The 115,343-nt window shown below is 62.6% G+C and carries 93 protein-coding genes and 3 pseudogenes (1 of these 96 running past the window's edge); 43 read left to right on the plus strand and 53 right to left on the minus strand.

Features of this window, described 5'->3' with window-relative positions; all coding sequences use genetic code 11:
* Positions 1 to 124: 124 nt before the first annotated feature.
* The 25 genes and pseudogenes from LJ655_RS21960 to LJ655_RS22080 form a co-directional block, all read right to left on the minus strand.
* Positions 125 to 373, minus strand: a pseudogene (locus LJ655_RS21960) (sugar ABC transporter permease); the annotation flags it as partial.
* 70 nt (positions 374 to 443) lie between these two features.
* Positions 444 to 1,775 carry an ABC transporter substrate-binding protein gene (locus LJ655_RS21965; RefSeq protein WP_230563331.1) on the minus strand — a complete coding sequence of 444 codons (1,332 nt, stop codon included), beginning with the start codon at positions 1,773 to 1,775 and terminating at the stop codon, positions 444 to 446.
* Between the two features lie 114 nt (positions 1,776 to 1,889).
* Positions 1,890 to 2,909, minus strand: coding sequence for a LacI family DNA-binding transcriptional regulator (locus LJ655_RS21970; RefSeq protein WP_230563332.1), 1,020 nt, complete (start codon positions 2,907 to 2,909; stop codon positions 1,890 to 1,892).
* A gap of 260 nt (positions 2,910 to 3,169) precedes the next feature.
* On the minus strand, positions 3,170 to 3,826 hold the full coding sequence (locus tag LJ655_RS21975; RefSeq protein WP_230563333.1) for a nucleotidyltransferase domain-containing protein: 657 nt from the start codon (positions 3,824 to 3,826) through the stop codon (positions 3,170 to 3,172).
* 51 nt (positions 3,827 to 3,877) lie between these two features.
* On the minus strand, positions 3,878 to 4,402 hold the full coding sequence (locus LJ655_RS21980) for a GNAT family N-acetyltransferase (RefSeq protein WP_230563334.1): 525 nt from the start codon (positions 4,400 to 4,402) through the stop codon (positions 3,878 to 3,880).
* A 112-nt stretch (positions 4,403 to 4,514) separates the two neighbouring features.
* Complete coding sequence (locus LJ655_RS21985) at positions 4,515 to 4,916, minus strand: VOC family protein (RefSeq protein ID WP_425605828.1); 402 nt, start codon at positions 4,914 to 4,916, stop codon at positions 4,515 to 4,517.
* Positions 4,917 to 4,918: 2 nt separating this feature from the next.
* Positions 4,919 to 5,227 carry a GNAT family N-acetyltransferase gene (locus tag LJ655_RS21990; protein ID WP_230563335.1) on the minus strand — a complete coding sequence of 103 codons (309 nt, stop codon included), beginning with the start codon at positions 5,225 to 5,227 and terminating at the stop codon, positions 4,919 to 4,921.
* A 267-nt stretch (positions 5,228 to 5,494) separates the two neighbouring features.
* Positions 5,495 to 6,307, minus strand: coding sequence for a GNAT family N-acetyltransferase (locus LJ655_RS21995; protein ID WP_230563336.1), 813 nt, complete (start codon positions 6,305 to 6,307; stop codon positions 5,495 to 5,497).
* A complete protein-coding gene (locus tag LJ655_RS22000; RefSeq protein WP_230563337.1) occupies positions 6,291 to 6,533 on the minus strand; it encodes a hypothetical protein in 243 nt (80 codons plus the stop codon). Before LJ655_RS22000 ends, LJ655_RS21995 begins: the two co-directional genes overlap by 17 nt.
* A 106-nt stretch (positions 6,534 to 6,639) precedes the next feature.
* Positions 6,640 to 7,149 carry a GNAT family N-acetyltransferase gene (locus LJ655_RS22005; protein ID WP_230563338.1) on the minus strand — a complete coding sequence of 170 codons (510 nt, stop codon included), beginning with the start codon at positions 7,147 to 7,149 and terminating at the stop codon, positions 6,640 to 6,642.
* A gap of 182 nt (positions 7,150 to 7,331) precedes the next feature.
* Positions 7,332 to 7,820 carry a cupin domain-containing protein gene (locus LJ655_RS22010; protein ID WP_230563339.1) on the minus strand — a complete coding sequence of 163 codons (489 nt, stop codon included), beginning with the start codon at positions 7,818 to 7,820 and terminating at the stop codon, positions 7,332 to 7,334.
* Positions 7,821 to 8,111: 291 nt separating this feature from the next.
* Positions 8,112 to 8,567 (minus strand): GNAT family N-acetyltransferase, encoded by a 456-nt coding sequence (locus LJ655_RS22015; protein WP_230563340.1) that lies wholly within the window; start codon positions 8,565 to 8,567, stop codon positions 8,112 to 8,114.
* Positions 8,568 to 9,053: 486 nt separating this feature from the next.
* Positions 9,054 to 9,530, minus strand: a complete 477-nt coding sequence (locus LJ655_RS22020; RefSeq protein WP_230563472.1) for a GNAT family N-acetyltransferase — start codon at positions 9,528 to 9,530, stop codon at positions 9,054 to 9,056.
* Positions 9,531 to 9,581: 51 nt separating this feature from the next.
* A complete protein-coding gene (locus LJ655_RS22025) occupies positions 9,582 to 12,743 on the minus strand; it encodes a multidrug efflux RND transporter permease subunit (protein WP_230563341.1) in 3,162 nt (1,053 codons plus the stop codon).
* A gap of 45 nt (positions 12,744 to 12,788) precedes the next feature.
* Complete coding sequence (locus LJ655_RS22030; RefSeq protein WP_230563342.1) at positions 12,789 to 14,432, minus strand: ABC transporter ATP-binding protein; 1,644 nt, start codon at positions 14,430 to 14,432, stop codon at positions 12,789 to 12,791.
* Positions 14,429 to 15,538, minus strand: coding sequence for an ABC transporter permease (locus tag LJ655_RS22035; RefSeq protein ID WP_230563343.1), 1,110 nt, complete (start codon positions 15,536 to 15,538; stop codon positions 14,429 to 14,431). Before LJ655_RS22035 ends, LJ655_RS22030 begins: the two co-directional genes overlap by 4 nt.
* Positions 15,492 to 16,544, minus strand: coding sequence for a microcin C ABC transporter permease YejB (locus LJ655_RS22040; RefSeq protein WP_230563344.1), 1,053 nt, complete (start codon positions 16,542 to 16,544; stop codon positions 15,492 to 15,494). Before LJ655_RS22040 ends, LJ655_RS22035 begins: the two co-directional genes overlap by 47 nt.
* A gap of 8 nt (positions 16,545 to 16,552) precedes the next feature.
* The gene (locus LJ655_RS22045; protein ID WP_425605829.1) at positions 16,553 to 18,451 is read right to left on the minus strand and encodes an extracellular solute-binding protein; all 1,899 of its coding nucleotides are present in this window, start codon (positions 18,449 to 18,451) and stop codon (positions 16,553 to 16,555) included.
* Positions 18,452 to 18,540: 89 nt separating this feature from the next.
* Complete coding sequence (locus LJ655_RS22050) at positions 18,541 to 19,737, minus strand: tetratricopeptide repeat protein (RefSeq protein WP_230563345.1); 1,197 nt, start codon at positions 19,735 to 19,737, stop codon at positions 18,541 to 18,543.
* 10 nt (positions 19,738 to 19,747) lie between these two features.
* On the minus strand, positions 19,748 to 20,179 hold the full coding sequence (locus tag LJ655_RS22055; protein WP_230563346.1) for an ExbD/TolR family protein: 432 nt from the start codon (positions 20,177 to 20,179) through the stop codon (positions 19,748 to 19,750).
* Positions 20,180 to 20,188: 9 nt separating this feature from the next.
* Positions 20,189 to 20,614 (minus strand): ExbD/TolR family protein, encoded by a 426-nt coding sequence (locus LJ655_RS22060; RefSeq protein WP_230563347.1) that lies wholly within the window; start codon positions 20,612 to 20,614, stop codon positions 20,189 to 20,191.
* Positions 20,615 to 20,645: 31 nt separating this feature from the next.
* The gene (locus LJ655_RS22065; protein WP_230563348.1) at positions 20,646 to 21,554 is read right to left on the minus strand and encodes a MotA/TolQ/ExbB proton channel family protein; all 909 of its coding nucleotides are present in this window, start codon (positions 21,552 to 21,554) and stop codon (positions 20,646 to 20,648) included.
* Between the two features lie 109 nt (positions 21,555 to 21,663).
* On the minus strand, positions 21,664 to 22,383 hold the full coding sequence (locus LJ655_RS22070; RefSeq protein WP_230563349.1) for an energy transducer TonB: 720 nt from the start codon (positions 22,381 to 22,383) through the stop codon (positions 21,664 to 21,666).
* Between the two features lie 161 nt (positions 22,384 to 22,544).
* Entirely contained in the window at positions 22,545 to 25,301 is a 2,757-nt protein-coding gene (locus LJ655_RS22075; protein WP_230563350.1) for a TonB-dependent receptor plug domain-containing protein, read from the minus strand.
* Positions 25,302 to 25,641: 340 nt separating this feature from the next.
* Positions 25,642 to 26,214 (minus strand): helix-turn-helix domain-containing protein, encoded by a 573-nt coding sequence (locus tag LJ655_RS22080; protein ID WP_230563351.1) that lies wholly within the window; start codon positions 26,212 to 26,214, stop codon positions 25,642 to 25,644.
* 903 nt (positions 26,215 to 27,117) lie between these two features.
* Here LJ655_RS22080 and LJ655_RS22085 point away from each other — a divergent pair.
* From LJ655_RS22085 to LJ655_RS22100, 4 genes are all read left to right on the plus strand, one after another.
* The gene (locus tag LJ655_RS22085; RefSeq protein ID WP_230563352.1) at positions 27,118 to 27,858 is read left to right on the plus strand and encodes an ATP-binding cassette domain-containing protein; all 741 of its coding nucleotides are present in this window, start codon (positions 27,118 to 27,120) and stop codon (positions 27,856 to 27,858) included.
* A 56-nt stretch (positions 27,859 to 27,914) separates the two neighbouring features.
* The gene (locus LJ655_RS22090) at positions 27,915 to 28,910 is read left to right on the plus strand and encodes an ABC transporter permease (RefSeq protein ID WP_230563353.1); all 996 of its coding nucleotides are present in this window, start codon (positions 27,915 to 27,917) and stop codon (positions 28,908 to 28,910) included.
* 113 nt (positions 28,911 to 29,023) lie between these two features.
* Positions 29,024 to 30,016, plus strand: a complete 993-nt coding sequence (locus tag LJ655_RS22095) for a sugar-binding protein (protein ID WP_230563354.1) — start codon at positions 29,024 to 29,026, stop codon at positions 30,014 to 30,016.
* Positions 30,017 to 30,325: 309 nt separating this feature from the next.
* Positions 30,326 to 33,382 carry a hybrid sensor histidine kinase/response regulator gene (locus LJ655_RS22100; protein WP_230563355.1) on the plus strand — a complete coding sequence of 1,019 codons (3,057 nt, stop codon included), beginning with the start codon at positions 30,326 to 30,328 and terminating at the stop codon, positions 33,380 to 33,382.
* A gap of 61 nt (positions 33,383 to 33,443) precedes the next feature.
* On the opposite strand, the gene LJ655_RS22105 is transcribed toward LJ655_RS22100, so the two are convergent.
* The 4 genes from LJ655_RS22105 to LJ655_RS22120 form a co-directional block, all read right to left on the minus strand.
* On the minus strand, positions 33,444 to 35,162 hold the full coding sequence (locus tag LJ655_RS22105; protein ID WP_230563356.1) for an alpha/beta hydrolase: 1,719 nt from the start codon (positions 35,160 to 35,162) through the stop codon (positions 33,444 to 33,446).
* Between the two features lie 85 nt (positions 35,163 to 35,247).
* The gene (locus tag LJ655_RS22110; protein WP_230563357.1) at positions 35,248 to 35,925 is read right to left on the minus strand and encodes a DUF1028 domain-containing protein; all 678 of its coding nucleotides are present in this window, start codon (positions 35,923 to 35,925) and stop codon (positions 35,248 to 35,250) included.
* A 10-nt stretch (positions 35,926 to 35,935) separates the two neighbouring features.
* Complete coding sequence (locus LJ655_RS22115; RefSeq protein WP_230563358.1) at positions 35,936 to 36,367, minus strand: RidA family protein; 432 nt, start codon at positions 36,365 to 36,367, stop codon at positions 35,936 to 35,938.
* Positions 36,367 to 37,719, minus strand: coding sequence for a flavin-containing monooxygenase (locus LJ655_RS22120; protein WP_230563359.1), 1,353 nt, complete (start codon positions 37,717 to 37,719; stop codon positions 36,367 to 36,369). The genes LJ655_RS22115 and LJ655_RS22120 overlap by 1 nt, the downstream gene beginning before the upstream one ends.
* A 173-nt stretch (positions 37,720 to 37,892) precedes the next feature.
* Between LJ655_RS22120 and LJ655_RS22125 the strand changes: the two genes are divergently transcribed.
* The 6 genes from LJ655_RS22125 to LJ655_RS22150 all read left to right on the plus strand — a co-directional run bounded on the left by LJ655_RS22125 (position 37,893) and on the right by LJ655_RS22150 (position 44,558).
* Positions 37,893 to 38,816, plus strand: a complete 924-nt coding sequence (locus LJ655_RS22125; RefSeq protein ID WP_230563474.1) for a LysR family transcriptional regulator — start codon at positions 37,893 to 37,895, stop codon at positions 38,814 to 38,816.
* A gap of 119 nt (positions 38,817 to 38,935) precedes the next feature.
* Positions 38,936 to 40,087 carry an SRPBCC family protein gene (locus LJ655_RS22130; RefSeq protein ID WP_230563360.1) on the plus strand — a complete coding sequence of 384 codons (1,152 nt, stop codon included), beginning with the start codon at positions 38,936 to 38,938 and terminating at the stop codon, positions 40,085 to 40,087.
* Between the two features lie 44 nt (positions 40,088 to 40,131).
* Positions 40,132 to 41,334, plus strand: a complete 1,203-nt coding sequence (locus tag LJ655_RS22135; protein WP_230563361.1) for an ABC transporter ATP-binding protein — start codon at positions 40,132 to 40,134, stop codon at positions 41,332 to 41,334.
* Between the two features lie 2 nt (positions 41,335 to 41,336).
* Positions 41,337 to 42,392 carry an ABC transporter substrate-binding protein gene (locus LJ655_RS22140; RefSeq protein ID WP_230563362.1) on the plus strand — a complete coding sequence of 352 codons (1,056 nt, stop codon included), beginning with the start codon at positions 41,337 to 41,339 and terminating at the stop codon, positions 42,390 to 42,392.
* A gap of 42 nt (positions 42,393 to 42,434) precedes the next feature.
* A complete protein-coding gene (locus LJ655_RS22145; RefSeq protein ID WP_230563363.1) occupies positions 42,435 to 43,691 on the plus strand; it encodes an ABC transporter permease in 1,257 nt (418 codons plus the stop codon).
* A gap of 39 nt (positions 43,692 to 43,730) precedes the next feature.
* Entirely contained in the window at positions 43,731 to 44,558 is an 828-nt protein-coding gene (locus LJ655_RS22150; RefSeq protein WP_230563364.1) for an ABC transporter permease, read from the plus strand.
* A 94-nt stretch (positions 44,559 to 44,652) separates the two neighbouring features.
* On the opposite strand, the gene hydA is transcribed toward LJ655_RS22150, so the two are convergent.
* The 5 genes from hydA to LJ655_RS22175 form a co-directional block, all read right to left on the minus strand.
* Positions 44,653 to 46,104: a dihydropyrimidinase gene (hydA, locus tag LJ655_RS22155; RefSeq protein ID WP_230563365.1), complete on the minus strand. Its 1,452-nt coding sequence runs from the start codon at positions 46,102 to 46,104 to the stop codon at positions 44,653 to 44,655.
* A gap of 32 nt (positions 46,105 to 46,136) precedes the next feature.
* The gene (locus LJ655_RS22160; protein WP_230563366.1) at positions 46,137 to 47,648 is read right to left on the minus strand and encodes an NCS1 family nucleobase:cation symporter-1; all 1,512 of its coding nucleotides are present in this window, start codon (positions 47,646 to 47,648) and stop codon (positions 46,137 to 46,139) included.
* Between the two features lie 46 nt (positions 47,649 to 47,694).
* A complete protein-coding gene (preA, locus tag LJ655_RS22165) occupies positions 47,695 to 49,005 on the minus strand; it encodes an NAD-dependent dihydropyrimidine dehydrogenase subunit PreA (RefSeq protein ID WP_230563367.1) in 1,311 nt (436 codons plus the stop codon).
* A 62-nt stretch (positions 49,006 to 49,067) separates the two neighbouring features.
* A complete protein-coding gene (locus tag LJ655_RS22170) occupies positions 49,068 to 50,417 on the minus strand; it encodes an NAD(P)-dependent oxidoreductase (RefSeq protein WP_230563368.1) in 1,350 nt (449 codons plus the stop codon).
* Between the two features lie 113 nt (positions 50,418 to 50,530).
* A complete protein-coding gene (locus tag LJ655_RS22175; protein WP_230563369.1) occupies positions 50,531 to 51,808 on the minus strand; it encodes a Zn-dependent hydrolase in 1,278 nt (425 codons plus the stop codon).
* 409 nt (positions 51,809 to 52,217) lie between these two features.
* On the opposite strand from LJ655_RS22175, the gene LJ655_RS22180 reads away from it, so the two are divergent.
* The gene (locus LJ655_RS22180; protein ID WP_230563370.1) at positions 52,218 to 52,913 is read left to right on the plus strand and encodes a TetR/AcrR family transcriptional regulator; all 696 of its coding nucleotides are present in this window, start codon (positions 52,218 to 52,220) and stop codon (positions 52,911 to 52,913) included.
* 60 nt (positions 52,914 to 52,973) lie between these two features.
* On the opposite strand, the gene LJ655_RS22185 is transcribed toward LJ655_RS22180, so the two are convergent.
* Positions 52,974 to 54,281 (minus strand): MFS transporter, encoded by a 1,308-nt coding sequence (locus LJ655_RS22185; RefSeq protein WP_230563371.1) that lies wholly within the window; start codon positions 54,279 to 54,281, stop codon positions 52,974 to 52,976.
* A 294-nt stretch (positions 54,282 to 54,575) separates the two neighbouring features.
* On the opposite strand from LJ655_RS22185, the gene LJ655_RS22190 reads away from it, so the two are divergent.
* Complete coding sequence (locus LJ655_RS22190; protein ID WP_230563372.1) at positions 54,576 to 55,769, plus strand: DNA-binding protein; 1,194 nt, start codon at positions 54,576 to 54,578, stop codon at positions 55,767 to 55,769.
* A 108-nt stretch (positions 55,770 to 55,877) separates the two neighbouring features.
* On the opposite strand, the gene LJ655_RS22195 is transcribed toward LJ655_RS22190, so the two are convergent.
* Positions 55,878 to 57,032 carry an acyltransferase family protein gene (locus LJ655_RS22195; protein ID WP_329959726.1) on the minus strand — a complete coding sequence of 385 codons (1,155 nt, stop codon included), beginning with the start codon at positions 57,030 to 57,032 and terminating at the stop codon, positions 55,878 to 55,880.
* 315 nt (positions 57,033 to 57,347) lie between these two features.
* Complete coding sequence (locus LJ655_RS22200; protein ID WP_230563374.1) at positions 57,348 to 58,595, minus strand: SGNH/GDSL hydrolase family protein; 1,248 nt, start codon at positions 58,593 to 58,595, stop codon at positions 57,348 to 57,350.
* A 434-nt stretch (positions 58,596 to 59,029) separates the two neighbouring features.
* Here LJ655_RS22200 and LJ655_RS22205 point away from each other — a divergent pair, with 434 nt between their 5' ends.
* The 3 genes from LJ655_RS22205 to LJ655_RS22215 are packed head-to-tail and all read left to right on the plus strand — an operon-like array spanning position 59,030 to position 63,128.
* On the plus strand, positions 59,030 to 60,352 hold the full coding sequence (locus tag LJ655_RS22205) for a c-type cytochrome (protein WP_425605830.1): 1,323 nt from the start codon (positions 59,030 to 59,032) through the stop codon (positions 60,350 to 60,352).
* A complete protein-coding gene (locus tag LJ655_RS22210) occupies positions 60,349 to 60,831 on the plus strand; it encodes a (2Fe-2S)-binding protein (RefSeq protein WP_230563376.1) in 483 nt (160 codons plus the stop codon). The genes LJ655_RS22205 and LJ655_RS22210 overlap by 4 nt, the downstream gene beginning before the upstream one ends.
* The gene (locus tag LJ655_RS22215) at positions 60,828 to 63,128 is read left to right on the plus strand and encodes a xanthine dehydrogenase family protein molybdopterin-binding subunit (protein ID WP_230563377.1); all 2,301 of its coding nucleotides are present in this window, start codon (positions 60,828 to 60,830) and stop codon (positions 63,126 to 63,128) included. Before LJ655_RS22210 ends, LJ655_RS22215 begins: the two co-directional genes overlap by 4 nt.
* 4 nt (positions 63,129 to 63,132) lie before the next feature.
* Here the strand turns inward: LJ655_RS22215 and LJ655_RS30255 are convergent, their stop codons facing one another.
* From LJ655_RS30255 to LJ655_RS22240, 5 genes are all read right to left on the minus strand, one after another.
* Positions 63,133 to 63,495 carry a hypothetical protein gene (locus LJ655_RS30255; RefSeq protein WP_329959724.1) on the minus strand — a complete coding sequence of 121 codons (363 nt, stop codon included), beginning with the start codon at positions 63,493 to 63,495 and terminating at the stop codon, positions 63,133 to 63,135.
* Between the two features lie 150 nt (positions 63,496 to 63,645).
* Positions 63,646 to 64,221, minus strand: a complete 576-nt coding sequence (phaP, locus tag LJ655_RS22225) for a TIGR01841 family phasin (protein WP_230563378.1) — start codon at positions 64,219 to 64,221, stop codon at positions 63,646 to 63,648.
* Between the two features lie 972 nt (positions 64,222 to 65,193).
* A complete protein-coding gene (locus LJ655_RS22230) occupies positions 65,194 to 65,958 on the minus strand; it encodes a dTMP kinase (protein ID WP_230563379.1) in 765 nt (254 codons plus the stop codon).
* Between the two features lie 9 nt (positions 65,959 to 65,967).
* Positions 65,968 to 68,994: a tryptophanase gene (locus tag LJ655_RS22235; protein WP_230563380.1), complete on the minus strand. Its 3,027-nt coding sequence runs from the start codon at positions 68,992 to 68,994 to the stop codon at positions 65,968 to 65,970.
* 61 nt (positions 68,995 to 69,055) lie between these two features.
* On the minus strand, positions 69,056 to 70,165 hold the full coding sequence (locus tag LJ655_RS22240) for a hypothetical protein (protein WP_230563381.1): 1,110 nt from the start codon (positions 70,163 to 70,165) through the stop codon (positions 69,056 to 69,058).
* A gap of 587 nt (positions 70,166 to 70,752) precedes the next feature.
* Here LJ655_RS22240 and LJ655_RS22245 point away from each other — a divergent pair.
* From LJ655_RS22245 to LJ655_RS22295, 11 genes are read left to right on the plus strand one after another with little or no spacing between them, the layout of a single operon-like run.
* Complete coding sequence (locus LJ655_RS22245; protein WP_230563382.1) at positions 70,753 to 71,523, plus strand: ubiquinone biosynthesis protein COQ4; 771 nt, start codon at positions 70,753 to 70,755, stop codon at positions 71,521 to 71,523.
* 17 nt (positions 71,524 to 71,540) lie between these two features.
* Positions 71,541 to 71,870: an acyl carrier protein gene (locus LJ655_RS22250; RefSeq protein WP_230563383.1), complete on the plus strand. Its 330-nt coding sequence runs from the start codon at positions 71,541 to 71,543 to the stop codon at positions 71,868 to 71,870.
* Entirely contained in the window at positions 71,867 to 72,784 is a 918-nt protein-coding gene (locus tag LJ655_RS22255) for a hypothetical protein (protein ID WP_230563384.1), read from the plus strand. Before LJ655_RS22250 ends, LJ655_RS22255 begins: the two co-directional genes overlap by 4 nt.
* A 26-nt stretch (positions 72,785 to 72,810) precedes the next feature.
* On the plus strand, positions 72,811 to 73,893 hold the full coding sequence (locus LJ655_RS22260; protein ID WP_230563385.1) for an SDR family oxidoreductase: 1,083 nt from the start codon (positions 72,811 to 72,813) through the stop codon (positions 73,891 to 73,893).
* 18 nt (positions 73,894 to 73,911) lie between these two features.
* The gene (locus LJ655_RS22265) at positions 73,912 to 75,573 is read left to right on the plus strand and encodes a nucleotidyltransferase domain-containing protein (protein ID WP_230563386.1); all 1,662 of its coding nucleotides are present in this window, start codon (positions 73,912 to 73,914) and stop codon (positions 75,571 to 75,573) included.
* 13 nt (positions 75,574 to 75,586) lie between these two features.
* Positions 75,587 to 78,358, plus strand: a complete 2,772-nt coding sequence (locus tag LJ655_RS22270; protein ID WP_230563387.1) for a phosphoenolpyruvate synthase — start codon at positions 75,587 to 75,589, stop codon at positions 78,356 to 78,358.
* Positions 78,359 to 78,388: 30 nt separating this feature from the next.
* A complete protein-coding gene (locus LJ655_RS22275; RefSeq protein ID WP_230563388.1) occupies positions 78,389 to 79,378 on the plus strand; it encodes a fatty acid desaturase in 990 nt (329 codons plus the stop codon).
* 31 nt (positions 79,379 to 79,409) lie between these two features.
* A complete protein-coding gene (locus tag LJ655_RS22280; protein ID WP_230563389.1) occupies positions 79,410 to 81,080 on the plus strand; it encodes a fatty acyl-AMP ligase in 1,671 nt (556 codons plus the stop codon).
* Positions 81,081 to 81,085: 5 nt separating this feature from the next.
* On the plus strand, positions 81,086 to 82,192 hold the full coding sequence (locus LJ655_RS22285) for an efflux RND transporter periplasmic adaptor subunit (RefSeq protein WP_230563475.1): 1,107 nt from the start codon (positions 81,086 to 81,088) through the stop codon (positions 82,190 to 82,192).
* Positions 82,189 to 85,413, plus strand: coding sequence for an efflux RND transporter permease subunit (locus tag LJ655_RS22290; RefSeq protein WP_230563390.1), 3,225 nt, complete (start codon positions 82,189 to 82,191; stop codon positions 85,411 to 85,413). Before LJ655_RS22285 ends, LJ655_RS22290 begins: the two co-directional genes overlap by 4 nt.
* The gene (locus tag LJ655_RS22295) at positions 85,404 to 86,927 is read left to right on the plus strand and encodes an efflux transporter outer membrane subunit (protein ID WP_425605831.1); all 1,524 of its coding nucleotides are present in this window, start codon (positions 85,404 to 85,406) and stop codon (positions 86,925 to 86,927) included. Before LJ655_RS22290 ends, LJ655_RS22295 begins: the two co-directional genes overlap by 10 nt.
* On the opposite strand, the gene LJ655_RS22300 is transcribed toward LJ655_RS22295, so the two are convergent.
* On the minus strand, positions 86,928 to 87,716 hold the full coding sequence (locus LJ655_RS22300; RefSeq protein WP_230563476.1) for a class I SAM-dependent methyltransferase: 789 nt from the start codon (positions 87,714 to 87,716) through the stop codon (positions 86,928 to 86,930).
* Positions 87,717 to 87,984: 268 nt separating this feature from the next.
* Here LJ655_RS22300 and LJ655_RS22305 point away from each other — a divergent pair, with 268 nt between their 5' ends.
* Together LJ655_RS22305 and LJ655_RS22310 are read left to right on the plus strand one after the other, a co-directional pair.
* Positions 87,985 to 88,677 (plus strand): phosphatase PAP2 family protein, encoded by a 693-nt coding sequence (locus tag LJ655_RS22305; RefSeq protein ID WP_230563392.1) that lies wholly within the window; start codon positions 87,985 to 87,987, stop codon positions 88,675 to 88,677.
* Between the two features lie 87 nt (positions 88,678 to 88,764).
* Positions 88,765 to 89,610 (plus strand): GNAT family N-acetyltransferase, encoded by an 846-nt coding sequence (locus LJ655_RS22310; RefSeq protein WP_230563477.1) that lies wholly within the window; start codon positions 88,765 to 88,767, stop codon positions 89,608 to 89,610.
* 377 nt (positions 89,611 to 89,987) lie between these two features.
* Here LJ655_RS22310 and LJ655_RS22315 read toward each other — a convergent pair whose 3' ends face one another.
* Positions 89,988 to 90,167 carry a hypothetical protein gene (locus LJ655_RS22315; protein ID WP_230563393.1) on the minus strand — a complete coding sequence of 60 codons (180 nt, stop codon included), beginning with the start codon at positions 90,165 to 90,167 and terminating at the stop codon, positions 89,988 to 89,990.
* Positions 90,168 to 90,232: 65 nt separating this feature from the next.
* A complete protein-coding gene (gene phbB / locus LJ655_RS22320; RefSeq protein WP_230563394.1) occupies positions 90,233 to 90,976 on the minus strand; it encodes an acetoacetyl-CoA reductase in 744 nt (247 codons plus the stop codon).
* A gap of 1,438 nt (positions 90,977 to 92,414) precedes the next feature.
* On the opposite strand from phbB, the pseudogene LJ655_RS22325 reads away from it, so the two are divergent.
* A pseudogene (locus LJ655_RS22325) lies at positions 92,415 to 92,594 on the plus strand (MFS transporter); the annotation flags it as partial.
* Positions 92,595 to 92,640: 46 nt separating this feature from the next.
* Here LJ655_RS22325 and LJ655_RS22330 read toward each other — a convergent pair.
* Together LJ655_RS22330 and LJ655_RS22335 are read right to left on the minus strand one after the other, a co-directional pair.
* Complete coding sequence (locus LJ655_RS22330) at positions 92,641 to 93,909, minus strand: MFS transporter (RefSeq protein WP_230563395.1); 1,269 nt, start codon at positions 93,907 to 93,909, stop codon at positions 92,641 to 92,643.
* A 78-nt stretch (positions 93,910 to 93,987) separates the two neighbouring features.
* On the minus strand, positions 93,988 to 95,607 hold the full coding sequence (locus LJ655_RS22335; protein ID WP_230563396.1) for a glycoside hydrolase family 43 protein: 1,620 nt from the start codon (positions 95,605 to 95,607) through the stop codon (positions 93,988 to 93,990).
* Positions 95,608 to 95,760: 153 nt separating this feature from the next.
* Here LJ655_RS22335 and LJ655_RS22340 point away from each other — a divergent pair, with 153 nt between their 5' ends.
* The 10 genes and pseudogenes from LJ655_RS22340 to LJ655_RS22385 all read left to right on the plus strand — a co-directional run bounded on the left by LJ655_RS22340 (position 95,761) and on the right by LJ655_RS22385 (position 104,576).
* Positions 95,761 to 95,964 carry a hypothetical protein gene (locus tag LJ655_RS22340; RefSeq protein ID WP_230563397.1) on the plus strand — a complete coding sequence of 68 codons (204 nt, stop codon included), beginning with the start codon at positions 95,761 to 95,763 and terminating at the stop codon, positions 95,962 to 95,964.
* 274 nt (positions 95,965 to 96,238) lie between these two features.
* Complete coding sequence (locus LJ655_RS22345; protein ID WP_230563398.1) at positions 96,239 to 98,134, plus strand: FAD-binding monooxygenase; 1,896 nt, start codon at positions 96,239 to 96,241, stop codon at positions 98,132 to 98,134.
* 26 nt (positions 98,135 to 98,160) lie between these two features.
* Positions 98,161 to 98,601 (plus strand): MarR family winged helix-turn-helix transcriptional regulator, encoded by a 441-nt coding sequence (locus LJ655_RS22350; protein WP_230563399.1) that lies wholly within the window; start codon positions 98,161 to 98,163, stop codon positions 98,599 to 98,601.
* A gap of 117 nt (positions 98,602 to 98,718) precedes the next feature.
* Positions 98,719 to 98,878, plus strand: a pseudogene (locus LJ655_RS22355) (metal ABC transporter substrate-binding protein); the annotation flags it as partial.
* Positions 98,879 to 98,946: 68 nt separating this feature from the next.
* Positions 98,947 to 99,912 (plus strand): sulfonate ABC transporter substrate-binding protein, encoded by a 966-nt coding sequence (locus LJ655_RS22360; protein WP_230563400.1) that lies wholly within the window; start codon positions 98,947 to 98,949, stop codon positions 99,910 to 99,912.
* A 141-nt stretch (positions 99,913 to 100,053) separates the two neighbouring features.
* Positions 100,054 to 100,596 (plus strand): DUF488 domain-containing protein, encoded by a 543-nt coding sequence (locus tag LJ655_RS22365; RefSeq protein WP_230563401.1) that lies wholly within the window; start codon positions 100,054 to 100,056, stop codon positions 100,594 to 100,596.
* Positions 100,597 to 100,647: 51 nt separating this feature from the next.
* Positions 100,648 to 101,274, plus strand: coding sequence for a uracil-DNA glycosylase family protein (locus LJ655_RS22370; RefSeq protein WP_230563402.1), 627 nt, complete (start codon positions 100,648 to 100,650; stop codon positions 101,272 to 101,274).
* 352 nt (positions 101,275 to 101,626) lie between these two features.
* Positions 101,627 to 102,736, plus strand: coding sequence for a sugar ABC transporter substrate-binding protein (locus LJ655_RS22375; RefSeq protein ID WP_230563403.1), 1,110 nt, complete (start codon positions 101,627 to 101,629; stop codon positions 102,734 to 102,736).
* Complete coding sequence (locus LJ655_RS22380; protein ID WP_230563404.1) at positions 102,736 to 103,746, plus strand: ABC transporter permease; 1,011 nt, start codon at positions 102,736 to 102,738, stop codon at positions 103,744 to 103,746. The genes LJ655_RS22375 and LJ655_RS22380 overlap by 1 nt, the downstream gene beginning before the upstream one ends.
* Complete coding sequence (locus LJ655_RS22385; protein ID WP_230563405.1) at positions 103,746 to 104,576, plus strand: ATP-binding cassette domain-containing protein; 831 nt, start codon at positions 103,746 to 103,748, stop codon at positions 104,574 to 104,576. Before LJ655_RS22380 ends, LJ655_RS22385 begins: the two co-directional genes overlap by 1 nt.
* Before the next feature lie 138 nt (positions 104,577 to 104,714).
* Here LJ655_RS22385 and LJ655_RS22390 read toward each other — a convergent pair whose 3' ends face one another.
* The 5 genes from LJ655_RS22390 to LJ655_RS22410 all read right to left on the minus strand — a co-directional run bounded on the left by LJ655_RS22390 (position 104,715) and on the right by LJ655_RS22410 (position 110,430).
* Positions 104,715 to 105,587 carry an endonuclease/exonuclease/phosphatase family protein gene (locus LJ655_RS22390; RefSeq protein ID WP_230563406.1) on the minus strand — a complete coding sequence of 291 codons (873 nt, stop codon included), beginning with the start codon at positions 105,585 to 105,587 and terminating at the stop codon, positions 104,715 to 104,717.
* A gap of 70 nt (positions 105,588 to 105,657) precedes the next feature.
* A complete protein-coding gene (locus LJ655_RS22395) occupies positions 105,658 to 106,671 on the minus strand; it encodes a Gfo/Idh/MocA family protein (protein ID WP_230563407.1) in 1,014 nt (337 codons plus the stop codon).
* 215 nt (positions 106,672 to 106,886) lie between these two features.
* Positions 106,887 to 107,924 carry a phosphate ABC transporter substrate-binding protein PstS gene (gene pstS / locus LJ655_RS22400; RefSeq protein WP_230563408.1) on the minus strand — a complete coding sequence of 346 codons (1,038 nt, stop codon included), beginning with the start codon at positions 107,922 to 107,924 and terminating at the stop codon, positions 106,887 to 106,889.
* Between the two features lie 120 nt (positions 107,925 to 108,044).
* On the minus strand, positions 108,045 to 109,931 hold the full coding sequence (locus LJ655_RS22405) for a pyruvate kinase (protein WP_230563409.1): 1,887 nt from the start codon (positions 109,929 to 109,931) through the stop codon (positions 108,045 to 108,047).
* Positions 109,932 to 110,238: 307 nt separating this feature from the next.
* Complete coding sequence (locus LJ655_RS22410; protein WP_230563478.1) at positions 110,239 to 110,430, minus strand: hypothetical protein; 192 nt, start codon at positions 110,428 to 110,430, stop codon at positions 110,239 to 110,241.
* 778 nt (positions 110,431 to 111,208) lie between these two features.
* Here LJ655_RS22410 and LJ655_RS22415 point away from each other — a divergent pair.
* Genes LJ655_RS22415 through LJ655_RS22425 form a run of 3 tightly spaced genes read left to right on the plus strand, consistent with a single transcriptional unit; the run spans position 111,209 to position 114,101 of the window.
* Positions 111,209 to 112,030 (plus strand): ATP-binding cassette domain-containing protein, encoded by an 822-nt coding sequence (locus tag LJ655_RS22415; RefSeq protein WP_230563410.1) that lies wholly within the window; start codon positions 111,209 to 111,211, stop codon positions 112,028 to 112,030.
* Positions 112,027 to 113,067, plus strand: coding sequence for an ABC transporter permease (locus LJ655_RS22420; RefSeq protein ID WP_230563411.1), 1,041 nt, complete (start codon positions 112,027 to 112,029; stop codon positions 113,065 to 113,067). Before LJ655_RS22415 ends, LJ655_RS22420 begins: the two co-directional genes overlap by 4 nt.
* Positions 113,068 to 113,096: 29 nt before the next feature.
* Positions 113,097 to 114,101 carry a substrate-binding domain-containing protein gene (locus LJ655_RS22425; protein WP_230563412.1) on the plus strand — a complete coding sequence of 335 codons (1,005 nt, stop codon included), beginning with the start codon at positions 113,097 to 113,099 and terminating at the stop codon, positions 114,099 to 114,101.
* Positions 114,102 to 114,203: 102 nt separating this feature from the next.
* Here the strand turns inward: LJ655_RS22425 and LJ655_RS22430 are convergent, their stop codons facing one another.
* Positions 114,204 to 115,217: a zinc-dependent alcohol dehydrogenase family protein gene (locus LJ655_RS22430; protein ID WP_230563413.1), complete on the minus strand. Its 1,014-nt coding sequence runs from the start codon at positions 115,215 to 115,217 to the stop codon at positions 114,204 to 114,206.
* Positions 115,218 to 115,311: 94 nt separating this feature from the next.
* Here LJ655_RS22430 and LJ655_RS22435 point away from each other — a divergent pair, with 94 nt between their 5' ends.
* Positions 115,312 to 115,343, plus strand: partial view of a LysR family transcriptional regulator gene (locus tag LJ655_RS22435; RefSeq protein WP_230563414.1) — the 5' portion only. Its footprint extends 913 nt past the window's final position; 32 of the gene's 945 nt are visible here — the first part of the coding sequence; its start codon is at positions 115,312 to 115,314; its stop codon lies off the right edge, out of view.

Raw genomic sequence — 115,343 nt, forward strand, 5'->3', positions numbered from 1 at the left:
CGCGGATACTCGGCGACGCCGACGCGATGAAGGCTGGCGCCGCTACGCAGCGCCAGCCTTCATCGCAAAACAACGGGACCGTGACAACTACCCGGGAGTAACATCATTCCGTGAGGCAACACGGGATGTCCGTGTAATTGTCGATGCCGACAAAGCGCGCCGGTACGCTCGGCATGTTCGACTTGAAGTTCGTGAACGATAGCCGCAATGCCCAGATCAACGGAAAGATGTTGATCGCAAGCAACAGCAGGATGGTTGGAAGGATGAACAGCCACGCGATTGCCCGGTCTGACAGCCCGTGCAGGCGCGCCGCCGCGCGCGCCTGCGATTTCGCCCGCAACCCTTCCGGAGGAAACGGCTTGTTTGCCAACATGCCCGACTCCTTTACACGGACCGGCGAGGTCAATCAGCCTGCCGCTCCGCGCGTTGACGTCCCTGGAGCTTCAGTTCTTCCCTTCTGTCTTGAAGACCTTGTTCCAGTCCTTGACCAGCAGATCAAGCGCTTCTTTCGCCGAGCCTTTATCGGCTACCACATAGTCGTGCACACGTTTTTGCATGTCGAGCAGCAACTCGGCATAAGCTGGCTCTGCCCAGAAGTCCTTCACGATCGCCATCGACTTCAGGAAGGCGGGCGCGAACGGTGCACTCTTCGGAAAATCCGGTGCATCGACGACCGACTTCGCCGCCGAATAGCCGCCGACTTGCCACCACTTCTTCTGCACATCGGGTTGCGAGAACCACTTGATGTATTCGAGCGCGTCCGCTTTGTGTTCCGAATACGAGACGACCGAGATACCCTGACCGCCGAGTTGCGTGAACTGCGCGGTTTCCTTTGGATTGACGAAGAAGCCGATCTTGTCGCCACCGACATTCGGATCTTTGTATAGTCCAGGGAAAAACGCGAACCAGTTCATCTGCATCGCGACCTGCCCGGACTTGAACGCATCGAGTCCTTCCTGCATGTACGCGTTCGTCATGCCCGGTGCGGTGCAGCACTTGTAGAGCGCCTTATAGAATTCAAGCCCCTTGACTGCACCGGGCGAATTCACAAAGCCATCGAGGTGATACGGCTTCTTTGGATCTTCATACTCGAATCCGTAGTTGTAGAGCATGTTCGTCACGCCCATCGTGATGCCTTCCGAGCCGCGCTCAGTGAAGATATATACGCCGTACACGGTCTTCCCATCGATCTTTCGGCCCTGGAAGAATTCGGCAGTTTGCTTGAGTTCGTCCATCGTGGTCGGCGGTTCAAGTTCGCGTTTGTATTTCTGCTTGAACTCGGCGCGCAGTTCCGGTCTCGCGAACCAGTCTTTCCGATACGTCCAGCCCACCGCGTCCGCCATGGCTGGCAACGCCCAGTAGTTCGGCGTGTTCTTGGGCCATTCGGCATAGCCGACGACCGTGGCCGGCACGAAGTCGTCCATCGATATCTTGTTCTTCGCGAAGAAATCATTGAGCTTGACGTAGTGCCCGTTGACAGCCGCACCACCGATCCACTGGCTATCGCCGATGATGAGGTCGCACAGCTTGCCGTGCGAATTGAGCTCATTCAGGAAGCGGTCCGCGTAGCTCGTCCACGGCACAAACTCGAACTTCATTGCGATGCCGGTTTTGGCTGTGAAGTCTTTAGATAACTCGACGAGTGCATTGGCGGGATCCCACGCGGCCCAACACAGCGTCAACTGCCTGGCTTGCGCGTGCGCTGCCGATCCGAAGCAAAGCCCCATCGACGCTAGAACCGCCGCAATTACCCTTGCTAACTTAAGACGTAACATTTGTCTTCTCCTTGTCTCTCTCGGGTCTTCAACCTGATGACAGACAGCGTCCATGCGCCGGGCGCTGTATTCGGGCTCTGGCGGATTCAGACTACGGTCCGCGTGTCGCGAGCGTCAGGCATGCGCATTCTCACGAAGATAAATTCGGGTTTCGAGTGTCGGGATCGTTAGCACGCCGCGTACGTCGTTGAGGAAATTGATGGCTGCGAGCCCCGCCCAATGGACGATCCCACGCACGTCCTGATCGAGGATCACATCGATCGCGCGCTGGGACAATTGCAGGCGCGTGTCGACTGTGCATTCGTGGCCGATCAGAACGAGGCGCGCCTTGTCGCCCGATTCCTGCAACGCGGAAGCAATGCCAGAAATGCCGCCGCCCGTCACATACACGCCGACCAGATCCGGGTGTCCGGCAATCAGCCCTTGAACGGCGAGGCCAGCGCTATCGTCGTCTTCGGCGAAATCAGGTTCGGTGACCCAGCGCAGATTGCGAAAATCTTCTTCGAGAACCTGGGAGAAACCAGTGCGACGGTCGAGCTGATCGTGCAGCCGCGACGACGCGGACAACACTGCAACGGTGCCGATGCGTGATCCGACGAAGCGCCCCATCAACAGGCCGGCAGTTCGTCCGGCGATGCGGTTGTCGACGCCGACGTATGCGGCGCGAACACTCGACGGCAAGTCAGAAAACACCGTGACGACGGGCATGTTTGCATCGGTCATGTCCTGAATCATCCGCTCGACCCACGGGTAATCGAGCGGCACGAGTACCACCGCATCGTAGTCAATCAGTTGCTGGGCGAATGACGCGGCATCTCGCTGGTTCGACAGGTCGCAACGATAAAACGACGGGACGATACGGTGCTCCCGAAAGAAACTGGCCGACAGCGCGATATCGCGCTCGACCTGATCGAGAAAGCGGGAATTGATTTGCGGCAAAACGAACGCCACCCGGAACGAGGTGGCTTTCGCGGGCCGGCCGCGGGTTGCGCGCTCGTCACGCAGCGTCGCAAGCGCGAGATGGACGCGTTCGGCTGTTTCGGGGCGAACCCCCTGGTCGTCGCGTAGCACACGGTCTACCGTGGCGACGCTGACGCCAGCGCGACGCGCAATCATCATACGTGTAGCCGGCATGGGTCTCCTCCGGTGCCGAGCCAAGAGTCATTTTGTTAACTCAAGATAGTTTTCCGCCCGCAGAATGCAAGCTTTTTTATTTCCTTAAATGCGTCATTCTTGACGAAGGTGTTGCATCGAGTCCTGTATGCACTTAATGTCGCTGCGACCTCGGCAGCCCGGATAGCCGGACGTCAATTCGACTGGAGTGTCTGTTGAAAAACGGCCGGCGCGCCGCGCAATATCTGCTTGATTTGCTCGATGGGAAAAAGAACCAGGAGTCAGGCATCGTGCAGCCGGTGTTGATGGTCAGGGAATCGACGGCACCCGAATGTCACCGCGACCGCTTCCTGAATCGCCTCGAGTGACGCGCATGGGCTGAGGGCGCGCTTGAACACCTCGCTATGGGACGTGTCGATGTTTGCCAGGGTGCGAAGTGCTTGCTTTGGACCCAGATACCACAGGCCGCGCACCTCAAAGTAGTCTTCAAGTAGTGAGAACAGCAACCAGTGGCGCCGGTAATCACCTTCTGCATCACCCTTACCCGCACGCCTGAGCATCTTCTCAGACCAAGCCTTTCGAAACGCGATCTCTGTGGTCGAAATCGTCGCTGGCCCAGCGTCATACTGTGACCGGACACGCGCGAGCACCTGATCGCCGAAAGTACCTTGCTGGAATAGAACCCGGCCGCCATGAATCCGAATCCAGCCAGGTTCGGCCTGGTCGTCGGTGGCGTGAACGAACAGATCCAGAAACACACCGTTCCATGGTGCTGCGATGCGTAGTTGGCCTCCAGCGTGACGGAACGCAATCACGTCCACGTCACTGGTCGCATCGCAGTCCCCGCGTGCGCGCGAACCGTATAGGATCGCCGTATGGCAATGGTAGGTGCTCTGCAGTTCGGCACATAGGGCTTCATATATTTGGCTATCGCACATAACACCTTTGCGTGATGATTTCCATTGAACATATTGACGGGACAGAAGCCGCTAAGCATGCCGTGCCTGACGCGGCATGTCGGACAGTAACGCCCATCGTTCATGGTCTCGCCATTCGCCATCGATGCGAAGATAACGTGGTGAAAAGCCTTCCTGTTGAAAACCCAGCCGGCGAACGAGCGCAATTGATGCAATATTCGCTGGCTGAATATTAGCTTCGAGCCGATGCAATCCAAGATCGTCGAATGCGTAGCCGATAGCCGCGCGTAGCACCTCAGTCATCAACCCAGTGCGGCGAGAGTTCGACATTCCGTAGTACCCGAGATAAGCGCTCTGAAAAGCACCTGCGACTATCTCATTGAGATTGACGACGCCGACCACTTTGTTCGATGCCATTTCGCGGGCGACAAGACCAACGTTCGCTCCAGTGAGGCAGCGCGCGAACCAGTTATCGAAACCTGACTGATCGGTAAAGGAAGTGACCCAAGGTAAGTGATATTCCTGACTCGCGCGGTTGGCCGCGATCAAATCGGCGGCGTCAGCACGGACCACACGGCTTAGTCGAATGACACTCATGATTCTCCATCGAGATGTAATGGGTCGCTCCGCCTGGCTTCCAAAATGCGGAAGATATCCGGTTCTTGCGCAGTAAACCGATCAAGCGCGAGCCGGAATGCACGACGCAGCGTCAGGAGGACCATGCAGAGTTTTGCAGAACGATTCGGTAGCCGTCGGAATCCTCGAATGTTCGACCTGACACGTCCCAATAAGGATTGAACGATTTCACGCTAACGAATCCGTTCTCGACCAGGCGGTCACACGTCGATTGCCACTCGGCTCGGTCTGGAACGTAAAACACTAGCAAATCCTCACGCGTCGGGGTTGGCGCCACCGGGTGTCTCCGGCACTCGGTGAACTCGAAGTGATAGTCCATGCCGGGACTTCCAAGCATCACTCCGTCGAACCCCTGATGATCCTGAAACTTTGCCAAGACGGTTAGGTTAAGCGCTGCGCAATACATGCGCTCAGTGCGGGCAAGATTGCTAACGGGCCGGGCGATCCTGAGATGTGTCTGCATGTTGGAAATCATTTTCAACGACGTTGGAAACCGCTCCGCAACAATGCGAACTGCAGCAGGTCATGATAGGCGCCACACCAGTAACCGGCTTGCCGTTGATATCCCTCGCGGAGAAAACCCAATGTCTCAAGCGTACGAATCGACGGATGGTTTTGAGGGTGCACCCGAGCCTCGATGCGGTTTATCTGCATCGCGTCGAAACCGTAGTCGATCGCCGCGCAAAGTGCTTCTTGCATATATCCTTTACCGCGCGCAAGCGGCGCCAATTCATAGCCGACGACGCAGCTTCGCCAGTTGCGGTTCCATCCGTCATGGCGCGTCACTGGAGGAAACCTCCCGCAATAGCAGGCGCGAAGTTGTCAGTATCGGAAATGGGTCCATTTGAATTCGTCTGGCAAGCAGGATGCGAATGATCGCATACCATAAATCGGCGGTTGCGGCGCGTTTGCCCATTTCTCAGATACTCGTTGGGCAACACTGCTGACGCGACCTGCGAGGAAATCCCCCGATTGAACGATCTAGCAACTGCTATCGAGTAACCGAAACTAGCCGGACCAGATGTACTTTACCGTCATGCTGCTACGTGCGGCTCAGCACGCCGCTCCATCGCGCCGCACTTGATACAAACTTCCGACACGCCCCTGCTGCTGAAAACCCATTGCCTCGTATATCGCTCCGGCATGATAGGTTTCGTCAGCAACAACGACGAGCCGGTCTGATTGCGCGGCGGTCAACTTGATTACCTCGCTCATCAAGGACTTGCAAACATTTCGATTTCGATGCAATTTTCCAGTGATAACTGATTGGAAACGCCCGACACCGTTGAGGAAGAATAAACCAAGACTTCCCACCTGTTCGTCATTGATAAAGGCTCCCCACCAGTTGCCTAGACCGCGGTGGATTAGTCTCCGGTAAGCCATCTGTTGATGTGCGATGTAACGTTGTGAGGTGACGTCCGCGGGACAGGACATTTCGGCAAGCTGCATTCGAGACCAATCGTCCCAATCCTGGTGCACGGCAAACGGCCGCACCTTGACTAATGAGTTTTTCGCGACTGGACGCACGTCATCCGAATGGGCCGCCAACACCCGACAAACAATCGCGTTGTAACCTTGCTCGACGAATGCGTCGAGGCTTCCAACGCTGTCGGCGCTTTCCGGCCAAGCGAAAGTCCGATGTGTGATCAGCGGCGGCGTGCCGATGAGTTGGGCAAAGTCATGCTCCAGCCGTTTCAGATCAATTCCCGCGGGGCGCCGATGCAGGACGAGCATGTTCCCGAAGAAGTATTCGGGCGCGTCCGGTGTGCGGACGACAATATAGTCGTCGCGCGACTCAACCAGTCCGGTTTCTGCGTGCAGCAACAAATCCGTAGCGAGGCCCAAGTTATCAGAAAAATGGTGCATTCTTCGTATCGTTAGTAACGAGAGTAAGCAGTTTTTTTTGGAATTTTCTGCGTATTGATTTTTTTCTCAAGACCGCGCGCGGCGTACTGGACACCTCGCTAACCTCCAAGGTCTTTTCCAGCATTGCCCGGTGCTCGTCTTCCTCGTAGCGATCGCCAGCCTGCTCTGTGTGGTCGCGGAACGTCAGCGCGTCAAGCGCGAGGAGTTCATCGATAGACGGCAACATATCAGGAGATCAAGACTATCAAGAGACGTTTTTCAAGCCTACTTGAGTCAATATTGTTGCCAATTAAAGTCGCCTCATTGGCCGCCTCTCGTGACCGAGCGTAGCCTCACGCGATGGGCATGTCTCCGGCGAGCGGGAGTTGCTTTCCCATCTCGAACGCACGAAGCTCGTAACCAAGTTCCTGGTACAAATCGACCGCCTGTTCATTAAACGCCCAAACGGTCAGTCGCATGTCGTTGGCACCGTTTTTTCGCGCCCACTCTTCTGCGAGTTTGATCAGTGTGCTCCCGACGCCGCGTCCCCGCAGTCGTTCCAAAACAGCGATTGAGCCAATACGACCGACCATCGAGGGTTGCAACAATGGACTAATCGGCTGGATCACCTGAACGGTGATAAAGCCGACTGCTGTGCCGTCATGCTCGGCGAGAAACATCGCTCGATCTTCTCCCTGGAGACTGGAGAGCCAGTGCGGTTTGTCTCGAGCGAATTCCGCGGTGGCGTTAGCGTAGATATCTGGGCGTGCCCGGTGGTGGACCGCGTTCAAGATTTGCCCCAGTTCGCAGACAATCAAAATGTCGTCGATACTTGCGCGTCGATAGCTGAGCTGCTCGGTCATCGTCGCCTCTTCGTAGTGGAAAAAAAGGCGCCGTGGGCGCCTTGGTCGTTTGCACGTGGCTCATTGGCACAGAAACAACTGCCTCAAACCATCGACTGGCGTTAATCTACGCACCGCTGCCGACCGGCCGTTCATGGCCGATCCCGAAGTCCATCGGTCAGCCGTCCACCTCTGCAAACTCATCATCCGACACGAGCTTTACCATCGTGCGGTCCAATCGGCCGCGCTGGCCAATCCACCCATCGATCCTCGCGCGTCAATTCGTACGTTTCGTTTTTCGGGTAGCGAATGCGATTTTCAGATTTCGGTGTCTCGCCGATCACTATCAGTCGCACTTCCTGACTCGTGTTGTTCAGGAAGCTGTGGCAAATGCCAGTCCCCGCAGGAAATGCGACAGCGTCGCCCGGCTTCAGCCTATGCAGGTTGCCGTCGATCCATGCATCCGGCGTCCCCTCAAGCACGTACACGAACTCTTCCTCTGCACTTTCTGCGTGAGGGTATGAGGTCCGGCGCCCAGGCAAAAGTCGGACGTGATGAATTCCGATGCGATTGAGCCCAAGCTTTCGAGCCAACGGAGCACCGATACCGATGAGTTCCGTGTCACCTGGGTAGTGTTTGTCGTCCGGATCCTCAAGCTCGGTCCAGTGCTTGATAAAGCTAGGTCGTTGCATTGCAGGCTCTCCTCAAAAAGACAGTCTTCAGTATAGCGAGACTCGCGAATGTCGACTGAACGTATCAACCGATGAAAGCCGTGATCTCGCTTGCACCGATGAATGGTCTGCATCGACCGGCGTTTATAGGTCCGTTGTTCCGAGCGGAAAGATCGCTCGAAAGACCGTGTAAAAGCTATTGCGAATTGCTGAAAATGGCCGAACTCGACAACACATGCAGAATCACTTTGATGCTCGAACTTTGGACGCCGACATCAGCGACCGATCGCGCCATACGGCTGCTATTGCGACCTAGCTTTCTGCTTTAGATTCGCATGGCTGACGAACATAGTAAATGTCCCATTCCGCCTCATCGGTCTGTATAAATCCATTCCGCTGGTAGAAGCGGTTTGAATCGCTCCCGCGCAAAGCACCTACGCGGATTGGCATGCGGCACATGTCGGCGCTCGCGAAGATATCCCGCAAGACGGCTGCGCCGATTCCTTTTCTTTGGTGCTCCGGCAGAATATACAGGTGGTCCAAGAGCCACCGGTCTACCTGTGGTCGAATCAGGATAAAGCCTGACTGCACGCCGTCTACCTTTATGAACCGACACAACGCAGGGTCGAACGACGCGATGAAGCGCTCGCGAGCACGCTGTGGGTTGAAACGACCGATTCGTTCCAAGCTCTCACGCATCGCGGCGATACGAATGGCGACCAGCGTGTCGGCATCGGACTGAGTTGTATTAGAGAAGGTGATGTTCATAGGGAACGGCTCCTGATCAAAGGGTTGCCGTGGCGCTTGTGGCTGACTGGTGCCGAATGCGACCGACCGTAGCCGCCCTCAAGGAGCCATCCAAGCGAGCAAGAGGAAGACCCAGTCACCGCGCACATGCACGTGGCACTCCCTGCCCCTCGCAACGTTGCGATCTACGTAGTCAGTCTCGATTCGGGCACCGTTGGTGATTCGAATGCGTGAGGATATTCGTGACGAAACCAATCTTTCACCTGATCGTGGTTGAGAGCATCCAGACGAGGAGGTTCATAAGTGTCCACCCGCGCTCCAACGGGACGGTTCATTTAGCATGCAGTCCAGCGCGCAAATCTTTCCACCAACCGGCTAAACCCCGAGGGAGTTGGGGATGCTGAGAGCGGGATGGAAGCTGCAAAGTCACGTAAGCAGCGATGCCGAGCAGAATGCCGTTCATCCAAAATGTTGCGGCTATTGCCCTATGCGGTCGGCAGGGGCATCCTACCCTTCCACCGCGACGCGCTTCGTCATCGGCACGCAAGCCAACTCCAGTCCACGCGAGGTACGGTACGTCGAAACCGAATCACCCGACCAACCACAACGACGATAGAACGCTGCCGCGTTTAGTGTTGCATCGAGGCGCATTGTGGCAACGCCATGATGGCCGGCCAAAGCTTCGAGAAACTGCAGCATCTTTCGCCCAATACCGCGCCCCGTGTGGGACGGTCGCACGAAGATTGCATCGACTTGCCCATTTGCCACCGTGAGCATTCCTGTACCGACGACCAGCCCCTCATCGGCGGCAACATAGAAATCACGTTCTACAACGCTCGCCCATTTGTCGGTGGGCGTGCCATCGACCCATGCCGAAAGGGCTGCCACCGGATAATGCCCAGCGCACGCAGCGTGCACCGAGGCTCTACGGATATGCCATGCGACGAATACGTCGTCGCAGGTCGCTTTTCGTATGGTCAGCATGCTGCAAATGGAAAAGAAAAATGTCTGGTCGTTGCCCATCCACCCTGTCGCTCAAAAAGGCTCCGTCTGCTTTGCCTTCAAAGTGCGCCGGTTCAACACTGGATCTCCGTCTGCGCGACGACGCCTTCGCATGGCCCGGGTGACGACATGAAACGAGACCGGCGTAAAGATCAACCCAAGCATCATCGCCGCAGTCATGCCACCGAACACTCCCGTGCCGATCGAATGCCGGCTCTCGGCGCCACCGCCCGTCGAAAATACGAGCGGCACGACGCCGACCAGAAACGCTGCCGACGTCATGACGATCGGCCGGAAGCGCATCGTGCAGGCCTCGACGATCGCATCGGACAGAGCCGCTCCGCGCGCATGCAGATCGCGCGCGAACTGCACGATCAGAATCGCATTCTTACCCGCGAGCCCGATGACGGTCACGACGCCGATCTTGAAGTAAATATCGTTCGGCAATCCGCGCACGAACATCGCCGCGACGGCGCCGATGATGCCGAGCGGCACGACGATCAGCACCGACAGCGGAATCGTCCAGCTTTCGTAAAGCGCCGCGAGCGCCATGAACACGGCGAGCAGCGACAACGCGAGCAACTGCGGCGTTTGTTGCGCCGCCTGCGTCTCGGCGAGTGACACGTCGGCCCACTCGAACCCGATCCCTGCGGGCAATTGAGCCGCGAGCCGTTCCATCTCGGCCATCGCGGCACCGGAGCTGTAGCCGCGCGCGGCGCGACCCGTCACGTCGAGCGCCGGGTACCCGTTATAACGCGTCAGGACGCTCGGTCCGCGCGCCCAGTGCAGCGACGCGAAGGCCGAGAACGGCACCATACTGCCCGTCCGGTTGCGGACCGGGAGCGCGAGCAGATCGGCGTCCGTCATCCGTGTGGCAGCATCGCCGCCGACTAGCACGCGCAGCATCCGGCCACCCGCCGGGTAGTCGGCGATGTACGACGTGCCGAACGTCGCGCCAAGTACATCGGCGATGGCATCGAACGAGACGTCCATCGCGTAGGCCTTCATGCGGTCAACCTCGACCGTTACGCGTGGCGCGTCGGGCAGCGTCTCGGAGTGCACGTCGGCCAGCTCGGGGCTTTGCTTCGCGAGTTCGATAAGACGCTCGCGCGCCGCGTCGAGCACCTCCTTGCCCACGCCGCCGCGGTCTTCGAGGTGGAACGTAAAGCCGTCGGAGTGGCCAAGTCCGGGCACCGAGGGCGGCAACTGCGCGACCACCTCCCCGTCGAGGATCCCGGCGAATTCGCCGTTCAGCCTTTCACGCAAGCTCACCGCATCGACATCGCGACGCTCCCAGTCTTTCAGTGACACGAAGGCCATGCCGACGTTCTGCCCGCTGCCCGCGAAACTCCACCCGATCACCGAGGTCACGTTCTCGACGGCTGGCTCCTTGTGCAGGATCGCTTCGACGCGGCGCAGCACCGCGAAGGTCCGCTCCTGCGAAGCCCCGGGCGGCAGCTGCACCATCACCTGAAGCTGCCCCTGATCTTCGGTCGGCAAGAACCCCCCGGGCATCGCCGCATAGAGCGCCGCCGCCGCACCGATCAGCGCGATGTGCACGGCGAAGGCCAGCTTGGAGCGCCCGAGCAATCGCGCCACCCAGACGCCGTAACGGCGCGTCGCACCATCGAAGCCGGAGGCGAACTTCGCGAGCCAGCGCGCGGTGGCACCGCCGCCGCAAGCGTGATGGTGGCTCGGCGGCTCGAGCAGATTCGCGCATAGAGCAGGCGCGAGCGAAAGCGCCATGAACGCCGAGACCAGAATCGCCGAAATCATCGCGATCGAGAACTGCCGGTAGATTCCGCCCACGCCGCCGCTGAAAAACGCCATCGGCAGGAAGACGGCAATCAGCACGGCCGTGACGCCGACGATCGCCCCGCCGATCTGCCGCATCGCCTTGCGAGTCGCTTCGCGCGGCGCCAGTCCCTCGTCGCGCATGATCCGTTCGACGTTTTCGACGACGACGATCGCGTCGTCGACGAGGATGCCGATCGCAAGCACGAGTCCGAATAGCGTGAAGACGTTGATCGAAAGACCGAAGGCGCGCATGGCGAGGAACGCGCCCAACAGCGTGACGGGAATCACGACGGTCGGCACGAGCGCGTAGCGCAGCTCGCGCAGGAACAGCCACATCACGCAGAAGACGAGGACGATTGCCTCGCAGAGCGTCAGGACGACCTCCCTGATGGCGATCTTGACGAAATGCGCGCCGTCGTAGGGAATCCGCACGTCGATGCCGGCGGGCAGCGTCTTCGACAACGCGTCGATGCGCGCGCGGATCGCGTTCGAAGTGGCGAGCGCGTTGCCGAGCGGCCCAAGCTGGATGCCAACCGTCGCGGCGGATTGCCCGTTCAGGCGCGACCAGAAGGTATAGCTGTCGCGCCCGACCTCGACGCGGGCCACGTCGCCGAGCCGCACCACGGCCCCGCCCGGCTGCGCCTTCAGCACGACCGCGGCGAACTCGGCCGGCGTGCGCAACTGCCCATGCACATTGACGGACGCGGTCAATGCCTGACCGGCCCTGGCCGGCGCGTCGCCGATCGCGCCCGCCGTGACGGTCGAATTCTGCGCACGAATCGCGGCGCTGACGTCGGCGGGCGACAGGCTGTATTCACGCAGCTTCATCGGATCGAGCCAGATACGCATCGCCTCGTCGGCGTCCCACAGTTCCGCCGAGCCAACGCCGGGCGTGCGTTTCAGTTCGCGCAGCAGATAGCGGTTCAGATAGTCGCTCAATGCCGTGGAATCGCGTGTGCCGTCGGTCGACACGAGCGTGACGAGCATGAGAAACGTATTCGTCGCCTTGAAGACGCTGATGCCCTGCTGCACGACTTGCTGCGGCAAACGCGGTTCGATCTGCTTCAGGCGGTTCTGCACGTCGACCATGGCCAAGTCGGGATCCGTGCCGGGCGTGAACAGCACATCGATTTCGAGCTCGCCGAGCCCGTCGCTCGTCGTCTCGTAGTACGAGAGCCCGGTTGCGCCGTCGAGACTCTGCTCGATCAGGCTCGCGACGTCGTTGTCGACCTGCTCGGCCGTCGCGCCGGGATAGGCCGCCGAGATGACGACGCGCGGCGGCGCAAGGCGCGGATACTGCGAGATCGGCAGCATCGGAAGCGCCAGCGCGCCGGCCAGAGCGACGGCGAACGCGACGATCCAGGCGAAAACGGGACGATCGATGAAAAACGACGGCACCTGTTCACCTCAGTCGTTGTGCCGAACGAAGCCAACGCGCCTCGCTCATGCGAGCTGCTCACGGGCATCGTTTTGCGCGACTTGCATCGACGCGGCGAGCAGCGCCTGGGTATAGGGATGCGCGGGCGTATGCAACACGTCCAGCGCGTCGCCAGCCTCTACGATCCGCCCGCCTTTCATGACCACCACGCGGTGCGCCATCGCGCGCATCACGGCCAGATCATGCGTGATGAAAAGGTAGCTGAGCCCATACTTCTGCTGCAAACGCGTCAACAGGCCAAGCACTTGCTGCTGCACCGATACGTCCAGCGCACTCGTCGGTTCATCTAGCACGATCAATTCGGGTTCCACGGCGAGCGCGCGCGCGATCGCAATCCGCTGCCGCTGACCGCCCGAGAATTCGTGCGGATAACGCGGCAGCGCGTCGGCGGCCAAACCGACCTCCTGGAGCAGCTCGACGATGCGCGCCCTGCGTTCCGGCGCATCGAGATGGGGCCGATGAACCCGCAGCCCCTCGCCGACGATCTGCTCGATCGTCATGCGCGGAGAAAGCGAGCCGAACGGATCCTGGAACACGACCTGCATGCACGCGCACAGTGCGCGCCAGGCCTTGCTCGACGATCTGTATTCGCGCAGCGACTTGCCGGCCACCTTGACGTCGCCGGCCGCGGCCCGTTGCAAGCCGAGCACCGTCGAGGCGAGCGTCGACTTGCCGGAACCGGATTCCCCTACGATCCCGAGCGTCTCGCCGCGGCGCAGCGTGAGGTCAATCTCGTGCAGCGCGCGGAACGCCGTCCTGCCGAACAACGAGCGCCAGCCTTTCGCGCTCGTTCGATAGTCGACCGCGAGCCCCTCGATCGACAGCACGTTCTGCGCATCGTCAGGCACGCTCCCGATTGCGCGACGCGGCTCGCTGTCGAGCAATCGCTTCGTATAGGGATGCTGCGGATTCGCGAACAGCGCCTCCGTCGTATTGGTTTCGACGAGCACGCCCTTCTCCATGACGGCGACGCGCTGCGCGAACCGCCGCACGAGATTCAGATCATGCGTGATCAACAGCACGGCCATGCCCCGCTCCTGCGCCTCCTGCTCCTGCAAGCCGATCAGCAGGTCGACGATCTGTTGGCGCACGGTCACGTCGAGCGCCGTGGTCGGCTCGTCGGCCAGCAGGAGCCGCGGGCGGCACGCGAGCGCCATCGCGATCATCGCGCGCTGGCGCTGGCCGCCGGAGAGCTGGTGCGGGTAGCTGTCGATGCGGCGTTCGGGCTCGGGAATGCCCGTACGCCGCAGCAGCTCGATGCCGCGCTCGCGTGCCGCATTCGGGCGCAGCCCCTCGTGCAGCCGCAGGCTCTCCGCGATCTGCTGGCCCACCGTATAGAGCGGATTGAGCGCCGTCATGGGCTCCTGGAACACCATCGCGATATCGGCGCCGCGTACGCCGCGCATCTGCTGTTCGCTCTTCGTCAGCAGGTCCTCTCCATCGAAGACGATACGGCCCATGTGCGTGGCATCGCGCACGAGGCGCAGCACCGACAGCGCCGTCACGCTCTTACCCGAGCCCGATTCGCCGACGAGCGCGACACGCTCGCCGCGGCCGATCGCGAGATTGACGTCGAACACACATTGCCTCTCGCCGAACGAGATGCACAATTCTTCGATGCTGAGCAGCGGTTTGCAGTTTTCGCTCATTGGCCACCTCCGAACGCCGAGCCGCGGTTGCGCGTATCGAGCGCGTTGCGCAGCGCGTCGCCCATGAACGTCAGGAGCAGCAGCGTGGCGACGAGCGCGGAGAACACCGATACCGAGATCCACCAGGCATCGAGATTGTTTTTACCCTCCTGCAACAGTTCGCCGAGGCTCGGCGTGGGTGGCGGAACGCCGAGCCCGAGAAAGTCGAGGCTCGTCAATGAAAGGATCGCGGCGCTCATGCGAAACGGCAGGAACGTGATGACCGGGGTCAGGCTGTTCGGCAATACGTGGCGCCAGATGATCTGCCAGTTCGAGAGCCCCATCGTGCGCGCGGCTCTCACGTAGTCGAGCGCGCGGTTGCGCAGGAATTCCGCGCGCACGTAGTCGGATAACAGCAGCCAGCCGAACATCGACAGCAGGATGAACAGCAGCCAAAGCGTCGGCTCGAAGATCGAGGCGAAGATGATGAGCAGATAGAGATCCGGCATCGACGACCAGATCTCGATCAGGCGCTGGCCGACGAGGTCGGTCCGTCCACCGTAGAAGCCCTGCAGCGCACCCGTCAACACGCCAAAGAACACGCCTGACAATGTCAGAGCGAACGCCATCAGCACCGACACACGAAAGCCGTAGAGCAGCCGCGCGAGCACGTCGCGCCCGAACTGATCGGTTCCGAGCCAGTTCGCGGCGTTCGGGGGGGCCGGGAACGGCCGCTCGGCGAAATAGTCGATCGTGTCGTAGTAGTTGTGGTTCGGCGCATAGACCGCGAAATTCCCGTTTGCTTCCAGGCGGGAGCGGATATACGGATCGAGATAGTTCGTCTTCGCGGGGAAATCACCGCCGAACTGCGTCTCCGGATACTCCTTCAGGATCGGGAAGTAGTAGTGTCCGTCGTAGCGCACGATAAGCGGCTTGTCGTTGGCGATCAGTTCGCCGGCAAGGCTCACGACAAACAGCGCCACAAATATGATCAGGCTCCAGTAGCCGAGCCTCTGGCCTTTGAAGCGCAGCCAGGTGCGTCGCCACGGCGAGACCGGCGCGGCCGGCGCCGCGGGCGCCTCAGCGGTCCACGCTGTCGAATTGGATGCGGGGGTCGACAATGACATAGCAGACGTCAGCAATGAGTTTGGTTAAAAGGCCGATCAGGGTGAAAAGAAACAGCGAGCCGAGCACCACGGGGTAGTCACGGCGAATCACCGAGTCGTAAGACAGCTGCCCCATGCCGTCGAGCGAGAACAGCGTCTCGATCAGCAGGTTGCCGTTCAGGAACGCGCCGACGAAGGCGGCGGGCAGGCCTGTCAACAGCGGAATGGCAGCGTTGCGCAGCACGTGCTTCCACAACACGTCCCGTTCGGGCGCGCCTTTGGCGCGCGCCGTCAGAACGTACTGCCGGCCGATCTCTTCGAGGAACGTGTTTTTCGTCAGTATCGTCACGATCGCGAAGTTGCCGACGACGGACGCCGTCACGGGCAGCACCATGTGCCAGACGTAATCGAGCACCTTGCCCGCGGCGGACAGATCGGCGAAGTTGTCGGATGTGAGCCCGCGCATCGGAAAGAGCTGCCAGAACGTGCCGCCGCCGAACAGCATCAGCAACAACACCCCGAGCACGAACCCCGGAATCGCGTAGCCGACGAGGACGAGCACGCTCGTCACCGCATCGAATCGCGAGCCGTTGCGCACGGCTTTGGCGATCCCGAGCGGCACGGACACCGCGTAAGTCAGCATCACGGTCCAGAGCCCGAGCGAAATGGAGACAGGCAGCTTGCTACGAATGACCTCCCACACGCTCTTGTGCTGGAAATACGACTGGCCGAGATCGAACGTCGCGTAGCTCTTCAACATCAGCAGGTAACGCGTGAGCGGCGGCTTGTCGAAGCCGAATTGCTTCTTGATCTGCTCGATCTGCTGCGGGTCGAGGCCCTGGCTGCCGTGGTAGCCGCTGCCGCCTCCGCCGTCCGCACCGTGGCGCGACTCGCCGTGACGAAGCTGGGTAACCATCTGCTCCACCGGCCCCCCCGGCACGAACTGGGTCACGATGAAAGTCAGCGTGACGACACCGACGATCGTCGGGACCATCAACAGCAGACGTCTGAGAATGTAGGCGAACATGACGCTCCTCAATGCACTGCGGCGGTTGTCTGCGCCTGCGGTTTTCGATACCAGTAACTGATGACCCAGTCCTCGTACCCATAGGTGATCGGCGTCACCTTCGGGAACCCGACGGTCGACTTGTAGCCGATCCGCGCGTGCGGCATGTAGTACTGCGGCACGAGGTAGTACTCGTTGATCAGCACGCGATCGAGCGCGCGCGTGGCCGTCTCGAGGTCGTCGAGCGTGTCGGCCGAAATGGCCGCGTGCACGAGCGTATCCACGGCCTTCGAGCGAATGCCCATGTAGTTTTCGGAACCGATCTGCGATGCGGCATCGCTCGTGAAACGGCGTATCAGCTCGGGCCCGGGAATCGTGACGGGCGGATAAATGTACGTCGTCATGTCGTACTCGAAGTTGTCGAGCCGCTTCTGATAAAGCGCACTGTCGAGTTCGCGCATATAAGCGTGGATGCCCAGCGTCTGCAGCGCCTGCGTGTAGGGGATGATGATGCGGTCCATGCCCGGCTGGTTATCGATGATCTCGACCGTCATCGGCTTGCCACTCGCATCACGCAACGCGCCGTCGCGGTAGTGCCAGCCCGCGTCGGCGAGCAGTTCGCGCGCCTGGCGCAGGTTCTGCCGTAGCGAGCCGGGCGGCAGCGTGTTCGGTAGCTTGACCATCGAGCCGAACACTTCGGGAGGCAACGATGCGCGGAACGGATCGAGCAGCTTCACCTCTTTCTCGCTGGGCATGCCGGTCGCGCCGAAAGGGCTGTCCTGCCAGAAGCTGTTCGTTCGGCGATACTGTCCGTAGAACATCATCCGGTTCATCCACTCGTAGTCGAATGCAAGCGCAAGCGCATGGCGAACGCGGCGGTCCTGGAACTGAGGGTTACGCGTGTTGATAATGAAGCCCTGCATTTGCGCGGGGCCCTCTTCAAATTCGCCCTTGTGCAGGAACCCCGACGTGAAGTTCTTGCCGACATATTTGCGCGCCCACTGCGTCGAACTGTATTCGACACGCACATCCTCGTTGCCCGCCTTGAACGATTCGAGCATCGTGTACTGGTCGACATAGAGCTTGAACGTCACGCGCTCGAAGCGGAACATCCCACGCCGCGCCGGCAGGTTCGCGGCCCAATAGTTCGGGTTCCGGCGATAGGTGATCTGCTTGTCGTTCTTACGCGATTCGATCAGATAAGCGCCGCTCGCGATAGGCGGATCGACGGAAAGCTGATCGAACGGCTGGCGCTTGCCGTCCTTTTGCATGCCCCACTTCGGCGAGAACACCGGCAGGTCACCGGCGATCAACGGATTGGCTCGCGAGTTGTCGACGAAGTCGAAGCGTACGGTCAGACGGTCGAGCACCGTCGCGCCCTTGATCTGCACGAACTGCGACGAAATCAACGGAGACGCCTGCGCGCTCTTGAGCGTATCCAACGAGTATTTGACGTCCTTCGCGGTAATCGGATCGCCGTTCGAGAAACGCGCCGCCGGATTGATGTGGAACGTGGCCGAGCAGCGGTCGGGCGCGAGCACCACATCGTCGGCGATGAGCGGATATTCGGAAGCCAGCTCGTCCCAGCTGCGTTGCATCAGGGTATCGAACATCAGGTTACGGATATCCGGCGCGGCCATTCCTCGCACGATGAACGGATTCGTCGAATCGTAGCTTTGGTCATCGTTGTAGTTTTGGAAAGTCAATTCGCCGGTAGTCGGCGCGTCGGGATTCGCGTAATCGAAATGCGTGAAATCCGCTGGGTATTTCGGTTCGCCGAATTGCGCAATCGCCGGTTTCGCGGCGGCTGGCCACGCGATGGTCGCACCGGCCGTCGCGACCATCGCGGCGATCAGGGGCGTGACCATCGGCGCAAGCGGCGCACGTGGTGCCAGCCGGCGTAACGAGCGGAACGTCAAAAGTTTCATTGTCGCTGTGCGTGTTCGCACGCCGGACGGAAGCCGGCGTGACATTGATCGGATCGGAGCAAGGCCGGGCGCGAGCCCGCCCGGCTCACCTACTTCGACGCCACGAGCGTCCACAGCCGGCCAAGGTCGGCGGAGCCGTCCGTGCCCTTGACCGCCCGGAACGCCTGAATCGCACGCGGCTTCTGCCCCGCCACGTAGTAGGCGATGCCCAGATGCAGTTGCGCCTGTTCGGGATGGTCGAGGCCGCCCTTCGCGATCGCCGACTCCATCATCGCCAGCCCCTCCTTCGCGTGACCAGCGAACACGAGGTTGAACCCTTCGTCGACGGGCGCGACGGAATTCGCGGCATCGCTGCCGGCCTGCGCGCGCTTCGCCGCGAGCGCCTGCAGGCGCTTTTCCCGCTCCGCCTGCGCATCTTTGCCGAGCACGCCCGAGGCGAAGCCCTGATCGATGATCTGTTTCGCTTCGGCCGGCGTGCCAGCGACGAGGGAAAGCTGCGTCATCTCCATGTAGTCATCCGCCGAGCCGAATGCGCCGGCGACGCGTCCCAACCGGTACACGTCGACGTCAAGTTTCGGCGAGTAGCCCGGCTGCGCGCGAATCGCCGAGAAGAGGTTGTCCCAGTACGCCTGCTTCGGATGGTAAGCAACGAGCTTCTCGAGTGCGGCGCGATAGGTCGCATCGTCCTTGCTGCGCTGCGCACATGTGCTCAATAGCTGCAGTTGCGACTCATCTGGCACGCGGTTGGCGCGCACTTGCCCGTCGATCGCCGGCTTCAACGTACCGACCACGCTCGCGCAATCGTTTGACAGGTAGTACGACTGCACGAGCAGCTCCTTCATCTGCGGATCGCCGCCTCCCGCCTTCTGGTAACGCTGCGCGGCCGCGATCGCCCGCGCATAGTCGCGCTGCTGGAAGTAGATGCCGGCCAGCGTCGCGCTCACGCGTTGTTCGTCGTCGCCCTTCAGTTGCCCGGAGCCGAGCAGCGTCTGATAGGCCTGTGCGGCCGCAGCATCCTCGCCATCCGCCATCAGCGCCGCGCCACGCATTTCCTCGACCATGTAGATCTCGTACGGCGTCTTGTTCGGCACGGCCGCGGCTTGCGCGATCCTGGCAAGCGCGTCCTTGTACTTGTGCGCCCGATAGAGATCCTGGGCCGTGCTGAGCGGCTTGCCGACGTCCGGACGCAGTGTGTCGGCCACGGCCGCCAGCGTTGCCGCGGTGAAAGCCACCCCGACGACAGCCGCCCACAAGGGTTGTTTGAACCGTCGATCGACTATTCTCATCACACCATCCTTATTGCATGTACTGCTCGTTACCGATGAGCCCAATCTTCGTGGCGCCTACGCGCTGCGCCGACGCCATGACGGCCGCCACATCCTTATAAGGCACGAGCTTGTTCGGACGCAGATGAATCTCGGCCTGCACGGGCTCGGCCGCGACGTGAGCAAGCTTTTCCTCGAGCGCCGCCCGGTCCGGCACCAGCGTGCCGTTCCAGGTCGTCGTGCCGTCGAAATCGATGTCGATCTGCACGATTTCAGGCTGCGTGAGCGGCGGCGGCGGATCGCCGACCGGCAGATTCATCTTCACCGCATGCATCTGAATCGGGATCGTGATGATCAGCATGATCAACAGCACCAGCATCACGTCGATGAGCGGCGTTGTGTTGATGTCCACCATCACGTCCGGTTCGCCGCCACCGCTGCCCGAAGGAACGTTCATTCCCATATTCGCCTCCTAGCCGCCGCGCGCGGGCGGCTCAGTGATAAATGACACCTTCGCGATGCCGGCGCGTTCACAGGTCGTGATCACGCGGCCGATGAACTCGTAACGCGTGTTCTGGTCACCGCGCACGTGTACCTCCGGCTGCGGCTGCATCATCGAGACGTCCTTGAGCCGCGACAGCAACGTCGCACTATCCACGTGCTTCTCGTTCCAGAAGAAATCGCCGTCGCGATTGACCGCGATCTCGATGCTCGTCGGTGTCGTCTGCAGCGGCTGGATCGTCTCTTTCGGCAGCTGCACCGGCACCGTATGCGTGACGACCGGAATCGTGATCAGGAAGATGATCAGCAACACCAGCATCACGTCGACGAGCGGCGTCGTATTGATGGCGGCGATAACGTCGTCGCTATCGTCGTTTTGCCCCACGCTCATGGCCATGATGGACCTCGCTCAGGCTTCAGACTGCCGGTTACTGGGCGGTCGCGGCGGAACGCACCGCGACAGGACGGGCCGAACGCTTGCTCCCGGCGAGCAGCACGGCATGGAGTTGAGCGCCGAAGGCGCGGACGCGCTCCATCACCGACTTGTTGCGGCGAACAAGGAAGTTGTAGCCGAGCACGGCCGGCACCGCGACGCCAAGACCGATGGCGGTCATGATCAGCGCTTCGCCGACGGGGCCGGCCACCTTGTCGATCGAAGCCTGGCCCGCGATGCCGATTGCGGTCAACGCGTGATAGATGCCCCAGACGGTGCCGAACAGGCCGACGAACGGGGCCGTCGAGCCGACCGTCGCGAGAAATGCGAGACCGTCTTGCAGGCGGTTCGAGACGTTAGTGATTGCACGCTCGACCGAGACGTCGATCCACGTGTTGCGATCGACGGCTTCGAGCAGCGCCTCGTCGTGATGTTGCCCTGCTTCGATGGCCGTCTCGGCGATGAAGCGGAACGGCGATGACTCGTCGAGCTGCTGCGCGCCTTCAGTGAGCGACGGCGCGCTCCACAATTGCTCATCGGCATGCTTCGCGCGGCGGTTGGCGCGGAACTGCTCGAAGAACTTCGTGACCATGATGTACCAGCTGCCCATCGACATGATGACGAGCAGAAGCAGCACGAAGCGCGCGACGAAGTCGCCGTTCTTCCACAGCGCGCCGAGACCGTAGGGGTTCTCGACGGTTTGCGTCGCCGCGGGTGCGGGTGGCGGTGCCGGCTCGTCGGCTGCGGTGGCGGACGCGGTTATCTGCGGTGCCGCTGCGGCGGGCGCGGCGGAGGCGGCTACGCTGGCCTGAGCATGCGCGAGTTGCGGCGCCACGAGGGTATTCATCGCGGCGGCGGCGATCAGGAGGCCGGTTGCAAGGGTGGCGACGGAACGCTTATTCATGTTGAGCTCCAGTTCAAACGTTGAACTTTAGAAATCGGGTTAAACCGTCGGTGCAGGCTATCGTTGCCTGCACCGCGGGCGCAGCGGGCGCGGTCTGCTATCTGTCGAGTCAATTGAGGTTGAACGAGAACGGTACCTGCACGCGTACGGCCTGGCCTTGCGCGATGCAGTTGAACCGCTTGACGGCCTTGTATGCCGCTTCGTCCAGGCTGTCGTGATCCGAAGACTTTGCGACGCGAACGTTACCGAGGTGTCCTTCCGGATCGACGGTAAATTCGATCAACACATCGCCGATATCGCCGTTCTCCTGCGCTTCCTTCGGATAGGCGATCGAGCTGCGGATCTGATCGGAATTCGGGCAGACGACACCGACTTCAGTTCGCACGGGCGCAGCAGCCTTGACGGGCGGCGCAGGCGGTGCGGGCGGAGCCGTCACGGGCGCCGACTGCACCGGCGTGGCCGTGTGCGCAATCGTCGGCTGCGGCGGCGCTTGCACCGGCACTTCGGGCGGCGGCACAAAGGGCGGCGGCGGCGGCGCGAACTTCGGCGGCGGCAGCTTCACTTCCGGCAGGGGCGGCGGCGGAGGCGGCTTGACCGGCTCGATGATCTTCGTTTCGATGGGATGTTGAATGACTTGCACGACCTTCGTCGCGAGGCCGTTGAGCAGCGCATAGACCAGCACGATGTGCAGGACGATGACGACTGCGATGCCGCCGAAGCGGCGAACCGGATTGTGCTGCTTGCGCCCAAATTCGCGCGGGCGGCCGGGCCCGGCGACCGTGCCCGGGTTCGCGGCTGACGTCGCAATGGTGCGTCCTTCTGCTTTCATACCTTCGATCCTCACAGCGTGATTCGCCGGTTCCGTGGTTGAGACGCTGATCGCGCAACGAACCGCGGATGGGGCCCTTCACAAGGGATTTCTTGCCACTGCCTCGATACGCGTGCGCCGCTCGTCCGTGCCTCGCACGTTCGAGCGGCGGCCCGTCACGATCAGAAACGATATGTCGCACCCACCTGGAAGAAGCGGCCCAGGTTCGTGTACAGCGATTGGTCGTAACCCGTGATGTCAGGAGTCGACTGCCATTCGACGTCGAACGGCGGCTTCCTGTCGAACAGGTTCTGGATACCGCCGTAAATGGTCCACTGCTTGAAACCGCGATAGGTGGCCACCAGGTTGAACTGACTGTACGAGGCGACCGACAACGTGCCGCCATCGCCGAACTCGGCCGCGACCGCGTTCGTGTAGGGGCCCGTGTACTGCCATGTGAGCGTGGTGGTCAGTTTGCGGTAATCCCAGCTCAGGCTCGTGTTGCCCTTCCAGCGCGGGTTGCTTGCACCGAACGGCTGCAGCAGCGCCAGATTGTTGCCCGCGAAGTCCTGAGTCTCGCCGCCGCCCTTCAACTTGAAGTGCCAGACGTACGTCCAGTCTCCCGCTAGCGTGAACGTGCCGTACTTCGTGCCCACGCTCTTGCGGAAATCGAGGTCGAAGCCGTCCGTATCGAGCGAGCCCAGGTTCGCGAACGGCATCTTGATGTAGCGAATGGTCCCGTCCGGGTTACGCACGACGTTGTTCGGGTCGTTCGCCTGCAATATCGCGTTCGGGTCGGGCGTGCCGATGACGCTGTCGATGTGCACCTTGTAGAAGGCCGCACTCAGATCCGTCGTGGCGTCCGGCGAAAGCGTAAAGCCGATGTTGTAGTTCTTCGTGTGCTCAGGCTGCAGGTCCGGATTGCCGGTCGTCTGCTCCGTCGTGAAGTGCTTCGTGGGCACGCCGCTCGGATCGTTCGGGTCCACGAGATTCTGGTGGCCCAGATAGACCGATTGCGAGTTCTCGACCGCCGTCGGCGCGCGGAAGCCGCGGCTGTACGATGCGAACGTCGTCAGCATGCGAACCGGCTGGAAGCGCAGCGCGAAGCCCGGTGAGAAGGCGCCGCCGAAATCGCTGTAGTGGTCGTAACGGCCCGACTGCGTGAACGTCAGGTTGCGGATGATTGGAATGTCCACCTGGTAGAAGGCGGCCGCGACGTTACGCGAGCCGTTCACGCTCTGCACGTTCGCAGGTGCCGTGATGCCTTGCGTCGCATAGGTCTGCGAGTTGATGACCGTCGACTCGTGACGGAACTCCGAGCCGACACCGAGGCCCACGCCGCCGGCCGGCAGTGTGAACAGGTTGGTCGTCGAAGCCTTCGCGAGCACCTGGTCGAGCTTCGAGATCGACAGCTGGTTGTCATCCTGGAACACGCCGTTCAGGCCGTTCGGCGTGGAGCTCGGATTCGAGAAGTTGTAGGTGCCGTTCGCGAGCATGTTCTCGAGGCCGGCCACATTGAGCTGGTTGGAGAAGGTGCTTGCGACGGTGCTTTGCGAATGGGCGTACTCTGCCGACCAATCCCAGTTGCCGAACTTCGCGGTATCGAACGAACCCTTGACGCCCGTGTTCGCCATCAGGAACGTCGAGGTTGTATCGGTGACTCGTGTGTTGTCCGGGAACGTCAGGTTGATCAGCGTCGGAACGCCGTACGGGTTGAACGGGTTCGAAGCCGAGACGGTGCGCGGGACCGGCGAGACCGTGCCCGTCGTCGGGTCGAACACGTTCGTCGTGCTGCTGAGCGACGCCGGACCGTTCAACTGCACGGTCTCATTGCGGCTCGCCCAGAAACCCGCATAGGCTTCGGTGGTGTCGTCAATCTTGAATGTGCCGCGCACCTTGGCGTTCAGGCGTGTCGTTGCAGGGATCAGCGACGTGCTGTTCGCCACGTTGTACGTACACGACTGGCCGCCGGTCGCCGCCGCGTTGCTGCCCGGCGGACAGGGATTGAGCGCCTGATGGGTGCCGTCCGCCAGTTGCCAGTACGACTGCTGGTTCGGACCGAGCGGCGCCGCATTGCCGCCCGGGAACTGCGTGAAGTCCTGGTTTTTTGTCATGTCGCGGTCGGCGAGCGTCGAGCCGCTGTCGCGGTAGTAGCTGGCGGCGGCCGTGATGTTCCAGCGGTCGGACGTCAGGTTGCCTAGACCGCCCAGGATGCTGAAGGTGCCCTCAGCATTGCCGGGATGCTGTGCCTTGCCGAGCTGGGCGTCGAGCTGCAAGCCCTCGACGTTTTTCTTCGTGATGATGTTCACGACCCCCGCGATCGCGTCGGAACCGTACACGGACACGGCGCCCGTCTTCACGATTTCGATGCGCTCCACGATGTTCATCGGGATCGTGTTGATGTCGAAGAACGTATCGGTGAAGTTGACGGCCTGCGCATAGTTGGCCACGCGCTGCCCGTCGACGAGCACAAGCGTGTACTTTTCGCTGAGGCCGCGCAGCGCAAGGCCCGCGCCGCCCGGGGCGGAGCTCGAAGCCGTCGATTGCGACCAGCTGCTTGCCGAATTGACCGGAAGGCCGCGCAGGAAGTCGGCCACCGTCGTGTAGCCGCTTTGCTGGATTTCCTTCGCCGTGATGACCTGAACTTCGGTGCGGCCTTGTCTGTCCGCGCTGCGGATCAGCGAACCCGTCACCTCGAACTTCTGCAGCTGCTTCACAGAGCTGGTGTTGGTCGAGGCACCCGACGCTGCGACCGGTGCGGCAACCGCCGCGTTCGCGTCTTTCCCTTCCTTCTGGGCGGGAGCCGTGTCAGTTTTCGTCGCTGCCGCGGTTGCCGTGGGCTGAACCTGCGCAAACGCCGTGGTCCCAAGCGCAGCGGTCAGCGCAATCTCTGCCCACACTATTTTCCTTATGGCGGATTCCAAAGCCGTGAGTTTCATTTTTTCCTTCGTGTGTCATTAACCCAAGTCCACATGCCAGAGAACACCTTTGGCACTTTCTCCGTGCGGCACCCATGCGAGACCGCCCCTTACCCCATCACCCCCGCATACCAACGACTATGCGCACAACCAAAGTCACTTCTTTCTATTTCGGTGAATATCAAATAGGAAACTCAAATGTACTTATTGTGGTGAATTGAAAACTCAGGCAAAACGAATCCCCAACCATCGTTCTCACGGAATCGATGGATCATTCTGCATTCAACACAGATTCATACACTTAGGACTGAAAAGCGTATAAAACCGAGTTTCGCCGCGAACGCGGCGAAACTACCTATACTTAAAACAATCTCGGCGTACCGACCCAGACAATTACGGTTTCTTCGTTAGTCGCATTCGCCCAGCCGTGCGGGACCGTCGACTCGAAGTGCGCGCTGTCACCTGGGTCAAGCACAAACGTATTGCCCTCCAGGCTTAGCGATATCTGACCGCGCAGCACATAGAGAAACTCCTCTCCAGCGTGTGTCGTCACTTCCGACGGCGGCTGACCAGCAGGCATTCTGACGAGAATCGCGTCCAACTGCCTGCCGACCGCCGCGTTTGTGAGGCGAGCAAACTGATTCGCCGAGTCGGCAAAGCTGAAGTACTGCCTTTCATCTGTACGCCGCACGGATTTCGCTTCGGTCGGCGTTTCAACGAAGTACTGCATCGTTACTCCAAGCGCTTGCGCAATGCCGGCCAATGACGAAATGGACGGCGTTGCCAGCCCTCGCTCGACCTGAGAAAGGAACGGCTTGGAGATTCCGGCCGCTGTTGCAGTTTCATCCAAAGTACACTGGAGTCGCTTGCGCAGCGATCTAATCTTGCTGCCCAGAACAAGTGGGGCAGCTCTTTTCCTGTCGTTACGTTTCATAGTTGTGACGGAAGATAGCAGTACAAAAATAGGCGTCAAATTTTGTTTGATGGCAGCAAACTATTTTTTGATCGCGCCGTTTTACGTCGATGCGCCACACTGGTGCTTGCACGCTGGTCTCCATTGCGTGCTCGCTCAGCCTATGAGAGGCAATGCATTATTGCGCCTCGGCCGGTGAAGATTGCGTTGTATATCAAACGACTAGCGTCAGCGACCGGCGGTCGGTGGGAATACGTTAGCCGCGCAAACTTGAACCACTGACTTTCGGCAATTCCCCGGCCCGCTTAAACGACGGTCTCCACAATGCCCGCAATTCTTCGTATTGGGGCATTCAGCACCAAAATATCAAAGAGCTTTTGCTTTGCGGACAACGTCGTATTAGATCACACACTCTAATTCCGCCTTTCTTTTTGATTCTGTCGCCGCGAGGCGATTCAGGCGGACGATAGCAACAGGATGAAGGCCGGGTATCCCGCTGCGTCAAATGACTGCCTCGTTGCTCGACAATTCGCTGCGGCTCGGGCGCGGGCGTCGCGCTGTCCCTGGCCGCCGACTTCGTGATGTCGACCGGGAGCAGCTATACCCTGGCGGCCCATCGGTTGCACGCTGCGTGCAGAGCACCGGCTTCGCCAACGGCGCGTCGGCCATGCTGTCGCGCAACATCGCGAATTTCGACTGATTTCAGGCTGATTCGCGCTGGCGGTTTCAGGAGGATCGATGGCGGGCCGGTGCGGGTCCTTGTGGCACGATGTCTTCATGCCGGCAGCGCCGCGGCTCGCCAGATGCCTACAGAGCCTTGCTAAAAGCTCAACCGTGCACTAAAAAACATCTATTTACTTTGCATGTCTCCCGGCCGCCCGGCCAATGCAATGGGCGCCTCCACCTCAGCGAGCGCGACAGTCCATGAGTCTTCTTGAGCTCAGAGGCGTTTCCAGACATTTCGGCGCCATTCAGGCCCTGACCGACGTGACGCTCAGTCTGGAGCCAGGCCAGGTGGTTGGACTCATGGGCGATAACGGGGCCGGAAAATCGACCTTGGTGAAGGTCGTCGCCGGCAACTTTCCGCCTTCGCACGGCGAGATTCTTATCGATGGAAAGCCCGTGCATTTCAACAAGCCGGTCGACGCCCGCGCGCGCGGCATCGAGGTTGTCTATCAGGATCTCGCGCTTTGCGACAACCTGACGGCAGCCGCCAATGTGTTCCTTGGGCGCGAACTGCGCATCGGATTCGGGCCGATTCGCGTGCTCGATCACGCGAGCATGTACCGGCGCGCCGGTGAGCTATTCAGGGCGCTCAAGTCCGAGACACGGCCGCGCGACCTCGTCAGGCAAATGTCGGGGGGGCAGCGCCAGGCCGTCGCCATCGCCCGCACGCGCCTCTCCGAAGCGCGGCTCGTCCTGATGGACGAGCCCACCGCCGCGATCAGCGTGCGCCAGGTCGCCGAGGTGCTCGATCTGATCAAACGCCTGTCCGAACACGGCATTGCTGTCATCCTCATCAGCCACCGCATGCCTGACGTATTCGCCGTCGCCCACCGCGTGGTCGTCATGCGGCGCGGGCGCAAGGTCGCGGACAAGAGGACCGAAGAGTCCTCACCGGAAGAAGTGACCGGTCTCATCACCGGAGCCATCGCCGCCGCCTGAACCTGCCTCGCACGGGAGACCTAACCTTGAACAACGCGCCGCGAAGGCCCTCTTCAATGCCGACATTGATCGATGATCCGCAGTCCGCAAGGACGCACACCCGCTGGTCGGGGCTGCTCGCGAGCCAGGTGTTCTGGGTCGTGCTGGCAACGATCGTCGCCTGCATCGTCCTGTCTTTCGCGACCTCGACCTTCGCGACCTCCGAGAACCTCTTCAACGTCACGCGAAACTTCGCCTTCGTCGCGATCGTCGCGCTCGGCATGATGGCGGTGATCGTCACGGGCGGCATCGACATTTCGGTCGGTTCGACAATCGGCATCAGCGGCATCGTGCTCTCGGTCGTCATGAACGCGGGTTACCCGATCTGGGCCGGCATCGGCATGGGGCTGCTGACCGCCGGGCTCGTCGGCCTCGTCAACGGCGTGCTCATCGCGTATCTGGGCATGCAGCCTTTCGTCGTGACGCTCGCCATGCTGAGCGTCGGCCGCAGCCTCGCGCTCGTGATTTCCCGCAGCCGGACCATTTTCGATTTCGGCCCCGACGGCAGCAAGCTCCTCGCGCTCGGCGGCGGCGCGACGCTCGGCGTCGCCAATCCGGTGTGGTTCCTGATCCTGCTCGGCCTGCTGTTCTGGTTCGCGTTCGGCTGGACGCGCTGGGGCCGCTACGTCTTCGCGATCGGCGGCAACCGTCATGCGGCGAATCTCACCGGCGTGCCGGTGCGCGGCATCGTGTGCTCCGTTTATGTGCTGTGCGGCCTCATGGCCGGCGTCGCCGCCATTCTCGAAGTCGGCTGGCTAGGCGCGGTGACGACAGGCCTCGGCACCGGCGACGAGCTGCGCGTGATCGCCGCCACCGTGGTCGGCGGGACCAATCTGGCCGGAGGGGTCGGCAGCGCCTTCGGAACGGTCGTCGGCGCCGCGCTCATCGAAGTGATCCGCAACAGCCTGATCCTGCTCGGCGTCGACGCGTTCTGGCAGGGCACGGTGGTCGGCACTTTCATCATCGTCGCGGTGCTCTTCAACCGGCTCGGCGGCGAGCGGCAAGGAGATTGAAAAGTTTTCGGATGCAGGCCGGAGCCCGATGTCGGGCCTGCCGTGGGGAACGTGGTCCAAACTGTGTGGGCAGACATAGGCACCGCCGAGCCGGCGCCGAACAGGAGGAAACAATGAAGAAACTGTGGATGTGTCTTGCTGTGGCCGGAGGGCTCTCGATGCTGGCGTCCCCGGGCTTCGCGGCCGATAAGACCCTCGCGCTGGTGGTGAAGGGTCTCGACAACCCGTATTTCGACCTCATGCATCAAGGATGCGAACGGGCGAACAAGGAACTCAACAAGGAAGGCTTCAACTGCTACTACACCGGCCCCGCGACCGCCGCGGACGAAAGCGCGCAAGTGCAGATCATCGACGACCTGTTTACCAAGGGCGTCGCGAGCATGGCGATCTCGCCCGCGAACGCGCCGGCCGTAGGGGAGGTATTGCGCCGCCGCGGCGGATCGGTCCCGGTCATCACTGCGGATGCCGATTTGCTGCCGAAGGACGCCTCGCTGCGCAAGAGCTACGTCGGCACCGACAACTACGAGCTGGGCACCAAGCTCGGCGAGCAGTTGAAGATGCTGATGCCGAAGGGCGGCAATGTCTGCTTCGTAATGGGCAATCCGGCGGCGGAGAACATCAACCAGCGCGCCCAGGGCGCGCGCGACGCGCTCTCCGGGAAGAAAGGCGTCACCAAACTCGCCGGCGAGAACGGCTGGCATGAGATCAGTGGCTGCCCGCTGTATGTAAACGACGACGCCGCCAAGGCGAACCAGATGATGCAGGATACGCTGACCGCCAACCCTACCGGTCTCGACGCCTTTCTGTTCGCGGGGGGCTGGCCGCTCTTTGCGCCGCAGGCCTTTTCGCAGGTCGTCGCGCCGATCATGGACAAGATCAAGACCGGCAAGTTCGCGATCGTCTCGGCGGATACGCTCGGGCCCGAACTGCAGGCGCTCAGGGACCGCAAGGTGAATGTGCTCGTCGGCCAGCGGCCCGAGGAAATGGGCTACCGTGCCGCGATGGTCATGCGTGACCTCGCGCAAGGGAAGACGGTGCCCCCGGTCATCCACACCGGACTCGACGTCTGCACCTGGAAGAACGTCGACACTTGCCTGAAGCATTGAAGGCCCGGTAGCCCGCGTTATGACGATGACGCGGGCAATGCGGGAGCCGGGTCGGCACTTTGCTCCCAGTCCGTCTTCCCCGTTCACGCGCTCGTCGACGAAGGCCACCGCCTGGCGGATCGCGCGTTCGCGCGCGGGCGCGCAGGCAACACCCGCATCGCAGCCCTTGCCTTAGCGAGGGCAGCACGGACGATTGCGCTCGTCCCAGTGAGAGGTTGCGGCAACCGGAACCCATACCGCGACAGAACGGCGGCAATAGCCTTATGATGCCGCAAGTCTCTCTCTTTTTTCGCTGGATGCAAGGCAATCATGCCAACGCAGATCGGGAAATCCAATGAGCACGGCGGTGCGCTTCGGGCACCCGCTGACCCGCCAGGAAATCACGAGCCCAGTGTTCTGAGTCGCTATCAGCGCATGTTTTTCTACAGCGCTGGCATTGTGATTTCGTTGATCGTCGCGCTGCTGACAGGCGTTTTGCTGTATTCGATGATCAACGACTACATCGAGCACCGCTACACCGACTTCGTCGTGCGCACGACGCGCCTTCAACAGGAGTTCCTCGAAGGCGAAATCCTGATGCGGGCCTTTGTCCGGCACGCAGAAGAGAGCTGGGACGCGCATCCCGTCGCGCCAGACGGGCTTGTCGACAAATTTTTCGCGCAACGTGGACGTATTGTTCTGCAAACGAGGCGGGGGTTCGACGCAGCGTTGGTATTGGGCGATATTACCCAGCAGCCACCTGACCCGGAAGTTGCCCGATATCTGGCGCTTGCCAGCGAGTTGAACCCCCGCGTTGGCGCCTCGGCCAAGGCACTGTCCGTTGGTGCGTCAGGATATGCATATACACCTGATCACCGGATCATTGCCATCTTTCCGGTCCCAAATGTTGACGACCCGCTCAAATCGACTGGTGTGAAAAGTGTCGAGGAACTCGTGCGCCGCATCGCGCCCGACATTGGCGATCTGGCAGACCCGGCAGTTGAGGCCAGGTTGTTTGCCAACCGTGATCCGATGTGGTTCCCGCCGGTTGAGGATCCGTTCGGTCGGGACCCCACGGTAAGGGCGGTGATGCCCGCGTTTGCGAACGGAAGGGCATTTCTCGTGGCCGTTCGCGAAGTTCCCGTGAGTTTGCTGCGCGAAGAGCTTGCCGCGGCACGTCATGACGAAGCCTCGATGCTCGTCGACTCCGCAGGCAAGGTGATCCTCCTTGACACCGGCCCGACGGGCGGCGCCCGCGGACTAACCGAGCGGATTCTCAGCGCGGAACAGCAGATCACGCAAACAACGCGGGTGACGCGGCACTATCTGAGGGGCCTCTTCATCGCAAGTGGTCCAGTGACGAGCGGGGGCTGGAAGCTCGTCTACGGCTTTACGTGGCGCACGATCCTGGCCGAACTTTGGCCGGACCTGCTCGGCTACACAGTGGCGATGCTGCTAGTGACGGCGTTCCTGTGGACACTCCTGCTGCTGCTCGATCACAGGATTTTCACTCCGGGCTATGTGCGCTCGCAGCGCGTTTTCGAAAGCGAGAACCTGAACCGCACGATGGTGGCCGCGGCGCCGTCCGGATTTGCGCTGCTGTCGTTCGAGCGCGGTGATGTGCTGTTGCAGAACGACTTGATGCGGAACGTCGAGTCGAACACACATCCGGATGAGCCGCCATTGCACGTCCAGTTGCATCGTCTCTACGACCGCGCCGAAGGGGCTCCCGCGTGGCAGTCCGATCTCGAGCTGCCTCTCAGACTGAAGGACGACCGTATCGACGATCTGTTGGTAAGCCTGGTCAGAACCAAGTATCAGGGGCATGACGTGCTGCTGTGCAGCTTCTCCGACATCACCTCTCTCAAGAACACGGAACGCAAGCTCAATGAGGCGCGTGCCGCAGCCGACGCGGCCAATCAGGCGAAGTCTGCTTTCCTTGCCATGATGAGCCACGAAATACGTACGCCGCTCAATGCCATTCTCGGCAACCTCGAGTTGCTCGGACGCTCGCCGTTATCAGCGTCGCAGGAGGACCGGTTAAGGGTTGTTACGTCGTCGTCCACTGCGCTGCTCGGGATCATCAACGACATTCTCGATTTTTCGAAGGTCGAGTCCGGGCAGATGACGCTCGAGTCGATCAGCTTCGATCTCGGTGATGTCATTCGGCAAGTAGGTGCGATGTTCGAACCCGTCGCACATGCGAAGGGCCTCGAATTCGACTGCATGATCGACGATGCGCTCGCGCCACACTATCTCGGTGACCCAACGAGAATCCGGCAGATCGCCATCAATCTGGTCAGTAACGCGATCAAATTCACGGCCACGGGCGAGGTACTCCTCGAGGTCTACCTCAAGGACGACACGGCCCGTGATTCTCCGATCGTGATTGGCGTGAGCGACACCGGCATCGGCATGACGCCCCAGCAGCAGGAGGCGCTTTTTTCCGCATTTACACAGGCTGACTCATCGATTGCGAGGCGCTTTGGCGGGACCGGACTCGGACTCGCGCTCTGTCTGCGCCTGACCGAATTGATGCATGGCACGATCCAGGTGAAAAGCGAATTGAATGACGGCAGTACCTTTGTCGTGACCTTGCCCCTTCCGGTAAGCCCCGGCGTACCGGTCAGCGCGCAGGGAGACGGCAAAACCAGATGGGAGTCCGCCGCAATCGACACACACGCCATTCACATCCTCGTGGTCGACGATCAGCCTGCAAACCGGGAGTTGATCGTCGCGCAACTTGCCACGTTAGGGTATGAGGCGCATATGGCCGATAGTGGCGCAGCGGCGTTGCGGCGCTTTAACGAGCGCCACTACGATCTCGTGATGACCGACATCAATATGCCGGAAATGGACGGGTATGCACTCGCGCGGTGCCTGCGCGACCAGGGCGCGAGCGTGCCGATCGTCGCGATTACTGCGCATGTGGCGGCAGAAGAACGCGCGCGATGCGCGCAAGCCGGAATCGACGAGATCCTGCTGAAGCCCGTCCTGCTTGACACCATGGATGCGACGGTGCGGCGGCTGGTCGACGAGGCCGGCAAGCGTCCCGCGAGCAACACCGGCAAGAGGCGCGACATATCGCAAGGGCCATTGCCTGAGCACATCCATGCCGCGATGATGCAGTCGCTGAAGGAATCGCTCGTTGCGCTGCACGCCGCCATTGAACTGGGTGACATCAAAACGCTGCTTGCCCAGCTTCATGCGGTACGCGGCTCGTTCGCGATGATTCAGGAGACCGAAGTGGCGAACGCGTGCGCGCGGATGGAGCAGCAAGCCAGAGATCATGACGTTGCCGCCGTCAAGGATGGGCTCGACCGTTTTGAACCGCTTGCCTATGCGACGCTCGCGCGGCGCGTGATGAGCGCACAACCCGACGCGTGAGCTTTTGCTGCAGCCGTGAATCAGCGTGACCGGGAAGCCGCGCGCCGACCGTTCAGCCCGGTCACGGTTCCGTCTCGTCGCCAGGGATCCTGTCGAGGAACCGGGCCAGCCGTTTGGTATCGGCCTCCTTCCAGCCCTCGGGAGGCACAACGCTGACCCAGCCCGTGGTGTAGTCCTCCAACGAGTAGTTGTGCCCGAAGCCCTGCGGCACGTTGAGCTGGTGAATCAGATCGCCCACTGCCTGCACGCCCGAGACGATGGGAAACCAGCGCATGGCGTCAGGCACGTCGAAGCCGCGAGGCCGCGTCATCCATTCCGGTGGCCGCCAGAACGCCTCGACACTCCAGAAGACGGCCGGGTCGGCAGGATGCTGAAGATAGACGATTCGCGGGAACGGCCAGTCGGCCTCCAATTGCACTTGATGCGGATCGCGGTTCAGGAACCGCACGGAGCGCCCCTTATCGAAGACCGGCTGCCAGAAGGGCGACCCGGGATCGCGCTCGCGGGTGATTTGCGAATGGATGGTATTGCTTTGCTTGGCACCGGCAATGAGCACGCCATCCGTGCGGGCCACCATGTTGGCCACCGAGGCAGACGCATCCGCTCCCACGAAAGGCGCTTCCACCCCCGCGGCGCCGAGACTCTTGCCAAACAGAATGAGCTTAGGCCGCCGTTGCGGCGGCAGCTTCGACCAGCGGGCCCGAACGGCGTTGAAAAGCGTGATGCCCGCCTCGTCCGCGAGACCGGCGTCCATAAAGATGGCTAGCCGGCTAGGCAGGAAAGAGTACTGAATCGCCACGATCGCCGTGTCGCCACGGTACACCTGCTCCAGCGAAGCCACGGCGTTGGGGACCATCCATCCCGTGCCGGTGGGCACCCAGACGACCAGCACCTTCCGCTCGAACCCGCCCGCGCGTTCGAGCTCACGGACCACGAGTTGCGCGCGCTGCTCGAGGGAGTCCGCGGAACGCACGCCTACGTAGACCCTCACCGGATCAACGAGCCCGACATCGGTCCCGTGAAACATCGCGAGCTGACGCCTGGTTGTGACCGTTGCCACAAAGTCGCGCCCCATGCGTCCCAGGGTGTCCCATGCGACGAACGATCCACTGCTGCCGGACACTGCTGGCGACTCGGGTGGCACGGTTCCCTCTGTCGTGTCCTCGTTTCTCTGCGCATGGACCAAGTTGGAGAACGTGGTGAGCGCGGGAAGCGCGACTGCACGACCGAGCGCCATGCCCATCACGATGATGAGCAGTGCTGTTGCCGGCACCGACACGATTGACGGCACGTGGCCCTGGACGAACCGCTTCACTGCGCCAACGCCGCGGCCCACGGCCCGCCCGGCGGCCACGAAAAGCGCTGCGGCGAACGGCGACAGCACGCCCACCAGCAGGCCGTCCAACCAGACGAGGGATGACATCCCCATGAAGCTGCGTTGTTCGTTCTGCCAGCCGAGCCATAGCTTCGAGCCGAGGACTAGCGCTATGAGCCAGACCACTGCAAGAACGATCCAGCTACGCCGGCGGATCTCGCTGCCGGGCAAGCGCCCCCGTCGCGCGAGGAGTCGATGCACGCCACGCCCGGCCAGCGTGCCGAGCCCATAGCCGATGGCCAGGCAGATCGCGCCGATCACAGTCTGCGTTGCCCACGTCCGCGGAATCAGCGTTGGCGTCAGCGACTCCCACCAGAACAGAAGCGCGAGCAACGAGCCGCTGAACGCAGGCTGGTCAAACGCGCCTCGAAGCTCGGGAGCTACTGGCTGGTGGGAGTTCCGCATGCGCGCTCGTTCAGGTTGGCACAACTGTCACCCCGTTCCCGTGGGTCAACTTCGAATCATTGTATGAAAGTCGAAGCCTACCCGATCATTCATCGCCGGGCACGCCATAGCTTGGCGCCGCAGTCGGATCCAGAGCACGCGTCACGTAGTCCTGCATCTGCGGACGATAGGCCTGCCAAAGCGCGTCGAGCCGCCCGATCGGATCGTCGTCGGTCCAATCGACGCGCAGATCGACGAGGGGCCAGACCTGCTGATCGGCGATCTTCAGCGCAGCGGAATGCACGGGCCCGGCTTCCCCGCCCGCTTTCACTGCCGCGTGCATCGCGGCGAGCAGCCGGTCGGCCAGCACGCCCGCCGACGACTCGAACGCCTCGATCATCGAATCGATCACCTCGGTATACGCGAGCAGGTTCCCCGCCGCGACGCATTGGTCGCCGGCGACCGCATGATGCAGACCCAGCGCCTGATTGCCGGTGAACATCGCCGTGCGGCCTTCGCTGTCGACCACGGCCACCTGCCGGTACGCTCGCCATTCGTGCGCGGCGAGCGCCGCGTCGAGCGCCGCGTCGGCGGCGAGTCCGCGGCTTTCGATCAGATCGAGAATCTGCGGCCCCAGCGCGGGCAGGGTCACGTTTTGCGTCGCCACTACGCCAACGCCCGCCCGCACCCACGGACAGCGGGCGCCCACTGCAATGCTCGAAGAACTGATGGCAATGCCGAGCTGGCCGGTTTGCCGGCAGCGTGCGACGATCGAGAACGTCATGGCTCGCTCCTTAAGCCTGAGGCGGCGTCCAGTTGTCCGGAACGACCGCGATCACGTCGATTTCCATGAGCCATTGCGGCTGGCCGAGCGCGCTGACGCACAGGCCCGTCGAGATGGGAAATACGCCTTTGAGCCACTTGCCGACTTCCTGATACACGGGCTCGCGGTAGCGCGGGTCGATGATGTAGGTCGTCGTCTTGACGATATGCGACAGATCGCTGCCCGCTTCTTCGAGCAACTGCTTGACGTTCTTCATCGCCTGTTCGGCCTGGGCGCGCGGGTCGCCAAGACCCACGAGGTTGCCCTCGAAGTCCGTGCCGACCTGGCCGCGCACATAGACCGTGTTGCCGGCGCGTACTGCCTGGCACAGGTCGTTGTCGAGCGACTGGTTCGGATACGTGTCTTTCGTGTTGAACATCCGGATGCGGGTATGGGTCGGCATCAAATCACTCCTTGCTCGTTGGCTTTCAGCGTAGGCGAAACGTCGGGCGCGTGAGGCGCGTCACGAAGCTGGGCGCGCTGCGCATCGTCCTTGCGTTGCGACGCGTCACGATAGTCCAGGTATTTGCGTTGCGTGACGATGTGATCGGCGATGTGCTTCGCGTCGTGCCACACCCCCCAGATGAACGACGACCCACGGCGCGACAACCACGGCAAGCCAAGAAAATAGAGGCCCGGCTCTTTCGAGACGCCGCGCTGATGTTTCGGTTTGCCGCGCTCGTCGAACGCATCGACGTGCAGCCAGCCAAAGTCGAGCGCATAGCCGGTCGCCCAGATAATCGTATTGACGTTCGCCTTCGCGAGATCGAGTTCGCGCAACGGATGAGTCACGCATTCGGGATCAGGCGGAATCTCGCGCGCGGCCGGCTCCGCGGGCAGGTCGATGCCGTTGCGTGCCACGTAGGCATCGGCGGCATCGAGCAGCGACATGAGATTCTCGTCGCCGCGCTTCAGGTTCTCGGCAAGGTCCGGTTCGAATCTGGCCACACCGTTCTCGAACGACTTCGTCACGCCGACGAGCGTCATGCCCTCGTGCGCGAGACGGCGGAAGTCGATGGTCTTGCCGCCATATGCGCCGCTCACCGCGATCGTCACATGTTCGCGCCCGGGGGTGGCGACTTCCTTGTCCCATTCGCCGAGCACGCCGAGCCACCAGCAGAAGTCGCGATTGCGATAGCTGCGCGGCGGCCGGTCATGCGCGCCGACCGACAGATACACGGTGCGACCCGCGCGCCGCAATTCGTCTGCGATTTGCGTGCCCGACGAGCCCGCACCCACCACCAGCACGGCGCCGTCAGGCAACTGCGCGGGATTGCGGTATTCGACCGAATGGAGTTGCGTAATGGATAGGTCGCGCGGCGCGATGGGCGGAATCACCGGACGCTGGAACGGGCCGGTCGCCACCACCACGCGATTCGCCGTGAGCGTGCCGCCGGAGGTCTCGACGCTGAAGCCCGGCCGCCCCTCGCGGCGCGTGACGCCTGTCACTTCCACGCCGGTGCGGATCGGCGCGTTGAACTGCTGCGCGTAAGCGACGAAGTAATCCGCCACCTGCTCCTTGCCCGGAAATCCATCCGGATCGCCTGCAAATTCCCGGTTGGGAAAGCGGTCGTGCCATGCCGGCCCGTTGGCGACCAGCGAATCCCAGCGTGCGGTGCGCCAGCGTTCGGCGATGCGGCCGCGCTCCAGCACGAGATGCTGGACGCCCGCCTTGGTGAGGTGTTCGCTCATCGCCACGCCCGCCTGCCCCGCGCCTATGACCAGCGTGTCGATCGACATCGTTTCAGCCGTCATGGCCGTCTCCTTTCAAAGCAGCACGAGGTTCATTACGGTTGGACCCGGACAGAATGTACGCTCGGCGCCCGGCAAACAAAAATACATTCAAAAAATGCCATGCATCGCTTTTAGCTATGCAGAGATTTTTTTCGGGGGGAGAATTCATGTCGTCCGGACGTGAGGAGAAGCAGATGGAAGGCCATCCGGTACGGTATTCGTTGCGACAGCTGCGCTACTTCGTGGTCACTGCGGAAACATTGTCATTCACCGCTGCGGCGAAACGGTTGCACATCTCGCAGCCGTCCATTTCCACGGCCCTTGCGGATCTGGAAGAGTCGTTCGGAGTCCAGCTTTTCATTCGCCATCATGCGAGCGGACTGTCGCTGACGCAACCGGGGCGGGACCTGTTGGGCCACGCTCGCAATCTGCTTAAAAACGCGGAGGAGTTGCAACTGACCGCGAAAGAGCTCGACGGCGGCATGTCCGGTTCGATTTCGCTCGGCTGTATGGTGTCGCTCGCGCCACCGTTGATGCCGGCCATCATCAGCCGTTTCGTCAAGGATCACACGTCGATCACGTTCCGCACCACCGAGGCGCATCAGGACACGTTGCTAAGCGGCCTCGCCGATGGCTCCCTCGACATCGCGCTGACATACAGCCTCGACATCACGGACGGCATCACGTTCAAGCCGCTGCTTTCGTTACCACCGTACGCTATTCTTCCCAGTACGCACCGCCTTGCGCGCGCACGCCGGATCTCGCTCGCGGACCTGTTGCCCGAACCTTATGTGATGCTGGATCTGCCCCACAGCCGCGAGTACTTCTCGGCGCTTTTCGATGCGGTCGGCGGCCGTCCGGTGGCGGCATTCCGCTCGTCACAACCCGAAGTGGTGCGCGGCATGGTGGCCAACGGTCTTGGCTACAGCATCCTCAACTTTCCGCTCAAGTCGAGCCGCACGGTCGACGGCGAAGACTTCGTGATTAAGCGTTTCAAGGAGAACGTCAATGCGACCACGCTCGGCATCGCGATGTCCAGTTCGATGAAGCCGCGCGAAATCGTGAAGCGGTTCTCGGCCTTTTGCGAGACCTTTATCCGGCGCTTGCACATCGACTAGTCGGCAGCCGGACTGCATTGCCTGTGTCTATGCAATGCATCGAAAAACAGTATTTTGACTAGAAATTTGGATTGTTAGATTGATACTCAACGCAATGCAGAGGCTGACGCGGAGGCCACATGGCAGCGCTTTCGTTTTCGACAGAAACCGGCCCAGAACTGGTCCGGGCGCTACGCGCCAACTGCGAGCGCCCGTTCGGAGACGCTCGCGCCATGCCGCCCGGGGTCTATACGTCGGAGGCGTTTCTCGCGCTTGAACAGCGCGACGTGTTCAGCAACGAATGGCTATGCGTAGGCCGCGCGAGCGCGCTTGCGCAAACGGGCGACTATCTGGCTGCGCACATCGGCGACCAGCCAGTCGTCGTGCTGCGTGAGGCAAGCGGCAACCTGCGTGCGTTCTCCAACGTCTGCCTGCACCGCATGTCGGTGCTGCTCGAGGGACGCGGCAACGTGCGCCGCATCGTTTGCCCATATCACGCGTGGAATTACGCGCTCGACGGCACGCTAGCCGGCGCACCGCTGATGGACCGTCAGCCTGGCTTCTGCAAGGAACGATACGCACTGCCCGCGGTGCGCTGCGAGACGTGGCAAGGCTGGATCTACGTGACGCTCAACGACGAGGCGCCGTCGGTATCGACACGGCTTGCCGAACTCGCCTCGCTGATCGAGCCATACGGAATGACCGGCTATGTCGAGACCTTCCATGAAGAGCATGTGTGGGACACCAACTGGAAGATCCTCGCGGAAAATTTCATGGAGAGCTATCACCTGCCGATGTTGCATCGCGCCACGGTAGGGCCGCATTCGAAGCTCGAGGAAATGGAGTGTCCGCCGGGGCGGCCCGCGTTCAACTATCACTGGATCACCAAGGAAGCGACGCTGCCGATCGGCAACGCGCACCCCGCCAACACACGTCTCGCGGGACACTGGCGCCGCACCACCGCGCTGCTGGCAATCTACCCGACGCACCTCGTCACGCTCACACCGGGCTACTTCTGGTATCTGATCCTGCAGCCGCAAGGCGTCGGCCGCGTGCATATCCGCTTCGGCGGCGGCCTCGCGCCGGAGTTCATCGACGATCCCAAGGCCGCCGAGTACATGGGCACGCTCAAGGCGCTGCTCGACGAAGTGAACGCCGAAGACCGGCGCGGCGTCGAGGCGGTGTTTCGGGGCGTGCATGCACCGCTCGCGAAACCCGGTCACCTGAGCCCCCTCGAGCGGCCCAATTACGATTTCGCGCGCTATCTCGCGCAACGCATCGGCACGGCATGACGCCGCTGCCGCGCCCGGATAGCCGCTCCCTCGCCGACACTCCCATGCCTGATCAATCGTTCATCTCTTTCTCGGGCGTCAGCAAGTCATACGACGGCACGCACAGCGTGGTCGAGGGGCTCGACCTCGACGTCGCCCGCGGCGAGTTCGTTTCGCTGCTCGGGCCGTCGGGCTCCGGCAAGACCACCACGCTGATGATGCTCGCCGGCTTCGAGTCGCCTACCCGTGGCGAAATCCGGCTCGCGGGCAAACGCCTCGACGACAAGCCGCCGCATCGGCGCGACATCGGCATGGTGTTTCAGAACTACGCGCTGTTCCCGCACATGACGATCGCGGAGAACGTCGCGTTTCCGCTCTCGGTGCGCAAGGTGAGCCGCGGCGAACAGAAGGCGCGCACGCTGCGCGCGCTGGAGATGGTGGAACTCGCGCATCTCGCGGGTCGCCGCCCGGCGCAACTGTCGGGCGGCCAGCAGCAGCGGGTCGCGCTAGCTCGCGCGCTGGTGTTCGAGCCGAGCGTGGTACTGATGGACGAGCCGCTCGGGGCGCTCGACAAACGCCTGCGCGAGACGATGCAATACGAAATCATGCGTCTTCACCGCGATCTGTCGCTGACGATCGTCTACGTCACGCACGACCAGAACGAAGCGCTGACGATGTCGGACCGCGTCGCGGTGTTTTCCGATGGCCGCATCCAGCAAGCCGCCACGCCGACCGAACTCTACGAAAACGCGGCGAATGCTTTCGTCGCGAACTTCGTCGGCGAGAACAACGGCCTCATGGGCCGCGTGCTGGCGAACGACGCCGACTGGGCCGCGCTACAGCTTGCCGACGGCAGCATCGTCCACGGCCGCGCGGGCAGCGGACTTGGCAACGGCGATACCGCGATGCTCGCGCTGCGCCCCGAACGCGCGCACATCGCCGCGACGCCGGAAAGCGTCGTGCAGGCCGGACAACAGAACATGAATGTCGTACACGGGCTCGTGCAGGAACTCGTCTACTGCGGCGACCATCACCGCGTGCACCTGAAGCTGGGTCATGGTGAAACCGTGGTGGTCAAGGTACCGAATACGCAGCATCAGGACCTGCCGGTACTGGGCCGTCAGACCGCCGTCGTGTGGCGGCGCGACGACTGCAAGGTGCTGCCGGCCACCGCCGCAGCCCGCGCCGCCGCGTCACCCGATGACGCCAGCCGTTCCGCCTCCTCGTCTTCTTCGTCCGCTTCGCCACTCATCGCAGGAGTCAACTAGACATGAAAAGCAACCGTTCTGTGTTCCGGGCCGCCCTCGCTGCTTGCACGCTCAGCGTCCTCGCTGCGGCCACGGCTCATGCGGCCGATACGATTTCAGTCGTCACGTTCGGCGGCGCCTATGAAAACGCCGCGAAACAGGCCTGGTTCGTGCCGTTCACCGCAAGGACGGGCAATCAGTTCGCCACCGAGTCGTATGACGGCGGCCTTGCCAAGCTCCAGGCGATGGAACAGGCGAAGAATCCGACGTGGGACCTGATCGACCTCGAAACCAACGACGCCATCACCGCCTGCGATGAAGGCCTGCTCATGAAGTTCGACAGGAAGTCGCTCGGCAACACCAGCGACTTCCTGCCCGGCGCGATCAGCGATTGCGCGGTCGCCGCGATGGTGTGGTCCACCGTCTATGCGTACGACACGACGAAGCTCACGACGCCGCCGACCACGATCAACGACTTCTTCGACCTGAAGAAATATCCGGGCAAGCGCGGCATGCGCAAGTCGCCGAAGGTGGCGATGGAGTGGGCGCTGATCGCCGACGGCGTCGCGCCGAAGGATGTCTACAAAGTGCTCGCCACCCCTGCCGGCGTCGATCGCGCGTTCAAGAAGCTCGATACGATCAAGCCGAGCATCGTCTGGTGGGAAGCAGGCGCGCAGGCGCCACAGTTGCTCGCCGACGGCGCCGTCGTGATGACGCAGGCCTACAACGGCCGGATCGACGACGCGGTGCACAAGGACAAGAAACCGTTCAAGGTGGTCTGGGACGCGCAGGTGTACGACTATGAGTGGTGGGCCGTCGTGAACGGAGCGAAGCACGCTGACGCCGCGGCGAAGTTCATCGTGTCCGCATCGACGCCGCAGGCCTATGCCGAGCTGACGAAATACATTGCGTATGCGCCGCCGCGCAAGAACGCCATTGCGCTGATCGACAAGGCACGGCTGAACGATCTGCCGACCGCGCCGGCCAACTTCAAGCGCCCGGTGCAGATCGATGCGCAATTCTGGGCCGACAATTCGGATGCGATCAACAAGCGTTTCCAGAACTGGCTGGCGCAATAAGGCGAACGCCGATCCACGCGTCACGAGGAGCCCCGCGCGCCGATGAACACGCCGCTTCCATCCGCAGCCCCATTCGGCCGCGACACGCCCGCCGCGGACCGCGCCGCCTTCCAGGCCGTGCGCCGCAAGGCGGCGCTGCGCGCGCTGCTGCTCGCGCTGCCGCTTCTCGTGTTTCTGCTAGCCACGTTCGTTGGACCGATCGCCAGTCTGCTCGCCCGCAGCGTGCAGAATCCTGAAGTTCGCCACGGCATGCCGCAGCTCACCGCGGCGCTCGCCAGTTGGAGCGGCACGGGCGTACCGGACGAACCCGTCTTTGCCGCGCTCGCGCACGATCTGAGGGACGCTGCCGCGTCCGGCAATCTCGGCAATATCGCGCACCGCATGAACTTCTACCAGCCCGAGTTTCGCAGTCTGCTATTCAAAACCGCGCGCGCGAGCCGCTCGCAAACGCCTGCGCAATGGAAGCCCGCACTGATCGATCTCGACGCGCGGTGGAACGACCCGGAGCCGTGGCGGCTGCTGAAACGGGCATCTCTGTCGCCAACACCCGACTACCTGCTGAACGCCGTCGACGCAACGGTCGCGCCGGACGGCTCGGTGGCACCCGTGCCCGCCGATAGCGCCGTCTATCGCGCGGCGTTCCTGCGCACGGTGGCGATCGGCGCGACGGTGACGGTGCTGTGCCTGCTGTTCGGCTATCCGGTGGCCTATCTGCTGGCGAGCTTGCCGGACCGGCAAAGCAACCGTCTGATGCTGTTCGTGATCGTGCCGTTCTGGACCTCGCTGCTCGTGCGCACTACCGCGTGGTACGTGCTGCTGCAACCGGGCGGCGTGATCAACAGCTTGCTGATGAGCCTTGGGCTCGTCAGCCGTCCGGTGCCGCTCATCTTCAATCGGACCGGCGTGCTGATCGGCATGACGCACATTCTGTTGCCGTACATGATCCTCGCGATTTACTCCGTGATGAAAGGCGTGTCGCCGTCTTACATGCGCGCGGCGCAGTCGCTCGGCGCCCATCCGGCGGTCGCATTCGTGCGCGTCTATATTCCGCAGACGCTGCCCGGCGTCGGCGCGGGCTGCTTTCTGGTGTTCGTGCTCGCCCTCGGCTATTACATCACGCCCGCGCTGCTCGGCGGCGCCGGCGACGAAATGATCAGCCAGCTGATCGCCTCGCAGACCAACGAGCGCTTGAACTGGGGACTCGCGGGCGCGCTGTCGCTCTATCTCGTGGCGTTTACCGCGGTGTTCTATTTCATCTTCAACCGGCTGGTCGGCATCGACCGCCTGCGCTTCGGTTGAGTGAACCGTTGCCCATTCGTGAACAGGAGGCGCATCCACATGAAAGACGGGCGCACCCGGCTTCTTTCAGAACGCATCGCGGGCGCGGGATTGCGTGTGCATTGCGCGATCATTTTCTTCTTCCTCGTCGCGCCGATTCTTGCAATCGTGCCGCTGTCATTCAATTCCGGCTCGTTTTTTTCGTATCCGATGCAGGGGTTCTCGCTGCGCTGGTATGCGCAGGCAGTCGGCTCGCCGGACTGGCAGCGCGCGTTCACGAACAGTATCGGCATCGGTGCGGCGGCCACGCTGATCGCGACCGTCCTCGGCACGCTCGCGGCACTTGGCTTGAGCCGCGCGCAGTTTCCGTTCCGCTCGATCGTCATGCCCATCATCGTGTCGCCGATGATCGTGCCGATCGTGGTCGTCGCGGCGGGCTTCTATCTGGTGTTCGCGCCGCTCGGACTCGTCAATTCGTATCTCGGGGTCGTGTTGGCGCACGCGGCGCTCGGCACGCCCTTCGTGGTGATCACGGTCACCGCGTCGCTGCTGTCGTTCGATCAATCGCTGTTACGCGCGGCGTCGGGACTTGGCGCGCCGCCGTGGATCGCATTCCGGCGCGTGACGCTGCCGCTGATCACGCCCGCCGTCGCCACGGGCAGCGTATTCGCGTTCGCCACCTCGTTCGATGAAGTGATCGTGATTCTTTTCATTGGCGGCCCGGATCAGCGCACGGTGCCGCGTCAGATGTGGAGCGGCATTCGCGATTCGATCAACCCTTCGATTCTCGCGGTGGCGACGCTGCTGATGGTGTTCGCCATCGCGCTGTTCGCCTGCCTGAGCTGGCTTCGCAAGCGCGCCGCGGCGGCTAGCCGGGCATTGGCCTGAATGGCGAACGACTAGGCAGGCGGTCGCCCCGCGAGAGCGAACCTCCGCGACGCGAAACCATCCACCAACAGCCGCAGACAAGAACCGCGGCACCTCAACGTTCGACGGGGTGCGGCTCCTTCAATTTATTCGCGACGCGCACCGCATCGTAGTAGGCCGCGTTCGGCGGCCGTTTCAGGTACTGCCCCGCGCCACGCTGCGCGCGCAGATCGCCGTCCGCCCACGCATGCGCGCCGCGCGTGAACGTGTGCATCGCGACGCCCTGCACCGTCATCCCTTCAAAGACGTTGAAGTCGACCTTCTGATGATGCGTCTTCACCGAGATCGTCTTCGTCGCAGCCGGGTCCCAGATGACGAGATCCGCGTCGGCTCCCACCTGCACGGCCCCTTTGCGCGGATACAGATTGAAAATCTGCGCGGCATTCGTCGACGTGATGCGCACGAACTCGTTCGGCGTGATGCGTCCGCGATTGACGCCTTCGTGCCATAGCACCGACATCCGGTCTTCGACGCCGCCGCAGCCGTTCGGAATCTTCGTGAAGTCCTCGCGTCCCATCGCCTTCTGCGATGCGCAGAATACGCAGTGGTCGGTGGCCGTCGTATGCAGCTGGCCCGCTTGCAGGCCGCGCCACAGCGCCTCGCGATGCTCGCTCGTGCGAAACGGCGGGCTCATCACATGCGCGGCAGCCCGCGTCCAGTCTGGGTCGCGATACACGGATTCGTCGATCACCAGATGCCCCGGCAGCACTTCGCCGAACACGCGCTGCCCTTCGTTGCGCGCGCGCGAGATCGCTTCGACCGCCTCTTTGGCCGAGACGTGCACGATGTACACCGGCACGCCGAGCACCTGCGCGATGCGGATCGCACGATTGGCCGCCTCGCCCTCCACTTCGGGCGGACGCGACAGCGGATGCGCCTCCGGTCCCCGGAACCCCTTCGCCAATAGCTGCTTTTGCAACTGGAACACGAGCTCGCCGTTCTCCGCATGCACGGTCGGCAGCGCGCCGAGCTCGAGAGAACGCGAGAAGCTGTTCACGAGCACTTCGTCATCGGCCATGATCGCGTTCTTGTAGGCCATGAAATGCTTGAAGCTCGATACGCCGTGCTCGTGCACGAGCTTGCCCATGTCGCGATACACCGAGTCGTCCCACCACGTCACGGCCACGTGAAAGCCGTAGTCCGCCGAGGCCTTTTCCGCCCAGCCGCGCCACTGTTTGAACGCCTCCATCAGCGGCTGCTTCGGGCTCGGAATCACGAAGTCGATGATGCTCGTCGTGCCGCCGGACAGGCCTGCCGCCGTGCCCGTATAGAAATCGTCGCTGGCCGTCGTGCCCATGAACGGCAGTTCCATATGCGTGTGCGGATCGATACCGCCGGGCATCACGTACTGGTCGTGCGCATCGACGATCTTCGCGCCCTCGGGCGGATCGATCGTGCGATCGATCTGCAGGATCGTGCCGCCGTCCTGCGGGTCCGCGATCAACACGTCGGCTCGGTGCGTGCGGTCGGAATCGATCACCGTGCCGCCGCGAATCAGGGTTGTCATCGCTTGCCTCCTCCTTCGTCGGATCACGCCATTCACGCGTTCGCCATGCTCGCGCCCGGACTGCGGCGCAGCTTCATCCATGTGCCGTACACGATCGACGCGAGCGCCAGTCCGACGAACCATGCGTACGTGTAGAGCGTGTTGAGGAATTCCGGCACGTTCGGGAACGATGCCGGGAACGCCGTGTGCAGAAAGCCCGGCAGATTGGGCAGCACGCCGATCGCGAGCGCGACGACGGCGGCCATGTTCCAGCCGCCCGTATAGCTGTATTCGCCGTTTTCGTCGAACAGTTCGCGCGGGTTGAGCCGCGTGCCGCGAATGAAGAAATAGTCGACCATCAGGATGCCCGCGACCGGTCCGAGCAGCGCCGAATAACCGACGAGCCAAACGAAGATATAGCCCTGTGTCGTCGCGAGAATCTTCCACGGCATCATCACGATCGCGAGGCTCGCCGTCACGAGGCCGCCCGTGCGATACGAAACGCGCTTCGGCCACAGACTGGAAAAGTCGTAGGCGGGACCGACGAGGTTCGCCGCGAGATTGCAACCCATCGTGTCGAGCGTGAGGATGATGAGCGCCACGCCGACGCCGATGCCCGTCATGCGGCTCGTCAGATCGATCGGATCCCAGATCGCCTTGCCGTAGATCACGACGGTGGCCGAGGTCACCACGACCGAAATCATCGACAGTAGCGCCATCGGCACGGGCAAGCCGATCGTCTGGCCGACGAGCTGATCGCGCTGCGTCTTCGCAAAGCGCGTGAAATCAGGAATGTTGAGCGCGAGCGTCGCCCAGAAGCCGACCATCGCGGTCAGGCTTGGCCAGAACGTCACCCAGAAAAGCCCTTCTTTCTTGCCGCCCGGCCCGAACTGCGACGGACCTGACAGCATCGAGCCGACGCCGCCCGCTTTCGAGGTCGCCCACCACACGAGCGCAATGCACATCACGACCTTGATCGGCGCCGACCAGCTTTCGAGCCAGCGGATCGAATCGGTGCCATTCACGATGAAGTAGATCTGCAACGCCCAGAACGCGAGAAAGCACGCGAGCTGACCGATCGAGATATCGAGCAACGGCAGTGCCGCGCCATGCAGCGCATTACCGGTCAGGATGTTGAGAAGCGTAAAGATCGCGCTGCCGCCGAGCCACGTCTGGATGCCATACCAGCCGCACGCGACGATCGCGCGCAGCAGCGCGGGCAGCTTCGCGCCCTGGGTGCCGAACGACGAGCGTACGAGCACCGCGTACGGAATGCCGTGCTTGGCGCCCGCGTGTCCGATCAGAAGCATCGGCACCAGCACGATCAGATTGCCGAGCAACACCGTCAACACGGCCTGCCAAGGCGACATGCCCTGCTCCGTCAAGCCGGCCGCGAGCATGTACGACGCGATGTTCATCACCATGCCGACCCACAGCGCCGCGAAGTGATACCACTTCCATGTGCGCTGCGCCGGGCCGGTCGGCGCGAGGTCGTCGTTATAGAGACTGCTGCCGTGCGCGACGGCCGCATGCGACGCGTCGGCGGATTGCGCTGTCTGCTTCATCGATGGATCTCCCTTGAACGCTCGTTGACTGAGGGTGCCGCCTTTTTCAGGCTGCTTTGACCGCTTGTTGTGCGTCGCTTGCTTCTGATGCCGGCGCAATGACACGCGCCGGATTGTTCGGATGCGTCGTCCAGTTCGCGTACTCGCCGCTATCGACACGCTCCATCGTGATGCATTGCTCGACCGGGCACACATGCATGCAAAGATTGCACCCGACGCATTGCGCATCGATCACTTCGAAATGCCGCTTGCCGTCCTTTTCGCGCGTGATCGCCTGGTGCGAGGTGTCTTCGCAGGCGATATGACAGAGACCGCACTCAATGCACCTGTCCTGATCGATGCGCGCCTTGATGTCGTACTTGAGATTCAGATACTTCCAGTCGGTGAGGTTCGGCACGGCGCGGCCGCGAATCTCGTCGAGCGTCGCGTAGCCCTTTTCGTCCATCCAGTTCGACAGGCCGTCCGCGAGATCGGACACGATGCGAAAGCCGTAGTGCATCGCCGCCGTGCACACCTGCACGCTGCCCGCGCCCAGCACCATGAACTCGGCCGCATCGCGCCACGACGAAATGCCGCCGATGCCCGAAATCGGCAGACCCGGCGTTTGCGGATCGCGCGCGATTTCAGCGACCATGTTCAGCGCAATCGGCTTCACGGCGGGACCGCAGTAGCCGCCGTGCGTGCCCTTGCCATCGACGCTCGGCATCGGCGCCATTTGGTCCAGATCAACCGCGACGATCGAGTTGATCGTATTGATCAGCGACACGCCGTCCGCGCCGCCCTTGTAGGCAGCCCGCGAGCCCAAGCGGATGTCGCTGATGTTCGGGGTGAGCTTCACGAGGCACGGCAGCTTCGTGCCTTCCTTCACCCAGCGCGTGACCATCTCGACATACTCCGGCACCTGCCCGACCGCCGAACCCATGCCGCGCTCGCTCATCCCATGCGGACAACCGAAGTTCAGCTCGACCGCATCGGCGCCCGTGTCCTCGACGAGCGGCAGAATCCATTTCCAGTCGCGCTCATTGCAAGGCACCATCAGCGAGACGATCAACGCACGGTCGGGCCAGTCGCGCTTCACTTCCCTGATTTCGCGCAGGTTGACGTCGAGCGGCCGGTCGGTGATCAGTTCGATGTTGTTCAGGCCCGCGATGCGCTGGCCGTTCCATTGCACCGCGCCGTAACGCGAACTGACGTTGACCACATGCGGATCGAGCCCGAGCGTCTTCCACACGACCCCGCCCCAGCCCGCTTCGAATGCGCGGTTCACGTTGTACGCTTTGTCGGTCGGCGGCGCGGAGGCGAGCCAGAAGGGGTTCGGCGAAGTGATGCCGGCAATCGTGCAGCGGAGATCGGCCATGTTCGGCTCCGTGGGGATTCGGTGTTCGTGTGACGTTGCGTGCGTCGGCGTGCGCTTTGGTTTCAGGCTGCCTTGACGGCGGCGAGCGCGAAAGCCGCATCGATCGACGCCGCCGCGAGCTTGCCGTCCTGCACCGCCTGCACGGTCAGATCGACGCCGCCCGATGCCGCGCAATCGCCGCCCGCCCAAACCTTGTCCAACGACGTACGCATGTGCGCATCGACCGCGATGCGGCTTCGATCGAGCGTCAACAGCTCATGATCGAGCCCGACGGGTACGAGCGTCTGGCCGATTGCCTTGAGCACCATGTCGGCTTCCACTGTGAAGCGCTCCGTGGCGCCGTCATTCGCAGCGCGTTCGAATTCGACGCCGCTCACTGCCCCGTCGCTGCCGATCAATCGCAGCGGCTTCGCATGCGTGATGAGCGTCACGCCCTGCTTCTGCGCGAATTCGCGCTCGGCCCATGTTGCGCTCATCGATTCGACGCCGCGCCGATACACCATCGTCACGCTCGTCGCGCCGAGCTTGCGGCTTTGCACGGCTGCATCGACAGCCGTATTACCGCCGCCGATCACGATCACGCGCCGCCCGACCGGCACTGTCGACAGGTCTTTCGCCTGGCGCACCTGTTCGATGAAATCGACAGCGTTCATCACGCCATCCAACGACTCGCCTTCGAGCTCCAAAGCACGCACACCCGCGAGTCCAACCGCAAGAAAGACGGCGTCGTGTTGCCGCCGCAACGTATCGAGCGTGGTATCGCGGCCCAATGCAACGCCCGTCCTCAACTCGATTCCGCCTACCGACAACAGCCATTGCACTTCCCGTTGCGCGAAGTCATCGACGCTCTTGTAGGCGGCGATGCCGTATTCATTGAGGCCGCCGCCTTTCTCGCGGGCGTCGTAGATCGTCACGCGATGACCGGCCACCGCAAGACGATGCGCGCACGCAAGTCCCGCCGGCCCCGCGCCGACGACGGCCACGTGACGTCCGCTGGCCGTCGCGCGTTTGAATTGCACGGCATCGCGCGACATCGCCCAATCCGTTGCATGACGTTGCAACGCGCCGATCGCCACGGGCTGCGCGTCCTGATGATTGCGCACGCAGGCGCCTTCGCAAAGAATCTCCGTGGGGCACACGCGCGCGCACATCCCGCCCAATGGATTCGCGGAAAGAATATCGGTGGCGGCGCCCTTCAGATTGCCGTTGCCGATCTTGCGTATGAAGCCCGGAATGTCGATCCGCGTCGGGCAGGCCTGCACACACGGCGCGTCGTAGCAGTAGTGACAGCGGCTCGCGGCCGCGGCGGCGGCCGTCGGGTCGAGCAGCGGCGCAATATCGGCAAATTCGCACGAAAGCTGTTCGGACGACAGACGGTGCGCTGCAATGTCGCCGGTTTGCTTGATGGCCATACACGTTCCTTCGTCAAAGTGCGGACGTAGCCGTGCCTGCGGCTTCGCGCGAACGAAGCCGGACGGCGTGTTTCGCGGGTGAAACGTTGAAGCGCTACAGCATCATCGAGCGCTTACGAGTCACTCTCGCAAGCGCGCTCCAGCATGGCGTGCAGCAATACGTTCGCGCCAGCCTCGATCCATTCGGGCGTCGCGTCTTCGACTTCGTTGTGACTGATCCCATCCACGCAGGGCACGAACACCATCGATGTCGGCGCGACCTGCGCGAGATAGCACGCGTCATGACCCGCGCCCGACACCATGTCGCGATGGGCATAACCGAAGCGTTCCGCAGCGGCCCGCACGGACTTCACACACGCCGCGTCGAACTTGACGGGCTCGTAGTAAAAGATCTGTTCGAGCGCTGTTTCGAGGCCGATGCCGCCTGCAATCTTCGCGACCCCGTCGCGCAATTCGGCGTCCATTCTGGCGAGCACGGCATCGTCCGGATGACGGAAATCGACCGTGAAGAAAACCCGGCCCGGAATCACGTTGCGCGAGTTCGGATGCACCTGCATCATGCCGACCGTCGCGCACGCGAGCGGCGCGTGCGCGAGCCCGATACGGTTGACGAGGTCGACGACGCGCGCCGCGCCGAGCAATGCGTCCTTGCGGCGCGGCATCGGCGTCGGGCCCGCATGCGCTTCCTGGCCCGTCAGCGTGATTTCGTACCAGCGCTGTCCTTGGGCATCGGTGACCACACCGATCGTCTTCTGCTCGGCTTCGAGTATCGGACCCTGCTCGATATGCAATTCGAAGGCCGCGTGCAGCGGATGGCCGCCACACGGCACGTCGCCCGCATAGCCGATACGTTCGAGCTCGGCGCCGATCGTCTTGCCGTCGATGTCCTTGCGCGAGAGGCCATAGTCGAGCGTGAACACGCCCGCGAACACGCCCGATGCCACCATCGCGGGCGCAAAGCGCGAGCCTTCTTCGTTGGTCCAGATCACGACTTCGATCGGATGCTCGGTTTCGATGTTGCGATCGTTGAGGCTGCGAATCACTTCCAGTCCGCCGAGCACGCCGTAGATGCCGTCGAAGCGCCCGCCGGTGGGTTGCGAGTCCGCATGCGAGCCCGTCAGCACTGGCAAGGCATTCGGGTTCGCGCCCGCGCGCCGCATGAACACATTGCCCATCTGATCGACGCTCACCGTGCAGCCCGCTTCCTTCGCCCAACTGACGATGAGGTCGCGCCCTTCCTTGTCGAGATCGGTGAGTGCGAGACGGCAGACGCCGCCTTTCTTCGTCGCACCGATCTTCGCCATCGTCATGAGGCTTTCCCACAGCCGTTTGCCGTTGACCGTGATCGACGTATCGAGTCCCTGTTTCGACGCTTCGGATACCGCATTCATTCGTCTTGCTCCTCTGGATCAACACGCCTTGCAGTCCAAATGCGGGCCACCGTGGATGGCCTCGCGACGAAGTGAAACTGGTGCACCGGCGGCGCAAAAGGATTCACTTTTGGGCATCGATGCACACGAGGCGTGCATAGCGCAAATGCCCGCAACGTCTGATCGATGCGTTGGTAAACCCTGGCCGTGATGCGTGCTTCGAATCCTGTCCGATTGGACAGGTTGTAGCCGAATAAAATCAGCAAGGCAATGCCTTTTGTGCGCGCCGAGACAGTTCTCCGTGAGAGCGAGAAGCATGCCATTGCGATGCAGCATGTGTTTTCGCTGCATGACAATGCGGCGCGTACGGCCATGTTCGACGCGCAGGCGAGCGACTAGAATAAAGCGCGACGCGGCACCGAGGCCCACGATGAAACACGACGACACAATGTTGAGCGAAACCGATCAGGACGAAGCGGCCCCACCTTTGCGGCGTCGCAAGGCACACATTCGCGAGAGCAACGAGGCCCATCTGCTGGCGTGCGCGGAGGCCGTGTTCGCGGAGCGCGGCTTCGAAGGCGCGAGCACCGCGATGATCGCCGATCGCGCGGGCTTACCGAAGGCCAACGTCCACTACTACTTCCCGACGAAGCTCGCACTCTATCGCCGCGTGCTCGAAAACCTGTTCGAAGACTGGCATCGGGCCGCGAATACGTTCGAAGACAGCGACGATCCTGTCGAAGCGATCGGCGGCTATGTGCGCGCGAAGATGGACTTGTCGCGGCGGCGGCCGCTCGGATCGAAGGTATGGGCAAACGAAATCATTCACGGCGCGGAGCACATGCAGGACATCCTCGCGAATCGCGTGAAGCCGTGGCTCGACACGCGGGTGAGCGTCATCGACGACTGGGTCGCGCGGGGCCTGCTCGCGAACGTGGATGCGCGAACGCTGATGTACATGATCTGGGCCATGACGCAGCACTATGCGGATTTCGATGTGCAGATACGTGCGCTCAGCGGCAAACGCGCGCTGTCGCGAAAGGCCTTCGATGCGGCCACGGAACAGGTCGTGCAACTAGTGATTCGCGCGTGCGGCGCGAGGTCTCCGTTTGCGAAGATCCGGTGAAGCGGCAAAGCACCTTAGGCATTTCGAGCGAACTGCAAGCACTTTGTATCTGCAATGGATCTATTTGGTATCGAGCCGCGCGCGATGGAAGCGAACCCTGCCCGACTTCAAGCGCCAGTTCGCGAGCGCGCCGAGCGCCATCAGCACGCTGGTGCCGAGAAACACCGCGCGCATGCCGACGTGTCCGCCGACGAAACCGCCTAACAGCGGCCCGGCCACCTGTCCCGCGTACTGCGACGACACCGAGTACCCAAGAATCGCTCCCGTCACGCTCGCCGGCACATGGTGGCGGATCACGCTCGCGATGCACGGCAACAGGCCGCCAAGTGCCATTCCCATCAGGAAACGCAGCACGACCAGTTGCCAGCTAGCGGTGACGAACGCCTGCGGAACGAGCAGCGCCGCCGATACGGCGAGGCAGCCGATGACCACGTTCCAATGCCCGACGCGATCGGCGAGCCTGCCCAGCCGCGACGAAGAGATCACGCTGCCGAGCGCCGCGCCCGACATGACGAAGCCCGCCACCATCGTCACGCTTTGAGGCTGCGTGAGCTGGGCGACGTAGACGGTGATGATCGGCTCGATCGACATGTTCGCGACCATCAGCAGAAGACCAGTGGCAAGCATCGCGATGGCCGGCCCCTTGTCGTCGACCGACGCCCACGCGCCCTGCTTGCGCGCGTTGCCCGCGCGCCTGGCGACCGGTGCTTCGCGGATCAGGAACGCCGTGGCGAGAAAGGCGACGAAGATCGCCGCGCCCGAGGCCCAGAAGGTCGCGCGAATGCCGATCAGCGGCGGCAGGAAGCCGCCCAGCAGCGGGCCGACCAGATTGCCGGCCATGATTCCCGCCGACAGAACGCCGAGCGCCCAGCCCGAACGCGCCTTCGGCGTCTGCGTCGCGACGAGGATCATCGAGCCCGACGCGTATCCGCCGAGCAGCCCCGCGAGCAGCCGCAACGCGACCAGTTGCCACGCCGAGTGCGCCATGCCGATCAGCGACATCGCGACCGCCATGCCGAGGCTCGAACGGATCAGCATCAGCTTGCGGCCGTAGAGGTCCGCGAGCTTGCCCCACAGCGGCGCGACAAGCGCCGCGCTGAAAAAAGTCGCGCCGAACGCGGCGCCCGACCACTGCACGATCGCCGCATGGTCGGTCACGCCAAGCTGTTCGACGTAGAGCGGCAGGAAGGGAAGCAGCAGCGTCATCGCGACGATGGTCGTGAACGAGCCGAACACGCACACGCAAAGATTGCGCTGCCAGTGCGCGGCGGCTTCGTCGTCAGTTGGCGAGACGGCGCTGGCAGCCGCGGGTGCCTGCGCCTGCGGCGGGACGGGTTCGGCCGATGGTGCGTCGAGCTTGCGATTCATCTTCGAGACTCTCCTGGGTGGCCAATGTCGGTTCACGATCTGCCAGGTATCGTAACGGGCTGCCGCGCCATCAGGCAGTCAACCCATCATCCTGGTATCGTTGCTACCTCTCCGGAAGTCGCCCGCTCGCGGCGCAATCCCATGAATACCCCGCCGGAACGTCGGCTTTTCGACCGATTGACCGCCGGGGAGGTACCCGACAATTCATGGCGATGCGAGGCGAGTCCGATAGCGCGGCTGCCTCCCGAATGACGAAACGGTATTCGTCACTACGTGCACTTTGTCGAGGCAGACATGTCAAGCAACATTACGATCACGGACGAACTCGTCGCCGAAATCGCCAACCGGATGGCTGACGAGGGCCAGAAGGTGTCTCCCGTCGCCATCTGGTCCGAAGTCCACACTGGTTCGGTGGTCGCGGTGGCCGCCGCTTTGCGTAAGTGGCGCGAAACGCGCGCCCCACGGGTGCCGCAGGTCGTCGAACGTCCCGCTTTGCCCGACACGGTGACGGACACCATGCGCGATGCGCTCGACCGGCTGTGGACGTCGGCGCAGGACGAAGCAGAACGTGCCGTGGCGCGACGCCTCGCCGCGATGCGCCAACGTGTCGAGGATGCCAGCAACGAGCGCGACGATGCGCTCGCGGAACTGCAAACCACCGTGCAGGAGCTCGATGCGCTACAGGTCCAGCTGGACCAGATGACGAGCGCCTACGACGAGAAGGTCGACGCAATGGCGGGCCTCGAAGAGGACATCGCGCTCGCGGTGCAACGAACCGACGAAGCGGAGAAGCGCGCGCAGGAACTGGCTGAGCGCGTTTCGCTCCTTGAAGCGGAGCTGGAGCGCGCGGAACTGGCCGCCGGGCGCGAAGCGGCCTCGCGGCAGGCAACCGACGCTGCGGGCGAGGAGGAACTGGCGAGCGAGTCGGCTGAGTCAGACGTCGAAACGCCTGACCGCGAAGCGGAGCGCGCGGCGCTGGAGGCTGCGCATGCGGAAGCGGTCGCTCGTCTTGAAAGCGAGCTGGAAGCAATCCGTGCCGAGTTGCAGGCCGAGCAGGAAGCGCACGCGGCCCGCCGGGAAGAGATCGCGGGTGCACAGGCAGAGCGGGATGCCGCCGCTGGTGAATTGCAGAATGCCCAGACGCAGATCGCGACGCTGTCAGCCAGCTTGTCCGATGCGCAGCAGCGTGCCGAAGGCGCGGCGGCGAGCGCCGTAGAGTCGGCGGCACCGGCAGGGGTCGACTCGCAGGAACTCGAAGCGTTGAAGGCGCAGATTGCGCGCGACGCGCAAGCGCATGCAGCCGCGATCGCCGAAGCGCGGGAGACGGTCAGGAAATGGGCTGACTACGCGAACGGCCTGAAGCAGCAACTAACTCAGGCGGCCGAGAAAATGAAAACGATCAACGCTCACCTCGAAATGCACGGTTATCGCTACGACGAGACGACGGGTGCGGTGTCGAAGCTGAACGCTGAAGGTTCGGCGGTGTGACGGGACGACGCACGAGCGCCCGTGATCAGGATTGATATTGCAGGCATCCTGATCGCGAGCGCTTAACCCCAAAAAACGGAGCCCGGCCGACGCGATCCCGGTCAATCGCTACGTCTGTCCGCCCACGCCACCGATTGGCCCGATGGCTGACACTTCGCCTTCGGTCGCGGCATCGCCTTTGACGACCACCGTGGGCGCCTCCATCACCATCGGTCGCACCGGGAACAGCGCGTCGCGCAGGCGAAGGAACGGAAATTCGATCGCTCGGGAGGTCACGAATCCGAGTCCGATGGCAATCGCAAACTGCGCGGCCACCACCAACGCCCACGCAATGAGTGGAGAAACGCCGAGCGCCGCTGTCTTGCGCATCAGGATCTCACCCGGCGCGAGCGCGAGCGAATGCCACAAGTAGATGCCATACGAGTACACGCCAATCCAGGCGATTACTCGAAACACGAGCGAGTCGCGAATCGTCGCAGAGTACTCCAACACGAGAACGATCAGCGCGACATAGCCGATCCCCTGAATCGTGTAGCCGATGCTTTCATCAAGCGCGACGTGCTGTGTGCCCAGCACAAGCCACGCGACGAGCGCCAGCACGAGCGCGACCAGCACGCCTTGCTGCTGGGCAAAGCGCTTGTAGGCATCAGGCTTCATGTAGTAGAAGACGGCGAGAATCACGCCGTAGAGAAGGCTGTCCATGCGGTACTGCGTATAAAAGAAAGCCGCCATCAAATCACCGTGAATGACGACCTCGCTACGCGCGACAAGCACGGCAGCGCAGATTGCGCCGACCACCCAGAGAATCGTGTTCGCGCGGGCACGAAATCTCGCCAGCAGCAACAGCAGCACGGGGAGGAACAGATAAAAATGCTCTTCGACCGCAAGGCTCCAGGTCTGAGCGATCGATGTGCCGAAGTAGTTCTGTAGATGCGTGAGGTTCTGCCACAGAAACGTGTTGATCGGGTGGCGGCCAGCCAGCACGTGAAAGAGGATTAGCGCGTAGGACGCAGGCCAGATCTTGAAGATACGCCGCACGATGAAGCGCCGCGCATCGACGTTCCCGGTCTCCGCATATTGACGCAATAGCAGCCCCCCGACGAGGAATCCGCTTAGCGTGAAGAACAGATTCACGCCTTCCCGGCCGAAGTGGTTCAATGGATATTGGATCATCGAGATGAGCCAATAGCCGGTGTCGACCCAGTGGAAATGAAAACCCATCACCGCGATGATTGCAATGCCGCGTACGAAGTCAAGTTCGATTGCGCGCGTGCTGTGCTGTGCTGTGCTGTGCTGTGCTGTGCTGTGCTGTGCTGTGCTGTGCTGTGCTGTGCTGTGCTGTGCTGTGCTGTGCTGTGCAGGATTTTCATAATCGTTCTTCTCGCGGTTTTGTTATTGATTCAAAACTCACCGATTCAATTCTTTGTTCGGCACCCGTTTCCTTTCCGTCGATCTCAAGCATATCCGCGCGTCCCTGCGCAGCCCTTAAATACGTAGGGAAGCTAGTCCCATAGTCCAGCCAGATAAATCAATTTGCATAGTGCCGGTAGCATGCACATTCGCAGCTTTCCGTGCGCACTACCAGTTCTTTGACGTAAGGAATGATTTGACCTGCTGAGCGACTATCGCGTATCCCGCGTCGTTAAGATGCACAATGTCAAAACGCAGGGAAGTTGGCGGGATATTGTTGGTGTGATCGATGACGTCCTGAGGAAGGCTCGGATTGTATGCATTGACCAGTGGCGTCTCGATATCGATGAAATTGTCCGGATACGTCGCTTTCAAGGTCGCGTTCAGATCGTCGATTGTCTGCGCGCCCGCGGCACCGGGATATTCCACGGGAAGGTCGGCCTTGGTGACTGAAAGCACCACGAAGTGCGCATTAATTGGCTTGAGCCACTGCACGATCGATTTGACGTCCGCGATAACTGTCGTCGGGTCCCAGTAATTGTTTCGACCGACCCAAATGAGCGCGGTCCACGTGTCATATCCCTGCGCGTCGGCGACGAAGCTGGACCCCGGTGAACAGGCGACCGCCTGCCCGGAGGTATCGCGGGTGAATGTGTACGTTTCACTTGTAGAAGGAGGTCCGCCAACGGCCGTGCGCGCAAGCACACCATGAACGGAGCAAATTGTTCCCAACACGCTTCGGGTCACATCGTCTGCTGGTGTCGAAAGCAGGCTGGTCGATAAGTTAGAGGCATTTACAGGCCCGCTCGACGGAACCGCACTGTTATCGAGCGTCATCGCTGTCGACTCGGCTCCAATCCGGGTGGCGATCTGCGTTGAGGTCTGGCCGCCGACTCCGGCGTTAATATAAGTTCGGTTATTGAGCAGAGCGGACAGTTGCTCTGGATAGCCGCCGCCGGACGAGCCGACGCCAACGGTGAGGCTGTCCCCCACAGCAAACAGGTTCGACGACGATACGGCCGGATACTCCGTTCCGCCAGTCACGGGCGCGAAGTATTGTTCCGATGTGCCGTTTCTGTCTGTCGTATAGAGAACCTTGGTGCCATCCGCACTGAAATTTGGCGACGTGTTATTCCCGACGCGCGTGATTTGGGTCGTAACATTAGTGCTTGTATCCACGACAAAGACTTGATATTTGCCAGAGACCAACTGGGAATATGCACCATAGTGGCCGCTCGTAGCGGTTGGAGTAGGAGTTGTAGCAGTCGGAGTTGGGGTTGGAGTCGTTGGAGTCGGAGTTGTTGGAGTTGGAGCTGTAGCAGTTGGAGTGGTGGCCGACGAATTGCCGCCGCCCCCGCAAGCACTGAGGATCAGCGTGGTAGCAAACGCCACGCAGAGCGATTGTTTTCTGTTCATGGACATTCCTCGGCATTTCATGATTGTTCTTCTCGGGTGGTTTGTTCTCGACTCCAACCTCACAGATTTGATTGTTTCCTTACACTCACTTATTAATCCGCCAAATTCAAGCCTGGATTGACTGTCTTTCGCCCATCACGAACTGGTTCGCGACTCACTGTGCGGTCTTCTCTATATGTTTGTTTCTGGGATTACCATCGATATGGTCGATGAACTCTGGCAAATAGCCGTGATGCACCAGTAAATCAGTCGGTGGGTAGATCCATTCCGACCGATGGAACGTGTATATGCCGATGCCCGGCCAGAATGCTTACAAAGTGGAAGCGGCGCGTTTCAACCGTTGGCTGGTTCAGGAACGCCGCTTGCGGAAATCAGAGCCGCCGCGGCGTCTGCCCAAAACGACGATGAGCGGGCAGTTCGGTGATGGAGGCTCGATGAAAGGCAAGCGGGTGGCAATGGCGGGCGTGGCCGCTGTTCTGATTGCTCTCGGAGCCGCATACGGCAGATGCGTTGCGCATGCAGGAGAGCCCACGTCAAGTCCCGTGAACGGGACCTTCGCCACCGGCACCGGCACCGACACCGCGGCCGTGACGCGCGGCGCGAAGCTCGCGGCGGTTGGCGATTGCGTCACGTGCCACACCGCGACCGGCGGCGAGCCCCTCGCGGGCGGACTGCCGCTGCAAACGCCCTTCGGCGTCGTGTATTCCACCAACATCACCCCGGACGACGAAACCGGCATCGGCCGCTGGTCGCTCGACGAATTCGCCCGCGCGATGCGACTCGGCGTGTCCCGCGACGGCCATCTGCTCTATCCCGCGTTTCCGTATCCCCACTTCACGCACATGAGCGATGCCGACATGGCGTCGCTCTATGCCTGGCTGATGAGCCGCGATCCCGTCAACGCCCGTGCGCCACACAACGATCTGATCTTCCCGCTAGGATTCAGGCCCATCATCGCCGTGTGGAATCTTCTCTATCTGCGTACCGGCAGCGAAGCAGCGCCGTCCTCCTCCGAAGCGCCGGACATCGCACGCGGGCGTTATCTGGTCGAAAGCCTCGGTCATTGCGGTGCGTGCCACACGCCGCTCGACCACCTCGGCGCAGAGCGCCGCGACCACGCGCTGGAAGGCGGCACGATCGAAGGATGGGATGCTCCCGCGCTCACGGATCTCGCGTCGCGGCCGACTCCCTGGACGCAGGCACAACTCGTCAGCTATCTGCGCACCGGCCTCGCCAGCGCACATGGCGCGGCGGCAGGTCCAATGCGCCCCGTCACGCGCATGCTCGCCGACGCATCCGCTTCGGACGTAGAGGCGATCGCCGCGTATCTGCTGGCGCTGGCACCCGGATCACAAGACGTGGCCGGGCACGCCGTCGCTTCGCCAGCCGCTTCCGCTGCGCGCGTGCCCGTCGCCAACGTCTCCGGCAACGGCGCGAATCTCTTCGCCGCAGCCTGCGCATCGTGCCACGCCGAAGGCGCGCCGATGTCGAGCGGGAGCACCGGAGCGCCGCTGTCCCTCTCCACGGCCGTCAACGCCGACAGTCCGCGCAATACGGTTCGCATCATCCTCGATGGAATCGACTGGCACGAAAGCGACGCCGCGCCCTTCATGCCAGCATTCGCCGGCACCTTCACGGACGCGCAGATCGCGGAGCTCGCCAACTACACGCGCGCCCGCTTCACCGCACGCGGCGCGTGGCCCGCGCTCGACGCCGACGCGGTCGCGCATTTTCGCAAGGACGGGCCGCCACGATGATCACGCTCAACGTCAACGGTGTCATTCAAACGGTCGATGCCGACCCGTCCACGCCACTGCTCTATGTGCTGCGCAACCAGTTGCAGCTAGACGGCGCAAAGTTCGGCTGCGGTCTCGGTCAATGCGGCGCTTGCACCGTCAGCGTGGGCGGCGAGCCGGTGTTCTCCTGCCTCATGCCGGTCGTGGCCGTCGGCGACCGGCCCGTGCGAACCGTCGAGGGACTGGGCAGCGCGGAACATCCGGGGCCGCTTCAGCAAGCCTTCATCGACGCACAAGCCGCGCAATGCGGCTATTGCATCGCCGGCATGATCATGCGCGCGCAGACGCTGCTAGAGCGAACCCCGCACCCGACCGACGAACAGATCCGCCGCCATATGCAGCCGAACCTGTGCCGCTGCGGCACGCACATGCGTATTCTCGAGGCGATCCGGCAAGTCGCGACGGGCTCGCCGCGTCCAGACGGAGGAGCACAGTCATGAGCCGGGGCCGCCCATCGACCATCGCTCACGACAACGGCCCGGGCGACCCCGCGCGGCGCCGCTTCCTCGTCGGCGGCTCGCTCATCGTGAGCTTCGCGATCATGCCGCGCATGGCCGCGCTTGCGCAAACCACCACGGAAGCGGGCACCTTCACCGGGAGCGAGCCGAAGTTGCCGGGCAGTCTCAAGAGCACGCCGTTACTCGATGCGTGGATCAAGGTCGCCCCCGACAGCCACGTGAGCGTATTCACGGGCAAAGTGGAACTCGGCACAGGCGTTCGCACCGCGCTGCTGCAGGTCGCCGCGGAGGAACTGGACCTCGCGCCTCATGCCATCGAACTGATCACCGCCGACACCGCCGCAACGCCGAATGAAGGCTACACCGCAGGCAGCCACACGATGGCGGACAGCGGTACCGCGATCCTCAACGCCGCAGCCCAGGTGCGCGCGCTGCTCGTCGCGAGCGCGGCCTCGCAGCTCGGCGTCGACGCCGCGGTCCTCACTACGCGGGACGGCGCCATCATTGCCGCCGACGGCAGACGCGTGACCTATGGCGAAGCCGTGCGTTACGCGGATCTCCATCAGAACGCACAAGCCGACGCGCCGAGAAAGCCGCCAGCGTCATACGCGGTGATCGGCCAGGCGCTGCCGCGCGTGGATATCCCCGGCAAGGTGACGGGCGGCGCGAGCTATGTCCAGGATCTGCGGCCTCACGGCATGCTGCATGCGCGCGTCGTCCGGCCGCCGTCCTATGGCGCGAGCCTCTTTGCACTCGATAGCGTGCGCGTCGAGGCGCTGCCCGGTGTCATCAAGGTCGTGCGCAACGGCAACTACCTCGCAGTCGTCGCCGACGACGAATGGCGCGCGATTCTCGCGATGCGTGAGCTTGCGCTCGCCGCGCAATGGCAGGCCGGGCCGCCGCTGCCCGATCCGGCGAACATTCACGCGCTGCTGATGACGCTGCCAGCGCAGGAAATCACGGTGGCCGATCAGAACGCACCGACTGGCGCGGCTGCGCCCGCGGCGACACTGCGGGCGCGCTATTCGAGGCCGTATCTGACGCATGGCTCGATTGGGCCATCGTGCGCCGTCGCGCAACTCGACAACGGTGTGATGACCGTGTGGACGCACACGCAAGGCGTCTATCCGCTGCGTGCGGGCATCGCCGAAATGCTCGCCATGCCACCCGATAAGGTGCATTGCGTGCATGTGGAAGGCTCGGGCTGCTACGGACACAACGGCGCGGACGACGTCGCCGCCGACGCCGCTCTGATTGCTCGCGAGCTGCCCGGCCGCCCGGTGCGCGTGCAATTGATGCGCGAACAGGAACACCTGTGGGAGCCGTTCGGCCCGGCAATGACAGTCGAGGCGAGCGCCACGCTCGATGCGAGCGGCGCGATGACCGACTGGCGTTACGAGCTATGGAGCAACACCCATAACAACCGTATCGAGAATGCGGGCCGCCTGCTCGCCGCACAACTGCTTGCGCAACCGTTCACGCCCGCGCCGCCGAAGCCGATTCCGATGCCGGAAGGCGGAGGCGATCGCAACAGCGTTCCGCTTTACCGCGTGCCCAGCCTGCACGTGCAGCATCATTTCGTGCCCGCGATGCCGATACGGGTCTCCGCAATGCGCTCGCTGGGAGCGCACATGAACGTGTTCGCGATCGAAAGCTTCATCGACGAGCTCGCCGCAGCCGCTCACGCCGATCCCGTTGCGTTTCGCCTCAAGCATCTCGACGATCCACGCGCCCATGCCGTCATTCGCGCCGTGGTCGATCAATTCGGCTGGCGCGCCCGCAACGCGCGCACGGGCGGATCGAGCCCGCGCTCGCACGGTACCGGTTTTGCGTTTGCTCAATACAAAAACCTGATGGCCTACCTTGCCGTAGCGATAGAGGTAACGATCCTGCGCGATACCGGCGTGCTGAGCATCGAGCGCGTCGTTGCGGCCGTCGATTGCGGGCAGATCGTGAATCCGGACGGCGTGCGCAATCAGATCGAGGGCGGGATTCTGCAAACCGCCAGCTGGACGCTCTATGAGGAAACGCAGTTCGACCGGCAACGCATCACGAGCTTCGACTGGAGCACTTACCCGATCATGCGCTTCTCATCCGTTCCGAAACGCGTGGACGTGCTGTTGATCGACCGGCCTGGCCTGCCCTTCCTCGGTGTTGGAGAAGCGGCGCAAGGTCCAGCCGCCGCGGCGCTCGCGAATGCGATCGACGACGCGACCGGCGTGCGGATCCGCGACTTGCCGTTGCTCGGTGCGAAGGGAAAGAACGCGCTCAGAAAATGAGGTTTCATGAGGGGCTTTCCGGTGGATCTTCTTTGCGTAGTTGCAATTGATGTGCCTCCGAGCGATGTCGCTCGTCGGACGGAGGAGAGGACGAAATCGCTGCACGGTTCGAGTGGGAAGCGTCGATGGCGTCCAGCAGTTTTTGCAGCCTTTGTTGCTGGCTTGGCAGAAGCCCCGTCGTTGCCAGTGCCTGAAGCACTCGCCGCCGCCAATAAGTTCTGGAGAAAAGAGATTCGGCTCCTTGCGCACCCAGCGCCTGCTCGAGATGGGCAATTGCGGGATCGATGTTGTGGAACGTGTACGGGCTCGGGTCACGACTTTCGTGTGAGGCGGGCATCACATTGATCTCTGATTGATCCGGTCTCATGCGCGGTTGCTCGTGGGTGAACGCCGATACACGACAGCGTCACCCGTTGCTACCCTTCGCTGCCGGGTGGAGACCTGAACGGGCCACTGCCAGCGAAGCTGGCGCGTGGCTCGTCCACGACTTTGACCGCATCTGGTAGCGACGATGCGATTACTCGTCGCTGGTTTCGACGGGCGCCGCAAGCTGTCGAACTCGCTTGGTGGTACTCGGCGCCGGCGCGCTGATATCGTTCTCCACACTCGCACCCGCCTGCTTCACGGCCTTCGTCGCAGTGTCATACGCCGTATTCGCTGTTTCGATGAGCGTCGTGATGAAGGTCTTCCATGCCGTCACAGCGGTTTCGCTTCCCGCGGGTGCGGTTTTCGCGAGGTTTTCGGCGTAGCGCTGCGCGTCCTGTTGGTACTTCTTTAGCTGCGTTTCTCCAATCGCCAGCAATTCCGCTCGAGTGCTCGAAGCAATTTCGTAAACCTGGCGCCAATAGGATTGTATTTTTTCGATCGCAGGTTGTGCTTGGCCTGCCTGTTGCGCGACAAAGGTGTGCGGCGCGCCGGCCTCAAATGCCTTCAATAAAGCGTCCTGCTTTTCCGCGAGACCGGTTTTCGCGGCTTGCAGAGTCAGAGCGGTCAGCTTCTCGATTGCATTGACGGATTTGCTCAGGATCTCGAACGTTGTGTCGATACTCGCTTTCTGTACGGCGACGATCTGTTCCGGGGTAATACTGTTCATCACTAGCTCCATGGAAGATGCGGAAACGGTGTTCTTCGGTCAAGTGCACGGAACCTGGCTGTCAGCCACGAACAGTGCAAAACGGACTGTTTGATGCAACGCAGCAATTTCATTCTAGGGGGAGGTGGGCAAATGTCAATGAGCTAGCGGCTCGCATCGGGTCGCACTGGCGCTGGGCAACGCCGAACCCCTTGCTATCAAAGGACTGGCGGCGTCACAGGGGAAAACCCTAGGTCTTTATCCAGGCCTATTCTTCAGAGAATTCAGGGTTAGCGCACCTTTGTGCGGTGCAGAAAATAATATACAGTCATCTTCTTTCCACGTGCCGATTCAAAAGCAATGCAAATGTGTGCGGATGCGCACATTCGGTCACGTGGCTGTCATGTCCGACCAGTAACGTCACGCCGCAAGATGAACAGCTGGCCGTCGAAACATCTCTGAGAAAATAAAGCTGAGAGATCCGAGGAATGAATCTGCATTTGCAACATATTGGCCATCTCGAGCGTAGCGTCGAGGACGACCGTCTGAGGCGCGCGTTTGCCGCGCGGCTTGACAGGGCATTCAAGCGAGCCCGGATCAGTTCAGCACACGCAGCGAAGTGGTTGGGCGTCAGTGAGTACGACGTGCAGTATTGGCGCAGCGGAATTACAGTGCCTCCGCTCAATGCGTGTACCCGTCTCGCCGCCGCTTTCGATCTCGACATGCACTGGCTCTGCACAGGGCAGACTCCCGACGTCCAGCGATACTCTCTGCGAGGGTCCATTTCGCCGGGAATTTAACCTTGGAGAATGCCCGGCTTTTGCATCGCGGTACTTTTCCGTATCGAGCAACATGAGCGTTGCGATCTCATGTGGACTGAGCATCGTCGTCTCCATTGGTCTGATGTTCCCATGCATCATGGTCCTGTTCGAAGGATAGATGCTCACCAAAGCCTGTCGACGTGCGTTTTGTCGCATACCTCGAGGACTGGATTCAACCGTTCAACGCAAGCCGATAGTCCGCAATGACGGTCCCCGGCTCGCCTTGATAGCCCCACCGCCTCGCAACGCGTTCGATGGCCACGACATGACTGAGCGCCGTGCGGAACGTCTCGTCGATGCTTCGCTCCGCATCCAGTGCGACGACGCCGTTGACCTCGAATACGGCGCGATAGGCCGCCACTTGCCGCATCAGAAAGCTCATTGGAGGCGGCTGGTCGTTTTCGTTGTTCCTCGCCCGCACGCGGCGGTGCGAGGTCGCGCCAGAGACGTTCAGTCCAAAGGCGACGTCAGGACGCAGCAGATGACCCGCGATGCCCTGGAGCACCGGTGCAGTCTCGGCGGGATCGGAACGCGTACCGATTTCCGCCTGAGACGTGAACACGTAGCGGTCGCAAAAGACGACGTCGCCGCGTTGGAGTGCCGGAATGACCGTGTCGGTCATATGCTGGACAAGGTCCCCCATGATGGACAGCAGAATGCCGAGCATGTCGACTCGCCGTCCGTTTCCGTCGGGTCCGCCACCGGAACTCGATGTATGCCAGTGGCTGTCGACCATGTCCCGGAACACTGCATCTTTGCGGATCCGACCGGTCGGCGTAAACGTCGTCACGCAATTGAGCCCGGCACGCTTACACGCGCTTTCGAGCCTTTCCATCAGGGACGACTTCCCCGCGCCATCCACACCGCACAACGTCACGAGGACGCCCGGATAGTCGTGCGGTTTGAGCTTGAGCGCTTCGAAGACACTATCCGACATGAGATCACCTCAAACCATCGCTTCGCGAGACTCCGCGACCATCTCGCCTTGCGCTTCGATCGGCGCGAGGACCGCCGTGAAGTGCTTGAGCATCGGCGGCGCCGAGACGATGCGCATTCCTCGAATCGCATCGCGTCGTTGGTAGACCCGGATCAACGCAGCCGCGACCACCGCGAGGTGGCTATCGGTGTAGACGCGGCGAGGAATGGCCAGCCTCAGCAGTTCCAGCCTCGGAGGACTGGCGGTGCCAATCGACGGCTCTTCCTTGAGGAACGCCAGCGAGCCGAGACCGACGGCGCGCACGCCGCCCTCCAGATAAAGCTCGGCGGCCAGCGCCTCGGCCGGGAATTCCGAGCGCGGCAGGTGCCGCAGGAAGGCGGCCGCATCGACGTACACCGCGTGTCCACCGGTCGGCCTCAGGATCGGAACGCCACCGGCAAGCAGCCGGTCTCCTAGCCGTTCGACCTGCCGCACGCGGTGCCGAAGGTATTCGTCGTCGACCATTTCACGCAGACCGATCGCGAGCGCCTCGAGATCGCGTCCAGCCATCCCTCCGTAAGTGACGAAGCCTTCGTGCAGCACGAGCAGCGGCACGACCTGCTCGTAGAGCGTCCTCGACCGTGTCGCGAGCAAGCCGCCGATGTTGACTAGCGCATCCTTCTTGCAACTGAACGTGCAGCCCTCGGCATAGGAAAACTGTTCCTTGAGAATGTCCGCCACCGGCCGGTTCGCAAAGCCGCTTTCGCGCTGCTGAATGAAGTAGGCATTCTCCGCGCAGCGCGCCGCATCGAAGTACACCGGAATCGCAAACTCGTCGGCCAACGCCTTCACGGCCCGCAGATTCGCCATCGATACCGGCTGGCCGCCGCCCGCGTTGTTCGTCAGCGAGACCATGATGAGGGGAACGTTGTCGCGCCCTTCGTGCTCGATCACGTTGCGCAGCTTCTGCACATCCACGTCGCCCTTGAACGGATGCTCGACAGCCGGTTGGTAGCCGATTTCGGCGACGCACGGTATCGCGGTCCCGCCGGCAATCGATACGTGCGCCTCGGTCGAATCGAACGGCGCGTTGAACGGTACCACCTGTCCCGGCCGCACGAGGGTACGAAACAGGAAGTGCTCGGCCGGCCGGCCCTGATGGGTCGGCAAGACGTAGTCGAAGCCGAGCATGTCCCGCACGGCCTGCTTCAACTTCGTAAAACTGCGGGAACCGGCATACGACTCGTCGCCGGTCATGATGCCCGCCCACTGGTTCGCGCTCATTGCGCAGGTGCCGCTGTCCGTCATCAGATCGATGTAGACGTCGTCCGCTTCGAGGCGAAACACGTTGTACCCGGCAGCGGCAAGCCGCGCCTGCCGTTGCTCGCGGTCGATCAGCCTGATCGGCTCGACCATCTTGATCCGGTATGGCTCAGGCGGGCTGTTATCTGAAAGCATCGACTCCTCCTGCGTGGAATGTACGCGGACGATGGGCTGGTTGGCCGCTTCGGGCATGGCACGCCGCATCGGGCCTGATTCGATCGGCAAAACCTCGATCGGCGCCCATTGCGGGTCGCCGTCCGGCGCAGACGCGCAATGACCGCCACGACCGTTGTGGGCCGCTTCGAAGCGTTTTTCGATCCGGTTCAAAATCGACCAATACGCGCCCCGCTCGCCTTGCGCGATCGCTTCGACCAGCGCGTCGTTCGCGTTGTAGTTGAAGAGACTCGCATTGGCCCCGAAGAATCGCCGGTCATTGCCGATCAGCTCGGCAATGAATTTCTGCGGGTCCGGGCCCAAAGAGGTCGGCAGATAGAACACCGGATGCAGAAGATCGTCGTTGCCTTCGATCTGGCCGTGAAGATTCGGATTCCCGGCGTTCAGGCCTTCGCGGCGGATCATCTGCTCGAGTTCGGTTCCCGGGAAGATCCTTAGCCCGACCGTCACCGAAACGCGCTCGGGATCGACCCGTTTGATGAACTCGATCGTCTCGCGCGCGGTTTCCTGCGTCTCGCCGGGCGCGCCGAACAGCAGTTCGATGATGTGCTCGAGACCGTGACGCTTCGCCGTGTTGACCGCATGTTCGATGTCGGGCGCGCCGAAGGTGCGGCGCAGGATCTTCAGCATCGTTTCGCTGGCGCTGTCCACGCCGAAGTTCATACCGGCGCAGCCGGCTGCTTTCATCGCGGCCGCCAGTTCATCGGGAAACGGCCGCGGCATACCGTACGCATACCACCGGATTTTGCCGGCGAGCCCATGCCGGATGATGGCCTCGCACAGCGCGAGAGGATGCGCGACGCTCAGATTGAATTCCGAGTCGTTGATGTGAAAGACGTTGATCCCGCGTTCTTCGAGCGATGCCATCTCGGCGACGACATCATCGGGTTCGCGCATGCGCACCGTGCGGCCTTTGATCAGCGGCTCGACGCAATAGATACAGGAGCGATTGCAGCCGCGCTTCGTTTCGATGCCGATCTGGCCGCCTTTGGCGAAATAGTGGGTGTTGTTCACCAGCTCACGTTTGTGAGGTCCGAGCTTCGCCAGCGGACCGCACGCGTTCGGAGCGAGCGGCGTAGCGTGCACGCCGGCCGCATCGCGGTACACCACACCGGGTATATGCGTGAAACTTCTGCCTTCTTCGAGGCACGTCAGCAGCTCGGGAAAGCTGAATTCGCCTTCCCGGACGATGCCGAAATCGGCATCGAGATAGGCGAGCAGTTTTTCCGGCATCACCGAGTAACCCGCGCCGCCCATCACGACCGGCACCGGGCGCGCACGCCGAAGCAGCGCGACGATGTCCCTGATTCTGTCGAGAAAGCTGTAGCCGCTGGAAAAGTAGACGTCGTCGGTATTTCGCAGCGTCACCCCCCAGTAATCGGGCGCGGCCGCGCGGCAGTGCGCGGCAATCGCCGCCTCGCAGTCGTCCGAAAAGCACAGGTCGAGCAAATTGAGCTCGAAACCCGCTCGCTCCATCGGTGCCGACAGGTAGTCGAACGCAATCGGCGCAATTGCCGGCTTGATCTGGTTCGTGTTGACGAAGGTGACGCGCGTGGCCATGTTCGATCGGCTCCAGTGCATGGGTTTTGCGAGGATTCGCAGGTGTGCCAGAAGCGCGCTGCTAGACGGCGACGTCGATGGACATTTTCTGGCCCGCGCGGGCCACCGTCGTCTCGCTCATGAACTCACTGAAGCCATGCATCATCACCGCTGCGAGGTGCCGCGCCTTGTCCTCGCAATCGGAGAATGCATAGAAGCCCGGGCCCGCGCTGCTCATCCCCGCGTACACGGCGCCCTCGCGTTGCATCGTCTCGTCGAACTCACGCATCACGTCAGTCCGGAAAATGCCTTCGAGCACCTTCATGTTGCTCATGCTGTTGAGCTCCCAGCCGTGCTTCAGAAACGCGAAGAGGTCGTTGCGATGCAGTGCCGGCCGCAGTTTCGTTTCGATGAAGTTGCGCCACGCGAGGCCGTAGCGCTTCTGCCACTCGACGAAATGCGTCGGCACGAAGCCCGCCTCGGTGGTGCCGGACATGTCCGCGCCTTCGCCGTGAGCACGCAGCGCTTCGGTCGATAGCGTGTCGTAGTTGCCGACGGCGGTGGTCACCCACAGGTTTTCCGAACTCAGATTGCCGAGGAAACGGCCGTTGCCGTGCTTCTCGTCGACCCAGACCAACCCGCCGAAAAACAGGCACGCTTCGCCGACGCCGGTCTCGAGGCCGAAATACACGTGCTCGTCATCCTTCGCGTTCTCCACGTAGTTGCGGGTGATCATTTCCCACATGTCATGAGGCGAAAACGGTGAGCCGAACAAGGCATTCAAACCGGCAAGCGTCGCGGTGTTGAACGAGACATTCGAGCCGAAGCCGCTGTGCTTGTGCTGAATGCTGCGCACCCGATCGACGCGGATGTCGTCGCGTGCGTAGCCAACGGTTCGCTTGAACAACTCGAGCATGTGCCGCCCGCTCGGCACGTCGCAGCCGCCCTCGCCGTTCGCTGTCTTCGTGACGGTGATCCGGTGTCCGACCGTGCTCGTCGACACACCGAGTCCGCCGCCGCCGAAACCAGGCGCCATCTGCATGAAGTCGAATACGGCGAAATGAAGGCGCCCCGGCACCGAGACCTCGGCACGACCGTAGCTCGGTACCGCGTCGCGCTCCCAGTGCGGCAACACAGTCAGATTCGCTCCCGGCAGGAACTGCCCCGCCTTTGCCTTCCACGCCTGATTCATTGCTCCACCTCCATCCCCTCAGCCATTCGTGAGCCAAACGTTCCGCGGACACGGTGCGCCGCCGCCATCCATCGTTCGCGCTCCTCGCGCACGGTTCGTGCCAGGCATTCCTTTGCAGCACGCAGTGAGTCCTCGTCCGATGCAAGGACGCAGGCAGAGAGTCAGATTTCAAAAGGCAGTGCGATACATCCGCACGTTTAGACGTTCGCACGTTGGCGTGCGACCTGGCCGGCATTCAACCTCCCACAGTCGACCTGCGACCAACAGCTTCTCTTCGCGTGTTGGCCCGGCACCGACATCGAGACGGCGCGACGGTCTTCCCAAACCTGTCTCGCCACGTCGCGGACCCCACCTGAATCCGCGCCCGCCTTTTGAGATCCGGCCACTCCATTTCGTCATTGCAGGGGTAGAGGAGAACTTCCGTGCCGCCGACGGATGACTGGCATGAACCCTGCAAAAAGCATCCGCAGGCAGTGGCCGTCTCAGCACGATTCCTCTTTGCCGTATCCGTATCCGAATCCGAATCGAGTGGCATCGGTCGATCGCCATTCGTGACTCGCCCTCATGATCTTTGACGGGAGCCGCAGATGACAGCAACCCTGAGGAACAACACGCTGGCGCGACGCCACATCGACTGGCCGCGCGCCTTGCGGGCGATCAAGGCGCTGAGGGCGAACGTCGACGATATTCAGCATGCCTACGAAGTGATGATCGCGCTCGACGGCGGCCAGATGGAGACGATGTACCAGCGTTTTCTTTGCGAGCCGGGCGCGGGCCCGCTGCTTTCCGAGCAGCCGTCACTGCTCGCGACGCTCGCCGACTCCGCCACGCTGCGCCGCTTGCCGCGGGGCTCGTTCGGCCGCGCCTACATGACGATGATGGAGCACAGCGGCTACAGCGCCGATGGTCTGCTCCAGGCGAGCCGGCTGGCCGCGGGCCTCGAAGAAATCCTCCCCGGCCCGGACCGGCAGTGGTTCATCGAGCGCAGCGGCTGCATTCATGACCTGCTGCACGTGCTCACGGGCTATGGCCAGGACTGGGCCGGCGAGACCTCGCTTCTCGCGTTCGACTGCGGCCTTGAACCGATGCGGGCGCGCATCGTGGGACTGCTCGGCACCGCGTTGACCGCGCCCTGGTGGCCAAACTTCTGGGTTCACCGTTTTCTGCGCCGCGCGTGGCTGCGTGGCAAGCACGCGCGCATTCCCCTTGCGTACCGGTGGGAAGAAGCATTGCAGCGGCCACTCGAAGCCGTCCGCTCCGAACTCGCGATCGAGCCGCTCGCGCTCGCCCACCCGCAGGGTATCCTGGCCGGCGGCCAGACGCTGCCGTGGCGCTACGCCGCGTCGAGCATTGCTTGAACAGAAAGGACCCGAGCATGGCCACCACACCGAAAAACGCTTCGACGCGAAACAGCGTGTTCGAAATCGTACGCACACAACTTCTTGGCGTGTGCCGCGAACATCAGCGCGACTTCGGTGCCGAGATTCGCCTCGATAGTTCGCTCATCGCCGATCTTGGCCTCGACTCGCTGTCGCTCGTCGAAGCGGTGGTCGCAATCGAGCAGGCGTTCGGCATCGAGCGTCTGCCGCTGGAAGCATTGAGCGAAGCATGCGGCGAAGCGCATTTCACGGTCGGATCGCTGGTGGACCTATGCATCGAGCACGCCACGGTCCTTGTGACCGCCGACGAGGGGATGCGCACATGAGCCCGCGCCTTTCGCTGGCCGGCTCGCCTGCCGGGCGTGATCGGCTTGCCGCTGCGGCAGGCGCTCTGCGCAACACGCTCGGCCGCATTCCGCTGGCGTGCGAGGCGGCGCCGATCGCCGGCGCGTTTGCCTGCTCGCTTCTGCTGTACGGACGCATAGCTGGAGTCCCCGTCGAACCATGCTGGCGTGTACTGGCCGGCCTTGCGTCATTCTTCCTGCTGTTCGTCCAGCTTCGCCTGATCGACGACCTCGACGACCTCGACCGCGACTATCCCGGCGGGCACGCGCTGGCGAGGCGACGCGCGGCACGGCGCGCACGCCTCGTCGCCGGCCTCGCGGCAGCAGCGAATTTGCTCGTTGTGCTGAACACCGGAATGAAGCATGCGTTGCCCGCCGCCGCTGCCGCCACCGTCCTGGCCTTCGCCGCTCCGTTCGTTTTCAAGCGGCTGTTCCCGGCCCGCCCGCTGCTCTGCTTACCCGCTTTCGAGGGCGCGCCATTCGCCATCTTCATGTACGGCTATTTCTTCTGGCGCGACACGGCTCAGCGCGACCTGAGCTTCTACGTCGTCGTGTGCGTCGCGGGTTCGCTGTGGACCGGCTACGAATTCTGGAAGTTCTCGCGCAAGGTTGGCACCACGGCACTGCAGCCCTATCACCTCCCGGTACGAGGAATCCGGGCCGCACTGAATGCCTTCCTGATTCTGGCGCTCGGCACCAACGTAGCGCTCGCGCGCCTGGCGGGCCTGTCGCAAACGTACTCGATCTATGCCGCGGCGCTGCCACTCGCATGGCTCGTCTGGCTCAACGCGCGCTGGCCGGGCCCCGCGAGCAGACCGGGACGGCCACGCTGGGCCGGCACCCGCTTCGTCGTCGCCGTTCAGCTTGGACTGCTGGCCGCGCTGCTCCTCACATGACCCGCAACCCTGGATCGTCACTCACCATGAACAAGCACGTTCTCGTCACCGGGGCGCGAGGTTTGCTGGGCGCTGAAGTGATCGCCCGGTTGACCGCAATGGGATATCCGGTCGTCGCCTTTCTGCGCTCCGCCGGACCGGTGGTCCGCAACGACGGCACGCCGCTCGCGGCAACGCCGTACCTCGGTCGAACGCCAGCTGCCGGAACCCTCGCATGCGTGCAAGGCGACGTCGCTGAACCCGGCCTCGGGCTCGATCCGCACACCTACGATGCACTGCGCGCGGCGACGCTCGCGATCGTCCACTGTGCCGCGCTGACCAGTTTCGGACGCAAGCCCGAGGTCTACGAGGCAATCAACTTTCGCGGCACGGAGCGCATCGTCGAGTTCGCGCAACGCGGCGGCGACGCGCCGGTTCCCCTGCTCTATGTGAGCACCGCCTATGTCTGCGGCGAGCGCCCCGGCATATTCAGCGAAGACGATCTCGAACTCGGCCAACGTCTGGGCAATCCGTACGAGCAGAGCAAGTACCGCGCGGAACAGTCGGTACGAGCGGCGATGCGCAGCGGTCTGCCGGCGGCGATTCTGCGTCCGTCGATCATCGTCGGCGACTCGGCGAGCGGCGTGATCCGCAAGTTCGACACGCTCTACACGGTGGTGCGTCTGACAGCCGCGGGACTCGTGCGCACGATGCCCGGCGACTACGGCGCGACGCTGAACATCGTGCCGATCGACTGGGTCGCGGACTGCGTCGTCGAGGCGCTCGCGAAGTTTCCGCTCGTGCGCGGACGCACGCTGCATCTGACCTCGGGCACGCCCACGACGCTGCGCGAAATCAACGACGTATGCGCGGAGTTTCCATCGTTTCACGTGCCTCGCTACGTGCCGCGGCATGTGTTCGACGCCGCCGTGATGAAACCGCTGGAGCGGCGCTACTACGACGAGGTCGTCAAGCTCTACGAGTCGTACCTGACGCGCCAGGTGCGCTTCGCACGCGACGCGACCGCCGCCATTCTGCCGGCCTTGCCTCGCGCGACCGGAAAAACGCTGCTGCGCAGGATCTTTCGTTATGGAATCGCGGCGGGCTACTTCGTGCCGCGCACGGCTTGACGCTCAGGAAACCTCACCATGTTGATGACCGATCCGATGCTCAAGGACCTCTGGCAAAAATCGCGGGCCGCGCTAGGCGCCCAGTTCGAACAACGGGCACCGTGCGCCGTCTTTCTCGAAGGCTCGATCGCCGAAGGCTTCGGTAACGAGCGCTCCGATGTCGACTTCGTCGCGATCGTCGATAGCGGGATCGAGCCCGCGACGATGCCGTACATCCTGTTCATCGATGGCCGCCGCGTCGAAGTGAGGTTGCTGAGTCCGGCGCGCCTGCGCCGCGAACTCGCGCAGGTTCGCGAAGCGCTCGGCAAAGGCCGTCGCGCGGTCGCCCGGCTGTCGTGGAATCTGCTCGAGCGTTGTCAGCGCTTTATCGGCGCGCTGCCGATCGACAACCCGAAGCTGATCGGGACGCTGCAAGCCGTGCTCGGCCGCGAGGCGCTCTGCGAGGCGGTGGCGCTGTGGTTCGAGGATTTCGCGCGCCACAGCGGCCGCTATGCGGTGGCGATGTTCGCGCTGGGGGAGCCCGACTACGCACGCGCCTGGATCAGGACCGCCGCGTTTCATGCGGCGAAGAGTCACGTAGCGCGGCTCGGCGAGTGCTACATGAGCCCGAAATGGCTGTCGCTGCAACTCGAACGCGCGGCCGTCGACGCGGGCCGCGCCAGCCGTCTCTGGAACCTGTTGCACGCGCCGCGCGAGCATGGCACCGAAAGCGGGCTGCTCGCGGCGGGCGTCGCGCTGATCCGTGAGTTCGGCGTCAACGGCGTGAACCTCGTGGCCGACAACGTGCTGATCGGTCCCGGCAAAAACACGACGACCTGGCAGATCGGCGAACGGGTCCATGTGCTGCGAGGCAGCGACGTGTTTGTGCTCGGCGAGGAAGCCGCCAAGGCCTGGCGTTCGATCACCTTCGACACGCCATGCACTGCTCTCGCCAGCCGTGGCGACGCGCAGGCCACGAGCCGCCACCGCGCGCTGATCGCCGAGTTCAGCAGGTTGGGGCTCGTGAGCCTGCGCTGGAAGGGCGGCGGAGAAATCCACGCGCGGCAGCAGGCGACTTCGACGCCGGTGTCCCGCGCGCCGCTGATCTCGATCGACGGCGCGCGCCTCGCGGCCGGCCGCGCGACCGGCGCGCAGTTGCTGCCGATGCCCGCAGGGCGCTTCGCCGAAGCAGGTCTCGAGATGATCTGGGCCAACATCGGTCTGGAGAACGCGCGCGAGGACGCCCAAGGCGCACTCCAGCGCGGCCAATGGAAGGTGCTCGAATACGCGCTGCAACGGATGATGCAGACCGCCTGCATGGTCACGCTCGGGGCGCACGGCGTGACCCCGCAATCGACGATGGAAGAAGCGACGCTCGACGCGATCCGGTTGCTGCCGCTCGATGCGGCGCTGATCGACGGCATCCGGGAACTCGAACAGTGTTCGATCGAATCGGCACGCGATGCCAAGCGCTACGTCGCGCTGGCCGATGAACTCGCGCAGCGTCTGCGCAACCTCGGCGGCGATCCGCAATTTCCGGCGAGCTTCGATACGGCGTCCGGTTGGCGTGGAACGATCCACGCCGCCTACGACTGGATCAACCTCGGCGCGCATCTGCACGCGCGCTTCCCGCAGACCGCTCACGGCGGACGTGGCACCGCCGAGGAAGCCCGGGATCTGCTCGCGTCGGCGAGCACCTGAAACGGGGACCGCAATGAATGTCGACACCCTGACGCGCGCACGCGCGACCCACGAGGGTCACGCCGCAAGAGGCAGCGCCTCCCCGGCAGCATCGCCACGCGTGATTCTCACCGCGGCGAGTCCGGCCAGCACCATCGAACGGCTGGCCGGTAACAAGGGCAGATCGCTGCATCGGCTGGCGAACCTCGGCGTAGCGGTACCGCACTGGGCGATCCTCGGTACCGATTGCTTTGCGGATTTCCGCCGCGAAGCGGGCCTCGATCGGACCATCGCCGCGCTGCTGCGCGACTTCACGCCCGCGAACGCCGCCGCGATCGCAAGCACGATCCGCGAGGCTGTGCTGACATGCGACATGAGCGCCGCGTTGCGCGCCGACATCGCACGCGCGTACGAGAGCATCGGAGAAGGGCCGCTCGCGGTGCGCTCGTCGGGCGTCGAAGAGGACAGCGCGAGCTTCTCGTTCGCCGGCCAGTTCGACACGTTCCTCGACGTACGCGGTCTCGACTCCACGCTCGAGCACGTGCGCCGGTGCTGGGCTTCTGCCTGGTCGGAGCGCTCGCTGCGCTACCGGCATCAGCACGGACTCGATATCGCCGGCGCCGGCATGGCCGTGATCCTGCAGCGCCTCGTTCAGGCCGACACGAGCGGCGTCGTATTCACGATCAACCCGGCGAACGGCAACCGCGACGAATTCGTGCTGAGCGCCGTCTACGGGCTCGGCGAGGGACTCGTGTCGGGCGCAGTGGACGCAGACACGATCACCGTGGACTGCCACAGCGGACAGATCAAGCAGCTAGTGATCGGCGAAAAGCGCGAACGTCATGACGGCGGCCGCATCAGCGAAGTACCGGCCGAGCAGCGCGATCAAGCGGCCCTTTCCAGCGACGATATCGAGCGCATCGTTGCGACGGCCCGCACGCTCGAAAACACGCTCGGCGAGCCGCTCGACATCGAATGGTGTATCGCACAGAACCAGCTGTGGATCTTGCAGGCGCGCCCGGTGACTACGCCCGTCGCCGCGGTCTCGCCACGGTCGGGCGACTTCCAGCTGTGGGACAACTCCAACATCGTCGAGAACTATCCCGGCGTGACGACGCAACTGACGTTCACATTCGCGCAGCACGTCTATGCACAGGTGTTCCGCGAGTTCTGCCGGCTGCTCGCGATTCCGCACAAGCAGCGGCGCGAGATGGATGGCTTTCTCGGCTCGACGCTCGCGTTCCTCAACGGGCGCGTGTACTACAACCTGCTGCACTGGTACAAGCTCTCCGGGCTCGCGCCGTTTCAGAGCCTCGGGCGCAAGATGATGGAAGTCCAGATGGGTGTCGGCGAGCCGCTCGATCTTGCAAGCTGCGCCGCGCTGATCACGCCGTACAAGGCCGGCTCGCGCGCCGCACTCGCCTGCATCCGCGCATCGAGCGGCGCGAAGTTCGCATGGCACTTCGCGCGTCTGGAGCGCAACGTCGAGCACTTTCGCGCGTACTTTTATCCGGTCTACGACGAGTACAACGCGCTCGACTATCGCTCGCTTCCCGCCGACGCCGTCTATGCGCACTATCGCCGCTTCGAGCAGGCTCTGCTCGCGCGCTGGGGCATGATGATCGTGCTCGAGTCGGCGATCGGTCTGAGTTACGGCGTCGTGCGGCGCCTGATCAAACGGTGGATGCCTGATGCGCCCGACTGGCTCGAAGTGGCGGTCGTCGGGGGCATGGACGGCATCGAGTCCATCGAGCCGGTCCGCAGGCTCGCCGCGATTGCGCAGGCCGTGCGGGCCAAACCCCAGATCGAAGCGCTGATCCGCACCACGCCGTCAGCCGTTGCGTATGCGGCGCTGCGCGAGTGCGGCGCACCTGAGATCGTCGCCGAGATCGAGCGCTACCTCGCCGACTTCGCATACCGCAGCAAGAACGAACTGAAGCTCGAAGAGCCCGACCTGCGCGAAGACCCTGGCGTGCTGTTCGATATGTTGAAGGCTTCGCTCGCGCAGGGAGCCGTATCGATCGATCGTACGGCCACGGAAGCGCGCATCGACGCCTTGTTGCGTGAGCGGCTCGACCCGCTGCAGCGCTGGATTTTTGCGCGCGCGCGCAGCCGCGTGCGCGCCGCGATCCGGGCGCGCGAGACCGTGCGCTTTTGCCGTTCGCGCGCATTCGGCGTCGCGCGCCGCATGTTTCGCGCGATCGGCGAAGGTCTCGCCCGCGACGGCGTGCTGGCGACCGGCCGCGACATCTTCCATCTGCGCCTCGAAGAAATCCGGGGGTGCTTCGAAGGCACCGTCTCTCACCGCGAATTGCGCCCGCTCGTCGAGCAGCGCAAGCGCGACGATGCGGTCTGGCGCGACATGGATGACCTGCCGCCGCGCTTCGTCACACATGGCCCTGTTGCGGCATGGCTCAGCAAGCCGGCGAATCTCGCCGCGCTGCACGCGGCGCCTGACCACGCGGCCGGCGCGACGCTGCGCGGCACGCCCTGCTCGCCGGGCTTCGCCGAAGGGCCGGCGAAGGTCGTGCGCGAGGCCAACGAGTTCGACGGCGGCATCCTTGTCACCTATCGGACCGACCCCGGCTGGGTGCCGGTATTCGCGGCGGCGACCGGCCTCCTGATCGAGCGCGGCAGTCCGCTGACCCATGCCGCGATCGTCGCCCGCGAGATCGGCATTCCGACCGTCGTCCAGATTCCCGGCCTCACCACGCGCGTGCATTCGGGAATGCAGTTGAAGGTCGATGGCCATAGCGGCGTGATCGAACTGCCCGAGCCGACCTCAGATGAACTGCCTGCCCGTTGACCTTTGAAATCGCCCCTGAAGGAAATTGCCATGTACCGCCTGCTCAACGATCGTCGCGACCTGCCGCATCTGTGGCTTTACATCCAGTGCGCGTTGCTGTTCATCCCCGCCGCGGCCGTGCTGTATGGTCTCGGCCGTTTTCCGTGGTGGCTGGGCGTTGCGTATGTGCTCGTCTGGAACGCATTCGGCGATCGCTTCACGATGAGCTACCACTGCACGCTGCATCGGCGGCTCTTCAGGAAGGAATACCGGGCGTGCCAGATCCTGCTCGACTGGGTGCTGTGCCCGTTCTTCGGTCAGACGCCGGGCACTTTCTATGTCCATCACATGGGCATGCATCACATCGACGACAACCTGCCGCGCGATCTGAGCTCCACGATGCCGTTTCAGCGCGATAGCTTGAGCGGCTTTCTGCGCTACTACCTGCGCTTCGCCGCGCTGGTCCCGCTCGAACTCACCGTCTATCTGTGGCGCTCGCGCAATACGAAGCTGATCCGGCAACTGCTCGCGGGCGAGGTCGCGTTCTACGCGGCGATTGCCGCAGCCGCGTATTGGAACCTGCGAGCGACGCTCGTCGTGTTCGTGTTCCCGTTCGTGTTCGTGCGGCTGATGATGATGATCGGCAACTGGGTCCAGCACGCGTTCATCGATCCCGACCATCCCGACAACCCGTACACGAGCAGCACCAATACGATCGACTCGCGTTTCAATGCACGGGTCTTCAACGCCGGGTATCACATCTACCACCACGTCCGCAAAGGGACGCACTACAGCGAACTCACCAAGGAATTCGCCGCGAACCTCGAGAAGTACGGCCGCGAGGACGCGGTCGTTTTCGATCGCATCGACATCGCGCAGATCTGGCTGCTGCTCGTCACGCGCCAGCATCGCAAGCTCGCGACGCATTTCGTGCGTCTGCCGGGCGCGCCCGTTCGCAGCGACGACGAGGTGATCGCACTGCTGCGCCGCCGCCTGCAGCCGATCCGCGACTGGGCGCCCGTCGCGTCGCTCGATCACTGAAGCTCGATGACATGACCGGGGAGCCGTCAACATGGACCAGACGCTAGTCGATGCCGTTTCAGCGCTGCCGCGCGGCGACGCTCGCGGTCTCCGCTTTGTCTCCACGCACGGCGACGAGCACTTCTATCCTTACGAGGCGCTCGAGCGCGAAGCGCGCAAGCGCGCGAGGAGCCTCGCCGCACTCGGTCTGAACAAAGGCGAGCGCATCGCACTCGTGATCCTCGACCCGGAAGCGTTCATCCTGAGCTTCCTCGGCGCATCGTTCGCCGGCCTCGTGCCGGTGCCGATCTTTCCTCGCGGCAGTCTCAACTTCAAGACCCGCACGCGCTACGCCGAAACCGTGAGTCACATCGTGCGCTCGGCGGGCGCGCGGATACTGCTCACGTCGGACTCGGCCAAAGCGGCCATCGAGGATGTGCTGGCCGCCGACACCGGCCTCGAACGCATCGTGACCGTTGAAGCGCTGGTCAACGGCGAGCCGCCCGCCTGCGATCTGCCCACGGTGCATCCCGATGACCTGTGCTTCCTGCAATACACCTCTGGCAGCACTTCGCTGCCGAAAGGCGTGATGGTCACGCACCGCAATCTGGTTGCGAATGCGACAGCGTTCCTCGGCCCGCGAGGCATCGATCTGCGCAAAGACGATGTCTATGTCAGCTGGCTGCCGCTGCACCACGACATGGGGCTCATCAGCGTGCTCGGCGCGCTCATCTGCGACTTGCCTAGCGTGCTGCTGGCCACCGAAGCGTTCGTGCGCCGCCCCGGCCTGTGGATGGAGGCGATCACGAAGTACGGCGGCACGATCAGCTTCGCGCCGAACTTTGCGTACGCGCTCGCCGCGCGCCGTACCCGCGACAAGGACCTCGAAGGGCTGGACCTGCGCCCGTTGCGCGTGGCCGGCTGCGGTGCCGAGCCGATCAACGCGCAAGCGTTGCGTGACTTCTGCGCGCGCTTCGAGCCGGCCGGTTTTCGCGCCGAAGCGCTGCTGCCGTGCTACGGCATGGCCGAGGCGACACTCGCGATCACGTTTCACGACCACGGCCAGCCGATCGTCACCGACGTGGTCTACGCGTCGACGCTGGGGCTCGGTCGAGCCATACCGGCCACGCGCGATAGCGGATTGCGCTCGATCGAACTGGTCGGCTGCGGTCATCCGTTTCCCGGACACGAACTGCGGATCGTCGACGAGTCCGGGCGAACATTGCCCGAACGCTGCGTCGGCGAAATCGTCACGCGCGGGCCCAGCATCACCGCGGGCTATTACGGCGAGCCCAGCGCGACCGCCGCCGCGTACCGTGACGGCTGGCTCCAGACCGGCGACCTCGGCTACGTCGCGGGCGGCCAGCTCTATATCTGCGGCCGCAGCAAGGATCTGATCGTGATTCACGGCGCGAACCACTATCCGCAGGACATCGAATGGGCGGTGGCCGAGTTGCCGAGCGTGCAAAGCCGCGGGGTCATCGCGTTCAGCGTGATGCGCGACGGCGACGAGATGCTGGTTGTCTGTGCCGAGGGCAAGGCGGCCGAGGCCGCGGCGCTGCGGCGTGCGATCGCGCAGAAGGTCGCCGAATGCGCGGGCCTGCAGGTTGGTCACGTGGCGATCGTGCAGGCGGGCAGCTTGCCGCGGACATCGAGCGGCAAAGTGCAGCGCCGCCGGACCAAGGCGCAGTTCGAAGCCGGCGAACTGGAGGAACACGCGTGAGCCGCATGCGCTGGCACGGGATGATGCTGACGGTGTCGGGCGCGCTCGCGCTCGCCGCCTGTCATGCGAAAGAAGCCGAGGTGACGCTGCCGCGTGCGGTCATCGCCGTGGCGGTGCATCGCGACAGCAGGCCCGTTCTCGCGACGCTGCCCGGCGAAGTCAACGCACGCTATGCAACGCCGGTGTCGTTTCGCATCGCCGGCAAACTGATCGCGCGCAACGTGCATCTCGGCGACACGGTCACGGCCGGCCAGGTGATCGCGCGGCTCGATCCCGACGACGCGCAGCGCAGCCTCGCGAGCGCGCAGGCCCAATTGATGGCGGCGCAGCATCGGCTCACCTTCGCCGAGCAGCAACTCGATCGCGACCGGGCGCAGGCCCAGGAACAGTTGATCGCGACGGCGCAGCTCGAGCAAACGCAGGACGCGTACGTGGCAGCCGTCGCGCAGCGCGATCAGGCGGTAGATCAGTTCGCGCTGCTGAAGAGCCAGGTGCAATACACGGTCCTCACGGCAGACCACGCAGGCGTCGTGACCAGTGAAGACGCCGATACCGGGCAGAACGTCGCGGCGGGACAAGCGGTCTACCACCTCGCCTGGTCCGGCGAGGTCGATATTCTCTGCGACGTGCCCGAGAGCCTGCTGAAGGCGCTGGCGGTCGGCAGCGCGGCCAGCATCTCGCTGCCGGCCGTCACGGGCCAGCGCTACGCGGCACATGTGCGGGAGCTGTCGCCGGCCGCGGATCCCGGCAGCCGCACCTATCGCGCGAAACTGACGCTCGATGCACCCGGTCCCGAGGTTCACCTCGGCATGACGGCCACCGTCACCTTCGCCGAGGCGGCGGGCGAGGCGCAAGCGGACGATCCGATCACACTGCCCGCCACCGCGCTGTTTCACGAGGGCAACACGCCGGCCGTCTGGGTCGTTCGGCCGGGCGACCATGCCCTGGAACTGCGCCGGGTTCAGGTCGGCCGCTACGACGATCGCACGATCTCCATTTCGCAAGGCCTCGCCGACGGCGAACGCGTCGTGCTGCAAGGGGTGCATACGGTCAGCGCCGGCGAAACCGTGCGCGCGGTCGCACCGTTGCATCCCGAGGACTTCGCATCATGAAAGCGCTGTTCGGCCAGGGGTCCGGCGGAGCCGGTGGAGCGCGGCGCCCGGCAGCGGACGATACGGGCCGCTTCAACCTGTCCGCGTGGGCGATCCGCAACCAGGCGCTCGTCATCTTCGCCGTCGTGCTAACGACCTTGTTCGGCGTGCTCGCCTATTCCCGGCTCGGACAATCCGAGGACCCGCCGTTCACGTTCCGCGCAATGGTGATCCGGACCTTCTGGCCCGGCGCGACCGCCCGCCAGGTCGAGGAACAGGTGACCGACCGGATCGGCCGCAAGCTCCAGGAAACGCCCCATCTCGACTATCTGCGCAGCTACTCGCGTCCCGGCGAATCGCTGATCGTCTTCACGATGAAAGATTCCGCGCCGGTGAGCGAGGTGCGCGAGACGTGGTATCAGGTGCGCAAGAAAGTGGGCGACATCGCCGATACGCTTCCGGCAGGTGTGCGGGGGCCGTACTTCGACGACGAGTTCGGCGACGTCTACACGAACATCTATACGCTCGCGGGCGACGGGTTCTCCCCGGCCCAATTGCACGACTACGCCGACGAGCTTCGCAGCGTGCTGCTGCGCGTGCCTGGCGTCGCGAAGGTCGACTATTTCGGCGACCCCGACGAGCACATCACGATCGAGATTCCCAACGCGCAATTGACGCGGCTCAGTATCACGCCGCAACAGCTCGCGCGGGCGATCAACGCGCAAAACGCGGTCACGCCGAGCGGCACGCTGACCACCGCGTTCGACCGCGTGTATGTGCGCCCGAGCGGCCAGTTCACCGACCTGAAGGCGATGGCAGACACGCTGATCGACATCAACCATCGCCTCGTTCGCCTCGGTGACATCGCGACGATCAAGCGCGGCTACGACGATCCGCCCGTCTCGCAGGTCCGCACCGGCGGCAGCGCCGTGCTCGCCATCGGCATCACGATGCAGGCTGGCGGCGATGTCATTCAGCTCGGCAAGCGGCTCGACGCGCAGACCGCCGAATTGCGCGCGCGTCTGCCCGCAGGACTGAAGCTCGTCGAAGTGTCGAGCATGCCGCACGCGGTCTCGCATTCGGTCAATGCTTTTTTGGAGGCCGCCGCCGAAGCCATCGCGATCGTGCTGGCCGTGAGCCTCATCTCACTGGGCTGGCGCGCCGGGGTGGTGGTGGCGGTCTCGATTCCGGTCGTGCTTGCGTTCACCGCGCTCTGCATGGATGGGTTCGACATCGGCTTGCACAAGATCTCGCTCGGCACGCTCGTCCTTGCGCTGGGCCTGCTCGTCGACGATGCGATCATCGCAGTCGAAATGATGGCCGTGAAGCTCGAACAGGGATGGTGCCGCGCAAAAGCCGCGGCGTTCGCCTACAGCAGCACCGCGTTTCCGATGCTGACGGGGACTTTGGTCACGGTGGCGGGATTCCTGCCGATTGCGCTGGCAAAATCGGCGACCGGCGAATACACGCGCTCGATCTTTCAGGTGTCGGCGATTGCGCTGATCGCATCGTGGTTCGCGGCAGTCGTGCTGATTCCGTTGCTCGGCTATCACCTGCTGCCCCATCGCAAGCACACAGCACGCGGGCCTGTGCGCCAAGCGGCTCCTGAAACCCGCGAACACGATGACAGGCAGACGGGCCCGGCCACGGTGGCGGCGCTGCCCGCCACCCGCTTTCATCGCCGCCTGCGCGACTGCATCGCCTGGTGCGTGAAGCGGCGTCTCGCCGTGCTCGGTATCACGGCTGCATTGTTCGTTGCCGCGCTGGCCGGCTTTGCGTTCGTGCCGCAACAGTTCTTTCCAAGCTCCGAGCGGCCCGAACTGCTCATCGACGTGCGGCTGCCCGAAGGCGCGTCGTTCGAAGCGACGCTGCGCGAAGCCGCGCGGCTCGAAAGGACGCTGGCTGGCCGGCCCGAGATCGATCATCTGGTCGACTTCGTCGGCGCGGGCGCACCCCGGTTCTATCTGCCGCTCGACGTCCAGCTGACGCAGCCCAACTTCGCTCAGTTCGTGGTTACCGCAAAGTCCGTCGACGACCGCGCGAAGCTCGAACGCTGGCTTGCGGGCACTCTGCAAAAGGGGTTTCCCGCCGTGCGCACGCGCGTTTCGCCGCTCGAGACCGGCCCCTCGGTCGGCTATCCGGTGCAGTTTCGCGTCAGCGGGAGCGATCTCGGCATCGTGCGCGAGATCGCGGAAAAAGTCGCGGCGATCATGAAAGACGACGACCGCACGACGGGCGTCCATTTCGACTGGGACGAACCCGGCGAACGCTCGGTGCGCTTCGAGATCGACCAGCAGAAGGCGCGCGAGCGGGGCGTCTCATCGGAAGACGTGGGGAGCTTCCTCGCGATGACGCTGTCGGGCTATACGTTCACGCAGTTCCGGGTTCGCGACAGATTGATCAGCGTCGACCTGCGCGCGCCGCAGCGAGAGCGGATCGATCCCGCCGGGATCGTGAACCTCGCGATGCCGACGCCGAACGGCCCCGTTCCGCTCGGCGCGATCGGACATCTGAACAACGAGCTCGAATACGCGGTGATCTGGGACCGCGACCGTCAACCGACGATCACGGTCCAGGCCGACGTGCGCGGCCACGCGTTGGACCTCGACGTGATCCAGGCGATCGACCGGACGCTCGCGCCGCTGCGCGCGTCGCTGCCGATCGGCTACCGGATCGAGACCGGCGGTGCGGGCGAGATCAGCGGCAACGCGCAGGCGTCGGTGATCGCGCAGCTTCCGCTGATGCTCGTCGTGGTGCTCACGCTGCTGATGATTCAACTGCGCAGCTTCGTGCGCGTGCTGATGGTCGTGCTCACCGCGCCGCTCGGGCTGATCGGCGTGGTCGCGGCGCTGCTGCTGTTCGGCAAGCCGTTCGGCTTCGTGGCAATGCTCGGCGTGATTGCGATGTCCGGCATCATCATGCGCAACTCGGTCATTCTCGTCGATCAGATCGAACGCGATATCGCCACGGGCCACGCGCGCTTCGACGCGATCATTGGCGCAACGCTCAGGCGATTCCGCCCGATCATGCTGACCGCCGCGGCCGCCGTGCTCGCCCTGATCCCGCTGCTGCGTTCGGCTTTCTTCGGACCGATGGCGACCGCCCTGATGGGCGGCATTGCGGGCGCCACCGTGTTGACGCTGTTCTTTTTGCCCGCGCTATACGCGACCGCGTTCAAGGTGCGGCACGGCGAGCGCGGCGCGCGAACCGCTCCCGCGACAGTCAAATATACGTGGAGTTGATCGTGGGCACAGACTGCAACCTCCCTGTCGGGCCGGCCTCGGCGATCCATCGTTGGCGCGCGGCGTTCGGTGCCGCCGCGACGATCGGGCTTGGCGCATGCGCGTTCGGTCCGAGCGGCGAGCCGCCTGCGATGCCCGTTCCCGTTCATTACGGCGTCGAGCCGCAGCCCGCGCAAACGGTCGAGGCGCTCGGTGTCGCGCAGCGCTTCACCATCGGCGCGCAACCGGCGCCGGAATGGTGGCGGCTATTTGAATCGACAACGTTGAATGATCTCGTCGATGAAGGCTTGCGCAACAGCCCGACGCTCGCTGCCGCCGACAAGCGCCTCGCCGCCGCCCACGAACAAGTGCGGGGCCAAAACCGCAGCTCGCTGCTGCCGACGGTCGACCTGGCCGGGCAGGCGTCGCGCGGGCGCGATCTCGGCATTCCAGTCCCTGGCGGGCCGAATACGCTGCTTTACAACGAGTTCATCGGCGTCGTCCAGGCGCAATACACGTTCGACCTGTTCGGCGCGGTGCGCGAGGCGAACGCGGCCCGTTCCGCGCGGGTCGACATCGAAGCGTATCGACGCGAAGCCGCGCGGCGCGCACTGGCCACCAACATCGTCACGGCGACCATCGATGCGGCGATGCTGCGCGCCGAGATCGATGCGACCGAGCGATCGATCGCGCTTGCGGGCGATCAGGCTCACGATGCCGAACGGCATTACGAACTCGGATCGCTGACGCACGGCGACGTGTTGGCCGCGCGGCAAAGCATGGCCACGCTCGAGGTCAGCGTGGCCGAGTTGCGGCAACGGCTCACGGTGACTCGACATGCGCTTGCCGTTCTGCTTGGCCGCACGCCCGACGCTGCGCCGCCCGAGCCCGATCTGGCGAGCCTGCATCTGCCCCAGGACCTGCCCGTCGTATTGCCATCCGATCTGTTGCGCACACGGCCCGACATCGAGGCCGCCGAGGCGGCGCTCAAAGCCGCCGCAGCCGATGTCGGCGTCGCAACGGCGCAGCTCTTTCCGAGCCTGACGCTGACTGCGTCGATGGGACAAGGCGGGTTCAGCTGGCCGCTTGCGCTGTCGGGCGCCGGCGCGATCTGGAGCATCGGCGCGACCTTGTCACAAGCGCTTTTTCATGGCGGCGCGCTCATCGCGCAGCGGCGCGCGGCAATCGACGCCTACGAGGCCGCCGTATTCGAATACAAGCAGACCGTGCTGGCCGCGTTCGAAAACGTCGCGGACACGCTCGCGTCGCTCGAACACGACGCGCAGGCACTCGAGGCCGCGAGTGTCGCTACCCGCGCCGCACGCGAGGCGTTCGGGGAAGCCGCCTCACGCCATCGTCTCGGCGCGCTGCCCGCTTCCTCCGCGCGAAGCGGCGAGCAGCAGTACGAAGCGGCGAGGCTCGAAGAAATCCGGCTGATCGGCCGGCGTCTGAGCGAAACGGCAACGCTGTTTCAGGCGATGGGCGAGTTGCCGGCGGCCAGCAACGCCACACCCGAGCACCTGGCACGCAAGTGATCAGCCTGCGGGCTCCCGGGGAACGCCGACAAGGTAAGTGAGACCGAGCGGCGATCCCTGCACCGGCTGCGTGCCGATGTCCCATTCGAAGCTCTGCTCGTTCGGGATGCTCGCGACCATCTCACGCAATTCGTCGGGACTGTAAATGCGCAGCATCGAAACGATGCCGTCGAACAGACACAGCAGCGGGATGGCCGGGAGGACATAGGTAAGCCCGAGTCGCGACCAGCGAAACGGTCGGATCAGCGGAGTCAGCGCGAGCATCATCGGCGGCATCAGCAGAATGAACAGGATACCGAGCAGGCGATGGTCAGCGCCCTCGACGATGACGATTGCGCGGCGCTTCGTCACGGCATCGGCGAGGATCGCTCGCGCATCGTGTGGCCGAAAATGGTGGAACGCGTTGAACATGGTGCGCACGCCGTCGAATCTCGACGGTACGTCCATCGCATCCACCGGTTCGCTCACATAGGCGACGCGGTGGTTCGACGCGGTAGATACCCGCTCGTGCGCGGCGCGATTGGGATAGAAGTCCGTCAATAGCACCGTCACGCATCCGGTCCGCGCGAGCAATGGAGCAAGCGTCTGCCACGGGCCGCCGCCGCCCGAGCAGAGATCGACGATGCGGTCGCTGCCGACCCGTCGCATTGCCTCGCGCAGCCTGACTGCGATGACGTTGAATCCCTTGTGGGCATTGGCCAGGAAGTGCAGCCAGTCGGTCGCGCCGTCACGGATGGCCCGCGGGCACCACGGCTCGTCTTCGATTTCGAGCAGATGCAGGCGTCGCATGATCACGTGGGCAACCGGGGTAACGGCAAATCGGCATTTTCCATGACGGAACCTGATCGGCATTTGTCAGCGGGAACCTGTTACCGAAGTTAAACGAGTCGACGCGCGGGATTTTTCACGGTCAGCCCGCTTCGAAGCCGTCACTGAAAAGTTAGCAATGAAAAAACTCGGTAAAGGTTGTCAGTGAAAGTAAGCACCGCAAAATGCGACGCTCCGAATGGACTATCCTAGTCTCATTTTGCGAATACTCTAATTTTCTTACAAAAAAATGAATAGCTTCGATTCGTCCATCGAAACATATTTGTCTAACCTGCACTTCGGTCACTTCGCGACCCAATCCATACGGGCCATCGCCGACCTGTACAGCTTCAAAGGCCTCGTACTCATTCCTGTGCTGTGGTGGATGTGGTTTCAGCAAGACGAGCGCCGCGAATGGCGCAGGGAAATGGTTCTTGCGACACTGCTTAGCGGCATCGTGGCGCTCTTCGTCGGCAGACTGCTGACTCACTGGTTGCCGTTCCGGGTACGCCCCATCTATAGCCCCGAACTGTATCTGCACTTTCCACACGGCGACATCAAGGACGCACAGCTGACAGCCTGGAGTTCCTTCCCGAGCGATCACGCGATGCTATGGATGGCGGTCGCTATCGGCATCTTCCTTGTGTGGCGCGGGATCGGTGTGCTGGCGATTCTCTATACCGCGCTGTTCGTTTGCCTTCCGCGCGCCTATCTCGGCTATCACTACCCAACCGATTTGCTGGTGGGTGCCGCCGTGGGAATCGTGATTGCCTTGATCATGACGCGAGATGCGATCCGCGTGCGCTACGCGGCTCCGATGCTGCGATGGATCGAACGCTGGCCGGGACCGTCAGCGATGCTGGCCTTTATTGTGTGCCTCGAACTCGTCACGCAGTTCGACGAATTGCGCAAGGTGGCGGGCGGTGTGTTCAAACAGCTATGAACGGCACGGTCATTCATGACAAATCCGGGTTGTATGATAAAAACCAGTAACGATTTGACGACCCGCCTCATTACTGGAATTCCCCTCATGGATGATCGTAGCGATTTCCTTGTGCGCAACATGTCGTCCAGCGAGGTCGATCTGGCGATCGAATGGGCTGCGGCAGAGGGCTGGAACCCCGGCCTCGCCGACGCGCAATGCTTCTGGACTGCAGACCCAAATGGCTTTTTCATCGGCACCTGGCACGAAGAACCGGTGGCGTGCATCTCGGCAGTCGCCTACGACGAGCGCTTCGGTTTCATTGGCCTCTACATCGTCAAACCAGCGTTTCGCTCCAGAGGGTTCGGTCTGCGCACCTGGCAGCGCGCCATGCACTATCTGGGAAATCGTACGATCGGCCTGGACGGCGTCGTTGCCCAGCAGCAGAACTATAAGAAATCCGGCTTCCAGCTCGCGTATCGCAACATCCGCTTCCAGGGCGTTGCGCGAAGTTCGTCGGCGCCAAACCTGACGAACGCGCGTGACGTACCCTTCGCGCAGCTCCTTGCCTACGACAGCGCATGTTTTTCGGCTACCCGTTCCCGGTTCCTCGCGGGCTGGATCGCGCAACCGCAAGCGCTGGCACTGGCGGATGTCCGTGACGCTCAGATCAGAGGGTACGGTGTGCTGCGTCGTTGCAGGACCGGCTACAAGCTCGGTCCGCTCTTTGCGGACAACGCGCAGATTGCCAGTGATCTGTTCGACGGACTGGTCGCAAGTGTCGCAGGTGAAGTGATTGCATTCGACGTGCCGGAGGTCAACGCCGCCGCCGTAGCACTCGCAGAACGCAACGGCATGGTTAGCACGTTCGAAACGGCGCGAATGTACACCGGCACGCCGCCGGATATTCCCGTGCAACGCGTGTTCGGCGTGAGTTCATTCGAACTGGGGTAAATACAAAGGTTGAGGGATGCGAGCCGTAGACTGTCGGAACGGCAGTTCTTCGGCTCGCATGAGGGTTCGGCTCTACGATGGATCTTCGTCCGGAGCCAGGATCGGAAGGGACTCCAGCAGTCTGACAAGCCTTGCGTTCTGCAGCGGAGTCAGCCCTCTTGTCGCACTCACCTGCTGAACACGCGCGCGCCAGTAGGACCGGCTGAACAATGACGCTGCTGCGTCGGATGACAGGATCCGTTCGAGATGGGAAATAGCATCCTCGGCAGTCTGGGGCGTATAAGGGCTCTCCCTGTCTCCAGATGGTTTTTTGTTTGTTGGCTTCATCCACTATTCTCGATGTGCTGACCGGCCGGGTCCGGTCCGTACGCCAGGCATCAGTTGAGCCTGTTTCTTCCGATATCAGGTTTGGGAGTGTCCTGTCTGAACAACTGATCATTCAGATCTCGTAGCATCCGTGCCCGCGTCCGCTCACGGCGATAGAGACCAATCACCACGAACATCGCGATACAAAGGGCCGAGCCTCCGATAATCAGGCCCATCCAGGTTTCACTCATGTCATGTTCCTCGTGAGGAGGCATAGGGTGTTGCGTGGGCGGCTCAGGCGGGCATGGCGGTATGGTTACTGCATGTGCTGGCCGCCGTTGATCGCAACATTGGCACCGGTCACGAAGCCGGCATCGTCCGAGCAGAGATAAAGCACGAGCGCCGCCACTTCGTCGGGCTTGCCCAGACGCCCCACAGGAATATGCGGCAGGATCTTCGTATCGAGGATTTCCTGCGGAATCGCCGTCACCATCTTCGTCGCCAGGTAGCCCGGCGAAATCGTGTTGACCGTAACGCCTTTGCGCGCCACTTCCAGCGCCAGCGATTTCGTGAAACCGTGCATGCCGGCCTTGGCCGCGGCGTAGTTGGTTTGGCCGATCGAGCCTTTCGAGCCGTTGACCGACGAAATATTGACGATGCGTCCCCAGCCGCGTGCGACCATCTCTTCGCACAGCGGCTTCGTCATGTTGAACACCGAATCCAGGTTGGTACGGATAACTGCGTCCCAACTCACCTTGTCCATCTTCCGCAGTGTCATGTCCTGGGTGATGCCGGCGTTGTTCACCAGAATGTCAACCGGACCGACTTCACGCTGGATTCGGGCAGCACAGCCCTGGCATGAATCGTAGTCGGCCACATCAACCGGATACGCGCGAAAATTCCTGCCCTGACTTTCCATGTTCGCCAGCCATGCCGCTGAGCCGGTATTGTTCGGCGAGTGCGTGACAACAACCGCATAGCCTGCATCGTGCAACTTCATACTAATTGCCTCGCCCAGACCACCCATACCGCCGGTCACTACAGCAATTCGTTTCGTCATTCTTTCCATCCATGATTGTCATGTCCGCGAGGAATGTGAATAACCCCAATAGCCGTCTCGCACCACCAGCCATTGGTTTGCAGAACTGATTGCCATTGGTTCGTCAGGCAAAAATGCGCTTCGCATCAGGCCGCGATTTTTTCCCAACTCGCTTTAGTACGACTAATTAATTTGAAGACAATGAATGCAGAATGCACGCCGCATGACCCGAAACATTGCCGAGATCCTGACGGCTGCATCAGATCTGCATTTTTGCGGGTTTACGTTATCGGTAACATACGACGGTACAAATGGACGATCGGAACTCGTTCGTCGCGTGCGGCAAGCGCACGCGCACTGCGTCAGGCAGGCATCGCGCAGTCGGCGAATCGACCGACGAGGCAATAATAGTAGATAAACTACATGCTTGCAACGCTCGAAATGTAGTTTTTGTACATGAAAGCTCGGGAGCCTCGGCCCCCTCGTTCATGCCCGGCGTCGGGGTGTGATTCCCCATCCAAGACTCGGAACTGCGCCCGAGCGACGCCCCGCCATCCGAATCGGCAGTCGGGCACCGGCAGTTCCCTAAAGCAGGCTGAATGACTGAGGCTGCACAGGAAGCCGGGCGACGACGAGCGAAGTCTGCCCGTCCTCGTTTGGATCGTCATGAGACTTGGTGCGGCGCGGAACGCGATGCACCAAGAATGCACTATGGCGTGCTCTCGCGTAATTCGCCTTGCCGTGAAAACTTGAGCGGATTTTCCGGGCTGGCGAATAAAAGACGGATTTCCTTGTTAGTCGGCTTGAACCGTCCGCGCTCAAACGCAAAGTACGAGACGAGCAGACTTATACGTGCGTCTTGCGCCTCGTCGAACAGATAGCTGTTCTTCGGAAATGCAAGTTGACCGTCTTCCGTTTCGACTATCGCCCGGCACGAAGACAGCAAGGCAGGTAGATGAAGAAAGGTTGGCTACCGTGTCCTTCTACGCAGACAACGGAACGACGGTTCTCGGCTTGCTTCGCAATAAAAACATTGGCAGTACCCGGGTTATGGCGCGATCAGGGTGATTGCTGGCGAGCCAAGTACAAGCCGTGTACCCATATGCCCCAGGATAGTCCAAGGAACCAAATGTGTCCATGAAATGCGCGCATTCATGAACTATCGTCAGTTGCATTGACGATAATTGCGATGAGGATTATGTAGGTACAAGCTGTTCCATGCGACCTCCTCTCCACCTGACAACACCTAAAGAATTAATCATCCAGACGAGTCGCGGTCAACGGTTTTGATTTGGAATAGAGCCGATTTGACGAATGTTTATAATGGTTTCACGCATCTCATTTTCAGCCGCATGTTTTTTCGATATTGCCGGTCAAAAATGGGCGGCATTGATCCGCCTTCGCCGTCAGCTATCGAGGCCGGGCAGCGCGTTGTGGTGAATACATTCGCAGCCGCGAGTTCTCGCTCACCGGTGCCTCGCTGACGCTCAACTTCTCAGCGCCCTTGCTCCGCGATTCCGGCGTTCAGGACGTCGTCGCAGTGAGTCTCTACACGGTGGTGCTGAATGCTATCGGCGCGGTGGGATTGATCGTGATTGCACGCCCCTCCGATCGAACTAGCGAACGCGGCAAGCATTTTCGTCAGCCCGTGGACGCATCTACAGCTGAGGCCCGGGCCGCTCCGCTTATCCCGCAGTCTGGTTCCGCGCGCTCACGTCTGTCCCGGCGGTCTGCGCGTCGGTACCGCTGAGGTCCATCCTCGTATTGATGAACCATGCGGACACCGAAGCCAGCAAAAAGCAGCCGACGAAGAGGTGGAACACGACATTGAAGTCGTTATTCGTCATGGTCAGGATGTAACCGACGATCAGCGGAGAAAGAAATCCCGCCAGTTGACCCGCTGCATTGACAAAGCCGATTGCCGACCCGACAACCTTGTTTGGCAGCGCGACGTTCGGAATGGTGTACAGGGAACAACCAGCCATGGTCGAGAAGAAATAACCGATCGTCTGATAGAACACTGCCGTTTCCGCGGTCTCGGCATGAGCCGTCAGATAGGCAAAAATGGCGGCCACGATGCAGCCGAGCACGACAAGCAATTCGCGACGATTGCGAAAGAACCTATCGGAAAGAAAGCCGGTGATGCAATAGGCGATCGTGCCGACGAGAAACGGCACCGATGCCATAATGCCCATTCTCGCCGTCGAAAGGCCGCGTGCCTTCAGCAGATACGTCGGGAACCAGCTCATGATTCCCCACGACGCGATGCTGAAAACGAACAAGGTAACAAAGCACCACCAGACCAGCGGTGTTTTCATCAATCCAGCAAAATCCGCTTTGCTCGCGGATTCAGACACTTTCTTTTCGCTGTTGCCGATTTCCTCTAATTCGATTTCCGAAACGTGCTTGCTGTCCTTCGGGCTGTTTCTGATATAGATCCAGCCGAATACGGCCATCGCGATGCCGGGTATGAAAAGACTCGTGAAAATCGCGCGCCAACCCCACGCGGCCATGACGGCCGCCACGAACAGCGGCGCCAGCGCGGGTCCGAGCGCATTGGTGGTCATCATGAGCCCGGTCGCCCGTCCCACTTCGCGTTTGGGGAACCATGCCGACAGCGCCTTGAACGCGGCGGGGGGAAAGAGCGCCTCGCCGATGCCGAACGCAACCCGCACGACCACCATCAAGCCGAGCGAATTGCATAGTCCGGTTAGCGCGGTGAAGATCGTCCACCAGGTGATGCCTATTGTGGTCATCAGCCGCGGGCCGAACCTGTCTGCGAGCAGGCCAGCCGGAATCTGACATAGCGCGTAGCTGAAGAAGAACGCACTGAGGATCCCTCCCATTTCCATCGCCGACAGATGAAACTCGGCCGCAATAAATGGAATAGCCGCTGCCATGATCATTCTGTCCATGTAACAGAGCAGATAGATTGCAAACAGGATCAGCAGCACGAGATAGCGATGTCTCCAACGAAAGCGCATGAGGCCCTCCTTATTATCAAACTACAGCGACGACACGAGATCCCGGTTCTAGCCGGTCAGTTGACGGTAGGAGAATGACTTGAAATCGGCAGGTTCGCGAAAGCCAAGCATGTCGTTGACGGTGATACCGGCGAAAGCCCCTGTGAAGCCGATCGGGGTTGCATATTCATCGCTCAGTTTCGTGAAGTCCTTTTCCAGTCCGAGATCGTTCCAGTCACCGTCCGTCGAGCGATGGAAAAAGCGCAGCTTCGCGTCCACGACGCGAACCCGCAGACCGATCCGGGAGTCCTCGGGCAACGTCGCGAGTCGATTGCTGTAGGCGAAGCTGCCGGCATCCATCTCCATGTAGGACAGTATTTTTGTGCCGTCATCGTCGCGGGTGACGAACAGATAGTAGAAGGTGTTCTCGTCGTAACGCGCCATGAGCCCAGCCATGTGCAGATACGACCGAGGCGAAAATTCAAGCTCCGTCTCGACTTCGAATTGCCAGTCGCGAATGCGACAGGCCAGCAGGCTTTGGTGGAACCGCGAAGTCGGCGACTCCTGGCCCCGGATGCGCAAATAGCCCGGACGTTCGTGAAGATTGCACCAGTCGTCGCTGATGGGAATGCGCAGACTCTGCAGTTCCAGGGGTAATTCGGCACGTTGCCCGAAATCTATCGCCCAACTGCTGTCGAGCCTTTGCTCGATGTTCGAGTCGATCGTGAAAGATTCTGCGGGAACCACTCCGCCGCTGGCCAGACGGGGCCAGTCGGCATGCCATTCGATCGGTGCGACGCAGGTCTCGCGACCTAGCGGCGAGCGCTTCGTGCGAGCATCGATTGGCCGCGATCCGAGGTAGGTCATGTACCACTGCCCGTGCGGACCCTCCACCAGATTGCCGTGACCGGTCCGCTGAATTCGCCCATTCACGTCGCGCGATGTGAGCATCGGCGTGTCGGGATGAAGCTCGTACGGACCGAAAAGATCGCGAGATCTGGATACACACGTCGCATGCGTATAGCCCGTGCCCCCTTCCGCCGTGATCAGGTAGTACCAGTCTCCCTTCTTCAGCAAATGCGGCGCTTCGTAGATCTGGCACTTCATGAAGTAATCGGTCTTCAGATTGGCGCCTTCATAAATGACGCGCTCTTCGCCGACCAGCTTTCTTTCCTGCACCGAGTATTCGCGCAGAATGATCCCGGCGAACAGGTCCTCGTGGATACCCCTGAAATCGCGCCGGATATAAGCCAGCCACTTTTTTCCGGATTCGTCGTGGAACAGGGATGGATCGTATCCGCCGGACACGAGATGCACGGGCTCCGACCAAGGTCCGGTGATGTCCGGGGCGGTCACGAGATAGTTATGCATGTCACGCAGCGGGGAGATCTTCTGCTCGCCTTTCCATGCCTTGGTGTCCGTATAGACGAGCCAATAAAGTCCGTCGTGATAGGACAGCGCGGGCGCCCATATGCCCCCGGAAGGCTGCTCCCCGATGAGGTTCAGTTGCGATAGCCTGTCCAGAGGCGCGGCCTTGAGTTCCCAGTTGACGAAGTCTTCCGATTCGTAAATGAGAACACCGGGATACCACTCGAATGTTGACACCGCGATGTACCACGCATTCTTGCCACGGCATACACAAGGATCGGGGTTGAAGCCGCGCAGAACTGGATTTTGAATAGTGCTCATGGGGAGGGATCTTTTCTGAGGTGCGGATGTTACCGCTAACAGTGCAATCTAGCATGCGACCTGCACGCTGTTCAAGTGCAACGATGGGGGGTATTCGCCCGGGTATATCGATTGCTCGTACTGCTCATCCTCGATGACCGGAGGGAAAGAATCATGACCAGACTACTCCTGGCAATAGTCCTTGCGATTGGCCTGGCGGGCTGCGTCGTCGCTCCGCCGCCGAGCTATGGCTACGGTTACGAGCCAGCGCCTGTCTATGGCTATGGTCCCGGGTATTACGTCGCCCCCTCCGTCAGTCTGGGTATCGGCGTTGGCGGCTACTGGGGTGGCCACGGCGGCGGTTGGCATGGCCGATAGATTGGAGCGTCGCGAAGCTAACGACATATGCGATGGCGAAGCACCACAGCCCGACGTTCGCTCGCGCATGACAAGGGATTGATTCGTCTGCAGTACACCCGTCATCGCGGCGCTTCCGCATGCCGTGCGTCGATGCATTGACCGGCCTCCCCGAAAATCCAGATCGCACCCCCCGCCAGGGTAAACATCTATCCTCGCAGGAAGCACTTCAAAATGGTTGGTGTACGGAGTATATTTCCGTTCAGTAGATATCTACAGAACGGAGGAGGATGTCATGCAGTTTCATCTCAACGGTTTTCGCGTCGGCGATCCCACGATCGAGCCCGCCATCGGCAACGGCCATGCGGCGCAGATCCCCGGGACGGTCGACGTGCTCATCGTCGGAAGCGGCCCTGCCGGACTCGTGCTGGCGGCGCAATTGGCGCAATTCCCGTCGATCAGCACGCGCATCGTCGAGCGCCGCGAAGGCCCCCTGAAGATGGGCCAGGCAGATGGCGTAGCGTGCCGGACCGTCGAGATGTTCAATGCATTCGGCCTCAGTGATCGCCTTCTGCAGGAAGCCTATTGGGTCAACGAAACGGTATTCTGGCGCCCCGATGCAAACGACCGCGGCGTGATCAGCCGTACCGGTCGCGTTCAGGATACCGAAACAGGTCTTTCGGAGTTTCCGCACGTCATCGTCAATCAGGCACGCATCCAGGAATATCTGCTCGATGTGATGCGCCGCTCCGCGCGACGGATCGAACCGGATTACGGTCTCGAAGTCGTCGACGTTCAGCGCGACGATACGCATGAATATCCGGTGCTTGTCACGTTGCGCCATACCGATCCGGCGCGACTCGACGAAACCATGACCGTGCGCGCGCGCTATGTCGTCGGTTGTGACGGCGCGCGCAGCCGGGTACGCGGCGCCATCGGACAAACGCTGCGGGGTGACGCGGCCAACCACGCGTGGGGCGTGATGGACGCGCTGGCCGTCAGCGACTTTCCGGACATCCGGCTCAAAGCGGCGATTCAATCCGCGAGCAAGGGCAACCTGCTCATCATCCCGCGCGAAGGCGGCTATCTTGTCCGCTTCTACGTCGACCTCGGCGATGTCACCCCGGAGAACCGGGACAGCATCAAACAGATCACGGTGGATCGCATCATCGAGACGGCGCAGCGCATTCTCCATCCCTATACGCTCGACGTGAAAGAGGTGGCGTGGTTCTCGGTCTATGAGGTCGGGCAGCGCCTCACCGACCGCTTCGACGACGCCATTGCCGCCGACGGCACCTGCCGCGAACCGCGCGTGTTCATCGCGGGCGATGCGTGCCATACGCATAGCGCAAAAGCGGGCCAAGGCATGAACGTGTCGATGCAGGACGGCTTCAACCTCGGCTGGAAGCTCGGCGCGGTGCTGGAGGGGCGTAGCGGCGCCGATCTGCTGCACACGTATTCGGACGAGCGCCAACCGGTTGCGCAGGAGCTGATCGATTTCGACAAGGAATGGTCGGCGATGATGGCCGCTCCGCCGAAAGACCCCAGCCAGCCCGAAGCAGGCGGCGTCGATCCCGCCGAGCTTCAGGCATACTTCGTTCGCGCTGGCCGTTACACGGCTGGCGTCGCCACGCGTTACCGGCCAGGCACGCTCACCGGCGAAGCGACACATCAGGCGCTCGCCAAAGGCTTTACGATCGGCACGCGCTTTCACTCGTCGCCGGTCGTTCGCCTCGCGGATGCCAAGCCGTTCCATTTGGGGCACGCCGGCCGCGCGGATGGCCGCTGGCGCCTGTATGCTTTCGCGGACGCGTCCGGCCGTGCGCTCAATGCGCTGTGCGAGCATCTCGACACGTCGCCCGATTCGGTTTTGCGGCGCGTCACGCCGAAGGACGCCGACGTCGACAGCGTCCTCGATCTGCGCGCGGTTCTGCAGCAGCCGCATCGCGAAGTCCGTCTCGACGCTTTGCCTGCGCTTCTGCTGCCGCGCAAGGGGCGCCACGGCCTCATCGACTATGAAAAGGCATTTACGAGCGACGCGACGACTGATATCTTCGACGAGCGCGGCATCGATCGCGAACGAGGCGCGCTGGTTCTCGTCCGTCCCGATCAATACGTGGCCCATGTTCTTCCATTGAATGCGTACGCGGAACTGAACGCCTTCTTCCGGCCCATCTTTCGCGCGCGTTAAACCACTCGAATCCCGAAACTCCGAAATTGCCGATCAAATCTGAAGACGCCGGCGCGCTCCCCAAATTCACCGGCAGCCTGGTGCGCCGTGCCCAACAGCGCCATGCAGCAGTCTGGCTAAGCGAGGTTTCCACGGAGATCACGAGCGTGCAGTACGCGGCGCTCGAGGTCTTGCACGACACTCCCGGCGTCAGTCAGCGGCAACTCGGAGACAAACTCGATGTGGATCGTTCGACGATCGCCGATCTCGTTGCACGTATGGTGCGCAATGGCCTGATCGAGCGCGCCGACGATCCTGTGGACAAACGCAGTTACGTTCTGTTTCTCACCACCGCCGGTAAGAAGAAGCTGGCGGCCTTGCGTCCGCGAGTCGAACAGGTCGAGCGCATTCTCACTGCAAGGCTGACACCGGCGGAACTGGCGCAGTTGCGCCGCCTGCTTTCGGCACTTTTGCCGCCGCAGGCTTAAGGCGCTCGTGCGCTTCTGTTCAATCACGATATCGATAGCGCTCGAAATTATTTGTGCGCTAAAGGGTGCCTCTCTACGATCTGGTGACCGCCACTTCGAAACAGGTTCCCGAAACATGACTACAACAACTTCATCGCGGTCAACGCGAAAGACGCGGAACGCACCGTGCGTGAAGACCATCGTCGACGGCTGCCAGCAGGCCAACGACGCTTCCGCGATCCTGACGGTTTATCACGGCGCCACGTTGCCGGCATGGGCTCGCGCGCCCCAGCACTGACGCGGCGCGACGCAACCGGCGGCGCTTGGGCCGCCGCAACACCTGCCCTCTTCATCGTATTGCCCGTCATGCCCACTACCAGAACGCACCACGACCGCCGCACCTTCCTGAAACTTTCGCTTGGCGCCGCAGCGGCTGCCGCGGCACCGCTTTCGTTCGCGCAAGGCAACGCGCGCACGCTGCGCATCGGCAACCAGAAGGGTTATCTGAATCTGCTCAAGGGGCGCGGCACGCTCGAAAAACGGCTCGCGCCGCTGAACGTATCGGTGACGTGGACCGAGTTCGCGGCGGGCCCCGTGCAACTGGAAGCGCTGAACGTCGGTTCGATCGATTTCGGCGACGTCGGCGAGGCGCCGCCGATCTTTGCGCAAGCCGCCGGCGCGCCTTTGACCTATGTGGCGGCGACCGTCAAGCGGCCGCAGTCGGAAGCCGTGCTCGTACCGCCGCAATCCACGATCCGCTCGGTCGCGGACCTGAAGGGCAAAAGGATCGCGCTCAACAAAGGCAGCAACGTCCACTACTTTCTCGTCAAGCTGCTGCGTCAGCACGGCCTGCAATACGGCGACGTGAAGCTCGTTTTCCTCGCGCCCGCCGATGCGCGCGCGGCGTTCGAGCGGGCGTCGATCGACGCGTGGGTCATCTGGGATCCGTTCTTCGCCGCGGCGGAGCAATCGCTCGGCGCGCGCGTGATCGCCGATGCAAGCGGCGTGGTCGGCAACCGCGCGTTCTACTTTTCGTCGCAAAGTTATGCGGCGAACAATCCCGACGTGATCCGCATCGTGATCGAAGAACTCGACAAGGTCGATGTGTGGGGTCAGCAGAACAAGGATCAGCTCGCGAGCGAACTCGCGCAACTATGGGGTCTGCCGAAAGCGGTCGTGGACGTGGCGGTACAACGCCAGCAGTTCGGCACGCAGCCGATTACCCGCGCGATTCTCGGCGAGCAGCAACAGATTGCCGATACGTTCCTCGATCTCGGCCTGATTCCCAAGCCCGTCGACGTGCTGAAGGCGGCGCCTACGAACCTCGCCTAGGCGGGCGGCTCGCGCAGGCCTGATCGCCAGTTGATACGCGCTGACGACCCAGATGGCGGTCGCGATGAGAGTTGACGTTCCTGCATCCCACGTTGTAAACCTGTAGCGATCGCCGCCGCTATCGTCGCCGGCGGCGCATGCATGAAAACGAAACGCCCCTTTTTCACGATCGGCCATTCGACGCACCCGTTGCAGGAATTCGTCGCTCTGCTGAAAGGCGAGCGGATCGCTTTGCTGGTCGACGTGCGCAGCATCCCGCGCTCGCGGACCAACCCGCAGTTCAATCGCGACACGCTGCCCGACGCGCTCGCACCGGAACAGATCGGCTACGTGCATCTCGCGGCACTGGGCGGGCGCCGCGGCAAGCGCAAGGACGACGCGCCATCGCCGAATACGTACTGGACGCATCCGGCCTTTCGCAACTACGCGGACTATGCAATGAGCGACGCGTTCCGCGAAGGACTCGCGCAACTTCTGAGGCTCGGGCACCAGCAGCGCTGCGCAATCATGTGCTCGGAAGCGGTCTGGTGGCGTTGCCACCGGCGTATCATCACGGACTATCTCCTGATGCACGACGAGACCGTGCTGCACATCATGGACGCGCATCACACGAACGCTGCCACGATGACGCCGGGCGCCGCGCCCCAGCCCGACGGCACGTTGATCTATCCGGCTCGGGCATAGAACCAGGCCGCTCCGCGACACGATTGCCCGCCAGGCGACTTGCACCGTTTTATGGCTGTCACCACCAAACGCATGGCGAAAAACAGCGTGTCGCTCGACGCGCTGCTTCGCGACATCCGCTCCTGCACGCTGTGCGCGGCGAACCTGCCGCACGCGCCCCGCCCCGTGCTCGCGGCGTCGGCCCGGGCGCGCATCCTGATCGTCGGACAGGCGCCGGGCGCGCGCGTGCATGCGTCCGGGGTGCCGTGGAGTGACGCGAGCGGCGCGCGTCTGCGCACCTGGCTCGGCGTCGACGATACGACCTTTTACGACGATTCGAAATTTGCCATCGTGCCGGTGGCCTTCTGTTATCCGGGTCGCGGCGCGAGCGGCGATCTGCCGCCTCGGCCGGAGTGCGCAAGCCGCTGGCACCGCGAATTGCTCGCGCATATGCCTTCGGTGGAATTGACGCTGCTGATCGGACAGTACGCACAGCGCTTTGGCCTCGGCGACGCCTTTGGCCCCACCTCGACCGATACGCTCGTCAGATGGGCCGAGTTTGGAGCGCATGTGATGCCGCTACCGCATCCGTCGCCGCGCAATATCGCGTGGTTCAAGCGCAATGCGTGGTTCGAAGACGCGGTGTTGCCGACATTGCGCGAGCGTGTAGTGGCGGTGTTGGCGGGTCGGGCGCTTTGAGCGCCGCGCGCCGATCCGCGCGACCGATCGTTCGTGGTAAACACGCATCGCGATCAGCGCCCCGCTCTACGCATCCTGTCTGCTGCAGCGGGCCGCGGCACAACGCCCCTAACCGAGCGTCCCAATTATCGGACTAGTTAGGGGTATACATGGATTAGGCGGTGCAACCGCACTGCACTAACATTTTTGCGGTACCGCACGGCGCGTATCGAGCGCTTCCGAATTGGGGGTTGCACATCGCCGCGCCAGAGTCCCGCGCCGCCCAGCGCATTCCCGGTGCCGTCCAGCATCTGCACGCAATCGACTCAATGTCGACCACATCGACCCACGAAGAGAAGAACCGGAGGAAAAGATGGCACAGCAACGGGATGACGAGCAGGAACACAGCAGTAGCGCTATCAGCACGACGCGGCGGGGGCTGATGCAGGGCGCCGGGCTCGGCGCGGCGCTGTCGCTGATGGGTGCGCTAGGTGGCGTGGGCGGCCTGATCGGCAGCGCGCAGGCCGCGGAATCGGCTTTTCCCTCGCACAAGAAGTGGAAGATCGTGTTCGTCAATCACGTCACCACCAACCCGTTCTTCGTGCCGACGCAGTATGGCATTCAGGATGCCTGCTCGCTGCTCAACATGGATTACCAGTGGACCGGCTCGGCCACTTCGGACGCGGGCGAGATGGTGCGCGCCGTGAACGCGGCGATTGCCGCGAAGGCCGACGCCATCGCGGTGCCGATCGTCGATCCAAGCGCGTTCGACAAGCCCATCCAGGCCGCGCTCGACGCCGGCATCCCGGTGTTCGCCTATAACGCCGACGCGCCGCGCGGCAAGAAGAACCCGCGCCTCGCCTATATCGGCCAGGATCTATATCTTTCCGGCTACCAGATGGGCGAGCGCATCGTGAGCCTCATCGACAGCGGGCTGGTCGGGCTGTTCATCGCGACGCCGGGGCAACTCAACATCCAGCCGCGCATGGACGGCGCGAGCGACGCCATCAAGAAGTCCGGCAAGAAGATCGAAATTCAGACCGTGGCCACGGGCGCGACCGTCAACGAGGAGCTGTCGAAGATCAAGGCGTTCTATCTGGGCCACCAGGACCTGAAGGGCATGTTCGCCGTGGATGCGGGTAGCACGCAGGGCGTCGCGCAGGTGATGAAGGAATCGAACCTTCCCGCCAAGGGCGTGCACGGCGGCGGCTTCGACCTGCTGCCCACCACGATCCAGCTGATCCACGAAGGCTTCCTCGACTTCACCATCGATCAGCAACCCTACGTCCAGGGTTTCTATACGGTGATGCAGGCGTTCGTGTTCCTCAGCTCGGGCGGCCTCGTCGGGCCGGCCGAGATCAACACCGGCCTCAAGTTCGTGACGAAGGAGAACGTCGAGCCGTACCTCACTACCTCGACGCGCTTTGAAGGCAAGACCGACAAGCAGCAGATCGTTCCGCGGTCCGGTCCAATCAAGTCCTGATGAATACAGTGAACGACACTACCAACGTCGAAGCGGTCCGCGCGCACCAGCGCGCGGGCGTTTCATTCGCAACGCAATGGGCGGCCGAGTTGCGCATCCTGCTCGTGGCCGTGCTGCTGGCCGCCTACTTCGAATTCGCGAATCACGATTTCCTGTTCACCAACGCGAGCCTCGTCAACCTCTCGCAGTTCATCGCGCCGGTGGCGATCATCGCGTTTGGCGAAATCATGCTGATGATCGGCGGCGACATCGATCTCTCGGCGGGCATGGTGTTCGCATTCGCGCCCTTCATGATGGTGTTCGCGTACGACGCGGGCGCGCCCATGTGGCTCGCCGTGATCGCGGGGCTCATTGCCGCGGCAATCGTCGGCTTCGTCAACGGCGCCGTGACGGTGTGGCTGCGGCTGCCCTCCTTCGTTACCACGCTCGGCACGCTCTTTCTCATCAACGGCATCACACTCACCATCTCACGTGGCACGCCCGCCCCGACGCCGGGGTCTCCCACGTTCGCCGGGTTCATGGGCGCGTGGGGCTATAGCGAGATCATCTGGACCTTCGTGATCGCGTTCGCGATGCACGTGCTCTTGCGGCATACGCGCTGGGGCCTGCATACGCAGGCCGCGGGAGCCAACGCACTGGGCGCGAGCGAGGCCGGCATTCATGTGAAGCGGCTGCGCCTCGGCAACTTCATCCTCGCCGCGGTGCTCGCTGGCTTCACCGGCATGCTAGAAGCCTTTCGGATTACCTCGATCGACCCGCAGGCGGGCGGCAACCAGATCATGTTCCTTGCCGTGGCCGCCGCCGTGATCGGCGGCACGCCGCTCACGGGCGGCTCCGGCACCATCGTGGGCGGGCTCATCGGCGCGGCCGTGCTGGGCATTCTGAACGACGGCTTCACGCTCATCGGCATCAACGCGTTCACGTTCAACATCATTCTTGGCGCCGCGATTCTGGCGGCGATGGTCTTCAACATCCACGTCGGACGCATTCGCCGCAAGGCAGGACGCTGATGGACGAATCGCAAACCTCCTCCGCGGGCGCGAATGCCACGCCCGCTGCGAACAGCGCGGCCAATGCCCCGCTCGCGCTGCGCGGCGAGAACCTCGTCAAACGCTTCGGCGCGGTGACGGCACTCGACGGCGTTTCGCTCACGCTCGCCGAAGGCGAAATTCTGGGGATACTCGGCGACAACGGCGCGGGTAAGTCCACGCTCGTGAAGATTCTCACCGGCTTTCATCAGCAAACCGGCGGCACGCTGTATATCAACGGGCAGGAAACGCTGTTGCGCTCGGTCGATCATGCGCGTTCACTCGGCATCGAATGCGTGTATCAGGATCTGGCGCTGGCGAATTCGCTGAGCATTTACCACAACATGTTCCTGAATCGCGAAATCGTGCGGCGCGGGCCATTCAGGCTGCTCGACCACAAGCAGATGCGCGAGCGGGCGGCGCAATGCCTCGACGATATCGGCGTGCATGTGCCTTCGGTCGATTTGCCCGTCGAGCGTCTTTCGGGCGGTCAGCGCCAGGCCATCGCCGTGGCGCGCGCCGTGCATTCGAACGCGAGGATCCTGTTGCTCGACGAGCCGCTCGCCGCGATGGGCGCGCGCGAAGCGGGGCTGATCATCGATCTTCTGATGCGCCTGAAGGAAAAAGGCGGCCTGTCTATCATCATGATCATGCACAACTATGCGCAGACGCTCGATATCGCGGATCGCATCATGCTGATGCAGCGAGGCCGCGTGACCTACGAGCAACAAAGCGCGCTGACTTCGGTAGCCGAACTGATGGACATCGTGCAGCGGGAATACCGGGCCATGCGCACGGGCGGCGTGCAGTGAGCCCGCTGATCAGGATCAGAAGTCGATCTTTGCGTTCAGGCTGACTATCCACGGATCGCCCAGCGCGATCTGACGTGCTCACTACTCTCGTGATAGGACCGAGGCGCAACGATCGCAGAGCAACTCTCGACAAACGCTTCAACTGAGGTCCAGCCACATCGGCTGATGATCGGACGAACGGCTGTGTGGATCCACATCGCACGATGCAATGCGTGCGCTCAGGTCTTGCGTGACGAGAATGAAATCGCATGCGAATGGTCCGTCGGGCCATTGCTCGTGATCGTATAGGCCGACCGTCGCGGCACGCGGCTTGCCAGCATGCGCGCAGGTCCACGCGTCGACAAACGCTGGAGCGTCGGCGATCCGTTCGAGCATCCGGCAATAGGCGCTGTCTTCGAATGCGCTGTTGAAGTCCCCACAAAGAATGGCGCTGATCGGACGCGCCGTATCGGCAAACGGGCTGTCCGGTTTTTCAGCGCGAGCGGGATAGCGGGCGTGATCGCATGCTTCCCGGTGCAGTTCGCGCAGTCTTTCCACCTGAGCGAGCCGCTGCCTTTCCGAATAAAACTCCAGGTGCGTGGTGACGACGCGCAGCGGACCGATATCGGCATCGAGCACCGCTTCGAGCGCGACGCGCAACATCGACGGCTTGGCCGGGTCGGCGGGCCACGGCAGAGAATGCCGAAGCACCTGACGAACCGGCAAGCGGGTCACGATCGCATTGCCGAACTGGCGCCGATGACGGCTCGCGCTCAGAGACGGAAGATCGGAGCCGATCGCGTCGAGCACGGTCATCTCCGGCAGCAAGGCAGCAAGCTCGGCGAACTGATCGGCCGATGGCGCGCCTTTCAGTCCGCCTGCCGCCGGCGCTTCGTTGAAGCCGCGCGTGACTTCCTGCAGACACAGGACGTCGAAGTCGCACAACGCGCGTGCTTCCCGCACGATCCGGCCGAGGTCGACGCGGCCGTCGACGCCGCAACCCCACTGAATGTTCCAGTCGACAAGCTTCATGATGGCCTCCTTGAAGAGTCGAACACAGTGTATCGCCGCGCCGTCGCGCCATGAATCGGCAGGCTGCACATCAACTTTGCTGGATGCTCTCCCACGCGCCCGAACGAGCCGAGCGGAACACCGCATCGATCACTTGCATATTCGCGCGCGCGTCTTCCAGCGCAATAGCCTGCGGACTTCCACTGAGGATCGCCTCCGCGAACGTGGCAGCCGCCACGCCGTATTGATCGCACACCGGCAGTTCCAGCCAGCGATCAGTCGCGACACCTTCGCTTGTGTTTTCAGAGATCAAAAGGCGCGTCGGCCGATCATTCGGTGCATTGAACGGAATCTCGACTTCGATCCGCCCCTTGGTACCGTGAAATTGCATCCGCTGATAGGGATAGGTCTGAGTCGAGTAAAAGAAGCTCGCCTGCACACCATCGAAGTCCATCAGCACGGAACCGAGCCGGTCAACCTTGAAGTCGGGATCCTGTTCCACCAGCGCGACCACCCGCTTTGGCTCACGCCCAATAGTGAAGCGCGATGTTGTGATTGGATAACAACCAATATCGAGCAGGCCGCCACCACCGAACTCGCTCTGGTTGCGGATATTGTTTGCGTTCGTGTTGTAATAGGTGAAACCGCCGGTCACCGCCCGCAATTCGCCAATCGCGCCTTCGTCGATCAGCGTGCGCACCTTGATCCATTGCGGATGCGTGCGAACCATGAAGGCTTCCTGTATGTATCGGCCATTCGCGTCGCGCGCGGCGATGAGTCGTTCGACCTGTCGGGCGTCCAGGCCAATCGGCTTTTCACATAGAACGTGCTTGCCCGCCTCGACGGATCGGATCGCCCATTCCACGTGCAGATGATTGGGTAACGGGATATATACCGCGTCGATTTCCGGGTCCGCCAGGAGCGCCTCGTAACTGTCATAGGCGACAGCCAAGCCATATCTGGCCGCGGCTTCCCGCGCCTTCTCCGGCGATCGCGACGCGATGCCCTTCACCCGGCACTTCGGCGCGTTGTGTGTGGGCACGACCACCTTGTCGTTGATCTTTGCGGCACCCAGAATCCCCCAGACTATTTCATCCTTTGCCATCACATCCCTTTTCTGATTGAGTATTCCTGAAGTCGGGCAAGCTGAACATTCGCGGGAGCCAGCAGGTTCATGAACCCGCGAACGACCTGAAGCGCCCGATCGCGTCAGTTTAACCTTGGTGCCTGCGATTCCGGATACTCGTGCGCACTCGAACGCTTCCGCGATCGAGCGGGAGTGTGCTGGTATGGAGCCATGCGCTGTACTAGCCGCTACCTTCATTCAAACACCGGCTTTCCCGAAGCGTCCTTGACCTTCGTTTTCCACTGCGAGCGGATTTCCTGCATGACCGAATCCGGCAGTGAGATGTAGTCGAGATCGCTGGCAGCCTGCCCGCCGTTCTTGAACGCCCAGTCGAAAAACTTCAGTGTCGCCGCGCCTTGCGCTGGCTTTTCTTGCGTCGAATGCAGCAGCACGAACGTCGCGCCCACGACTGGCCATGCATCCTTGCCCGGCTCGTTCGTCAATATCTGGTAGAACGTGGTCTTCCAGTCCGCGCCCGATGCGGCCGCCTTGAAGGTTTCCGTCTTCGGCGCAACTATGGCACCCGCCGAATTCTTCAGGCTGGTATAGACCATGTTGTTTTGCTTCGCATACGCCCACTCGACATAGCCGACCGCGCCCGGCAAGCGTTGCACGAACGCCGCAACGCCGTCATTGCCCTTGCCGCCCGTTCCGGTCGGCCAGTTCACCGTCGTGCCTTCGCCGACCTTCGACTTCCACTCGGGGTTCACCTTCGACAGAAAGTTCGTCCAGATGAAGCTCGTGCCCGAGCCGTCGGCGCGGCGCACCACGGCAATGTCCGTATCAGGCAGCTTCATGGTCGGATTCAGCGCGGCAATCTCCGGATCGTTCCATTTCTTGATCTTGTTGAGATAAATGTCGCCGAGCACTGCACCGGACAGAACCAGTTGCCCCGGCTTTACGCCCGGCAGATTCACGACCGGAACCACGCCGCCGACGACCGTCGGGAACTGAAACAGGCCTGTCTTCGCGAGTTCGTCGTCCTTCATCGGCGCGTCGGAGCCCGCAAAGTCGACAGTCTTCGCGAGGATCTGTTTGATGCCGCCCGCTGAACCAATGCCCTGGTAGTTGACCTTGCCGCCCCCCGCCTTGTGGTAGGCGTCAGCCCACTTGTTGTAGATCGGGGCCGCAAAAGTGCTGCCCGCGCCGGTGATGTCCACGGTTTGCGCTTGCGCGGCCGCGACGGGCAGCACCGCGACGGCAAGAACTGCGAATCCTCGTTTGAACAGCATGGACCGCCTCCGCTAAATGAATTGACAGCGTTAATGTTCTAGCAAGCTAGGCACGAGTTGTGTCAATTTCGTGACTCCCTCTTTTGGCCCAATCGTGCTCCTGCGCGGAATCACATGAGCCTATGCATCGAGCTTGGGCGGGTTGCGGATGGCCACTTGCAACTTGCGCAAGAGCGCGGATTTTTTTCGATGGTGCTCCTCGATGCGTTCCAGCACGTCCGAGAGGAACTCGAGCGTTTCAAGAATGTAAGGCCCCTTGTTCAGCATCACACACTCGGCACGGCTGCCCATTGCTGCGTCGCTGACCTCGGCGCGTGAAGGCAGGCCGCCCTTGGCTAGCGATTCCAGCACCTGCGTGGCCCAGATGACCGGCACATGCGCCGCTTCGCACAACCACAGGATCTCCTCCTGCACTTCGGACAGCCGCTCGAAACCCACCTCCACACCCAGATCACCACGGGCGATCATCACGGCAATCGGCGGATGACGCATCGCACTCAACAGAAGGTCCGGCAACCGGCTGAACGCGGTCTTCGTTTCGATCTTGAGAATGATGCCGAGGTGTGACGCGTTGAGCTTCCCGATTTCGCGCAGCAAGTCGTCGATGTCCCGAGGACGCTGGACGAAGGACATCGCCACGGCGTCGGCGTACTTCGCGACGAACGCCAGGTCCCCGATGTCCTTGCTCGTCATGGCTGGCAGCGCCAGGTCCGTATCGGGCAGGTTGATACCTTTTTCGGACCGGAGCTTTGCCATGCCTCCCGCCGCGCCGGTGATCTCGACTCGCAAGCGATCCGCGGCGACATCGCGAATCACGCCTCTGAGCTTCCCATCGTCGAACAGGATCGGATCGCCGATACGTGCTCCACTGAACACTTCAGCGAGCGCACACGAGATGAATGCCGGATCGATGACGTGGCCGTCGTCGTCGTAGGTCGCACCGCAACCGGGTGCTTCTCCGTGGACTACCTCCAGGGGATCGCCCACGCGCAGCGCGATCCACTGCTCGAGCGTGGCCAGCGCACCCACTTCGCCCGTCCCGATCGACGATTTCTCTCGCCGCAACGTCAGGCGCGTTCCGGGCACGACAAATGCATGCTTGTCGGCTTCGCACAGGCACTCGCCCGGACGGACTTCAACGACGTGCAGCACACGCTTGCGATCGCGCGTGTCGACGAACGTAAAAGAATCGCCGGGTTTGGCCCTGTTGAGAAGCGTAGCTTCGACGGGAATCGTCGGCACATTCGGATCGGGCGGATTGTCGTGCGCCACCAGTCGCACGCGAGCGGGTTGGGTCACCTGTCCCAACGCATTGCGGGCCGGCCGCCAGTTGACGACGACCGGTCCGGGCGTGATCGGACCCGTGCGGAGTTTCGGGCCGGCAAGGTCGAACGAAATCAGGCAACGCTTGCCCAACTCTCGCTCCGCCTCGCGCAGATGCTTGACCATGCGCTCCCAGACGGGTGGCGAGTCGTGTGCGCAATTGACGCGCATGATTCCCATGCCCGCTTCGACCAACGCCCGAATCAAATCCGGATCGTCGGCCACTTCTCCCGGCATCGTGACCATGATCCGGGTCCGGCGATCTTGCGGCGACATGCCCAGGATGGCGTTGGCGTGCTGGGCGAGCAACGCGGGGCCGGTATCGAACGTGACGGGCAATTCCTCGGCGACATCGGGAGGAATGGGCTCTTGCAGCAGCGTGTAGAGGATTCGGAGCACGGCCTGGAGCGAGGCGATGACGTGTGCCTCCATGCGTCCGAGGGAGCTGAGTCCGAGGCGCGCCAACTCGTCCTGAAGGGCACGCACATCATGGCGCCGCACCGCGAGGTAGTGAACGAGGTTGACGGCGCTTTCGCGCATGGAGGGAGCCACCAGCTCGAACTCGGCGCCAAATTCCTGCTCCGCGGCGAGGGCAGCACGCCACAATTGCTCGACGCCGCTTTTCGATTGTCCGAACTGCGTCACCCGCGACGCCTCGCGTTCCGTGCATTGTTCGACTTTCATCCCATGGCACTCCCCGAGTGATCGGTAACGATGTCCGCGTCGCGACTGCGGCGTTCGTCATGGGGAACTAAACGGAGGCTGCGCGCCGCCTTGCGAGCATTATTTACGCTAGGCGCTTCGAGTGACAGTTCGCTGACAAGGCGCGACTCACGCCCCGGCATGCGGAGTTTTGTCGGTCAGCGTCGGTTCTGGGCGTGCGCGAACGCATGGATGAGACGATCCCGGGCACAGCCCGCCACAGCACCATATCGCATGGTGCAAGCACAGTTGCTAGCCCTCATTCACTGACCGCCGAGGAGCGGACTCCTCACCCGCGTTTCGTGACGTTGACGGCCACGATTTCGTAACCGGGGTCGGCGTGCTCGTTCGCGACTTTATCCGCCTCCTCATATGAGAGAAAGGACGTGGCCTCTTTAATTTCCGGCGCCAGGCCGATATCGCCGTCCTCCGCGGTGCAGAGGAATTTCTCGCCGGTCTTCACGACGTAGACGACTGTCATGTCTCCCTCCATAACTTGCAGGGTAACTTTCAGTCTAGCAGGCCCGAAGGATTGCACACGGTTCGCCGAGTCGTTTCCGTAACGGAGACTTACACCATCAGGTATACCCCAAGCTGTCACGTCCGATGCATTCCGGGCGGTCACCTCGATCGAAGCGGGGTCCGTTTCTTCAAGCTTGACGGGAATGATGCCGGGCGCCTCAAGTGTGAATGCAATACGCAGTCCGCGGCTGGCTCCGGTCACGAACACCACGGAATTTCCGAACTTCATTTCGACCGCATCGATTAGTACGACACAACGAATATTGACCGCAAGAGAACTCACGCAAATCATGCAGGCGCATTCGGAATAACACCGCTACCGGCTTTCAGGAATGCGCAAGCCGGGTTGACTATCCCTTCAATAAACACTTCTTCTTTGATGTCGTGGCTCTATTCAATCGTAGGGAATTCGCAAATCGGAATATGACAGAAAGTGAATGGCCGGCCGATCTGGAAGAAGCGCCTGGATGCCGACGTCAACACCATGTCCTTGCCGGTTTTCCTTGCAATGCAAAAAGGAAGAGAGGGTGGCATGAAATGCGTGGGCGCCGACCTATTTGCACTCGTGAAACCGGCAGCAGTCCAGTCCGGGCGATTCTTGAACTAGACCCTAAGACTTGCTAGATTGTAGAGACTCTCCAAAGTCAGTTGATGCGGCGATCGATAAGCAAAGGGGAAGGTCTTATGGCTGTCGTCGTACACAACATCGCTGTGGGTCATTCGAGCTGGAGCGTAGCGTGACGGCGAGCCTGGCAGCGCCCGGTACGTGCGCCTATCAGCATATCGTGCGCGCCCAGGGTATCGACCTGTCCTACGGCAAGATTCGCGCGCTTTCCGGCATCGATCTCGCCATCGGGCGCAACGAGATCGTCGGCCTGATCGGTGATAACGGCGCGGGTAAGTCGACCCTCATCAAAGTGCTCACCGGTGTCGTGCGGCCGAGCGCGGGCAAGCTGTTCATCCGTGACGAGGAGGTCGACTGGAGCCGCTTTTCGGTGCGCGAGGCGCATCGACTGCGCTTCGAGACGGTGTATCAGGAGAAATCGCTGGGCGAGAAGCAACCGCTGTGGCGTAATTTTTTTGTCGGCCGGCAAATCGTCAACCGGTTCGGCTTCATCAAAGTTGCTGAAGAGCGGCGCATTGCCAACACCATATTGAAGCGCCAGCTCGGTTTTCGTGGCGTCGGGGTCGACGCCGATTCGCTGATTGCGAAACTCTCCGGCGGCGAGCGGCAGGGCATCGCGATCGGACGGGCGATGTATTTCGACAGCGATCTGATCATTCTCGATGAGCCAACCGTGGCGCTTGCCATCAGCGAGGTGCGTAAGGTTCTCGACTTCGTGCGCTCCATCAAGGAGTCCGGTCGCGCCTGCATCTACATCGAACATAACCTCGCCCATGTGCACGAGCTTGCCGATCGGCTGGTCGTGCTCGATCGTGGCCGGATCGTCGCGGATTTCAAGTCGGGTGAGATGAGCCTCGAGGAACTCACCCGGTTCCTGATTTCGCTACAGCAAAGCGGACACGGGCCGACGCTGGCCGCGGGGACAAGGACGTGAGCGATCCGCTAAAAGACGAACGACCGGCGCGGTTAGTGAGTTTTCGCCTGCCTGGTTTTGCTCGCGTCGAGGGGTTGCCGAGCGTGGTCGTGTTCGCGCTGGTGGTCGGTCTGTTCATGGCAACCGCACCGCGCGTCTTTTTGGGCTGGCCCATCTACTTCTCCTTCCTGACCACCGTGCCGCCGCTCGCGGTGTTGGCGATCGGGCTGACTCTGGTGGTTGCGGCGGGGGAGATCGATCTGTCCTTCCCTTCCGTGATGGCATTCGCGGGCTTTCTGTTCGCCTGGTGCGTGAACACCACGGGATCAGCCTGGCTAGCCGTGATCGCGGCGCTGGCTGGCGGAGCGCTGGTCGGCGTGGTGAACGGGGTGCTGGTCGCGGTGGTCGGTGTGCCCTCGATCATCGTGACGATCGGCACGCAGTTCCTCTGGGCCGGTGTCGCGTCAATCCTGTCCGGCGGGCTCTCCAATGCGCTACAGGAACTCGCCAACGGTTCCGTCTATGCAGTATTCGCGGGCACGTTGTTCGGTGTGGTTCCGATGCAAGCGCTCTGGGCGCTCGGAGTCGCGGTCTTCATGTGGTTCATTCTCAATCGCCACCGCTTTGGCGAGCACGTGCTGTTCATCGGAGACAACCGCAACGTAGCGAAGGTCGTGGGCATCAACGTGGTGCGGGAGACCGTGAAATTGTTCACGCTGATGGGTGTGCTGGCCGGTTTCGCCACGGTGCTGCTGACGCTCGAGAATCTCAACTACTTTTCAACCCAGGGGCAGGGCTACCTGCTGCCGGCGCTGGCCGGTGTGTTCATCGGCGGCACGTCGGTGTTCGGCGGCACGGCGACGATCGTGGGTACTTTCTTCGGCACTTTCGTGATCGGCATGCTGGAGGCCGGAATCGTTGCGACAGGTGTCGCCGGCTTCTGGGTGCAGGCGATCGAAGGGGTGGTGTTCCTCGTCGCCGTGACGCTGCATCTGTTGGTCGAGAATCCCGCCAAGCTGCGCGTGTTGCGCGAGAGGTTCAGGCTTGGAGGGCGATAAAGCCGTTAAATCAGGAGAAAGGAGCAGAAATGATCAAGACCATGACGGGATTCCTCCTGGGGATGAGCATTCTTGCATTTGTCCTCGCGCCGAAGGCCGGTGCCACCGAGCCGACCACGACAGGCCAGCTCGGCGCCGGTATGACGATGTATATGCAGATGGGCGGAAACCCCGGTGACGGCGCGACGCTGCCACGTCAGACCGGGGCCGCGGACGCGGCGCACGCCTTGGGCATCAAGGTGATCGAGCAGTTCTCGGCCTGGAGCCCCGAGACGATGCTTGCTCAGTTTCGCCAGGCGATGGCGGCGCATCCGACGTGCATTGGCATCATGGGCCATCCGGGCGATCCCGCCTTCGCGCCACTGATCAAGCAGGCGATAGACCAAGGCATCCTTGTTACGGTCGGCAACACGCCGCTACCCGAGAACCAGGCACTCTACGACGCGAAGGGCTTTGGCTATGCCGGCGTCGAGCTTTACGTGGGCGGGCAGATCACCGCGAAGGCGATGCTCGACGCTGGGCTCAAGAAGGGCGACGAGGCCCTGGAATACGGCGTGTTCAACGAGAGCGTGCGCAGCCAGTCTGACCGTGGCCTTTCCGAAACGCTGGAAAAAGCCGGTGTGAAGGTGACGAGGCTCAATATCTCGCCTCAGGTGGATTCGGATTCATCGCTCGCCGTGCCGATCCTCGTCGCCTTTATCCAGGCGCACCCTAATTTGAAAGCGATTGGCACCCAGCACGGCGGCGTGACCGGGTTCATTCCGCAAGCGCTCCAGCAGGCTGGCAAAAAGCCGGGACAAATCATCGTCGGTGGGATCGACCTGGCGCCGGCGACGATTTCGGGGCTGCAAAGCAAATTCATCACCGCGACGCTCGACCAGCAACTCTATCTGCAAGGGTTCCTGCCGGTCACGCAATGCGTGCTTTCGGCCGCTTATCATTTCGCGGGGCTAACCATCAACACCGGCGCAGGTGTCCAAACTCCCGCGACGATCGACTCGCTCATCCCGTTGATCAAACGCGGGATCCGCTAAGGCCGGATGATGCGAGATCGCGTGGTGTGGGCGCTGCCGTCGCCCTGGCAGTGAAGCAAGGCGACAGCGCCCGTCCCCGAACCGATTGCGCGCGGGCATGACTCAGCGCACCTGCACCACTACCTTCCCAAACGCGCCGCGCTCGAGATGGTCGAGTGCGGCCGGGAGTGCCTCGAACGGATACTCACGCTCGATCACTGGGCTCAGCTTGAGCCAGTCGACCGCGCGCACGAGATCCTCGAGTGCGCGTCGGTGCCCCACGCCGATGCCCTGCACGGTCGCACGGCCTCTTAGCAGCGGATACACCGACGTCGTCAACTCGTCGCCACCGAGATTGCCGATCACCGAAACCCGGCCGCCTTGCGTGAGCGAAGTCAGAGAACGCCCGAAATTGTGTTCACCCGCAAGTTCCAGTACGTGATCGGCGCCACGCCCGCCGGTCAGCGCGCGCACTTCGTCTGCCCATTGCGGCGTGTGGGTACGGTTCACCCCATCATCCGCGCCAAGCTGCTTCGCACGCGCGAGCTTCTCATCGCTGCCTGATACGACGATCACGCGCGCACCCTGCGCATGCGCGATTTGCACGGCGAACAGCGCGACGCCACCCGTCCCGATCACCACCACCGTGTCGCCGGGCCGTGTGTTCGACGCCTCCGCGAGCGCATACCACGCGGTCAGTCCCGCGCAGGTCAGCGTGCTCGCCCGCGCCGCGTTGAGCGTGCGCGGCGCGGTGACGAGTGAAACCTCGCCCAGCACGATGTACTCCGACAGCACGCCGGGCCCCGGCACGCCGAGCGCCATGCTGCCGGGCGGCTGGCGACCATCCTGCCAACCCGTGAAGAACGTGCTGATCACGGCGTCACCCGGCGCGAAGTCCGTGACGTCGGCACCCGTCGCGACGACCTCGCCGCTCATGTCCGAACCCGGCACCAGAGGAAACGGCGCAGCCATTCCCATCCCGTCGCGCAGGATCAACAGGTCGCGATAGTTCAGTGCGACAGCATCCACGCGGACCAACACGTCGCGCGGGCCGGGCGCCGGAACGGGCACGTCCGCGAGTTGCAGGTGCTGCCGACCGAACGCCGGTGTTTGCCAGCGACGCATAGATGACGCCATGGCGACTCTCCTATGAATAAAAGCCTGGAGTGAGCAGAATAGTGGTTCCTGCAAGCATCATGTGACGCAATTCTGGCAACGCAAGGTAGACAAGATGGAACCGATCTCCCACGACAGGTTGGCCGG

It is taken from the genome of Paraburkholderia translucens (assembly GCF_020881035.1).
Taxonomy (GTDB): domain Bacteria; phylum Pseudomonadota; class Gammaproteobacteria; order Burkholderiales; family Burkholderiaceae; genus Paraburkholderia; species Paraburkholderia translucens.

Bases quoted from the DNA above. Each gene is read 5' to 3' on its own strand.
- LJ655_RS22105 (WP_230563356.1), bottom strand. From the start codon at position 35,162: ATGCGGAACTCCCACCAGCCAGTAGCTCCCGAGCTTCGAGGCGCGTTT.
- LJ655_RS22310 (WP_230563477.1), top strand. From the start codon at position 88,765: ATGGATGATCGTAGCGATTTCCTTGTGCGCAACATGTCGTCCAGCGAG.
- LJ655_RS22375 (WP_230563403.1), top strand. From the start codon at position 101,627: ATGGCACAGCAACGGGATGACGAGCAGGAACACAGCAGTAGCGCTATC.
- LJ655_RS22335 (WP_230563396.1), bottom strand. From the start codon at position 95,607: ATGAGCACTATTCAAAATCCAGTTCTGCGCGGCTTCAACCCCGATCCT.
- LJ655_RS22425 (WP_230563412.1), top strand. From the start codon at position 113,097: ATGATCAAGACCATGACGGGATTCCTCCTGGGGATGAGCATTCTTGCA.
- LJ655_RS22000 (WP_230563337.1), bottom strand. From the start codon at position 6,533: ATGTTGCCGTCTATCGATGAACTCCTCGCGCTTGACGCGCTGACGTTC.
- LJ655_RS22065 (WP_230563348.1), bottom strand. From the start codon at position 21,554: ATGAATAAGCGTTCCGTCGCCACCCTTGCAACCGGCCTCCTGATCGCC.
- LJ655_RS22150 (WP_230563364.1), top strand. From the start codon at position 43,731: ATGAAAGACGGGCGCACCCGGCTTCTTTCAGAACGCATCGCGGGCGCG.
- LJ655_RS22070 (WP_230563349.1), bottom strand. From the start codon at position 22,383: ATGAAAGCAGAAGGACGCACCATTGCGACGTCAGCCGCGAACCCGGGC.
- LJ655_RS22010 (WP_230563339.1), bottom strand. From the start codon at position 7,820: ATGCAACGACCTAGCTTTATCAAGCACTGGACCGAGCTTGAGGATCCG.
- LJ655_RS22235 (WP_230563380.1), bottom strand. From the start codon at position 68,994: ATGGCCACGCGCGTCACCTTCGTCAACACGAACCAGATCAAGCCGGCA.
- LJ655_RS22275 (WP_230563388.1), top strand. From the start codon at position 78,389: ATGTACCGCCTGCTCAACGATCGTCGCGACCTGCCGCATCTGTGGCTT.
- LJ655_RS22080 (WP_230563351.1), bottom strand. From the start codon at position 26,214: ATGAAACGTAACGACAGGAAAAGAGCTGCCCCACTTGTTCTGGGCAGC.
- LJ655_RS22190 (WP_230563372.1), top strand. From the start codon at position 54,576: ATGTCAAGCAACATTACGATCACGGACGAACTCGTCGCCGAAATCGCC.
- LJ655_RS22215 (WP_230563377.1), top strand. From the start codon at position 60,828: ATGAGCCGGGGCCGCCCATCGACCATCGCTCACGACAACGGCCCGGGC.
- LJ655_RS22055 (WP_230563346.1), bottom strand. From the start codon at position 20,179: ATGGGAATGAACGTTCCTTCGGGCAGCGGTGGCGGCGAACCGGACGTG.
- LJ655_RS22385 (WP_230563405.1), top strand. From the start codon at position 103,746: ATGGACGAATCGCAAACCTCCTCCGCGGGCGCGAATGCCACGCCCGCT.
- LJ655_RS22390 (WP_230563406.1), bottom strand. From the start codon at position 105,587: ATGAAGCTTGTCGACTGGAACATTCAGTGGGGTTGCGGCGTCGACGGC.
- LJ655_RS22260 (WP_230563385.1), top strand. From the start codon at position 72,811: ATGAACAAGCACGTTCTCGTCACCGGGGCGCGAGGTTTGCTGGGCGCT.
- LJ655_RS22075 (WP_230563350.1), bottom strand. From the start codon at position 25,301: ATGAAACTCACGGCTTTGGAATCCGCCATAAGGAAAATAGTGTGGGCA.
- LJ655_RS22140 (WP_230563362.1), top strand. From the start codon at position 41,337: ATGAAAAGCAACCGTTCTGTGTTCCGGGCCGCCCTCGCTGCTTGCACG.
- LJ655_RS22230 (WP_230563379.1), bottom strand. From the start codon at position 65,958: ATGTCGGATAGTGTCTTCGAAGCGCTCAAGCTCAAACCGCACGACTAT.
- LJ655_RS22040 (WP_230563344.1), bottom strand. From the start codon at position 16,544: ATGTTCGCCTACATTCTCAGACGTCTGCTGTTGATGGTCCCGACGATC.
- LJ655_RS21980 (WP_230563334.1), bottom strand. From the start codon at position 4,402: ATGAGTGTCATTCGACTAAGCCGTGTGGTCCGTGCTGACGCCGCCGAT.
- LJ655_RS22035 (WP_230563343.1), bottom strand. From the start codon at position 15,538: ATGTCATTGTCGACCCCCGCATCCAATTCGACAGCGTGGACCGCTGAG.
- LJ655_RS22115 (WP_230563358.1), bottom strand. From the start codon at position 36,367: ATGCCGACCCATACCCGCATCCGGATGTTCAACACGAAAGACACGTAT.
- LJ655_RS22125 (WP_230563474.1), top strand. From the start codon at position 37,893: ATGGAAGGCCATCCGGTACGGTATTCGTTGCGACAGCTGCGCTACTTC.
- LJ655_RS22110 (WP_230563357.1), bottom strand. From the start codon at position 35,925: ATGACGTTCTCGATCGTCGCACGCTGCCGGCAAACCGGCCAGCTCGGC.
- LJ655_RS22290 (WP_230563390.1), top strand. From the start codon at position 82,189: ATGAAAGCGCTGTTCGGCCAGGGGTCCGGCGGAGCCGGTGGAGCGCGG.
- LJ655_RS22020 (WP_230563472.1), bottom strand. From the start codon at position 9,530: ATGCTGACCATACGAAAAGCGACCTGCGACGACGTATTCGTCGCATGG.
- LJ655_RS22060 (WP_230563347.1), bottom strand. From the start codon at position 20,614: ATGGCCATGAGCGTGGGGCAAAACGACGATAGCGACGACGTTATCGCC.
- LJ655_RS22145 (WP_230563363.1), top strand. From the start codon at position 42,435: ATGAACACGCCGCTTCCATCCGCAGCCCCATTCGGCCGCGACACGCCC.
- LJ655_RS22050 (WP_230563345.1), bottom strand. From the start codon at position 19,737: ATGAGAATAGTCGATCGACGGTTCAAACAACCCTTGTGGGCGGCTGTC.
- LJ655_RS21975 (WP_230563333.1), bottom strand. From the start codon at position 3,826: ATGTGCGATAGCCAAATATATGAAGCCCTATGTGCCGAACTGCAGAGC.
- LJ655_RS22130 (WP_230563360.1), top strand. From the start codon at position 38,936: ATGGCAGCGCTTTCGTTTTCGACAGAAACCGGCCCAGAACTGGTCCGG.
- LJ655_RS22030 (WP_230563342.1), bottom strand. From the start codon at position 14,432: ATGAGCGAAAACTGCAAACCGCTGCTCAGCATCGAAGAATTGTGCATC.
- LJ655_RS22265 (WP_230563386.1), top strand. From the start codon at position 73,912: ATGTTGATGACCGATCCGATGCTCAAGGACCTCTGGCAAAAATCGCGG.
- LJ655_RS22280 (WP_230563389.1), top strand. From the start codon at position 79,410: ATGGACCAGACGCTAGTCGATGCCGTTTCAGCGCTGCCGCGCGGCGAC.
- LJ655_RS22245 (WP_230563382.1), top strand. From the start codon at position 70,753: ATGACAGCAACCCTGAGGAACAACACGCTGGCGCGACGCCACATCGAC.
- LJ655_RS22095 (WP_230563354.1), top strand. From the start codon at position 29,024: ATGAAGAAACTGTGGATGTGTCTTGCTGTGGCCGGAGGGCTCTCGATG.
- LJ655_RS22365 (WP_230563401.1), top strand. From the start codon at position 100,054: ATGAAAACGAAACGCCCCTTTTTCACGATCGGCCATTCGACGCACCCG.
- LJ655_RS22185 (WP_230563371.1), bottom strand. From the start codon at position 54,281: ATGAATCGCAAGCTCGACGCACCATCGGCCGAACCCGTCCCGCCGCAG.
- pstS (WP_230563408.1), bottom strand. From the start codon at position 107,924: ATGCTGTTCAAACGAGGATTCGCAGTTCTTGCCGTCGCGGTGCTGCCC.
- LJ655_RS22005 (WP_230563338.1), bottom strand. From the start codon at position 7,149: ATGACCGAGCAGCTCAGCTATCGACGCGCAAGTATCGACGACATTTTG.
- LJ655_RS22315 (WP_230563393.1), bottom strand. From the start codon at position 90,167: ATGAGTGAAACCTGGATGGGCCTGATTATCGGAGGCTCGGCCCTTTGT.
- LJ655_RS22205 (WP_425605830.1), top strand. From the start codon at position 59,030: ATGAAAGGCAAGCGGGTGGCAATGGCGGGCGTGGCCGCTGTTCTGATT.
- LJ655_RS22360 (WP_230563400.1), top strand. From the start codon at position 98,947: ATGCCCACTACCAGAACGCACCACGACCGCCGCACCTTCCTGAAACTT.
- LJ655_RS21985 (WP_425605828.1), bottom strand. From the start codon at position 4,916: ATGATTTCCAACATGCAGACACATCTCAGGATCGCCCGGCCCGTTAGC.
- LJ655_RS22410 (WP_230563478.1), bottom strand. From the start codon at position 110,430: ATGACAGTCGTCTACGTCGTGAAGACCGGCGAGAAATTCCTCTGCACC.
- LJ655_RS22045 (WP_425605829.1), bottom strand. From the start codon at position 18,451: ATGAAACTTTTGACGTTCCGCTCGTTACGCCGGCTGGCACCACGTGCG.
- LJ655_RS22300 (WP_230563476.1), bottom strand. From the start codon at position 87,716: ATGCGACGCCTGCATCTGCTCGAAATCGAAGACGAGCCGTGGTGCCCG.
- LJ655_RS22395 (WP_230563407.1), bottom strand. From the start codon at position 106,671: ATGGCAAAGGATGAAATAGTCTGGGGGATTCTGGGTGCCGCAAAGATC.
- LJ655_RS22270 (WP_230563387.1), top strand. From the start codon at position 75,587: ATGAATGTCGACACCCTGACGCGCGCACGCGCGACCCACGAGGGTCAC.
- LJ655_RS22345 (WP_230563398.1), top strand. From the start codon at position 96,239: ATGCAGTTTCATCTCAACGGTTTTCGCGTCGGCGATCCCACGATCGAG.
- hydA (WP_230563365.1), bottom strand. From the start codon at position 46,104: ATGACAACCCTGATTCGCGGCGGCACGGTGATCGATTCCGACCGCACG.
- LJ655_RS22170 (WP_230563368.1), bottom strand. From the start codon at position 50,417: ATGGCCATCAAGCAAACCGGCGACATTGCAGCGCACCGTCTGTCGTCC.
- LJ655_RS22210 (WP_230563376.1), top strand. From the start codon at position 60,349: ATGATCACGCTCAACGTCAACGGTGTCATTCAAACGGTCGATGCCGAC.
- LJ655_RS22405 (WP_230563409.1), bottom strand. From the start codon at position 109,931: ATGAAAGTCGAACAATGCACGGAACGCGAGGCGTCGCGGGTGACGCAG.
- LJ655_RS22015 (WP_230563340.1), bottom strand. From the start codon at position 8,567: ATGAACATCACCTTCTCTAATACAACTCAGTCCGATGCCGACACGCTG.
- LJ655_RS22200 (WP_230563374.1), bottom strand. From the start codon at position 58,595: ATGAACAGAAAACAATCGCTCTGCGTGGCGTTTGCTACCACGCTGATC.
- LJ655_RS21995 (WP_230563336.1), bottom strand. From the start codon at position 6,307: ATGCACCATTTTTCTGATAACTTGGGCCTCGCTACGGATTTGTTGCTG.
- LJ655_RS21970 (WP_230563332.1), bottom strand. From the start codon at position 2,909: ATGCCGGCTACACGTATGATGATTGCGCGTCGCGCTGGCGTCAGCGTC.
- LJ655_RS22090 (WP_230563353.1), top strand. From the start codon at position 27,915: ATGCCGACATTGATCGATGATCCGCAGTCCGCAAGGACGCACACCCGC.
- LJ655_RS22285 (WP_230563475.1), top strand. From the start codon at position 81,086: ATGCGCTGGCACGGGATGATGCTGACGGTGTCGGGCGCGCTCGCGCTC.
- preA (WP_230563367.1), bottom strand. From the start codon at position 49,005: ATGGCCGATCTCCGCTGCACGATTGCCGGCATCACTTCGCCGAACCCC.
- LJ655_RS22340 (WP_230563397.1), top strand. From the start codon at position 95,761: ATGACCAGACTACTCCTGGCAATAGTCCTTGCGATTGGCCTGGCGGGC.
- LJ655_RS22370 (WP_230563402.1), top strand. From the start codon at position 100,648: ATGGCTGTCACCACCAAACGCATGGCGAAAAACAGCGTGTCGCTCGAC.
- LJ655_RS22250 (WP_230563383.1), top strand. From the start codon at position 71,541: ATGGCCACCACACCGAAAAACGCTTCGACGCGAAACAGCGTGTTCGAA.
- LJ655_RS22120 (WP_230563359.1), bottom strand. From the start codon at position 37,719: ATGACGGCTGAAACGATGTCGATCGACACGCTGGTCATAGGCGCGGGG.
- LJ655_RS22255 (WP_230563384.1), top strand. From the start codon at position 71,867: ATGAGCCCGCGCCTTTCGCTGGCCGGCTCGCCTGCCGGGCGTGATCGG.
- LJ655_RS22240 (WP_230563381.1), bottom strand. From the start codon at position 70,165: ATGAATCAGGCGTGGAAGGCAAAGGCGGGGCAGTTCCTGCCGGGAGCG.
- LJ655_RS22160 (WP_230563366.1), bottom strand. From the start codon at position 47,648: ATGAAGCAGACAGCGCAATCCGCCGACGCGTCGCATGCGGCCGTCGCG.
- LJ655_RS22180 (WP_230563370.1), top strand. From the start codon at position 52,218: ATGAAACACGACGACACAATGTTGAGCGAAACCGATCAGGACGAAGCG.
- LJ655_RS30255 (WP_329959724.1), bottom strand. From the start codon at position 63,495: ATGAGACCGGATCAATCAGAGATCAATGTGATGCCCGCCTCACACGAA.
- phaP (WP_230563378.1), bottom strand. From the start codon at position 64,221: ATGAACAGTATTACCCCGGAACAGATCGTCGCCGTACAGAAAGCGAGT.
- phbB (WP_230563394.1), bottom strand. From the start codon at position 90,976: ATGACGAAACGAATTGCTGTAGTGACCGGCGGTATGGGTGGTCTGGGC.
- LJ655_RS22175 (WP_230563369.1), bottom strand. From the start codon at position 51,808: ATGAATGCGGTATCCGAAGCGTCGAAACAGGGACTCGATACGTCGATC.
- LJ655_RS22135 (WP_230563361.1), top strand. From the start codon at position 40,132: ATGCCTGATCAATCGTTCATCTCTTTCTCGGGCGTCAGCAAGTCATAC.
- LJ655_RS21965 (WP_230563331.1), bottom strand. From the start codon at position 1,775: ATGTTACGTCTTAAGTTAGCAAGGGTAATTGCGGCGGTTCTAGCGTCG.
- LJ655_RS22305 (WP_230563392.1), top strand. From the start codon at position 87,985: ATGAATAGCTTCGATTCGTCCATCGAAACATATTTGTCTAACCTGCAC.
- LJ655_RS22430 (WP_230563413.1), bottom strand. From the start codon at position 115,217: ATGGCGTCATCTATGCGTCGCTGGCAAACACCGGCGTTCGGTCGGCAG.
- LJ655_RS22380 (WP_230563404.1), top strand. From the start codon at position 102,736: ATGAATACAGTGAACGACACTACCAACGTCGAAGCGGTCCGCGCGCAC.
- LJ655_RS22100 (WP_230563355.1), top strand. From the start codon at position 30,326: ATGCCAACGCAGATCGGGAAATCCAATGAGCACGGCGGTGCGCTTCGG.
- LJ655_RS22085 (WP_230563352.1), top strand. From the start codon at position 27,118: ATGAGTCTTCTTGAGCTCAGAGGCGTTTCCAGACATTTCGGCGCCATT.